Annotated in this window: 96 protein-coding genes and 3 tRNA genes (2 of these 99 running past the window's edge); 57 read left to right on the forward strand and 42 right to left on the reverse strand. The window is 55.5% G+C overall.

Going from position 1 to position 115,343, the window contains the following annotated elements; all coding sequences use genetic code 11:
* From coaD to H7A51_09995, 12 genes are all read left to right on the forward strand, one after another.
* On the forward strand, positions 1 to 391 hold the 3' portion of the coding sequence (gene coaD, locus H7A51_09940; GenBank protein MCP5536537.1) for a pantetheine-phosphate adenylyltransferase. It extends 104 nt beyond the left edge of the window; the window shows 391 of its 495 coding nt (coding positions 105–495); the start codon falls outside the window, past its left edge; it ends in the stop codon at positions 389 to 391.
* Positions 392 to 462: 71 nt separating this feature from the next.
* A complete protein-coding gene (locus H7A51_09945; protein ID MCP5536538.1) occupies positions 463 to 1,854 on the forward strand; it encodes an L-serine ammonia-lyase in 1,392 nt (463 codons plus the stop codon).
* A 22-nt stretch (positions 1,855 to 1,876) separates the two neighbouring features.
* Entirely contained in the window at positions 1,877 to 3,181 is a 1,305-nt protein-coding gene (locus tag H7A51_09950; protein ID MCP5536539.1) for a mechanosensitive ion channel, read from the forward strand.
* Between the two features lie 11 nt (positions 3,182 to 3,192).
* Positions 3,193 to 4,404, forward strand: coding sequence for a bifunctional 3,4-dihydroxy-2-butanone-4-phosphate synthase/GTP cyclohydrolase II (locus tag H7A51_09955; GenBank protein ID MCP5536540.1), 1,212 nt, complete (start codon positions 3,193 to 3,195; stop codon positions 4,402 to 4,404).
* Positions 4,405 to 4,491: 87 nt separating this feature from the next.
* The gene (locus H7A51_09960) at positions 4,492 to 5,082 is read left to right on the forward strand and encodes a hypothetical protein (protein MCP5536541.1); all 591 of its coding nucleotides are present in this window, start codon (positions 4,492 to 4,494) and stop codon (positions 5,080 to 5,082) included.
* A gap of 83 nt (positions 5,083 to 5,165) precedes the next feature.
* Complete coding sequence (locus H7A51_09965) at positions 5,166 to 5,975, forward strand: IclR family transcriptional regulator (protein MCP5536542.1); 810 nt, start codon at positions 5,166 to 5,168, stop codon at positions 5,973 to 5,975.
* A 175-nt stretch (positions 5,976 to 6,150) separates the two neighbouring features.
* On the forward strand, positions 6,151 to 6,852 hold the full coding sequence (locus tag H7A51_09970) for a hypothetical protein (GenBank protein MCP5536543.1): 702 nt from the start codon (positions 6,151 to 6,153) through the stop codon (positions 6,850 to 6,852).
* A 39-nt stretch (positions 6,853 to 6,891) separates the two neighbouring features.
* Positions 6,892 to 7,206: a hypothetical protein gene (locus H7A51_09975; protein MCP5536544.1), complete on the forward strand. Its 315-nt coding sequence runs from the start codon at positions 6,892 to 6,894 to the stop codon at positions 7,204 to 7,206.
* A 24-nt stretch (positions 7,207 to 7,230) separates the two neighbouring features.
* Entirely contained in the window at positions 7,231 to 8,229 is a 999-nt protein-coding gene (locus H7A51_09980; protein ID MCP5536545.1) for a dihydroxyacetone kinase subunit DhaK, read from the forward strand.
* A gap of 73 nt (positions 8,230 to 8,302) precedes the next feature.
* Positions 8,303 to 8,926, forward strand: coding sequence for a DAK2 domain-containing protein (locus tag H7A51_09985; GenBank protein ID MCP5536546.1), 624 nt, complete (start codon positions 8,303 to 8,305; stop codon positions 8,924 to 8,926).
* Between the two features lie 145 nt (positions 8,927 to 9,071).
* Positions 9,072 to 12,137 (forward strand): SUMF1/EgtB/PvdO family nonheme iron enzyme, encoded by a 3,066-nt coding sequence (locus H7A51_09990; GenBank protein ID MCP5536547.1) that lies wholly within the window; start codon positions 9,072 to 9,074, stop codon positions 12,135 to 12,137.
* Between the two features lie 18 nt (positions 12,138 to 12,155).
* Positions 12,156 to 13,958, forward strand: coding sequence for a c-type cytochrome (locus H7A51_09995; protein ID MCP5536548.1), 1,803 nt, complete (start codon positions 12,156 to 12,158; stop codon positions 13,956 to 13,958).
* A gap of 18 nt (positions 13,959 to 13,976) precedes the next feature.
* Here the strand turns inward: H7A51_09995 and H7A51_10000 are convergent, their stop codons facing one another.
* The 8 genes from H7A51_10000 to H7A51_10035 form a co-directional block, all read right to left on the reverse strand.
* Positions 13,977 to 17,624 (reverse strand): PD40 domain-containing protein, encoded by a 3,648-nt coding sequence (locus H7A51_10000; protein ID MCP5536549.1) that lies wholly within the window; start codon positions 17,622 to 17,624, stop codon positions 13,977 to 13,979.
* A 118-nt stretch (positions 17,625 to 17,742) separates the two neighbouring features.
* Positions 17,743 to 18,438 carry a sulfite exporter TauE/SafE family protein gene (locus H7A51_10005; GenBank protein MCP5536550.1) on the reverse strand — a complete coding sequence of 232 codons (696 nt, stop codon included), beginning with the start codon at positions 18,436 to 18,438 and terminating at the stop codon, positions 17,743 to 17,745.
* 1 nt (position 18,439) lies between these two features.
* Positions 18,440 to 18,913, reverse strand: a complete 474-nt coding sequence (locus H7A51_10010; protein ID MCP5536551.1) for a hypothetical protein — start codon at positions 18,911 to 18,913, stop codon at positions 18,440 to 18,442.
* A gap of 7 nt (positions 18,914 to 18,920) precedes the next feature.
* Positions 18,921 to 19,151, reverse strand: coding sequence for a TM0996/MTH895 family glutaredoxin-like protein (locus H7A51_10015; GenBank protein MCP5536552.1), 231 nt, complete (start codon positions 19,149 to 19,151; stop codon positions 18,921 to 18,923).
* A 19-nt stretch (positions 19,152 to 19,170) separates the two neighbouring features.
* On the reverse strand, positions 19,171 to 20,481 hold the full coding sequence (locus H7A51_10020) for a permease (GenBank protein MCP5536553.1): 1,311 nt from the start codon (positions 20,479 to 20,481) through the stop codon (positions 19,171 to 19,173).
* Positions 20,482 to 20,491: 10 nt separating this feature from the next.
* Positions 20,492 to 20,803: a helix-turn-helix transcriptional regulator gene (locus H7A51_10025; protein ID MCP5536554.1), complete on the reverse strand. Its 312-nt coding sequence runs from the start codon at positions 20,801 to 20,803 to the stop codon at positions 20,492 to 20,494.
* A gap of 187 nt (positions 20,804 to 20,990) precedes the next feature.
* Positions 20,991 to 22,910, reverse strand: coding sequence for a M48 family metallopeptidase (locus H7A51_10030; protein ID MCP5536555.1), 1,920 nt, complete (start codon positions 22,908 to 22,910; stop codon positions 20,991 to 20,993).
* 118 nt (positions 22,911 to 23,028) lie between these two features.
* On the reverse strand, positions 23,029 to 23,622 hold the full coding sequence (locus H7A51_10035) for a LemA family protein (GenBank protein ID MCP5536556.1): 594 nt from the start codon (positions 23,620 to 23,622) through the stop codon (positions 23,029 to 23,031).
* A 158-nt stretch (positions 23,623 to 23,780) separates the two neighbouring features.
* On the opposite strand from H7A51_10035, the gene arsS reads away from it, so the two are divergent.
* Positions 23,781 to 24,749, forward strand: a complete 969-nt coding sequence (gene arsS / locus H7A51_10040) for an arsenosugar biosynthesis radical SAM protein ArsS (GenBank protein MCP5536557.1) — start codon at positions 23,781 to 23,783, stop codon at positions 24,747 to 24,749.
* A 38-nt stretch (positions 24,750 to 24,787) separates the two neighbouring features.
* On the opposite strand, the gene H7A51_10045 is transcribed toward arsS, so the two are convergent.
* From H7A51_10045 to H7A51_10060, 4 genes are read right to left on the reverse strand one after another with little or no spacing between them, the layout of a single operon-like run.
* Positions 24,788 to 27,994 carry an efflux RND transporter permease subunit gene (locus H7A51_10045; GenBank protein MCP5536558.1) on the reverse strand — a complete coding sequence of 1,069 codons (3,207 nt, stop codon included), beginning with the start codon at positions 27,992 to 27,994 and terminating at the stop codon, positions 24,788 to 24,790.
* Positions 27,995 to 28,008: 14 nt separating this feature from the next.
* A complete protein-coding gene (locus H7A51_10050; GenBank protein MCP5536559.1) occupies positions 28,009 to 29,196 on the reverse strand; it encodes an efflux RND transporter periplasmic adaptor subunit in 1,188 nt (395 codons plus the stop codon).
* Positions 29,197 to 29,207: 11 nt separating this feature from the next.
* A complete protein-coding gene (locus H7A51_10055; GenBank protein MCP5536560.1) occupies positions 29,208 to 30,608 on the reverse strand; it encodes an efflux transporter outer membrane subunit in 1,401 nt (466 codons plus the stop codon).
* Complete coding sequence (locus H7A51_10060) at positions 30,605 to 31,249, reverse strand: TetR/AcrR family transcriptional regulator (GenBank protein ID MCP5536561.1); 645 nt, start codon at positions 31,247 to 31,249, stop codon at positions 30,605 to 30,607. The genes H7A51_10055 and H7A51_10060 overlap by 4 nt, the downstream gene beginning before the upstream one ends.
* 135 nt (positions 31,250 to 31,384) lie before the next feature.
* Between H7A51_10060 and H7A51_10065 the strand changes: the two genes are divergently transcribed.
* The 4 genes from H7A51_10065 (at position 31,385) to H7A51_10080 (ending at position 36,773) form a co-directional block, all read left to right on the forward strand.
* On the forward strand, positions 31,385 to 32,191 hold the full coding sequence (locus tag H7A51_10065; protein MCP5536562.1) for a pyrroline-5-carboxylate reductase: 807 nt from the start codon (positions 31,385 to 31,387) through the stop codon (positions 32,189 to 32,191).
* Positions 32,192 to 32,387: 196 nt separating this feature from the next.
* A complete protein-coding gene (tatA, locus tag H7A51_10070) occupies positions 32,388 to 32,627 on the forward strand; it encodes a twin-arginine translocase TatA/TatE family subunit (GenBank protein MCP5536563.1) in 240 nt (79 codons plus the stop codon).
* Between the two features lie 45 nt (positions 32,628 to 32,672).
* On the forward strand, positions 32,673 to 33,680 hold the full coding sequence (locus tag H7A51_10075; protein ID MCP5536564.1) for an endonuclease/exonuclease/phosphatase family protein: 1,008 nt from the start codon (positions 32,673 to 32,675) through the stop codon (positions 33,678 to 33,680).
* 18 nt (positions 33,681 to 33,698) lie between these two features.
* Positions 33,699 to 36,773: a right-handed parallel beta-helix repeat-containing protein gene (locus H7A51_10080; GenBank protein ID MCP5536565.1), complete on the forward strand. Its 3,075-nt coding sequence runs from the start codon at positions 33,699 to 33,701 to the stop codon at positions 36,771 to 36,773.
* Here H7A51_10080 and H7A51_10085 read toward each other — a convergent pair.
* Entirely contained in the window at positions 36,765 to 37,715 is a 951-nt protein-coding gene (locus H7A51_10085; protein MCP5536566.1) for an alpha/beta hydrolase, read from the reverse strand. The two genes, H7A51_10080 and H7A51_10085, sit on opposite strands and share 9 nt — an antisense overlap.
* Positions 37,716 to 37,787: 72 nt before the next feature.
* A complete protein-coding gene (smc, locus tag H7A51_10090; GenBank protein ID MCP5536567.1) occupies positions 37,788 to 41,591 on the reverse strand; it encodes a chromosome segregation protein SMC in 3,804 nt (1,267 codons plus the stop codon).
* A gap of 324 nt (positions 41,592 to 41,915) precedes the next feature.
* Between smc and lipB the strand changes: the two genes are divergently transcribed.
* Positions 41,916 to 42,563 carry a lipoyl(octanoyl) transferase LipB gene (lipB, locus tag H7A51_10095; GenBank protein ID MCP5536568.1) on the forward strand — a complete coding sequence of 216 codons (648 nt, stop codon included), beginning with the start codon at positions 41,916 to 41,918 and terminating at the stop codon, positions 42,561 to 42,563.
* 48 nt (positions 42,564 to 42,611) lie between these two features.
* Here the strand turns inward: lipB and H7A51_10100 are convergent, their stop codons facing one another.
* Positions 42,612 to 43,859, reverse strand: a complete 1,248-nt coding sequence (locus tag H7A51_10100) for an AI-2E family transporter (GenBank protein MCP5536569.1) — start codon at positions 43,857 to 43,859, stop codon at positions 42,612 to 42,614.
* A 98-nt stretch (positions 43,860 to 43,957) separates the two neighbouring features.
* Between H7A51_10100 and H7A51_10105 the strand changes: the two genes are divergently transcribed.
* The 3 genes from H7A51_10105 to H7A51_10115 are packed head-to-tail and all read left to right on the forward strand — an operon-like array spanning position 43,958 to position 46,230.
* Entirely contained in the window at positions 43,958 to 44,617 is a 660-nt protein-coding gene (locus H7A51_10105; protein ID MCP5536570.1) for a TIGR04283 family arsenosugar biosynthesis glycosyltransferase, read from the forward strand.
* A gap of 50 nt (positions 44,618 to 44,667) precedes the next feature.
* Positions 44,668 to 45,168 carry a hypothetical protein gene (locus H7A51_10110; protein ID MCP5536571.1) on the forward strand — a complete coding sequence of 167 codons (501 nt, stop codon included), beginning with the start codon at positions 44,668 to 44,670 and terminating at the stop codon, positions 45,166 to 45,168.
* 24 nt (positions 45,169 to 45,192) lie between these two features.
* Positions 45,193 to 46,230, forward strand: a complete 1,038-nt coding sequence (locus H7A51_10115) for a quinone-dependent dihydroorotate dehydrogenase (protein ID MCP5536572.1) — start codon at positions 45,193 to 45,195, stop codon at positions 46,228 to 46,230.
* Between the two features lie 6 nt (positions 46,231 to 46,236).
* On the opposite strand, the gene H7A51_10120 is transcribed toward H7A51_10115, so the two are convergent.
* The 8 genes from H7A51_10120 to H7A51_10155 all read right to left on the reverse strand — a co-directional run bounded on the left by H7A51_10120 (position 46,237) and on the right by H7A51_10155 (position 54,921).
* Positions 46,237 to 46,494 carry a hypothetical protein gene (locus H7A51_10120; GenBank protein MCP5536573.1) on the reverse strand — a complete coding sequence of 86 codons (258 nt, stop codon included), beginning with the start codon at positions 46,492 to 46,494 and terminating at the stop codon, positions 46,237 to 46,239.
* A 12-nt stretch (positions 46,495 to 46,506) separates the two neighbouring features.
* Positions 46,507 to 47,790: a dNTP triphosphohydrolase gene (dgt, locus tag H7A51_10125; GenBank protein MCP5536574.1), complete on the reverse strand. Its 1,284-nt coding sequence runs from the start codon at positions 47,788 to 47,790 to the stop codon at positions 46,507 to 46,509.
* A gap of 277 nt (positions 47,791 to 48,067) precedes the next feature.
* Positions 48,068 to 49,366 carry a DUF58 domain-containing protein gene (locus H7A51_10130; protein ID MCP5536575.1) on the reverse strand — a complete coding sequence of 433 codons (1,299 nt, stop codon included), beginning with the start codon at positions 49,364 to 49,366 and terminating at the stop codon, positions 48,068 to 48,070.
* Positions 49,367 to 49,386: 20 nt separating this feature from the next.
* Positions 49,387 to 50,415, reverse strand: a complete 1,029-nt coding sequence (locus tag H7A51_10135) for a MoxR family ATPase (protein ID MCP5536576.1) — start codon at positions 50,413 to 50,415, stop codon at positions 49,387 to 49,389.
* Positions 50,416 to 50,429: 14 nt separating this feature from the next.
* Positions 50,430 to 51,659 carry a DUF4350 domain-containing protein gene (locus H7A51_10140; GenBank protein ID MCP5536577.1) on the reverse strand — a complete coding sequence of 410 codons (1,230 nt, stop codon included), beginning with the start codon at positions 51,657 to 51,659 and terminating at the stop codon, positions 50,430 to 50,432.
* A 2-nt stretch (positions 51,660 to 51,661) separates the two neighbouring features.
* Positions 51,662 to 53,170 (reverse strand): hypothetical protein, encoded by a 1,509-nt coding sequence (locus H7A51_10145; GenBank protein MCP5536578.1) that lies wholly within the window; start codon positions 53,168 to 53,170, stop codon positions 51,662 to 51,664.
* Positions 53,160 to 54,158 (reverse strand): stage II sporulation protein M, encoded by a 999-nt coding sequence (locus H7A51_10150; protein MCP5536579.1) that lies wholly within the window; start codon positions 54,156 to 54,158, stop codon positions 53,160 to 53,162. Before H7A51_10150 ends, H7A51_10145 begins: the two co-directional genes overlap by 11 nt.
* 13 nt (positions 54,159 to 54,171) lie before the next feature.
* Positions 54,172 to 54,921 (reverse strand): RDD family protein, encoded by a 750-nt coding sequence (locus tag H7A51_10155; GenBank protein MCP5536580.1) that lies wholly within the window; start codon positions 54,919 to 54,921, stop codon positions 54,172 to 54,174.
* A 186-nt stretch (positions 54,922 to 55,107) separates the two neighbouring features.
* On the opposite strand from H7A51_10155, the gene H7A51_10160 reads away from it, so the two are divergent.
* The gene (locus H7A51_10160; GenBank protein MCP5536581.1) at positions 55,108 to 56,514 is read left to right on the forward strand and encodes a phosphatidylserine/phosphatidylglycerophosphate/cardiolipin synthase family protein; all 1,407 of its coding nucleotides are present in this window, start codon (positions 55,108 to 55,110) and stop codon (positions 56,512 to 56,514) included.
* A 524-nt stretch (positions 56,515 to 57,038) separates the two neighbouring features.
* On the opposite strand, the gene H7A51_10165 is transcribed toward H7A51_10160, so the two are convergent.
* Positions 57,039 to 57,614: a hypothetical protein gene (locus tag H7A51_10165; GenBank protein ID MCP5536582.1), complete on the reverse strand. Its 576-nt coding sequence runs from the start codon at positions 57,612 to 57,614 to the stop codon at positions 57,039 to 57,041.
* Between the two features lie 214 nt (positions 57,615 to 57,828).
* Here H7A51_10165 and H7A51_10170 point away from each other — a divergent pair, with 214 nt between their 5' ends.
* The 3 genes from H7A51_10170 (at position 57,829) to H7A51_10180 (ending at position 59,322) form a co-directional block, all read left to right on the forward strand.
* Positions 57,829 to 58,992, forward strand: coding sequence for a KamA family radical SAM protein (locus H7A51_10170; GenBank protein ID MCP5536583.1), 1,164 nt, complete (start codon positions 57,829 to 57,831; stop codon positions 58,990 to 58,992).
* 107 nt (positions 58,993 to 59,099) lie between these two features.
* Positions 59,100 to 59,176: transfer RNA gene (locus H7A51_10175), tRNA-Arg, on the forward strand.
* Between the two features lie 69 nt (positions 59,177 to 59,245).
* Positions 59,246 to 59,322 (forward strand) — tRNA-Pro (locus H7A51_10180).
* A 184-nt stretch (positions 59,323 to 59,506) separates the two neighbouring features.
* On the opposite strand, the gene H7A51_10185 is transcribed toward H7A51_10180, so the two are convergent.
* On the reverse strand, positions 59,507 to 60,802 hold the full coding sequence (locus H7A51_10185; GenBank protein MCP5536584.1) for a hypothetical protein: 1,296 nt from the start codon (positions 60,800 to 60,802) through the stop codon (positions 59,507 to 59,509).
* Between the two features lie 299 nt (positions 60,803 to 61,101).
* Between H7A51_10185 and H7A51_10190 the strand changes: the two genes are divergently transcribed.
* Entirely contained in the window at positions 61,102 to 61,845 is a 744-nt protein-coding gene (locus H7A51_10190; protein ID MCP5536585.1) for an alpha/beta hydrolase, read from the forward strand.
* Here H7A51_10190 and H7A51_10195 read toward each other — a convergent pair.
* From H7A51_10195 to H7A51_10210, 4 genes are read right to left on the reverse strand one after another with little or no spacing between them, the layout of a single operon-like run.
* A complete protein-coding gene (locus H7A51_10195; GenBank protein MCP5536586.1) occupies positions 61,829 to 62,299 on the reverse strand; it encodes a DUF4157 domain-containing protein in 471 nt (156 codons plus the stop codon). The two genes, H7A51_10190 and H7A51_10195, sit on opposite strands and share 17 nt — an antisense overlap.
* Positions 62,300 to 62,317: 18 nt before the next feature.
* Positions 62,318 to 62,734: an OsmC family protein gene (locus H7A51_10200; protein MCP5536587.1), complete on the reverse strand. Its 417-nt coding sequence runs from the start codon at positions 62,732 to 62,734 to the stop codon at positions 62,318 to 62,320.
* A gap of 29 nt (positions 62,735 to 62,763) precedes the next feature.
* Entirely contained in the window at positions 62,764 to 65,355 is a 2,592-nt protein-coding gene (locus tag H7A51_10205; protein ID MCP5536588.1) for an SUMF1/EgtB/PvdO family nonheme iron enzyme, read from the reverse strand.
* On the reverse strand, positions 65,345 to 65,998 hold the full coding sequence (locus tag H7A51_10210; GenBank protein MCP5536589.1) for a sigma-70 family RNA polymerase sigma factor: 654 nt from the start codon (positions 65,996 to 65,998) through the stop codon (positions 65,345 to 65,347). Before H7A51_10210 ends, H7A51_10205 begins: the two co-directional genes overlap by 11 nt.
* A 253-nt stretch (positions 65,999 to 66,251) precedes the next feature.
* Here H7A51_10210 and H7A51_10215 point away from each other — a divergent pair, with 253 nt between their 5' ends.
* From H7A51_10215 to H7A51_10250, 8 genes are all read left to right on the forward strand, one after another.
* Positions 66,252 to 66,938 carry a hypothetical protein gene (locus H7A51_10215; protein MCP5536590.1) on the forward strand — a complete coding sequence of 229 codons (687 nt, stop codon included), beginning with the start codon at positions 66,252 to 66,254 and terminating at the stop codon, positions 66,936 to 66,938.
* A gap of 319 nt (positions 66,939 to 67,257) precedes the next feature.
* Positions 67,258 to 68,466, forward strand: coding sequence for a hypothetical protein (locus H7A51_10220; protein ID MCP5536591.1), 1,209 nt, complete (start codon positions 67,258 to 67,260; stop codon positions 68,464 to 68,466).
* A gap of 37 nt (positions 68,467 to 68,503) precedes the next feature.
* The gene (locus H7A51_10225) at positions 68,504 to 69,712 is read left to right on the forward strand and encodes a DEAD/DEAH box helicase (GenBank protein ID MCP5536592.1); all 1,209 of its coding nucleotides are present in this window, start codon (positions 68,504 to 68,506) and stop codon (positions 69,710 to 69,712) included.
* A 101-nt stretch (positions 69,713 to 69,813) separates the two neighbouring features.
* Positions 69,814 to 70,317, forward strand: coding sequence for a crossover junction endodeoxyribonuclease RuvC (ruvC, locus tag H7A51_10230; protein MCP5536593.1), 504 nt, complete (start codon positions 69,814 to 69,816; stop codon positions 70,315 to 70,317).
* 103 nt (positions 70,318 to 70,420) lie between these two features.
* On the forward strand, positions 70,421 to 71,176 hold the full coding sequence (locus H7A51_10235) for a S8 family serine peptidase (GenBank protein MCP5536594.1): 756 nt from the start codon (positions 70,421 to 70,423) through the stop codon (positions 71,174 to 71,176).
* 99 nt (positions 71,177 to 71,275) lie between these two features.
* Entirely contained in the window at positions 71,276 to 71,554 is a 279-nt protein-coding gene (locus H7A51_10240; protein MCP5536595.1) for a BrnT family toxin, read from the forward strand.
* Between the two features lie 47 nt (positions 71,555 to 71,601).
* Complete coding sequence (locus H7A51_10245; GenBank protein ID MCP5536596.1) at positions 71,602 to 71,883, forward strand: hypothetical protein; 282 nt, start codon at positions 71,602 to 71,604, stop codon at positions 71,881 to 71,883.
* A gap of 180 nt (positions 71,884 to 72,063) precedes the next feature.
* Positions 72,064 to 72,137, forward strand: a tRNA-Arg gene (locus H7A51_10250).
* 212 nt (positions 72,138 to 72,349) lie between these two features.
* On the opposite strand, the gene H7A51_10255 is transcribed toward H7A51_10250, so the two are convergent.
* The 3 genes from H7A51_10255 to H7A51_10265 form a co-directional block, all read right to left on the reverse strand.
* Entirely contained in the window at positions 72,350 to 73,012 is a 663-nt protein-coding gene (locus H7A51_10255; protein MCP5536597.1) for a polyphenol oxidase family protein, read from the reverse strand.
* Between the two features lie 66 nt (positions 73,013 to 73,078).
* Complete coding sequence (locus H7A51_10260; GenBank protein ID MCP5536598.1) at positions 73,079 to 73,525, reverse strand: MarR family transcriptional regulator; 447 nt, start codon at positions 73,523 to 73,525, stop codon at positions 73,079 to 73,081.
* A 157-nt stretch (positions 73,526 to 73,682) separates the two neighbouring features.
* Positions 73,683 to 74,111, reverse strand: a complete 429-nt coding sequence (locus H7A51_10265; GenBank protein MCP5536599.1) for a hypothetical protein — start codon at positions 74,109 to 74,111, stop codon at positions 73,683 to 73,685.
* Between the two features lie 168 nt (positions 74,112 to 74,279).
* Here H7A51_10265 and hemH point away from each other — a divergent pair, with 168 nt between their 5' ends.
* A complete protein-coding gene (hemH, locus tag H7A51_10270; protein MCP5536600.1) occupies positions 74,280 to 75,326 on the forward strand; it encodes a ferrochelatase in 1,047 nt (348 codons plus the stop codon).
* A gap of 16 nt (positions 75,327 to 75,342) precedes the next feature.
* Complete coding sequence (locus H7A51_10275) at positions 75,343 to 75,936, forward strand: DUF479 domain-containing protein (protein MCP5536601.1); 594 nt, start codon at positions 75,343 to 75,345, stop codon at positions 75,934 to 75,936.
* Here H7A51_10275 and H7A51_10280 read toward each other — a convergent pair whose 3' ends face one another.
* Complete coding sequence (locus H7A51_10280) at positions 75,937 to 77,343, reverse strand: hypothetical protein (protein MCP5536602.1); 1,407 nt, start codon at positions 77,341 to 77,343, stop codon at positions 75,937 to 75,939.
* A 123-nt stretch (positions 77,344 to 77,466) separates the two neighbouring features.
* Between H7A51_10280 and H7A51_10285 the strand changes: the two genes are divergently transcribed.
* Positions 77,467 to 77,823: a hypothetical protein gene (locus H7A51_10285; protein ID MCP5536603.1), complete on the forward strand. Its 357-nt coding sequence runs from the start codon at positions 77,467 to 77,469 to the stop codon at positions 77,821 to 77,823.
* A 22-nt stretch (positions 77,824 to 77,845) separates the two neighbouring features.
* Here H7A51_10285 and H7A51_10290 read toward each other — a convergent pair whose 3' ends face one another.
* From H7A51_10290 to H7A51_10300, 3 genes are all read right to left on the reverse strand, one after another.
* Positions 77,846 to 79,573 carry an ankyrin repeat domain-containing protein gene (locus H7A51_10290; GenBank protein ID MCP5536604.1) on the reverse strand — a complete coding sequence of 576 codons (1,728 nt, stop codon included), beginning with the start codon at positions 79,571 to 79,573 and terminating at the stop codon, positions 77,846 to 77,848.
* A gap of 243 nt (positions 79,574 to 79,816) precedes the next feature.
* Positions 79,817 to 80,395: an HNH endonuclease gene (locus tag H7A51_10295; GenBank protein MCP5536605.1), complete on the reverse strand. Its 579-nt coding sequence runs from the start codon at positions 80,393 to 80,395 to the stop codon at positions 79,817 to 79,819.
* A gap of 95 nt (positions 80,396 to 80,490) precedes the next feature.
* On the reverse strand, positions 80,491 to 82,305 hold the full coding sequence (locus H7A51_10300; protein ID MCP5536606.1) for a tetratricopeptide repeat protein: 1,815 nt from the start codon (positions 82,303 to 82,305) through the stop codon (positions 80,491 to 80,493).
* A gap of 158 nt (positions 82,306 to 82,463) precedes the next feature.
* Here H7A51_10300 and H7A51_10305 point away from each other — a divergent pair, with 158 nt between their 5' ends.
* The 7 genes from H7A51_10305 (at position 82,464) to H7A51_10335 (ending at position 91,669) form a co-directional block, all read left to right on the forward strand.
* Complete coding sequence (locus H7A51_10305; protein ID MCP5536607.1) at positions 82,464 to 83,402, forward strand: hypothetical protein; 939 nt, start codon at positions 82,464 to 82,466, stop codon at positions 83,400 to 83,402.
* A 105-nt stretch (positions 83,403 to 83,507) separates the two neighbouring features.
* Positions 83,508 to 85,361 (forward strand): asparagine synthase (glutamine-hydrolyzing), encoded by a 1,854-nt coding sequence (gene asnB, locus H7A51_10310; GenBank protein ID MCP5536608.1) that lies wholly within the window; start codon positions 83,508 to 83,510, stop codon positions 85,359 to 85,361.
* A gap of 220 nt (positions 85,362 to 85,581) precedes the next feature.
* The gene (locus H7A51_10315; GenBank protein MCP5536609.1) at positions 85,582 to 86,361 is read left to right on the forward strand and encodes a PEP-CTERM sorting domain-containing protein; all 780 of its coding nucleotides are present in this window, start codon (positions 85,582 to 85,584) and stop codon (positions 86,359 to 86,361) included.
* Between the two features lie 104 nt (positions 86,362 to 86,465).
* The gene (locus H7A51_10320) at positions 86,466 to 87,671 is read left to right on the forward strand and encodes a homoserine dehydrogenase (protein MCP5536610.1); all 1,206 of its coding nucleotides are present in this window, start codon (positions 86,466 to 86,468) and stop codon (positions 87,669 to 87,671) included.
* A 315-nt stretch (positions 87,672 to 87,986) separates the two neighbouring features.
* Positions 87,987 to 89,453 carry an FAD-dependent oxidoreductase gene (locus tag H7A51_10325; protein ID MCP5536611.1) on the forward strand — a complete coding sequence of 489 codons (1,467 nt, stop codon included), beginning with the start codon at positions 87,987 to 87,989 and terminating at the stop codon, positions 89,451 to 89,453.
* A gap of 12 nt (positions 89,454 to 89,465) precedes the next feature.
* Complete coding sequence (gene rfbC / locus H7A51_10330) at positions 89,466 to 90,011, forward strand: dTDP-4-dehydrorhamnose 3,5-epimerase (protein MCP5536612.1); 546 nt, start codon at positions 89,466 to 89,468, stop codon at positions 90,009 to 90,011.
* A gap of 185 nt (positions 90,012 to 90,196) precedes the next feature.
* On the forward strand, positions 90,197 to 91,669 hold the full coding sequence (locus H7A51_10335; protein MCP5536613.1) for a carboxypeptidase M32: 1,473 nt from the start codon (positions 90,197 to 90,199) through the stop codon (positions 91,667 to 91,669).
* A 124-nt stretch (positions 91,670 to 91,793) separates the two neighbouring features.
* Here H7A51_10335 and H7A51_10340 read toward each other — a convergent pair whose 3' ends face one another.
* The gene (locus H7A51_10340; GenBank protein MCP5536614.1) at positions 91,794 to 93,770 is read right to left on the reverse strand and encodes a DUF455 family protein; all 1,977 of its coding nucleotides are present in this window, start codon (positions 93,768 to 93,770) and stop codon (positions 91,794 to 91,796) included.
* Between the two features lie 111 nt (positions 93,771 to 93,881).
* Between H7A51_10340 and H7A51_10345 the strand changes: the two genes are divergently transcribed.
* The 4 genes from H7A51_10345 to H7A51_10360 all read left to right on the forward strand — a co-directional run bounded on the left by H7A51_10345 (position 93,882) and on the right by H7A51_10360 (position 97,482).
* Complete coding sequence (locus H7A51_10345; GenBank protein MCP5536615.1) at positions 93,882 to 94,307, forward strand: DUF2147 domain-containing protein; 426 nt, start codon at positions 93,882 to 93,884, stop codon at positions 94,305 to 94,307.
* A 79-nt stretch (positions 94,308 to 94,386) separates the two neighbouring features.
* Entirely contained in the window at positions 94,387 to 95,523 is a 1,137-nt protein-coding gene (locus tag H7A51_10350) for a putative C-S lyase (GenBank protein MCP5536616.1), read from the forward strand.
* Positions 95,524 to 95,554: 31 nt separating this feature from the next.
* On the forward strand, positions 95,555 to 96,277 hold the full coding sequence (locus tag H7A51_10355) for a hypothetical protein (protein MCP5536617.1): 723 nt from the start codon (positions 95,555 to 95,557) through the stop codon (positions 96,275 to 96,277).
* An 83-nt stretch (positions 96,278 to 96,360) separates the two neighbouring features.
* Positions 96,361 to 97,482, forward strand: a complete 1,122-nt coding sequence (locus H7A51_10360; protein ID MCP5536618.1) for a UbiA family prenyltransferase — start codon at positions 96,361 to 96,363, stop codon at positions 97,480 to 97,482.
* A 38-nt stretch (positions 97,483 to 97,520) separates the two neighbouring features.
* Here H7A51_10360 and rimK read toward each other — a convergent pair whose 3' ends face one another.
* Both rimK and H7A51_10370 read right to left on the reverse strand, forming a co-directional pair.
* On the reverse strand, positions 97,521 to 98,426 hold the full coding sequence (rimK, locus tag H7A51_10365; GenBank protein ID MCP5536619.1) for a 30S ribosomal protein S6--L-glutamate ligase: 906 nt from the start codon (positions 98,424 to 98,426) through the stop codon (positions 97,521 to 97,523).
* Positions 98,423 to 98,938: an ATP-dependent zinc protease gene (locus H7A51_10370; protein ID MCP5536620.1), complete on the reverse strand. Its 516-nt coding sequence runs from the start codon at positions 98,936 to 98,938 to the stop codon at positions 98,423 to 98,425. Before H7A51_10370 ends, rimK begins: the two co-directional genes overlap by 4 nt.
* Before the next feature lie 157 nt (positions 98,939 to 99,095).
* Here H7A51_10370 and hprK point away from each other — a divergent pair, with 157 nt between their 5' ends.
* The 3 genes from hprK (at position 99,096) to ptsP (ending at position 102,355) form a co-directional block, all read left to right on the forward strand.
* Complete coding sequence (hprK, locus tag H7A51_10375) at positions 99,096 to 100,070, forward strand: HPr(Ser) kinase/phosphatase (GenBank protein MCP5536621.1); 975 nt, start codon at positions 99,096 to 99,098, stop codon at positions 100,068 to 100,070.
* 107 nt (positions 100,071 to 100,177) lie between these two features.
* The gene (locus H7A51_10380; protein ID MCP5536622.1) at positions 100,178 to 100,441 is read left to right on the forward strand and encodes an HPr family phosphocarrier protein; all 264 of its coding nucleotides are present in this window, start codon (positions 100,178 to 100,180) and stop codon (positions 100,439 to 100,441) included.
* A gap of 150 nt (positions 100,442 to 100,591) precedes the next feature.
* Positions 100,592 to 102,355: a phosphoenolpyruvate--protein phosphotransferase gene (gene ptsP / locus H7A51_10385; GenBank protein ID MCP5536623.1), complete on the forward strand. Its 1,764-nt coding sequence runs from the start codon at positions 100,592 to 100,594 to the stop codon at positions 102,353 to 102,355.
* A 94-nt stretch (positions 102,356 to 102,449) separates the two neighbouring features.
* On the opposite strand, the gene H7A51_10390 is transcribed toward ptsP, so the two are convergent.
* Positions 102,450 to 103,580: a VWA domain-containing protein gene (locus H7A51_10390; protein ID MCP5536624.1), complete on the reverse strand. Its 1,131-nt coding sequence runs from the start codon at positions 103,578 to 103,580 to the stop codon at positions 102,450 to 102,452.
* Between the two features lie 461 nt (positions 103,581 to 104,041).
* Here H7A51_10390 and infA point away from each other — a divergent pair, with 461 nt between their 5' ends.
* From infA to H7A51_10405, 3 genes are all read left to right on the forward strand, one after another.
* On the forward strand, positions 104,042 to 104,224 hold the full coding sequence (infA, locus tag H7A51_10395) for a translation initiation factor IF-1 (protein ID MCP5536625.1): 183 nt from the start codon (positions 104,042 to 104,044) through the stop codon (positions 104,222 to 104,224).
* Positions 104,225 to 104,387: 163 nt separating this feature from the next.
* Complete coding sequence (locus tag H7A51_10400) at positions 104,388 to 106,223, forward strand: SLC13 family permease (GenBank protein MCP5536626.1); 1,836 nt, start codon at positions 104,388 to 104,390, stop codon at positions 106,221 to 106,223.
* 23 nt (positions 106,224 to 106,246) lie between these two features.
* A complete protein-coding gene (locus H7A51_10405) occupies positions 106,247 to 106,819 on the forward strand; it encodes a Uma2 family endonuclease (GenBank protein ID MCP5536627.1) in 573 nt (190 codons plus the stop codon).
* A gap of 13 nt (positions 106,820 to 106,832) precedes the next feature.
* Here H7A51_10405 and hrpB read toward each other — a convergent pair whose 3' ends face one another.
* Together hrpB and H7A51_10415 are read right to left on the reverse strand one after the other, a co-directional pair.
* Positions 106,833 to 109,367 (reverse strand): ATP-dependent helicase HrpB, encoded by a 2,535-nt coding sequence (gene hrpB / locus H7A51_10410; GenBank protein ID MCP5536628.1) that lies wholly within the window; start codon positions 109,365 to 109,367, stop codon positions 106,833 to 106,835.
* A gap of 3 nt (positions 109,368 to 109,370) precedes the next feature.
* A complete protein-coding gene (locus H7A51_10415) occupies positions 109,371 to 110,081 on the reverse strand; it encodes an AraC family transcriptional regulator (protein ID MCP5536629.1) in 711 nt (236 codons plus the stop codon).
* Positions 110,082 to 110,266: 185 nt separating this feature from the next.
* Between H7A51_10415 and H7A51_10420 the strand changes: the two genes are divergently transcribed.
* From H7A51_10420 to H7A51_10430, 3 genes are all read left to right on the forward strand, one after another.
* Positions 110,267 to 112,846 (forward strand): discoidin domain-containing protein, encoded by a 2,580-nt coding sequence (locus H7A51_10420; GenBank protein MCP5536630.1) that lies wholly within the window; start codon positions 110,267 to 110,269, stop codon positions 112,844 to 112,846.
* 83 nt (positions 112,847 to 112,929) lie between these two features.
* Positions 112,930 to 114,243, forward strand: a complete 1,314-nt coding sequence (gene xylA / locus H7A51_10425) for a xylose isomerase (protein ID MCP5536631.1) — start codon at positions 112,930 to 112,932, stop codon at positions 114,241 to 114,243.
* A 57-nt stretch (positions 114,244 to 114,300) separates the two neighbouring features.
* Positions 114,301 to 115,343: the 5' portion of an MFS transporter gene (locus tag H7A51_10430; protein ID MCP5536632.1), read on the forward strand. It continues 454 nt past the right edge of the window; only the first 1,043 of its 1,497 coding nucleotides appear in the window; it begins with the start codon at positions 114,301 to 114,303; its stop codon lies off the right edge, out of view.

The raw sequence follows: 115,343 nt of genomic DNA on the forward strand, positions 1-115,343 counted from the left end.
TGGTAGCAATCCATCCAAGTCCTACACCTTCAATGTAAAGGACCGCCTCTCCCTTTTGCGTGATTCCATCCCGTCCTGCGAACGGCTTACCATCGCCGAATTTAAAAACCGCTATTTGGTGAACTACGCCCGCAGTGTCGATGCCCAGTATATCCTGCGTGGTATCCGTTCATCAAACGACTACGAGTATGAACGCGTCATGCGCCACATCAATGGAGACATGGCTCCGAGTATAACCACGACATTCCTGATGCCCCCCCGGGATATCGCCGAGCTCTCATCAAGCATGGTGAAGAGCCTCATCGGCCCCGAGGGATGGGAGGACTCGGTCCGCCGCTACGTCCCCCCTGCCGTGTTCACCGCACTCCAGGAAATGGATCACGATCAATGATCGTGTACGAGGCACTCTGCACGGATTGTCACTCGCGCCACTTGTTGAATTGCGCCACTTGTTAGCATACCATGATCTCCGTACTTGATTTATTTACCATTGGAATTGGACCGTCCAGCTCTCACACCGTGGGGCCTATGCGTGCTGCTTTTGATTTCACCCGGCAACTCGCCAGTACCGACCAAGCCGCATCCGTCCACTCGCTTCGCTGCGACCTCTACGGCTCCCTGGCCGCCACCGGAAAAGGGCACGGTACTGATACCGCCATCATGCTTGGTTTCTTGGGTCAGGAACCCGAAACCATCCAGGTTCCGGAGATTCCACAACGCATCGACACCGTCAGAGCAACCCGGTCGCTTCAGTGGACAAAGGATCACTGCGTTGCGTTCGACGCAAACCACCACCTCACCTTCCATCGTCTGGACCCCCTTCCCCTGCACCCTAACGGCATGCACTTCATCGCCGCCGATGTCGATGGCCATATCCTCGCCGAGGAAATCTATTATTCTCTGGGCGGCGGCTTCATTGCCACTGAGTCTGAAATGAAGAACCCTCGGTTTGGCGCGGAAATCACACCCGTATACAGCTTCAAATCCGCGGACGAACTGACCGCGCTTTGTGACGACCGTGGCCTGTGCATACCCGATATCATCATCGCCAATGAAAACCTGATCCGGCCCGAAGAGCAAACCCGCTGCGCACTGGACCGCATCTGGGAAGCTATGCAGGAATGTGTTAGGAATGGTTGCCGGAACAAGGGCCTCTTACCCGGTGGTCTGCAAGTGAAGCGGCGCGCATCGTCGATTTACCAACGCCTCTCCGAACACCCCGAAGCCGCACTGGCAGACCCCCTGACCATACTCGACTGGGTCAATCTCTACGCCCTGGCCGTCAATGAGGAAAATGCCGCCGGTGGCCGTGTTGTCACAGCCCCTACGAATGGTGCGGCAGGCATACTTCCGGCGGTGCTGCATTATGCCACCCGCTTCAAACACAGCCCCTATCAGACCAAGGATGACAAACGGGACGCCGTGCACCGTTTTCTCCTGACCGCCGCCGCCATAGGAATGCTCTACAAACGCAACGCCTCCATCTCTGGCGCCGATGTCGGTTGTCAAGGTGAGGTGGGAGTCGCCTGTTCGATGGCCGCCGGCGCGCTCGTCGAATACCTCGGTGGTACACACCACCAGGTCGAGAACGCTGCGGAAATCGGTATGGAACACAACCTCGGCCTTACCTGTGACCCTATTGGCGGGCTTGTCCAGATCCCATGTATCGAGCGTAATGCGATGGCAGCCGTCAAGGCCATCAATGCTGCCCGGATCACGATGTCAGGCGACGGCACCCACTTCGTATCACTGGATAAGGTCATCTACACCATGAAGGAAACCGGTAAGGACATGCAGGAGAAATACAAAGAAACCTCTCGCGGCGGCCTTGCGGTAAACGTCGTGGAGTGCTAAGAGTGCCAGCGACTCCGAACGTATGATCAATTTCACCGCCATCCAGCAAACCCTGCTCAATCTTTTTGACGACCGTCAGGACTACTGGCAGTGGGCTGCCATTGGATTGTGTCTTCTCGGAGCCATTGCCGTGGCGGTATTACTTCGTAAAACCCTCTTTTCCGAAGGCTCTCACAGCCAGATGGTGCTTAAGCGGTTCTTCGATCCAGGGAAGAAAATCAGCGGGGTGCCCAGTATCTTCTGCCTCCTGCTCTGGATCACATGGGCAGCACGCAGTAACATGTCGATCAAGCTGGTCGAAGATGGTCATACCGCCATCCCCTGCGGTTATATCTATACCACAACCCTCCTGGTCACCGCGTTTGTCGTATACCAGATTGCCACCGCCGTCTCCAAAGGGCGGTCCGCACCGAAGATTCTGAGTGGGGGGATGCTCGTTATTTTTGCCCTCCATCTCTTCGGCTGGCTCGTACCACTCAGTGAGGCCTTGCAAAGTATCAGCCTGCCTCTGGGTAGCATCGAAATCAATCTCTGGGCCATCGTTTCCGCCATTGCCGCCTTGTTTCTGCTACTGTGGCTGGCTGGCCTGTCCACCCGCTTTATCGATGCCATCATCAAGCCTCGCTCGGACATACCGCCGTCCATCAAAGTCCTTGTGGGTAAGGCCACCCGGTTTTTCATCTACATTGCGGCAATTGTCGGTGCCTTGAAAATCGGCGGAGTCCCGCTCGGCGGACTCGCCATCTTTTCTGGTGCTCTCGGTTTGGGTATTGGTTTCGGTTTACAAAAAGTCATTTCAAACCTCGTCTCGGGTGTGATCATCCTGCTGGATAAATCGATCAAACCGGGTGACGTGATCGAAATAGAAGGCACCTTCGGCTGGATCAACTCAATACGCACCCGCTACATCTCGGTCATTACCCGGGACCGGAAGGAAATCCTCATTCCCAACGAGGACTTCGTCACCCACAAGGTCGTGAACTGGTCGTTTACCGACCGGGTGGTCAGGGTAAGGGCCGATGTCGGGGTCTCCTACGACACCGACGTCGTCGAGGCCATCCGTATCTGTGCAGAAGCAGCCAGTGAGATACCACGCGTCCTCAAGGACCCGGCGCCATCCTGTCTGCTCATTGGCTTTGGTGACTCGTCCATCGACCTGCAAGTTCGCTTTTGGATCGATGACGCCCCCCAAGGGGTAAGCAACGTTCGCTCGGAAGTTCTGCTTGCTGTCTGGCGCGCTTTCCGCGACAACGGCATCGAAATCCCCTTCCCACAACGCGACCTCCATATCAAATCGAGCAATCTCCCCCCGACACCCGCCCCCTGACTCCCGAACAAATGTCCGCTCTTACCCTTTATCCGATCGACGAAATCATCGCCGATGTCGCCGCTGGCAAAATGGTTATTGTCGTTGATGACCCCAGCCGTGAAAACGAGGCGGATCTCGTTGCGGCAGCCTCCATGGCCACGCCCGAAATGATCGCGTTTATGGCGAATCATGGCCGGGGCCTGATCTGTGCCCCTATTACCGCGGCACGTGCCAAGGAATTGGACCTGCCGCCGATGACCCCCCGCAATACGGAATCGATGCAAACCGCTTTCACCGTTTCCGTCGATGCCGCCGACGGCATTACCACGGGGATCTCAGCCGCTGACCGCGCCCGGACCATCCAGTTACTGGCATCGTCGGACACCGGATCCGACGCCTTGGTGCAACCAGGCCACATCTTCCCCCTTCAGGCGGTCCCTGGCGGGGTCTTGCGCCGTGCCGGCCACACGGAAGCAGCCACCGACCTCGCCCACCTCGCGGGTCTCCCCAAGGCTGGCGTAATCTGTGAGATCATGAACGAGGACGGCACCATGGCGCGCTCCGGAACCCTGGGGGAATACCAGCAACAACACCAACTCAAGGCGTGTAGCATCGCTGCACTCATCGAATATCGCAGACGGTCCGAAAAACTCGTCCGGCGGGGCGAAACCATCGCCATGCCAACCGATTATGGGGAATTCGACTGCCATCTCTACTACGTCGAGAATGCCAACCAGTCCACAGGTGCCCACCACCTGGCGTTTACACACGGGAAGATTTCACCTGATCAACCCACTCTCGTCCGTGTCCACTCCGAGTGCCTGACCGGTGATGTGTTCCATTCCCAACGCTGCGACTGTGGTGGCCAGCTTGATGCCGCCATGAAACAAATCGCCGCTGAGGGTGGTGTGCTCCTCTACCTCCGCCAGGAAGGGCGCGGCATTGGCCTGCCTGCAAAAATCCATGCCTATAAGCTACAGGAGCAGGGGCTCGATACCATCGAGGCCAATGAAAAACTCGGATACGCCTCCGACTTGCGCGACTACGGAATGGGTGCCCAGATCCTCTACGATCTCGGGGTGAGAAAAATCAGATTACTCACCAACAACCCTAAAAAAGTAGTGGGGCTCGAAGGCTACAACCTCGAGATCGCTGAGCAAATCCCCCTCAGTTTGCCGGCCAACCCCCACAACGAAAGATATCTGCAAACAAAAAAAGACCGTATGGGACATACCCTTTGATCATCATGGCAAAGGTAGGATCGCTGAAACGGTAAGTTCTTTCCCGCTTGTCCTCATGCTTTCCAATCAACTAGGATGGACCATGCCATGACAACGATCACCCACATGATACGCGGATATGCAGCTGCCTTTTTAGTCGCCGCCACCCTCACAACCGCCTCACTGGCCGGTGTCACCAACGCCAATGACGCCCTGGGCGTTGCCATGAAACAGGAATCGATCGCCGCCGGCGGCGGCAAGATGAAACTCTATTCACTCACCGCCAACTATAACGGTGACAATAAACGATGGCGTTTCCAATTTTACGACGGTGGCGCCAGTCTTCACAGCGTCACCGTCGACAAGTCAGGCAAGGTGCGCTACTACGCCCGCGACAAAGGAAGCATACGCATTTTCGACGATATCGACTTCAACAAGCTACCCGCGCCCAACGAAGTCCTGGTCGAGGGATTGGTCGAGAAAGCCACCGCCGCGCTCGCCGCGCTCAAGTTCAAACCTCTCGATAACGGCAGACTCTACCTCAATTACTACGTGTGCAGTGAGCATCGACAGAAAGACAAAGCCTACCACGCATGGAGCGTCACCATCCCCATCGGCGACGGCAAAACAGCTAAGACCGTTGCGTTCAAAAACGGTGAGATCGATACCATCAACAACGCGACCATCCACGGCGGCTAGAAGTGCCGGGCATTGACAGCTCGAAACGGGCAAGTTAGCTTCCCAATGCCCTCCAATAAGATCCACAACGGGCGGTTAACAAGATGGCAGACAACGAGACATTCAAAGACAGTCGCTACAAAGTCCCCAATCTGGAGCGCGCACTCGTTATCATGGAGCATCTTCTCGATTACCCGCAGGGAAGGTCCGCCGCTGAACTCACCGAGGATCTGGGTTATTCCAAAAACAGCGTCTTCCGTATCACCATGACCTTGCTGAACCACCACTTCCTGGTGCGTGATGATACCAAACGGTTCCGCTTGAGCAAAAAACTCCTGCTGATGGGCTGCCGCAGCTTTGGTGATACCCGCTTTATCGAACTCTCCATGGATGTCATGCGCACCTGTCGCGATGTCATCAAGGAGTCTGTTTTTATCGGTACCCTGGTCGAAAACGAAGGTGTGGTCATCGAGCAAATCCTCGGCTCCCACCCGTTTAAATTCACCATCGACACCGGTGCACGCATGCCGATTCACTGCGCGGCTCCCTGCAAGGCCATCCTCGCCTACCTCCCCGAGAGCGAACGCGCCCCCATCATCAAGGCTGCTCATTTCAAACGCTACAACGAAAACACGATCACCAGTCGGCGCGCCTTTGCCAGGGAACTTGAAGAGGTCACCCACTGTGGTTACGCCCTCGACCGCGCCGAGCAAATCCACGGCGCCCACTGTGTGGCCGCCCCGGTTTTTGACCAGTTCGGCTACCCGGTCGCGGCGATCTGGACCACCGGCCCGTCGGATCGACTCCCCGCAAAACGCTTTGACGAATTTGGGGAAACGATACGCAAGCATGCCGATATAATTTCCCGGCGCATGGGATACCGGGCACTCAAAGCCGAACCTGGACAAGCGTAGGTTCACCACCTGGCTGCATGCCCATTCCGTCCGAACTCCCGGGGGTGAACCTTCCCTGTTTTTAAGTTCTATATATTAACCATCGTTTTTTATATAGATTTATCCTTCACAAGCGGGCCGGTTTGCGGTATTTGGAAGTTGATCGATAACGATCCAGCTTGAGGAGATCACGACTATGAAAAAAACATCCGACCTTACCTTCAGTAGAAGGACTTTTGTAGCAGGCGCACTTGCCGCCTGCGGCACATCGCTTCTTCAAGGAGCACCGACTCTTACCAACCCTAACAAAGAAAAAAAACCAACCATGTATACCAACAAAGACTTCTACAACAATGGCGTATTTGACGGAGCCAAGGGCAAACAAGCCTACTTCGAGCTGATGAAACGCTTTGGCTACCCTATCCTGGAAAGCTTCAAGGGCGAGCAACTCTGGGCCATTGATTTCGGCCTTGGCGACTTTACCGGAGCCGGCATGGGCGGCGTATTCTGGATCAACGAAAACCACAAGGGCGGCGGCTACATGGGGCATGAAATCTTCCTGCTTCCCGGACAAATGATTGTCGAGCACGCCCACGTAAACTGCAAAAGCTGCCCAGCCAAACGCGAATCCTGGCTTGTCCGCCACGGCTCGATTTATTCCTTTAGCGTGCAGGCTGAAGCCAAGGGCTTCGCCGGTGCTGTTGTTCCCAAGAGCCAACAAGAATCCATGACCTGTAACTCCGCCATTCTGGTGCCCGAGGGACACCTGGACACCCTCAATAAAGCGGAAGCCAAGCACTTCATGCTGGCGGGTCCGGAGGGCGCGATCGTGACTGAGTTTGCTACCTTCCACGATAACGAAGCGCTCCGTTTCTCCAATCCCAACGTCAAGTTCTAATCCATAACCCCTAACCACTAACTCAAACCACATCGAACCATGAAAGAATTCAGCCACATCGGAATCCCAACCACCGTCGTCCGCGAAGGTGAAATCTACCTCGGAGAAGCCAAGCTCTATGTCACCGACTTCAATGAAAGCGCCAACAAGCTCGAATGGCTCCGCTTCGAAGAAGGCTCGCCCATGCCGGAAGTCCTCAAAACCACCGCCCACGTCGCCTACATGGTGGATGACCTCAATGCGGCCATGGCAACCGGAGAAACACTCATCGAACCATTCTCTCCCATGGAGGGACTCATGGTAGGCTTCATCCTCGACGACGGTGCCCCCGTCGAATTCATGCAACAAGTCTAACCCAACAAGAAGGAGAATACTACCATGATGAAAAAACTAATCAACCAACCCGAGGATCTCACCCCCGAACTGCTCGAGGGCTACTGCCTCGCATACCCTAACAAGGTAAAACTCGAAAAGGAAAAGATCGTTGTCCGGGCCAATCCCAAGCCTGAAGACCAGGTCGCGGTCATCAGCATGGGCGGGGCCGGCCACGAACCCGCCGTATCCGGCTTTGTCGGCGACGGCATGCTGGACGCCAGTGTTGTAGGTGACATCTTTGCTGCTCCAGGGGCACCGAAGGTGTTCGAAGCCTTGCAAATGTTCAAACGCGATGCGGGCATCCTGCTCGTGGTTCTCAACCACGCCGGCGATGTGATGAGCGCCAACATGGCGATGCAGCTTGCTGAGCGTGCAGGCATCAAGGTAAAAATGCTGCTGACCCACGAGGACATCAGCGCCGGTATTGACACCCCCATCGAGGACAAACGTGGACTCGCAGGCTGTATCCCCCTTTACAAGGTGGCGGGTGCCGCAGCTGACGGGGGGAAATCCCTCGATGAAGTCTATGAAATCGCCGAGCGCTTTAACGGCCAGATGGCCACGCTCGCGGTCGCGGTAACCAACTGCACCCACCCCCAGACCGGACAGGCCATTTCCAATCTCGCCGATGATGAAATGGAAATCGGTATGGGCCAACACGGTGAAGCGGGTGGAGGCATCTCCAAAATCCTCACCGCTGACGAAACCGCCGAGCGTATGATCACCCCGCTGATCGAAGCCACAGGAGCGACTTCAGGTGACACGGTGCAACTCATCATCAACGGTGTGGGCTCATCCACGCTGATGGAAATGAATATCGTCTACCGCAAAGCCTATCAGATCCTTGATGCCCGGGGTATCAAGATTGTGCCCGGGTTGATCGACAACCTGCTGACCGTCCAGGAAATGGGAGGCTTCCAGATGATCCTGTGCAAGCTCGATCCTGATCATGTCGGTTACCTCGCCGCCCCAGCCAACGCTCCCTACTGGACCGTTCAATAATCCAACCTAAGCAAAGGCGGCCTGGCACCACTCCAGGCCGCCTCCCATTCCTCCATTCCTCCATTTTACAACCATGACCGAACCCTTTGCCATCGATACCCTCAAAGCCATGTTCTCTGCCGCCCTTGAGGCAGTAAGGGAGCAAAAAGATGAACTCTCAAGCCTCGACGCCGCCACGGGTGACGGTGACCACGGCACAGCCATTTGCCAGGCCTTGACCGCAATCAACAACAGCGTCCAGCAAGGTGAACAACTCAAGCAGGCTCTCAACGACATGGGTTTTGCCGCTATGATGGAATCCTGCGGATCGACCAGCACCCTGATCGGAGCCCTCTTGCTCGGTATGAGTGACGGGGTTGAAAAGGAGGAGCTTAATCCCGCCGAGGTCGCCAGGATGTTCACCTCTGGCCTCGCCAATGTCAGACAACAAACCAAGGCCGGTATCGGCGACAAAACCATGATGGATGCTCTCATACCCGCCGTCTCCGCCCTGGAGGAATACAGCTCCGAAGGCATGCCCGTCATGTTTGAAAAAGCCGCAGCCGCAGCCGCGCAAGGAGCGGCCGACACCAGGGACATGGTCGCCAAGTTCGGCCGCGCCCGCAATCTCGGCGACCGCGTCATCGGTCACCTCGATGCAGGTGCCACCTCGATGGCAACTATTTTCCGTGTATTCTCGCAATGCATCTCCCAATAAACGCCTCAAAATAGGCGTAGTTTAGAGCAACTTACGCAACTACCCGCATGGGGAAACCGCGTAATCTCTTGTGGAGTCTCCGCTCCTTTCAATCTCTTTTTGTGCTTTTTTCTCTTTTTTCTCTTTTTTCCATTCAACATTCACCATGAAAACAACCATCGCGGCTGCCGTGGCTATCAGCGTTTTTACCCTCGCTCTCTTTCCCGCCACGCTCTCTGCCAAAAAAAACAGGGACAAGGGCGGGCAAGAGCTTAGCTTCGGGACCAAGGAGAGCTTGCGTCTTGCCATCCAGGATCTGATCGACACCCACGGCGCCGCCTACCCCAAAGGCCCCGCCTATCTTGAAAAGCTGGCCAGCATCGAAAACGAGGAACAGATGGCGGCTCTCCGCAAGGAAGCTCTGATGGCAAACCCTGCGATCGATTTTGAAAAACTTATCATCGTCGAACGCTCAGGAAGCTCCAAGTGGCTTCCTGCCAACTGGCAGTGCAACTCCAGCATACCTAAAAAAGGCCACACTAACAGGATTGCAACCCTGTCATTGGCAGACGGATCGATCGAAACGGTATTCCAGCCAACCGACAAGGCCTTTGTCGGCGATCTCGAAGTCCACTACGATGCTGGTAAAATCATGTATTCCTCGATTAGCCAAAGCGGAGCATGGGGAATCTTCGAGATGGATCTCAAAACCAAGACCCCACGCCTGGTGACACCTGAAATCCATGACGTCGACCACATGGACGCCTGTTACCTTCCCGATGAGCGTATCCTTTTCACATCGACCGCCGGCTTCCAGGGCGTGCCCTGCGTCGGTGGCAGCGACAGTGTCGCCAACCTTCACATCCTCGACCCCAAAACCAACAAAATCCGCCGCCTTTGCTTCGATCAGGAAAACAACTGGTGCCCGACCGTACTGCCCAATGGCAAGATCCTCTACCTCCGCTGGGAATACACGGACTCAGCCCACTACTTCTCCCGTGTGCTGATGCACATGAACCCCGATGGTACCAACCAGAAGGAATTTTACGGAAGCAACTCCTACTGGCCCAATTCCATGTTCTACGCCCGCCCGGTCCCAGGCAGTGCCAACAAGTTCATCACCATCGTCACGGGCCACCACGGTGTCGCCCGCGCCGGTGAACTGATCCTCTTTGACAACAACAAAGGGCGCCACGAAGCCGATGGCGTGATCCAACGCATCCCTGGTGCAGGTAAAAAAGTGGAGCCCGTCATCAAAGACCAACTGGTCAACGGCTCATTCCCGCTTTTCCTTCACCCCTACCCGCTCAGCGATAAACATTTCATCGTTTCCATGAGCCTGGACAAACGCAACTTCGGAATCTACCTCGTCGACACCTTCGACAACATTGTCCCCATCAAGGTTGTCAATAATCATTCTCTTGTTGAGGCCATCCCGATACGAAAAACCACCCGACCACACTCCAAGCCTGACCTCGTTCGTCTCGGTGAGAAAGATGCCACTTTCTACATCCAGAACATCTATGCCGGACCAGGGCTTGCCGGGGTCCCCAAGGGCACCGTCAAAGGCATCAAAGTCTATAAATACGAATACGCACCACGCAAACAAGGTGGCCACTATGCCATCGGCATGGAAGGCCCATGGGATGTCCGCACGGTGTTAGGCACCGTTCCGGTCAACGAAGACGGCTCTGTTATTTTCAACGCCCCGGCAAATACCCCGATCGCCTTTGCCCCGATTGACGCCGAAGGCAAGTCGCTGCAGATGATGCGTTCATGGACCACCGCCATGCCCGGCGAAGTGGTCTCCTGTGTCGGCTGCCACGAGCCACAGAGCATGTCACCCGTCGGACAAGCTACCATGGCATCACAAATGGCTCCGAAAAAACTCACCCCGTGGCTCGGGGGCCAGGTGCGCGGATTTAGCTTCAATCGCGAAATCCAACCCGTGCTCGACCAGCATTGTGTCGGTTGCCATACCACGGAGCTCGCCAAGAAAGACAAGCGTCCCGATTTCCAGGACATGAATAAATCCTACAGCGAGCTACACCCATACGTCCGGCGCAATGGTCCGGAGGGTGACTACCACCTGCTCACCCCGCTGGAGTTCCACGCCGATACCAGCGAGCTGGTACAACTGTTGGACAAAGGACATTACAACGTGAAACTGGATGCCGTTTCCCAGGAAAAACTCATCACCTGGATCGATATGAACGTGCCGCTTCATGGCACCTGGACGGAAGCGCCCAAAGGGAAAGATTCTAACACAGAATACTTCCTCACGCGCCGTGCCGAACTGAGAAGGGCCTACGCGGACCTGGATATCAACCCTGAAAAAATCCTCAATCCCTACACCAAACGCGTCGCCTACGTTCCACCCGCTCCCGTTAAAGAACAAAACACAGTGGCGGAAACATCACCGCACTGGCCGATCCCTGCCACCAAGGCCGAGCGGATGCAACGTGGCAAGAAACCCATCGAGGTCGATCTTGGGAACGGCACGACCATGAAGTTCGTCTACATCCCCCAGGGCGAGTTCATCAATGAGGAAGGCAAAAAAATGGTCATCCCAAAAGCTTACTGGATGAGCAGCACCGAGGTTTCCCTCAAGCAATACCGTGCGTTTGTTCCCGACTATAAAAACGGTGTCTACGACATGCACTACAAGGATCAGGTCGACCGCGGATACTACATGAACGACCCCGACTTCCCCGTCATCCGCGTCTCGTGGGACGGTAGCCAGGATTTCTGCAACTGGCTCTCTGCCAAAGTGAAACGCAAAGTCAGCCTGCCCTCGGAACATCAATGGGAATGGGCATGCCGCGCCGGTTCTTCCTACCCACTGAACTATGGCAATCTCGATGCCGATTTCTCCACCCATGCGAACCTCTCCGATGTGAACATGAAAAAAATGGCGGTCAGGGGGGTGAATCCCCAGCCGATCAAAAACCCACCACCATCACTCGACTTCATTCCCAAGGTCGATACCGTGGATGATGGTGTGCTGCACCTCGCGAAAGTAGGCAGCTACCAGCCTAACATCTGGGGTCTCCATGACATGCACGGCAACGTCGCCGAGTGGACAGCGTCCGATTACGCTCCGGGCAAAAAGGTCATCCGTGGCGGCTCATGGCGCGACCGCCCTTTCCGCGCGGCGGCCGGCTACCGTCTTGGCTTCCCAGCATGGCAAAAGGTTTACAACGTCGGTTTCCGCGTTATTGTCGAGGAGTAGACGGTGCTTTTGCCTCCCATGAGATTGTTTGACCAAACTCTCCCGCCCCTCGCCATCAGCCTCCTCATGGTGATGGCGTGTATGGCAACGGAGCCAAGGTCCCCCACTGACCTGGCCTTGTCCGCCGATGGAAAAACGATCTATGTGGCCGAGCTGACAGGCTCCAGTGTCGCTGCTGTTGATACCGACAACTTGAGGCTGGTCAATCGTATTCCCCTCGAAGGGGATATCACGGGTATTGCCGTCTACGGCGATAAAATCCTCGCAACCAGTTCCCACTCCCGTGGCGAACTCCTCGAGGTTGACCCCCGAACCAGAAAAATCACCAGACGGACCAGAGTGGGTCAGGGTGCCCGTGCGCCCGTGGTGGACACCACACGGAAACGCGCCTACGTGTGTAATTACTTCATGAATTCCGTTTCCGTGGTGGACTTGGAAACATTCACCGAGACCACGCGAGTCCCGGTGCTTCGACTCCCCACAGCCGCAGATTTGAGTACAGACGGCCGCACTCTCTACATCTCCAATCTCATTCCAGACGGACCCAGCAACGTCAAACACACCGCGGCCAAAATCAGCGTGATCGATACGGCCACCGCCAAGGTGACCAAGCACATCGAACTCCCTAACGGAAGTAATGCACTACGCAGTATCAAACTTACCCCCGACGGCTCACAACTCTTTGTCACACACACTCTCGCCCGCTTCCTCGTGCCCACCACCCAGCTTGACCGTGGCTGGGTCAATACCAGCGCACTCACCATCATCGATACAAAATCAGCAAGTATTTACGCCACCGTTTTACTGGATGATATTAGCCAGGGTGCACCGGGCTCCTGGGGGGTTGATTTCTCTGCCGATCATCAATACATCTACGTCGCCCACTCCGGAACCCACGAGCTCAGTGTGATAGACGCTGTCGCTTTAACCCGGAAAATCGCAGCCAAGACAGACCGGAGCGAACTCGATTACGATCTCTCCATCATGTCGGATATCCGTAAACGGATTCCCCTGAAAGGCAACGGACCACGCCCCATCCTGGCCCACCAGTCGGGAGTTTTTGTCGCGCAGTACTATTCCGATGACCTCGTCCATATCGACCTCACCAGCGGACCGGACGCCTACCATTCTCGCAGCGTTAAACTGACCCCTGACATGAAGATATCAGAAGCCCGTGAAGGCGAAATGCTCTTTAACGATGCTTCTCATTGCTTCCAACAATGGCAATCCTGTAATACCTGCCACCCGGATGCCGCGCGGGTAGACGGCCTGAACTGGGATCTTCTCAATGATGGTATTGGCAACCCGAAGAATGTCAAAAGCCTGCTCTTCTCACACTTCACCCCACCCACCACCATCACCGGATGTCGTGACAACGCGGAGATGTCAGTGCGGGCCGGTGTCACCCATATCCAGTTCGCCCAACTCCCGGAGGCCCAGCTCAAGGCGATGGACACTTACCTGATGATGTTAAAACCCGAGCCCAGCCCTTATCTGGTCGACGGCAAACTCAGTGAAGCAGCCCAACGCGGTAAAAAACTCTATGAATCCGGCTCCAAAGGCTCCTGTTCAAGCTGTCATAACGGTCCGTATCTAACCGACATGAAAATGCACAACATGTTTAACGCCGGTCCGGCCGACAGGACATCCACCTGGGACACCCCCACTTTGCGCGAAGTCTGGAGAACGGCGCCCTATCTGCACGATGGTCGGTCCAAGACGATCATGGATGTGCTCACAAAAGAGAACCACACCGGCGTCGCCGACCGGCTCACGCCACAGGAACTCGAAGACCTGGCGGAATACGTGCTCAGCCTGTAGCCACTTGATTTCGCCTTATTATTTACTCAGCTCGAAATGGGCAGCGTTGCCGGTGAGTCCGACGGCTTGCACATGGAGAGGTTGGCCGAATGCCCGGTCGGCTTTGATTTTCCAGACGATTTGCTTGTCGGGAGTTATCTCAAAAATTGGGTAATCACTGTTGTATGAAGTGCAGATCAGGTTTCCATTCGGCAAACGCTGTGCACCCGATGCGTATTTGATCCCGAGTCCGGGAACTTCATGGGGGTGTAACGACCATATAACCTGGTCATCCCCATCAAGCATCACAAACGAGCCACTGTAGGAAGTGCCAATCAACAAACAATGATCATCGAGAGGCACGACAGAGTGCAGGCACTTCAAATCATCGGCAGCCAGAACTTTTGAGAGGTCGATGATTTTTTTGCGGCTGCCATCGGGGTTAAGGACGATCAACCGTTTCTCGAAAGCGGAGACAATCAAGTATTCACCCGCGGTATTTTTTCTTACCCCTCGCATTTGTTGGTGGGGGTGTTTGATAGCGATATCCGGCACGGGGATGACCTTGCTGCGGGCACCTTGGGCATCGAGCTCGATCAAACGGGCCGGGGCGCTTTCGGAGATAAGAATGCCGCCGTGGGGCAAGGGCATGCAGGCGTAGATCTCGCTCTTCTTGTTTTCAACCAGGTATTCAAAAAGCACGTGACCTGATGCGTCGTATTTCCTAACACCTGATTTACCTGACGCCAGGATACAACCATCGCTAAGCTGCCAGGCATCCATACAGGGGCCCGGTGTCTGGTAAACCCGGGTGACTTTGCCATTTTTGATTTTCAAAGCCCCGATGCCATTGCCCGCCACCAGCAATGCCGGATGAATGTTCTGCACATCGACGAAGGACGCAGCAGACCTGTCGCCATTTTTATTTTTGAGAACCAGAGCGTAATACGGAGTCGCTGCCCGTGGTTGCAGGTCGATAAAATGATCCGTCAGCGTCCTGGTTAGAAGGGTGCCATCGCCTGGCGTGAAATTCTCCTGGTCGCTTCGGTGGAGCTCGGCAACCAAGCCAATGTTGCCGGGAGTTCTCTGCCAGCTTAGGTGAAGCTGCCCCGGCATTTTGTATTCAGCGGAGATGGCAGGTGCCTGGGCGGGCAGATCCGGTTCAACCAGGATACGGTCTTCACCGGCAATGACAATCGCCCCCGGCATGTCGATCCGCGGCTCTGCCAGCGTTTTATTCCGGCCTGCCTCGATGATGGCCAGAAACTTCCGGTATTGGGGGTCTGCGGGGGTGGCAAAACTCGCCTTGGGTTTTCCACCCGCTTCGATGGCTGGCATTTTTTGCGCTGGAAAAAACCCAAGCGGCTTGACGGCGTGTTGATAGCCACCGCTGCGTAACAGTGTGATACGCTTCCGCTTAGGATCCATGGGATGGTCACGACAGATCTCCATGCCAAACCCACCTGCTCCTTTTGCCAGTGGAGCACGTAGAATGCGGCTCAGTTCCGGTCGTTGTAAATTGACCCAGTCGTGCGTGACGCTGCCATCATGGCAACTCGTGCAGTTCGCCTCTTTCATCACCTTGCCCAGTCGGACATAAGTCTCGTCAACCGCATCCGCAGTGTAGCCATGTTCCGTGTAATCCCAGTTACCGTAGTAGATGCCATTGCTATCGATCCATGCCATGACGAGATCCCGTTCCTGTTCGCTCAGCTTGACGCCATGATGATCATTCATAATCACCTTGGCCAAGGGTGCCGTAGCCGAGCCATGGGAACGCGGAGCAAAAAGCTGGTTGGAGTAGTGCGCGGTACCATTCATCGAATCGATACCCGAGATGTAATGGGCCACCAGCTGGGTCTCTCTCCGGTCGACCAGGTTTTCATAGCTTATATTGAAATGGGTCGTCCACCCACCGGTGAGATCGAGTCGACCGGCGAAGTCTTTTTCACCGCCATGGCAGTCGATACAATGCCTATCCCAGACCGGCTGGATCAGCCTAGGATAATCCATGTATCCCCCACCCCATGATTCCAACTTCAGCTCCTTGGGCTTACCTTGCAGGCTCGAAAAGGCCCGGGGCTGCGGCATGGGGGTGTTGTTTTTATCCTCATGGCAGCCGATACAGGAACGCACCGTTCCAGGAGTCGCCTGGATGAAGGTCCGCATGCTTCGGATCAGTCGCTTATCCTTGTCGAGAACCTGGAAATAGAGCAATCGTCCTGATGGCGCCTCAAAATAAATGGAGCCGTCCTCGTTGATGGGAACCATACCGTGATAAATCTTGGCTGCGAATGCCAGGGCACCGCTGACGAGGAATGTTTGGTTGTATGGGTTTTTGCTCAGGGGACTTGGACTCACACGGGAGCTTTCCTCGACCACCCTTAGCCATTTGGCTTCGCCTTTGGGGACACCGTCCAGGCCTTCATAAACGTTTTGCACAAAAAACGTGCCTGTCTTTTTCGTTCGGTCTGCTTGCTCAGGAAGAACGGGCGGCTTTTGGCGTACCTTGACCAACATGGGAGCGTGCAAACAAATGTCAGGGGATGAACGTAAAGTGATCGCCTTTCCCTGTCGGTTTTTAATTTCGATGACATTCCGCTTATGCCCCGCAGGCCTACCACTGAACAGCAGCGTGTCAAGGTCGAGCGGGTATGGCTCGCAATCGTTGCCAAGGTCATGCGTCGGTTTGCCAGGAGTGGTGAAGTTGAAGATCGCTTCCGGATTGTTTTTTCCCTTGGACGGATCGATGTAAGACACGGTGCCACGTGGTGAGGCATTGTGCTTGGTCTGGGAAATCGCGATCAAGCCGGTTCCTGGAACGGGTCGGGGATCGAGACAGGCTTCGGGAAAAGTCATGTTGTTAGCGAACAATGCTGTTTCATTGCTGCCATCGGGATGAACGGTCCATAGTGACTGCACCGTGAGAGCATTTTTATCGATATACTCCCAGCGTCCGAAAATGATGCGACCATCCGGCAGGACATTGGGGTCAAACTCGTTTTCAGAGTTCACCGATATACTGTGGATGTCACTGCCGTCGGCATTCATCACGTGCAGAAGCGTCACCCCGGAGTTGTTACATGGAACCAGACCCGCTGCTCGCGTCGACAGAAAAACAATCCTCCCATCCGGCAGATAGGCAGGCGAGATATCATGTGCTCCACCCCGATGGTTGGTGCCTTTAAAGGAAGCTGCCGTATCACCAGGGTCTGAAACTTTTCTCAACCCTTTGCCATCAATACCAATTTCATAAATGCAGGTATTGCCCCCCGGTTTGTCCTTGTAACAAAACAATACTTTCCGGGCGTCCCATGAAACCTCGGGGTGGGTATAGACGCCTTTACCTGGAAAATGGCCGCTGCCCTCGCCGATGATGCAGCGTTCTTTCCACTCTTTAGGATCGGGCCGTGTATCATCGATGATGTAAATACCACCACCACCGGGAGGCCACTTGTAGAAGGTGTCATAGATGTGTATTCCACTGTAGGAATGACGTTTCAGAAAAAGCAGCGGCGCATCAATTTTAGCTAACATCTCACGGTCGGCAGCGGCATCAGCAGCCCCACCTTGCACCGGAAAAACAAACAACAAACACCATAGCGGGAGACTGGGCGGCGACTCAAACCATCTTAACAAACCTTTGAACGAAACTCCTGTTTTGACCCTGCGTGGACAGATTCTCATAATATGAAGGCACAACAAACAATGCACTATCCACGATACGCATTAGTTGCCGGTCTCTTACACGAAAACCAGGGTTCTGCCGGTTTTGTCCTGGCTTCGTGCTGGTTCTTGCCCCCGTCTACCAAAAGCTTACCCCGAAGATGTACGCGAGGCTGTAGTAGATGCCTACCCCGATAAAGAGCACGCCTGTTATGTTGCGGGCGATTTTCTCGAATACGACGATTTTGTTATACGCTTTGCCAAGCCGGTTGGCACCCGATGCGAGAATCACTGCGAACAACAACACCGGCAGGCCTGTTGCTATGCCATACACGGCAGGCATCAGTATGCTCGACTGCTGTTGTATCGCCAGCGGGAGCAACGACGCGAAAAACAGGGCGGCGGACAAGGGACAAAACGACAGCGCAAATATCACCCCCAGTAAAAACGCACCCCACACCCCCATCGACTCCACTTTGTTCTGCAACCGCTGGCTCACGCCCGAACCGCCGCTGTTGAACGTGATCAGCTGCAGCATAATCATGCCCACGACAATCAGCAGTGGTCCGAGCACGATATTCATGTATTTCTGCAACGCCAATGCCACCACTGGAGCGGAGAGCATACTGGAGACAAGGATCACCCCCAGCACGGTGTATACCAACATGCGTCCGACGGTGTAGAGCAATCCGGCGGCAAAGACGCTGCCGGGTTTGGCTACACGTCTGCCGACAAATGAAATCGCGGCAATGTTCGTGGCCAGCGGACAGGGACTGATCGAGGTCAGCACGCCCAGCCAGAATGCCGAACCCAGTGCGATGTAGAACTCGAGCACCTCACTCTTCTCCCTTCATGAGCGTTCGGGTTTCCTGCTGAATATATGCCATGAATGCATCATCACTGCCAACCAGGTCCCATACCTTGTCGAGCCGGGCCCAATTGACCTCCTTGCCGTCTTTCACATGGGAAACCACCACTGAGCTGTTAGCCAGTTCATACTTGGTTACATACGGCTTGTTTTCAGGCTCCTCCATGTTGAGCACCTGCATCACCACATCACCACTTTCCAACTGCCCGGGGAAGCCGGCTTCAATGGCTTTGCGGGTATTGGCCTCGATGGCATTACAGGTCTTACACCGCACCTTGCCATGGAAATAGTAAACCACGGTTTTGGTGCCATCGATGGTGGCGGCGGCTTCCGTCGCAGCCCCACCCGCATCCTCTCCCTTATTCGTTTCGTTGAGAACCAGCTTGGTGACACTGGCTGCGACAAACAGGAACAACGCTATGGATATTATCTTTTTTTTCATGGTTCAATTATTTGATATAAAGTTTCAAGTCTTCCAGTGAAGGCACCTTGCCGGTGAACTTCACATCGCCATCAACCACAAACGCCGGAGTCATCATCACCCCCATGGCGACGATTTCGTTGATGTCTGTGATTTTTTCAATTTCACAATCAAGACCAAGGTCTTGCGTGGCCTGGGCCGTAAGCTCGGCCAGTTTCGTGCATTTGGGGCAACCTGTGCCCAGTATTTGTATTTTCATGATGTCAATAATGAGAAGCTTAGAAAAAGGAGCCAAAAATGAGTCCGCTGAAGGTCGCCATGACGATCACCAGGCTCACAAAAACCACCGTTTTTTTATTTCCGACCACACTGCGGATCACCAGCATGTTCGGTAAGCTCAACGCCGGCCCGGCAAGCAACAGTGCCAACGCAGGCCCCTTGCCCATGCCATTGCCAATCAACCCTTGCAGGATGGGCACTTCTGTTAGTGTGGCGAAATACATGAACGCACCGGCAAATGATGCGATGAAGTTGGCAGCCAGGGAGTTTCCTCCCACGGCGTTGGCAATCCACCCGGATGGAATCAATCCCTCATGCCCTACCCTCCCTAACAACGCACCTGCAATCAGGACGCCAATGAGTAACAAGGGCATGATCAGCTTGGCGAAGCCCCATGACGACTCGAACCACTCCCCCGCCTCTCCCCGGTCCGTGCTGGTAAAAGCGGACAGGCCGATCACGCCTGCAGCAAAGGCAAACATCGGTTGCTCCGGCAGGACCAGCGCCAGGAGGGTCACCGGAATCGCCGTAAGCACCACTTTCCACCATTTTACCCCCAACCACAGAATGAGCATTGCCCCAAGGGCGAGGCAGAACACCGAGGTGATCATCCACTTACCCTGGTAAATGGCAGACCACATCCCTGTTGTCTCATCCGGTTTTCCCCAGTTGGCAAAAACAAGTATGCCAATCATTGAAGCGAAATAGAGCGCATTCTGCCAGAGTGGGCGTTGTTCCTCATCCTGCCCGGTTTGGCTGGCCGCCACTGCCTGCCTGGCTGCCTTTTCCTTTTCCTCTTTGATAAAGACCAGATGCATCAACACACCGATGACGATACTGAAAATAATGGCTCCGACAGCCCGGGCGATGCCTAACTCGGCGCCCAGCACACGCGCGGTCAGGATGATCGCCAACACGTTGACCGCTGGTCCTGCATACAAAAATGCCGAAGCGGGACCAATGCCCGCCCCCATACGGTAAATGCCCGCAAACAAGGGTAACACCGTGCAGGAACACACTGCAAGAATCACCCCGGACACCGAGGCCACCCCATAGGCCATCAACTTGTTAGCTGTCGCACCCAGATACTTCATCACCGAAGCCTGGCTGACAAAGACAGCAATCGCCCCCGCAATAAAAAACGCCGGTATCAGACAGAGTAACACGTGCTCACGGGCATACCACTTCGCCAGATACAACGACTCCATCAGCGCGTTATCAAATCGCGCAGTACCTACCGGCAGGTAGAAAAACGCGAGAAACACACCACCAATGAGCGCCAATACCTTCCATTCCTTTTTCCAGTTCATAACTTTATCCTCACTTACATTCACAAGAGCTATCAGCACGGATCACTGATTCGATACACTTCATAAAATTCAAGACACAGGGCACTTTCAGCCGGTAAAACACCTTCTTACCCCGCTTTTCATCCGCAACGATCCCGGCCTGCTTCAAAACGGCCAGATGTTTTGATACGGTCGAAAAATCAACCCCCACGGCATCGACGAATTCACAGACGCAGCGCTCGCCTCCTTCAAGTTGCTCGGCCATCCACAACCTCGTCGGGTGCGCCAATGCCTTTAATACGTCCGCCTTGGCCAGATAATTGATTTTGTCCTCTGCATTCATCGTTATTGCTCCCTCTCGTTGTTTGGCAATATGGCCAAATGTTCGAGCTTGTCAAGTAATTCATCCATAATTCATCAATAAGACATGATCCTTCCCGGTCTTGATCAACTTTGTGCGCAACCTAACAGGTCCTTGAGTGCTTCGCCCACAATAGGGTTGGCTCATGACCGGGACGGATCATGCCACGTTAGGAGTTTGCAAAAGGCGGAACCGAGCAGCCGATGGCGTCGGCGGTAGCGCGGAGCAGTTCAGCTTCCCGGCTTTGCACCATACCGTCCTGCATCACGGCGAGGCCAAGCATACGGAGCAGTTGTTTTTTAACCAGTGGCGTAGCATGGTTGAATTTCTGCAACGCTGACTCGATATTTTTAAGCCCACACTCTGAGGGGGGGGCCATCTCAATGGGCCAGCCGGATTCCGCCATAGCCGTTAGGTAAGCACTCTGCATCTGGTCTTCACCACCAACAGCCGCCATGGTAGTGACCAGGACATTGGCTTCGTTCTGAAGATCATCTATCCTGCGGAACTTGATGTTCGGGAAGGCATGCCTGCGGAAGTGTGAGTCGAGATGACGCTGCACGATGTGTTGCAGCATAAACTCAAACAGATCCACCTGCCCGTCACTGGCAATCAGCCACTGGGTGATTTCCACAAAGCGGTCATATTCAGGCAATGACAGCCGTCTCAATGTGGGGATGGAGAGATCGACCAGCGCGATTTTCTCCGACGAATGAAGGCTTGCGAGTTCGTGGTTCCAATGAAGTGCCAACTCCCCGGCATCGTCGCCCGCCCCCTTTTTCACAAAGAGGATCTCCCCCTCGCGAAGCTCGTTATCCTCAGCTAACAACAGACCAAAAATCAGTGCCTGGGCTTCCTCCCTGTCGTGGCAGGCATGAATCCATTCGCGCTGCAGGCCCTTGCGTAACAGACGCCCCAGATTGGCATCGATTTCCGAAGGTTCACCAAGTTGATCGATCCCACCGGTCGGGATGGGTGGTGGTGACGGGGCGGACGTGTCCTGACCACCGCTGAAACCACTGAGGCGTGAATCGCGACGGCGAGATTGGCTGCCCCTCCCCTCCGCCACATCGGGAAGCTCGGTGGCGACAAACTCGCCGTCCCAGCTTTTCTGAAGAGCTTTGATTCTCACATCAAGCGGCGGGTGTGTGGCTAGTCCGTAACTAAACATCCCCCCATCGGCAAACAACAGATGACTTGCCTCGGCTGCTTTGGGTGAATTGATTTTGGACCCATACTGCTGGCCTCCGATCTTCATCAAGGCACCAGCAATACCATCGGGATCACGGGTGAATTGAACGGCTGAAGCGTCGGCAAGAAATTCCCGCTGACGTGAAATCGCCGCCTGGATGAGTCGACCAAAAAACACCCCGACACTCCCCACAATCATCAGCCCAACCCCAGCCAGCACGATGGCAATGACGATACCGGCACCGCCACCCTTGTCGTTACTTGAACTCCGAACCCGCATAAACCGCAGTGATTCGAATAGGATGCGGCCAATCATCGAGATCATCAGGATCCCAAAAAGCAGCCCCATCAGCCGCATGTTCAGTCGCATATCGCCATTGAGGATATGGCTGAACTCATGCGCCACCACCCCCTGCAGCTCCGACCTTGATAGTCGCTGTAAACACCCCCGGGTAACGGCCACCACCGCATTGCCGGGCTCGGTTCCTGCGGCAAAAGCATTGATCCCCAGCTCCTCGTCCATGATCCATATTTCCGGAACGGGTAATCCGGAGGCGATCGCCATTTCCTCGACCACGTTGACGAGTCGGCGCTCATCGGTATCACGTGTATGGGGATCGATCTGCCTCGCACCCATGTCCCGAGCCACCACCGAGCCACCACCGTTGAGCTGCATGGTTTTGAACAGGCTGCCAGTTCCCATGATACCAGCAGTGCCGATGGCCGTGACAGCAAACACACCCGGCATCCACGGACTAACAGCCCCCCCTGTGTAAAGCATCACCAGATAGACGATGCCATACACCGAGAGAATCACTCCAGTGACAGCGAGGATGAAGTAGACGACGAGCCACTTGGTCCGCTTCCTCGCATCATCCTGTGCTTGGTAGAAGTTCATTTTTTATGACCGCGAAATACGCGAAATACGCGAAAGTTTTCATGCACGATGCATTCCATTTTAAACCACGGAAGTACACGGAATACACGGAACCTGCTCACTGCTCACTGCTCACTGACTAAAACTCCACCTTAACCGCATCCCTCTCACTTGCCTCGGCCACTTCAAACAAGGTAGCACGGCCGAAGTTAAACATCCCGGCGATGACGCTGGACGGGAAGACTTCGGTCTGGGTGTTGTAATCGGTAACAGCATCATTGTAGGCTTGGCGGGAAAAGGCGACTTTGTTTTCGGTCGATGTCAGTTCTTCGCTCAGTTGCATCATATTGGCGTTGCTCTTGAGGTCGGGGTAAGATTCCGAGAGCGCGAACAGTCGACCCAAGGCATTGCCAAGTCCACCTTCGGCGGCCATCAGGGCACCCATGGAGGATGCGTCCTCGGTATTGGCACCCTGACGCGCAGAACTCGCCATATTTCTGGCTTGAATCACGGCCTCAAGGGTCTCGCGTTCGTGTTTCATAAACCCCTTCGCCGTTTCCACGAGATTGGGGATGAGATCATGGCGCCGCTTGAGCTGCACATCGATCTGGGCAAAGGCGTTGCGATAGCGGTTGCGTAGCTTGACCAGCCCGTTGTAGGCTCCCATCACCCATAGGGCGAAGAGCAAGGCAAGGCCAGCAAGCACGGCTAAGATAATCATTACAGCAGTCATGGTATTTTTGTTGTCTAGTTATTATGTGGGTTGATGTATCAGAGGGAATATACCACCCCGGTGGATACTCACATGTTATGCTATTCCGCCACCTTTGCCATTACAAAAAAAGGAGACATTTACCATTAGGGATTTAGCATTTATCATCTCAGCCTGACATGCCGACCTCATTTCAAGACACCCTTACCCGCGCCCATACGCCGTTAACGCGCTCTATGCCAGAAATTCTGCAGCTGAACATGGGCAAACTCTGTAACCTGAGCTGTGTGCACTGCCATGTGAATGCCGGCCCGGCGAGGCGGGAAATCATCAGCAATGAGGTCATCGACCGTATTATCCGGTGGTTTGAAACAACAAAAATTGCCACACTTGACCTGACCGGCGGCACGCCTGAGATGGTGCCGGGGTTCCGGCGACTGGTAGACAGCGTGCGGGCCTTCGAGCAACCACGTGAGGTGATGACCCGGCTCAATGCCACGATCATCAACGAGCCCGGCTACGAGTGGGTACCCGAATATCACGCAAGCCATGGCATCACCATCATTGCGTCGATGCCCTGTTATTGCGCGGAAAACGTTAATGCCCAACGTGGCGACGGGGTGTTTGACTCCTCGATCAAGGCGTTTCAAAAACTCAATGCCTTAGGCTATGGCCGAGACCCCAGGCTCCCGCTGCACCTGGTCTACAACCCGGTCGGAGCCAGTCTGCCACCCGACCAGAAAAAGCTCGAAGTCGATTATAAACGGGAAATGAAACGGCACTTCGACATCGACTTCAACGACCTCTATTGCATCACTAACATGCCCATTGCCCGTTTTGCCTCGTATCTGAAGCGCCATGGCCAATTCGACGCATACAACCAACTCCTGCGCGAGTCGTTTAACCCTGCTACGGTAGCCGGCCTGATGTGTCGCAATACCATCAATGCCTCGTGGACGGGTGAGGTCTTTGACTGTGATTTCAACCAGATGCTGAAAATGGGCCTTCAAAATGAACTAACAGAAGAGCCACTCATGGTCTGGCAGATCGACCCGGAAAACCATCATCAGCACCCCATCCAAACGGCGAACCACTGCTTCGGATGCACCGCAGGGCACGGGTCGTCATGCGGGGGGAGTATTGCATGATATGAAAACAACCACAGGCAGGCAGGTTGTATCCCCTTTCACTTCGCAGAGCGTTTCCCAAACAGCCCTTTGACATCCTCCATCATCATGTAGACGGAAGGGACTAACACGAGGGTGATACAGGTGGCAAAAAGGATACCGAAGCCGAGGGAAACAGCCATCGGGATGAGGAAGCGGGCTTGCATGTCGGTTTCGACCAACATCGGCATCAGGCCGGCAAAGGTGGTCAGGGAGGTGAGCAGGATGGGACGGAATCGCGCCGCACCCGCGTTACGCACGGCTGCAATGAGGCTCCCCTCATCCTTCCGGTGCCGGTTCACATATTCGACCAGTACCAGGCTATCGTTCACCACAACCCCGGCGAGAGCGATGATACCGCACATGGACATAATACTGAGATCCATCCTCATGATAATGTGGCCAATCACAGCCCCAACGATTCCGAAGGGAATGACGGTCATCACAATAATTGGCTGAATATACGATTTCAGAGGAATTGCCATCAGGACATAGATTCCAAACAGGGCGAAGATGAATTTTACGCTCATCTCGGAAACGGAGTCCTTCTGGTCCTTTTGTTCTCCCAAATAATCCCATGAGACCCCGGGAAACCTGGTGGAAAGACCTTCCAGAACCTCGGAGTTAAAGCGATCAACGATTTCGTTGGCATTGGCACGGGCACGATCAACGTCAGCGGATATCTTGATGGAGCGTTTACGGTCAACTCGATGGATCGACGCCGGCCCTCGGGTGGGTCGGGCACTCGCCACTTCTGCCAGCGGCACCTCGTCGCCTTGAGGTGTCCTAAGCCTAACATCCTCCAGGTTTTCGATCGACCGGCGTTCATCAACTGGGTAGCGCACCATCACCTTGAGTTCGTCACGGCCACGTTGGATCCTCTGCACCTCCTCACCGTAGAACGACTGGCGGATCTGATAGGCTACCGACTGGAGACTGAACCCCATGGCCTCACCGGCAGGCGTTAGGTTTTCGTAAACCAGTTCCCGTTTCCCTTTCCGGTTATCGGTGGCGATATCCTTTACCCCTGTGTAGCCGGCCAACTCTGATGTGATATACTGGGATGCCTTTTCGAGCGTGGCCAGGTCGCGTCCTGAAATCTCAATGTCGATGGCATTGCCACCGGCACCGGTTTGTTGTTTAAAGCTCAGCTCAACAACGCCCGGGATGATGCCGATTTCCTTACGCCACTCGTTGATAAACTCATCAGCGGATATGGATCGCTCGGCGGCTGGAGTCAGCTCGACCGTCACCTCCCCCACATTACTTCCAATGGGCACCTGCGTCCCTCCAAATCCCGTTTGGAAGGGTTGGGTGCCCGAGGTGGCGAGAATGTGCACCGCTACAGCGTTACCATGGATATCCTTGTGGCGTGCGCCTACGCGCTGGGCTGCTTTTTCAATTCTCTCAATCTCGGCTTCCGTGGTGGTAAACGGAACCCCCAGAGGCATTTCAAGTTTGGCGGTAACGGCGTCACCTTCCACCTTTGGCATAAACTCGAAGGGAACCCATTTCCCGATGACCAGGCCTGCAACCAGCAGGAGGAGTGCGATAAAGACCGACCACACCGTGTAACGATGCCGCAAGCAGCGCATGAGCAGTGGTCGATAGACATGCTCAATAAACAGCTCCAACCCCTTCGCGATCCGGCGTTGGACACGGAAGATGATGTTGACATTCGGGTCCGTGCTATGCGGTTTCAGCAATGCCAGGTGCGCGGGAAGCACGAGCTTCGACTGCAAGAGGGAGAACAGCAGCACGGGGATAACGATCAGAGGTATGTTAGGCCAAATTTTTCCGCTCGCACCGCTCAGCCCCAACATCGGAGTAAAGGCGGCGATTGTCGTCAGAACCCCGAAGATCACAACGGTTCCGACCTCGTGGGTTCCCTTCCAGCTGGCCTCTCGTGGATGCTCCCCTTTTTGGATGCGACTGTAGACGTTCTCACCCACGATGATGGCGTCATCCACCACAATACCCAACACCAGGATAAAGGCGAACAGGGAGATCATATTGATGGATACTCCGAGCTCGGGCATGAGCCAGATACCACCGGCGAAGGATACCGGAATACCGAGGGCCACAAGAAAGGCCAGGCTGGGGCGGAGAAACAAGGCCAGCACAATAAAGACCAGGACCAGACCAGTGGAGCCGTTTCTGATCAGCAGACTGAGACGCCCCTCCAGCAATTTGCTGGCGTCGTTCCAGAGTTCCAGTTTGACGCCTTCGGGAAGTTTGCCGGGAGCAATATTCTCGATGTAGTCGCGCACGCCTTCGGCAATCAGGAGGGTGTCCTGCTCGCCGGTCCGGAACACATTGACCAGTACGGTGCGCCGACCATCAAAGCGCGAGCTGATATCGACATCCTCAAAACCATCAACGACTGTAGCAATTTCACGGAGCAATAGCTGTGAACCGTCAGGCTTGGTGGTTACCACGATATCCTCGAACTGCTTGGCCTTGTAGCGCTTGCCTTTCGCACGAATCACAACCTCTCCCGCAGTCGTCCGGATGGACCCACTCGGCAGATCCAGCGAGGTTCGCCTCACCGCATCGGCCACCTGTTGAAGCGTCAATTTGTGGCTGCGTAACGTTTGTTCCGAGACCTCGATTGAGATCTCGTATGGCCGCACTGCGGAGAGGGTCACCTTGGTGATCTTGGGCGTCCCCCGCAGCATGCGCATCATTTTTCCCTTGGCACCCGCAGCACCTTCGGGTGGCGGTCCCGCTTGATAGTCGAGTAGTCCGTCGCGGACAAGCTCACCAATTTCGCGCAGTGTTTTTTCATCGACATCCGCCGACACAGCGATGCTCATGACCTGCATATCGAGTCGGAGTTCCTCAAGCACCGGCTTCTCCGCCTTCTCCGGGAAACTGGTGATTGCATCGACCTTGGTTTTCAGGTCGCTCATCACCTCCCGGACGTTGTAACCCGTTTCCACCTCAACCGTACAGGCGCCCATGGACTCGGCTGCCGTGGAAGTGACCCGTTTAACGCCATCAACATCCGCAATGGCATCCTCCAGGGGCAGAAGAATCCCATCTTCCACTTCCTCCGGGGTGGCATTGGGAAACGGAACCTGGATCACCACGGCATCGAGGGAGATGTTAGGAAACACCTCTTTTTTGAGCTGGAACCAGGTGGTAAATCCGGTCAGCAAAACGAGCACCATCAGGAAGTTCGCTGCGACGTGGTTTTTACTGAACCAATGGATTGCTTTTTGCATGTTAGAGAGCCTACTTACATGGTTGCCGGCTTACTTTCTGCCTCCACCTCTTCCACACTGAGCTCCATACCGCCTACGGGAGTTTCCATGGGGCTGACGATGACCCGGGTGCCGTCTTTCAGGCCACCGGAAATAATGACGGTCTTGTTGAGTGTCCGCGCAACCTGGACGGGCACAAACCTCAACTTGTTCCCGGCATCCACGGTGAGTAATGTGTTATCGGAGCGCAGGGCACTACGGGGGATCTTGATTACCTTTTCCAGAGTCCTGCCACGGATCTCCGCCTTCACAAACAAACCCGCTGGCGGCAGCGCATAGCGTCCGCCTGATTTGTTAGATTCAATCCCGGCCACCAGGTAAATGGTCATCGTCCTCTGGTCAACAAGCCCCTCACTGCGAATCACCTTGCCTTTCCAGGTCTGCCATTGATTCCCTATGGTGGCCGTAGTGGTCACTGCGGCACCGATGATGTCATCCTTGTCGAGGTATCCCATTTCCTCAAGCGTGACCGGCACCCGGACTTCAAATTCATCCACAGAATAGACATCGGCCAGTCGGGCACCGGCCACAATAAACGACCCCATATCGGTGTAGGCAGCCTCCACCCGACAATCGTAGGGAGCACGTAGCTTGGTGCGGTCCAGATCACGTGTGGCTTTTCCCACAGCGGCCTCGGCCGACGCGATACGCGCCTTGGCGCTGGCAATCTGGGGCTTTCTCAACACCAGATCCGAGGGCTCGCCGCGTCCGAGCTTTTGCCAGTCGCGCTGTGCTTGTTCAGCCCGTGCTTCTTCCTGGGCAAGCAGGAGTTTGGCATCGGCCAGTGAGGCTTCTGCGGTGGCTAACATCGAGACGTAGTCGGCACTGTCGATTTCCAACATGATTTCATTTTTTGCAAATACCCCACCAGCTTTAAACTTGGGTGAAACCATCACCACACGCCCCATGACCTCGGAGGCGGCTTGGGTCCGCCGACCTGGCTCGACCCGACCCTGGGTCCGCACGTAGAGCTGCTCGTCGGCCGAGTTCACGGTAATAACCCGCACGACCGGTATGACGCGTGGTGGAGGTTCTTTATCAGCCTTGGGGCCGTGGGTTTCGAGATATTTTTTACCCGCCAAACCGAGGACCAGGACCAAGACGATAGCCACTCCCTTGGAAGTATGGGCCCATGCTCTTTTCGGACTGTGTTGTTCACTCATGATAAAAAATGTTAGGGAGCCACTGTAAATCCTCCACCCAGCGCAAGATGCAGGTCGATCCTGTTGGTGAGCCTTAACCGACGCAGCGAGGCGTATTGTGACTCCAGCTGAATTTTACGTGATTGTGCGACAAACAAAGTCATCACGTCGCCGTTGCCATCACGATAGTCGTCGCCCGCGGCCTTTGCCGCATCACGGGCCAGGTTCATCGCTTCACGGATCTCGTGTTCGCGGCGTTGTAACCACCTCTCGTTTGCCAAAGCCTGCTCCACCTCTCCAAAGGCATTGAGCACCGTTTTATGAAGCGTGGCCAGAGCTTCACGCTGGTTGGAATGGCGCACCCGCACTTCACTTCGAATGCGTCCCCCTGCCAGAATCGGGTAAAATACGTTGGCTCCGATCGACCACACACCGAAGTCGCTGTTGATAATCTTACTGAGTGAGTCTGTCGTAGTTCCCGCTGTGCCGGTGATCTTGAAACTGGGGAAAAGTGCGAGTTTCGCCTCCTTGATCCGCTTACGCGTTGAGGCATACCGGCGCTCGGCGGCCATAATGTCGGGTCGGCGCAACAGCAACTCCGATGGCAACCCCGATGGAGGCGACGAAGGCAAGGCTGGTAACGATGCACGCCCCGCTACTTTTGCCGAGGGATACCTGCCGACGAGCAGCTCAAGCTGCCGACGCGCCGTTTCCAGATTCCCCTGCTTGGCGGAAAGGTCCGCTTTGGCGGATGCCACATCCGTCTGGGCCAGGCGAAGCTGTGATGCGGAACCTCCTTCAGCCCGCATGTCCCGCTCATAACGGTCGCGCACCGCATCCTCGGTTTTTTTCCGTATGGTTAGAGCTTCCTTGGCGAGTGCCACCTGCTCGTTGGCCTCGGCCAAGGCAAACCATGCTTTGCAAACTTGCGCCGCGAGGGAAGCACGGGCAGCCCGGTAATCCTGCCCTCCCGCCTGCCATTCAGCAATCGACGCAGACTTTCCTGCCCGGGCCCGCCCCCAGATGTCCGGCTCCCAATCGACCTTGAGATCCACACCGTAACTTTCAGAGGTCACAGAGCCGCCGAAGGGAAAGCCGATGAACCGGATTTTCTGCCGGTTTCCCTTGGTCGTCAGGCCGACTTGCGGTTGGGAAAGTGCACTGGCCACGCGCGCGGCCTCTCCCGCCCGTATCACCCGCTCAGCGGCGATACGCATGTCCTGGTTCGACCGGAGGGCTTCGTTTACGATCATTGTCAGCCGACTATCTCCAAAGCGTTTCACCCAGTCGGCATCCACCCCAGCCCTGGCTTGCCTGGTAGCCGACCAGGTCGACGGCGTTTTACCCGATACAACACCGATCGATGAATCGGGTGCCTTGGCCACGCAACCTAACATCAACAATGATGTCAGTGAGGGAAACAGGTATTTCACTCCCGCTCTCCTTCCTTAGCTAGAAAGCCTGACAAGCAAAACGTGATCATCTCCTGGAATTGTGTCTCCGCGTCTGGATCACCGCAAGCACCTTTGGTTAGTTTGATCAACAAATCCCCGTGCAACAGTGTCTGGGCCATCACCCCAAAGGTGTAATGCAAACGCCAGAGCACTTGTTCGACCGATAATCCGGGCGCCGCGGCGATCAACGCCTGGGTAAAGGCCTCCGCCACCTTTTCAAACTCCGGAATGATCGCCGGCGGTAGAGCGCCCTGGTGATCCATCACACACCGGCCCATGAGTTTGAAAAACAGCTTCTCACTCATCCTACTGCGTTTGACCATCGTGAGGAACGGTCGCATGAAGGCTTCCAGCAACTCCCTGACCGATGCCGTCCGGCCATTCGCGGTCAACACCTCCAGCCGACGAAGACGCTCGGCATTGACCGGCTCGATATAGCGGCATTGGATTTCCTCGAACAGCTTCTCCTTACTGCCGAAATGATAGTTCACCGCCGCCACGTTCACCTCTGCGGCGGTGGTGATGTCGCGTAAGGACACCGACTCGAAACCGTGTTCAGCCAGAAGCCTCTCGGTGGTTTCGAGAATCAGGGATTTGGTGGTTTTCTTGGCGGCCAGCATTCAAGCGCACGATTTAAACGATTGCTTTAAAAATGCAAGGCCATAATTAAAGCGCTTGTTTGAAAACTGGAGCTGTCCCGAAAAAAAGCCGACCGGTTCTTGCCATCGCGGGCATGGTCAGTCTAGTTTCCGCGCATGAAAATCGGCTTGATCGGATGCGGCAGGATGGGAAGTGCTTTGATTGGAGGCATTGCCCAATCAGACATAACTACGGCGGAAGCGATCATTGTTTATGATCCCAACCCGGCTTCGGTCGATGACATGGTAGAAAAAACGGGTGTCTCACGGGCAGCTGACAATATCGAGCTCACCACGCTGGCGGACACCATCCTACTGGCGGTCAAGCCACAGTATATCTCAGCTGTTCTGGAGGAAATAGCGCCAGTGCTCACCCCCCGGCACCTGCTCATCTCGATCGCGGCCGGTGTCACGCTGGAAAAAATGGAGTCATTCTGCCCAAGCGAAACAAAGATTGTCCGGGCCATGCCCAACACCCCGGCGATGATTGGACTTGGCGCCACCGGTATTGCGCCCGGTCGTCATGCCACCCCCGCTGACCTGAGGATCGCCAGGCGGGTGATGGAATCCGTCGGCACAGTCAGTGAAACCACCGAAAGCCAACTCGATACCGTCACCGGGCTTTCCGGCAGCGGTCCCGCCTACGTCTACACTTTTATCGAAGCCATGGCCCTACAGGCTGAAAAAGAGGGCCTCCCCTTCGACGATGCACTCAAGCTGGCCGTACAAACAGTCCTCGGCGCAGCCAGCATGGTGAATGCCACGGGAATGTCCCCACGTGATCTGGTCAACCAGGTCACCTCCCCCGGGGGAACCACCCTGGCCGGACTTGCTGCACTGACAGAACATGGTTTTGAAACCAGCGTTGCCGCAGGTGTGCACGCGGCCACGGAACGATCACGGGAAATTGCCCGGGAATCGTAAACAAAGAAACCGCTGCCGCTGCCGCCAAGATTCTGCCATATTTCTGAAAGTTCTTCCGTCCGCTGACGTAATCGCTCTGCAGGCGCTTGATTCTTCCCCGATTCCCCCGATTCCATTTGCCAAATCGGCATCCGGGCATTATCTTCCCCGCCTACTCAACACCGACTTTAAACACCAACTTCAACAACTACAACCCATGGGACCTCTCGGATATCCAGAAATGGTGGTCATCTTTTTGATCATCCTCCTTCTTTTCGGCGCTAAAAAACTTCCCCAGCTCGCACGCGGACTGGGTAAGAGTATGGGCGAATTCAAAAAAGCCAAAGAGGAGTTTGAGCACGAGATCACACGTGCGGAGGACGAGGTGACCAAGGAACCCGTCGCTAAGTCGAGCACCTCCAAGGAAAGCCGGCCGCGCGATGACGAGGACGCCTAACCGGAGCCAACAATCAATATGGTTCTACCCACACCATCCACATCCATGAAGTATGCCTCGACACTGCTCGGGGCATTTTTCTGCCTGCTACTGACTGCCTGCAGTGAGAAAAAAGGATCCACGGAGAACTGGGAGAACCCGGGTAACACGGCGGCTACAAATACGGAAACAGGCGCCGCGCCCGCTGCTGTCAGCACCGGTGAAACTGCCCAGTCCCCAACCACGGAACACAGCCGGGAAGTCCGCTTCCTCGCCTACAACCTGAAAAACTACCTGACCATGCGCCGTTACATCGACGGCAAAGCCGTCTACACAGGCAAACCCGAGGAAGAGATCAGAGCCCTGATGGATGTCGTCAAGCTGGGCAACCCTGACATCCTGGGGGTGTGTGAAATTGGCAGCGATAAAGACCTCAAAGACTTCCAGGCGCGACTGAAAACGGCAGGTATCGACCTCCCCCACACGCATCGCGTCGAGGGCGCCGATGAGACCCGCGCCCTCGCCATCCTATCGCGCTACCCCATCGTATCCACTGCGATCCCCAGTAAACTCGACTACACGGTCAGCGGAGTCGATTTCAAAATCAGCCGGGGTATTCTCGATGCCACGCTTGCATTACCCAACCGCAAGGTCCGCTTCCTTGGTGTCCATTTCAAATCCAAACGCCCCATCAAGGAGGCCGACCAGGAGCTGATGCGTCGCAGTGAGAGTCTGCTGCTGCGACAGCATATCGACGAAATCCTGAAAGCAGCACCCGACACCCAACTTCTGGCCTACGGTGATTTTAACGATACCAAGCGCACCAAGGCGGTCTACACCATCCGGGGACGTTCCAACAGCCCGCTGCGTATGGAGATGCTGGAAATTGCCGATTCCCGTGGTGAAAACTGGACCCACAACTGGACGCGGGAAGACATCTACTCACGTTTCGATTTTGCCATGGTGAACACGAACCTGGCACCCCACATCAACAAGGCAGGCTGTAAACTCCTCGACCCTGGATTCTGGGAACTCGCCAGCGATCACCGTGCGCTTCTGGTATTGATCAAGTAAGCGGACTTTGTTCCCTTCTTGACTGATATTGCGCGATTTGCGATAGTGCTGATGATGATTAAATGGCTATTTACGCATATTTACCACCTCTGGATACTGTTGTCGATAGCATCCCCGCTTAACGCGGCAATCATTACAGTCGACACGTCTACAGACGAGTTAAACACACCGACAGGTCCCAACACCTCACTCCGTGAAGCCATTCGAGATGCCACTACGGGTGACACGATAAACTTTGCCCCCTCGTTAAACGGAGCAGTGATTTTTCTTCTCTCGGGTGAGTATCTCATCGACAAAAACCTCACAATCGATGCGTCTGCTCTAGGGAACGGTCTCACCCTCTACGGAGCTGGAGATCGCATTGCACGTATTTACGGTAGCTTGGCTACTATCAAAAACATAACATTCAGAAATGGCACAGCCTCTAACGGAGGCGCTCTACACATTTCCAACGGCTCGACGGTTAATATGAACCAATGCAGGATCGTGGCCAACAAGGCTCACGGAACCGGTGGCATCACAGGTTTGGGAGGTGGTATTTACTGCGATTCTTCAGCCCTCATCATCATCAATTCAACGATCGAACAGAATTCCACAACGACTGATGTTGGTGCCGACCTGGCTGGTGGTGGAATTTCCATGAGCGGAGGGAACACTACATCACTGACCCTCATCGGCACAACTGTTCAAAACAATAGCACACCTATGCGCGGTGGCGGTATTCATAGCACGAGCACAGGAACAATGACGATCATCGATTCCACCATAAGTGGAAACAACGCTGCATCAGGCGGGGGGATCGATCTGACATCGGGCACCTTGACACTATCAGGTAGCACGGTCTCTTCCAATGTTGGCTCTAGTAATGGAGGAGGAATCTACATCACTAGCGCGACTGTAGATCTGATTAAGTCGACATTCGCCAATAACATATCAACTGCAGAAGGAGGCGCTATCGATCTTAACAATAGCGCGATAGTAACTATCGAGAGCTGTACCATTGCAGAAAACACGAGTCAAAACGGAGGCGGTGTTCACAACAACAACTCCACCCTCAGCCTCGTCAACTCCATCGTAGCAGCCAATGGTGCCAGCTATGGAAAAGACATCTATTTTCAGAGTGGCACCCTCACCCGAAGTGGCGTGAGTATTGTTGGATCCAATGATCAGTGTGATACCCCCTTTCCAGCAGGAAATCCTAATGTCAACGGTGATATCGTGGGTACAATCATAGCTCGAATCGAACCTGGCCTCTCCCCGCTTGGATATTATGGAGGCCCCACGATGACCATGCATCCTCTGACGAATAGCCCGGCCTACAACGCAGGGGGATCAACAAGCCTAAGCACGGATCAGCGTGGCTACCCGCGAGTGGTTGGAGCATCGCTCGACACAGGAGCCGTCGAAGTAAGCACCACACTACTAGTCACCACAGCTATCGATGAAAACGATGGAGGACTCGGACTGGGCGTTGGCAATTCGTTACGTGAATGTATTCAGGCTGCAACGTCACCAGGCTCCCTCATTAGTTTTGCACAAGTCCTCGATGGAAACACCCTTACCATTACCAATGGCGCCATACCCGTGTCAGCACAAACGGTTCTCATTGATGCCTCCGGCTTGAGTAATGGCATCACTATCGATGGCGACAGCACCTATGGCATATTCAATTGCTCATCATCAGCCAATCTTTCCATAAATTCGCTGACAATCACCAAGGCAGGGGCTCGTGCCATCACTTCTGAATCAGGATCATCACTCAGCCTTTCTAACTGCGCATTTACTGCCAATCTGTCAGGATGTCTCGATCTGGAGCTGAGCAAGGCGAGTATCCGATATTGCGATTTTACGGATAACACCCTCAATACCGTATCCAGTGGCGGAGGTGCCGCCGTCTTTGCGCTGACTTCGGATGTCGTCATTGACCAAAGCTCATTTGTTGGAAACTCTACAGTCTCCACAGGAGGGCCTCTTGGAGGAGCCATCCGATCGGCAGTCTCCACACTTCATGTCTCACGCTGCAACTTTTCAAACAACTCAGCTCTAGGCAGTTCAGCAGGAAAAGGAGGAGCCATCTACCTTTCTCACCTACTAGGACCAGCACTCTCCTATTCATCGATCACGAATTCGACGTTCAAAGGCAACCAATCGGCTTTGGGAGGAGCCATTGAACTGGGAAATATCATTGGCAGCATTGAACTCAGCCACTTGACAATCACGGGTAACGTCAGTGATTTGGGCGGAGGGATTAATCTCAAGTCCGCGGGAACCGACGGGAAACTCCTCCTCAATCACTGCATTATTGCAACCAACCTTTCCCCTATCAACGCAGATATCAACTACGATCCTTCTGGCGGAGGCAGCAATCCCATTGTTGTGTCTGGACCCAACCTCATCGGGGATAATTCCTCAGTCGCCTCAATTTTCCCTGCGGGCGCGCTTGTTGGCACCATGGCCACACCTCTTGATCCGATGCTGGGATCCCACTCCAACCACGGAGGTTTTACCAACTCGATCCCGTTACTGCCCGGTTCCCCAGCTATTGATGCGGGCTCCGTCATATTCCCGGCCTTGCAAAATGATCAACGTGGTTTTAGCAGGATGATTGGAACAGCTCCCGATCTCGGGGCCTACGAAAATGGCCACATCGTAGGATACTCAACCTGGGTGGAAGAAAAAATCGCCTCAGGCTTGGATGCCGATTTTGCGGGTGACTCAGAATTTGATACCAATCGAAACGGCGTCGAGTACGCCACAGGGAGGCATCCCGCAGTGACAGAAGACGCCGCCATACTCCATCTTACCCGCGTAGCCAAAGCGGGCGGAGGTTATGAAATGCACATCACCTTCGCCTATGAGCCCGATGCTCCTGATATCAAATACATCCTACAACGAAACACAACGCTCGACGCCTTTGGCGCTCGCTATCGCTTCACTCCGTCAACCGGTATCGAACAACTCCACCCCAGTGGTAATGTCACAGCCACCTACGATGAGATCAACAAAACCATTACCGTAGTGGATGACGGAATAGGCGACGGCCCGAGATATTTCTGGAGATTAATGATCGAAGAACTGCCAACCTCACCCTAACACCTTATCGAGCCAAGCGAGCATTTTCTTGCGATACTCACCGTGATTCCGGTCCAGTGAATCGACATGGGTGCCGTTTTCGACTTTGAAAAAGGTTTTGGGCTCCCTGGCTTTCTCGAAGAGCTTCTCCCCCTGCCCGACGGGAACCATGGTGTCAGCCGTCCCGTGTATGATCAACAAGGGGACCGATGGTAACTTGTCGATGTAGTCGATGGTGGATAGCTCGTCTGTCGTCAGGTTGGCACCTACCTGACCGGCTTTTTGCCTCGCCATTTCCTTGTAGGAGGCAAAGGCCCCGTCGGTAATCACCGCGCGCAGTCCCTTGATGGGTTTCATTGCCAGGGCCACCACTGATTTGGCGCCGCCAAGGCTATGGGAAAATGAAACCAGTTTGCCGGCATCGACGTCCTTTCGCGATGCCACGTACTGGAATGCCGCCGTCACATCCTCGACGAGTCCCTTGCGGGAAAGCTCCCCCTTGGACTGGCCAAAGGCGCGGTAATCGTAGAGCAGCACATTGTAGCCAGCAGGCATCAACCAGCTGATAAAGCCGTAGTGATGGGCCACCGAGCCGGCGTTACCATGGGAAAACACAACGGTGCCCTTCGCCTTGCCGGCACCAAGATTACTCGGCAGAAACCATCCGTGTAGCTCTGTGCCATCGGCTGACTTGAATGTGACGTCCTCATACTTCGCCCCGTATTTCCTCGGTGTGAAGGGTTGGTCCTTGGTGGGAAAATAAAACAAGCGGTTGCCCCCGTTTTTCCCCAGAAATGCCTCCGCAAGCTTGGATAGCTGGCCATCCTTGTCGTCCAGCAGACCATTTCCCGGTTTTTCACCAGCCTTGGGCCCGGCGGGAGCCTCGTCAGCAGATACCTGGGGAGAGAGTAGTGCACAGGCTGCCAGACCTGCGAGAAGGGAGGGCATCGTAAATTGTTTCATCGGAAGAATAGCGTCCGTGGACGCCGCCCTTGTTTGAAAATCGGCCGATTGCCGGCACCTGTTGGCACCTTGCTAAGCGTCGAGCTCCAGGGCGGCCTTCTGGGCAGCGGTCCTTGCTTCCCCCTTGTGCGCCTTGTCGGCCTCCGCCTCTGTAGTGAGGCGCATTCCGACAGGCTTGGAAACACCGAAGTCCTCCATGGTGACACCATACATGACGTCGGCCCGTGCCATCGTCCGTTTGCTGTGGGTCACAATGATGAACTGGGAGTTATCGATAAACCTGTCGAGAACCTTGAGGAATCGACCGATGTTGGCCTCGTCAAGCGGCGCGTCCAGCTCGTCAAGCACACAGAACGGGCTCGGCTTGATCTGGTAGATGGAGAACAGCAGTGCCACAGCCGTCATCGAGCGCTCACCACCGGAGAGCAGGCTGATCGACTGGAGTTTTTTGCCCGGAGGTTTGGCGATGATATCGATCCCGCTTTCCAGTGGATCGTGTTCATCGACGAGCACCAGGTTGGCGATGGCTTTGTCACCAAAGAGCACCTTGAACATGCCTTTGAAGTTCTCGGCCACCTGATTGAAGGTTTCGGTGAAACGTTTTTTGGTCTCGACGTTGATCTTCTCGATGACGTTGATCAACTCGGTTTTGGAGTTGACCAGGTCATCGTGTTGGTTGCGGAGATTGGTATTATGCTCCTCAAGTTCGTCGAATTCCTCGATCGCGTCCACGTTGACAGGCCCCATGGAGTCGACTTTGCGCTTGAGATCGACCACTATGCTTTCGATGAGTTCCCAGTCCGGCCCGGAGTCGCCGGGAAACTCGATGACCTCATCATCGGTCACCTCGATCGCAGCCAAATCGGTCACCTCAGTTGGCGAGTATTCCTCGCCTTCCCTCTCGGCGCGACGCTGTTCTTGTCGGTCATATTGCTTGGCACGCTCCTGGAGGCAGGTCAGCAATGCGTGGGCGTCCGGGCGGAAATGCTTGAGTTCGATCTGGTGACGCTCCATCACGCTTTCGTTGAGATTTTCCAATCGGAGACCAATCTTGGTGGCTGCGATTTCCTCACGGCCTTTTTGATCAGAGATCTTGGAACACTCGTGACGAAGGTCGGACAGTTCTTTTTCGCTGACCTCGATCGCCCGGTGGAGTTCACCCCGGCTGGCTGAGGTTGACTCGAGAAGCTCTTCCAGGTCGCGGGCCTCGGCCCTGTTCATCTCGATGGTCTTGGCCAGCTCAGAGTTTTCGGCAGTTGCTGCCTCCATACGCTCGGTAAAGGCCGCGATTTCCTCATCACGACGATTGCTTATCTGGCGCAACTCCTCGAGACGTGCCTCCATCGGTGAGCGTTGGCGTTCGGCGGCTTCCAATGCCTGACGCTCAACGGCAAGCCTGGTGCGGAACTCCTGCAGTTGGGATACGGCTTCGTTTTCACGGCGGCTCGCTTCCTCGAGTTCACCCGCCAGCTTCACCTGGTCAGCTTCTATCTGCTCTAGGCGTGCGCGGGCCATGGAGAGATCGCTTTCGAGTTCCTCGCGTCCCATGACAGCATTGGAATCACGCTCCTTGATATCGTTGCGCTCCCACTGGACAGCGGAGATTTTGCTTTCGAGTGATTCCACCTCACGGCTGGCGAGGGTGAGCTGGCCCTGGAGTGTTGACTCCTCGACACGGGCTTTCTGCAGCCTTTCCCGGGCAAGCTCGGATGCTTCACGCTGCTCCCTCACCAGGGTTTCGAGTTCGGCGAGGTGGGCGCGGGCTTCTTCGTCGGCTGTTTCGAGCTCCGCCACTTCGATTTCCAGGGAACGCACCTCGTTCTGGCGTTCCAGCACCGAACTTTGGTCGCCTGTGCTAACCCCCCCGGTGATCAGTCCTTCGGGGCTGAAAACCTCACCTCGCAAGGTGACCAGGGTCACGCCGGGCAGTTCCGGGCGCATACTCATCGCGGTGGAAAGATCGCTGACGATGAGCACCTTGGATAGCAGGCTCTCGACCACGGCGGCGACTTTGGGGTCCGATTTCACACGGTCCATCGCCCAGGTCTCGGCGCCATCCGGCACGGTCATCATCTGGCCGGCGGAGGTTGGCGAGACAAAGTCTTCCGGAATGAGGGCGGCTTCGCCGAGTTTCTTTTCGGTAAGACGATCAATAATCGCCTGCGCGTAACTGGAGTCGGTAACCAGGACGGCTTGCAAATGCGAGCCGAGTGCCGCCTCCACGGCTACCGTGTAGGCATGTTCCACCTCAATGAGGCCAGCTAACACGCCGCGCACACCGTTCTTAAAAAACCCAGGTTCATCGAGCCCCTTGAGCACGGCCTGGGTTCCTTTTTCAAATCCTTCCCCGCTGTCGACGAGCTGTCGGAGTACATCGAGGCGTGAGGAAACCTTGGCGAGATCCTTATGACTCGCAGAAGCAAGATCCCGAGCGGCATCAAGGTCACCCCGTGTGTGCTGGAAGGTACGTTCGGTCGTTTCCTTCTCCTCCTCAAGAGCAGCCAGCTTGCTACGGCGGGTCTCCAGCTCGGAGGCAATACCCTCCTGCTCCATCACCGCCTCTTCGTGCTCACCCTGAAGTCGTTCCTCCTCCTCGGCAAGTTTGCGTGAGCGCTCGAGGCTGTTCTCCATCTGCGTCAACGCGCTTTCAATTTTCGCCTGGCTGGCGGCGATGACCGACTGGGTGGTATTTGATTCAGCACGCAGGCTGCGGAGAATGTTTTCCTTTTCCTCACGCTCGTTTCGTTGGGCAGCGGCGCGGGACTCATGTTCAGCTAACAGGGCCTGCTGCGACTCGATCCGGCCAGTGAGATCGTTCAGCGTCTGCTCGGCTTCGATAAAGTCAAGTTGCTGCTGCTCGAGTTTCTGTTGGGCTTCGAGGATGTCGCTTTGGTTCTGGCTGACCCGGGCCTCGAGTTCAGCCTGGCGTTCCTTGTTGAAGGCGATCCGGCTCTCGGCAGCGCTCGCCGCATTGGTGTGGTGGTTGAGTTGCTGGCGGATTTCGGAGAGTTCCGCTTCAAGGCTCTGGGCGGCATCGCGGGCCTTGACGACAGCCTGTTCTTTTTCGGGAAGTCCTACTTCCAGCTCGGTCTCGCGGACCTCAAGTGAATGGATCGAGTTTTCAAGCTCACTGAGTTCAGCTGTGTATTCGGTGTATTTGCGATGGCTGAGGTGGGTGTCCAGTATGCGCACGTCAGTGGCGAGTTCCTGATAGCGGCGGGCCTTGGCGACCTGGCGCTTGAGGGAATTCATGCGGCGTTCCTGTTCGGCGAGGACATCGGATACACGGAGCAAGTTGGCCTCGGTGTACTCGAGCTTGCGTAAGGCCTCACGCTTTTCCTTTTTGAACTTGGTGATACCGGCGGCTTCCTCGAAAACCGTCCGACGGTCTTCCGGCTTGGAGCTGAGAAGCATGTCGATTTTCCCTTGCTCCATGATGGAGTAGGAGGTCCTGCCAATACCCGTATCCATGAAGAGTTCGTGAATATCGCGGAGGCGACAAAGGCTGCCATTGATACGGTACTCTGACTTGCCATCCCGGTAGACCCGGCGGGTAATGGCGACCTCGTTGAAATCGACCTTCAACGTTTTTTCGCAGTCGGCCAGCGTCATCGTCACCTCGGCCATACTCAGGGCTGCGCGTGCTTTGCTGGTTCCACTTTTATCCGTGCCGTTAAAGATGACGTCAGCCATTTCACCGCCACGCAAAGCCTTGGCGGACGTCTCACCAAGCACCCAACGGATGGCATCAACGACATTTGACTTGCCACAACCGTTCGGCCCGACAATTCCGGTCACACCTTTCGGGTGGAATTCGAACTTGGTTTTATCGGCGAAGGATTTGAATCCGTGTAGATCGAGTGACTTGAGATACATAGTATGTGTATTGGGTGCGGGAGATTTCAGTAAGGGCAGACGACGTGGGAGGGTGACGTGGGGGGGATGACGTGGAACGGTTCGAGCCGAGGAAGATCAGGTTCCGCCAGCCGGTTCCCGACACTATAATGCTGAACGGCACTACTCCAAGACAATTAGGCGGAAAATCGTATATATGGTGTATTCCCCACAAGTTTATACTACATATTGCGGTTGTCATATTTAAGAAAGCCTAAGCAAAAAGCCTGCCCACAGACCTCAAAGAGCATGCGAGGACGGATTCAAGGCTTGTTTCCGGGACTGGCAGCCACTAAGGCAATACGCATGCAGTTGAAGCACCAATGGATCGGCCCGGATGTGGATTACCAGCGAGCCCTGGAAATCCAGCTCGAACGGGTGGATCTTGTTCTTGAAGGGAAATCGGGGAACCAGCTGCTCTCCATGGAGCATCGCCCGGTTTATACCATTGGCCGGACCCGTGACCAGACATCACTGGGAGCGAACGCCACATTGCTCCCCCACCCTGTGGTTGAAATCAATCGCGGTGGCCAGGCCACTTATCATGGCCCCGGGCAACTGACCGGCTATCCCATCGTGGACCTACGGCCACTGGGCAAAGACCTCCACGCCTACATCAGATTGCTGGAAGATGCTCTGATCATTACCTGTGGCGAATATGGCGTCAGGGCAGATAGGCGTGACGGGCTGACCGGCGTATGGGTCGACGACCGGAAACTTGCATCCATCGGCGTGGGTGTTAGAAAATGGATCACCATGCACGGCTTTGCCATCAACTTGACACGTGCCAGCTTGCTGGGATTCCAATCGATCACCCCCTGTGGCATTGATGGAGTCACCATGACCTGCCTTGAGAGCGAGTGCGGCAGTGCCGTCGATGTGGAGGGATTCGCCCACCGCTGTGCGCCACACCTGGACAGGCTCTTGGGCGGGATGCGGGCCAAACATGCCTAGGTGGCAGGCCGTCCTTGGGACATTCCCACTCAAGTCCCGTCCTCGCCATCAAGAGCCCTCGCCGGCAGCCGGGACCGCGTCTGCGACATTGCTTTGGTCCCCGGACTCTGCAAGGGTTTCAGCCTTTTCCTTTTTTTTCTGAGCCTTGGTCGATTCCTTGATAATCTGCCGCTCGAGGTCCGGGTTCTGGTTTTTCCCCTGACTGATCGCCACACCCAGCCAACGAAGCTCATAACTGTTATCGAGGGCCACCTTGACAAGCATGGTCAGCGGCACGGCTAACAACATCCCGACCGGCCCCCAGAGAAACCCCCAGAACAGGACGGAGATAACGACCACCACGGTGGACAAACCGAAACGGCGCCCCAGAAGTGCCGGCTCCATGAAATTTCCTAAAAACCCGTTAATGACCAGGTATCCACAGGCGACAGCGATGGCGTGTTTCACATCGTGGATCAGCAAGGCAAGGATCACGGGGGGGATGCCGGCTATGATCGAGCCGATAGCCGGGATGTAGTTGAGCGCGAATGCGAGGATGCCCCACAGAAGGGGGAAATCGACCTCGGCAGCCCAGCAGAGCAAGCCAGCCAAGCCGCCGGTAGCGATACTGACCATGGTTTTGATACCGAGGTATTTCTGGATGTCGCGGGTGGCACTCAGCATACGCTGAAGGTTTGGCCCCTGGGCATCGACGATGGCCTCGAACCGGCGCGCAAACATCCGTGCCTCACTGAGCATGAACACAAGGAGGATGAGCACGATGAAGGAGCTTTTCAGGGTTTCCAGCACCCCACCTAACAACGAGGTGATATTCTCCTTGAAAAAGTCACCGATTTTTTCCGCGGTCAGGAATTTCTTAATTTCCTCCTGCGCACCTTCAAACTGCCATTCCTCAAGCTGGGCTCCACCGTTCAGTGCCACGTGGTACATTTTTTTTCCATACTGTTCGAGTCGGTCACCTTCAGCCAAATCGTTGATCAGTAAAAAACCAATCACCATCACGCCGGAGAGGAAGGCAAAAACCACCAGCACGGTGATGAGGACGGAGATAAACCGGGGCACCCTGTGTTCACGAAGCCAGTTGGTAATGGGAAAACTTACCGCCGCGATGAAAAACGCGAGTGAGACGGGTATAAAAAAGTCCCTGGCAAAATACAAGCCACTGAGCACGAGCACCGCCGAGGCGAGCAAGAGCATGGCTTTATAGGCTTCTGCGGGTTTGGATGGCACGGGAATGGATCTTGGGACGAGTTGGTGTGGCCAAAAATAAAAATCATTGTTAGCGTAAACCAGCATCAATTGTATGCTTTTGCCACGATGCCTCGGGAAGGCACGGCCAACATACGCTTATTCAGACGCTCAAGCAATGGAATCATTCGATTATTGTTAAAAAAATGACAATCACAGACCGGCCCGTCATCAGCATCATCATTCCAGCGCTGAATGAATCAGAAAATCTGCACACATGCCTTTCGTCCCTCCCCTATCAGGATATGGTCGAAGTGATCCTCAGCGACGGCGGCAGCATCGATGATACGCTGGCCATTGCCCAACAATTTCCCATCGTGATCCTCCACGCGGACCGTGGCCGTGCCAGGCAGATGAATGCCGCAGCCCGCTGTGCGCGTGGGGACGTGCTTCTTTTTCTGCATGCCGACACCATACTCCCCCCAAATGCATACCACGAGCTCATCCGGTCGATTCAGGACGGGTGCCTGATGGGGTGCTTCGAGAGGAAATTCGATACCAGCAGCCGGCTGCTCGCCGTCACCTCCCGTTGGGCCGGCTGGCGGGCGCGCAAGCTATTCTGGGCATACGGTGACCAGGCGATCTTTATCAACCATGCGTTGTTTCGGCGTCTCGGTGGTTATCGGGATCTGCGGCGATTCGAAGACCTCGACCTTGCCATCCGGGCCAAACCACATGGTCGTTGGACCGTTTTACCAGAACCGGTTGTCACGGATGCCCGCAGGTTTGGTAAACACCCCCTGCCCCGCCTCGCCAGCGATTTTTTCCTGACCTTGGCGTGGCGGGCCGGACTGATCGACCAATAAGCAAGCGCATAGACTTGCCAGTCGTGGAAAATCCACCTAGCCTACGCGCCATGAAATCCCATGAGGTGCTCAAAGCTGCATTTGAGAATAGCAGCCCCAAAGCCATCGCGTCTGAACTCGGCGTTTCCCTCTCACTCGTTTACAAATGGGCGCAGGAGCAGTCCGTGAGTGGTTCGGGGAGCAGGAATCCCCTCGACCGTATCGTCGAAATCTACGATCACACCCAGCACCAGCCGATCATTGAATGGCTCTGCGAGCAGTGTAACGGCTACTTTGTGAGTAATCCCACCAGGAAGGCCGAACAGGGGTATGACGTGCTGCCTGCCACCAACGAAATCGTTGGCCAGTTTTCCAGTTTGCTGACCCGTATCTCCCAAGCCGCACTCGACAATTCGATCACATCGGACGAGGCATCGGACATCCGACAGTCCTGGGACAAGCTCAAAAGCTATGCCGAGGGCTTTGTGCGCTGCTGCGAGGAGGGTGACTTCGAGCTGATGCACGAGGACCACGACAAAGGCAAGGGTGAGCCGCGCAAGACTCTATATTGACCAGCTTATTAGACCCCATTTACCGTGACCAGCCAACAATACCGCTTCGCCCGCAACCTCCTCTTCCGTCTCGATGCGGAAACCGCCCACGATGTCTCTCTCGACGCCCTCCGCTGGCTGGAACGACTGCACATCCTCGGGCTGGTGACCCCCAAAGCCCCCAAAACGAAACCGATCGAGTGTATGGGGCTCACCTTTCCCAACTGTGTGGGACTTGCCGCCGGACTCGACAAGGAGGGCAGTTGCATTGATGCCTTTGGGCGGCTCGGGTTCGGCCATATTGAAATCGGCACCATCACTCCACGCGCCCAACCGGGCAACCCGCAGCCGCGCCTGTTCCGCATCATTCCGGAGCAGGCCATCATCAACCGCATGGGCTTTAACAACTCCGGCATCGAAGTCGGTGCCACCAACGTCGGAGCCTCATCCGCTTTCCGGAAAAACGGCGGCATCGTGGGATTCAATATTGGAAAAAACAAGGTGACCCCCAACGATCAAGCCACCGACGATTACCTGACCTGCCTCCGTGGCGCCTGGGATGTCGCCGACTACATCACCGTCAACCTCTCCTCCCCCAACACCCCCGGCCTACGCGACCTCCAGGCGGCTGACGAAACAGCCAAACTCATCGACGCGCTGAAAATCGAACAGGAAAAACTGACCACCTCGAGTGGTCGGCGCGTTCCCATCGCTCTGAAAGTCGCCCCCGATCTCGAACCGCAGCACATCGCGGACCTTTCCAGAGTCTTTCTCGACGGCGGGCTGGACTGCCTGGTTGCGACCAATACCACCATTTCCCGCAGCGAGGTCGAAGGTTGCGACTTTGCCACCCAGCCTGGAGGACTTTCCGGTGCCCCGCTCACATCACGTTCCACCGAAGTCATCTCAGCCTTTTACAGCCACCTCGGCGACAAGGTACCCATCATCGGGGTCGGTGGCATCATGACGGCTGAGGATGCCAAGGAGAAACTCGAGGCCGGAGCCAGACTGGTGCAGCTCTACACTGGCTTCATCTATCACGGCCCCCCCCTGGTGAGGGATATTTTAAAAGCGACCCGTTGAGCCGGGCTAAAACCGCTTCCCCACCCCCACGCTCAGCTCGCCGCTGATTTTGACGCTGCTGTCTTTTTTGTGGGTCAATCCACGCATTTCCCTGTCGCTCAGGCTTTGTCGCTCCAGACCGATGGCGTCCGAACGATACAACCGAGGATTCGAGATATCGTTGGCCATCATCGCCGAATCGTTGGGATCGGACATCTCCCAATCCTTGATGTCGCTGGCGCAGGAAACAAGGCCGAGGGTTCCGAGCAGGAATAGGTGTTTCATCTTATTTCCCGGTTAACTCACCAAATCCCCGATCGACCCGAAATCCGGGATGAAGAGGCGTTTATAAAGGCGGGCGGCGTAACCATCGGTCATACCTGCAAGGAAGTCGCAGACGAGTCGGGCACGGGCATTGATATCGGTTTCTGCTTCAATTTCCTGGGCATCCTCCTCGGGTAGCAACTGAAAGTCCTGGCCGGAAATTGTCTCACCATCGATGTAGCGTTTCTTCAACACCTTCCAGAGGCGCTCTAACATATAGTTCCCCTTGTGTTCGAGCTGTTTGAGTTCGGGCGACAAAAAGACGCATTCGAATGCGAGGCGTTTGAAGACCTCGGACTCGTTGCGGATTGCATCATCAACCTCGACGATGTACTTGTACCGGTTGGTCAGCCCACTCATCGGGTTGGTGTCCTCAAGTAAACTGGCGGCCTGGATGTATTTGCCGATGCGTTTCCCAGCGAAGGGCTCGACCCGGTTGCCGCGAATGGCTTTGATGAGATCGCCGAGAGGTGTGCCATCACCCAAAGACTCCCCGGTTTTTTCCGCCCAGCGTTCGATGCGGGCAATGGATAAAAACCCGGCCCTCACGCTGTCGGCAAGATCATTCAGCGAATACGCAGTATCGTCGGCCCAGTCCATCACCTGGCACTCGATGGATTTAAAGCTGTCCCGCGCCTTGCCCGGTGTCATTTCAAGAGGGAAATCATTGCCGCCCATCGCCCAGTCGAGGTACTTCACTTGCTGGTCATAGATAAAATGATTCTCAGGAGCCTCGCTGTCATTACGGAGTTCCGTCCAGAGGGTTTTGTATTTCAGGATACCATCCAGAAATGCCCGCGTCGGGTCCATACCGGCCCGTTTGACCGAAAAAATCCGCTCGGTCAGCAGGCGGAGTGTCTGTGCGTTGCCCTCGAATCCGCCGTAATCCTTCATCAGGAAATTGAGACTCCGCTCACCCGCATGACCGAATGGGGGGTGCCCGAGGTCGTGCGACAAACAAACCACTTCAACGAGTTCAGGATCGATAAAATGATCATCATGGAGCAAGTCCGAGCTTTGCTTCAGCCAGTGACAGATCGACCGGCCAATCTGCGCCACCTCCAGCGAATGCGTGAGACGCGTCCGGTAAAAATCGTACTCACCACTCCAGAACACCTGCGTCTTGCTCTGCAACCTACGGAAAGCCGGGGTGTGCAGCACCCGGTCGCGGTCGACTTGAAACGGTGTCCGGAAATCATCACCCGGCTCCCAGTTGGAAAGCCGCTCGGTGTCGAATGCGTTGTAAAAAGTATTCATCGGCTCAGGTATTCTTGATTCCACGGTACGAAAAGTCACGCAAGGAAACCATTTTTGTCACCGCTGACCAGAGTGACCCATGTTCAGCTATCATCCCGCCGTATCCTGATGCAGCCCCTGGGCTGGCTCAACGCTTTGGCCTCCCTTTCACGGCTCATAAATACTGCTGGACCTTGACACCCAGGGCGTTGCCCTGGGCTACGTTAGAGTTGCCCCGTCGGGGCGTAACGTTACCCGTCACCCGTCACCCGTCTTCAACCTGAATACTTCCAACCAATCAAACCATCTCCCGCGCACTCAGATAGGCATTCGCCATTGCCACCGGTAATTCCTTCGCCAGTGTATCCACGGTATACACGCCGTGCGCCCGCAGCTCGCCGAGTATGCGGTCTCTTTCCTCGAGATAGATCGATGTCGCCCCCACTTCGAGTGCCTCATCGAGTGTCCGTGCGGGTGACGCCATCCGCTGCACCACCGATTGCTCGCGCAGGTTGGCCAGAATGGTGACGTGGCGCCTGCGGATCATGCGCAGTGGCTCGATCAACTGGTGGCCGTCCTCACCGCGGACGTTACTGAGCAGCACGACGAGTGCCCGACGTTGCTGTCGGGTCATCAGGCGTTGGGCCGCCTCGGTGAAATCACTGGGTGACGCCGTGGTTTCATAATCGTAAAGGTGATTGAGAATGGTGGTCATCGACTGGACACCTTTCACCGGAGCCAGCCATCGGTCAGATCCGCCGACGCCTAGAATGCCCACATGATCGCCCTGACGAAGCGCCGTGTAGGCGAGTAACAGCATCGCATTGAGACAGTGGTCAAACTGGGGCACACCGCCATCCAAAGCACGCATCCGCCTCCCGCAATCCACCGCCAGGATCACCGTCTGGTCGCGCTGCTCCTGATATTCACGGCTTACCAGGGAAAGGCGTTTCGAGGTGGCTTTCCAGTCAACCTGCGAAAGCATATCACCGAGCTGGTAATCGCGCAGCTGGTGAAACTCCCGACTGATCCCCTTGCGGTTTTTTTTGACAATCCCCATCTGGTCGGCGCGGTTATCCATCGCCAACAGGGCATAACGCAGCACAGGCTCATAGTTCGGATACACACGTGTGGTTTGCGCTTCTCCACCACGGCATTTTTTTGACCACAAACCAAGGGGGGAAAAAACCCGCAAGTGTGCCGGGGCAAACTCCTTTAAGCCACGCTCGGAAATAGTGACGGGGTATTCGACCTTGGTAAATCCCCTCGACCTGATCCTTCCCCGCCACGGCATCTCTTTGCTAACAGCATCACCTGGAATCCCATCGTAGCAAAGGACACGCACTGAAGTCGTCGCCTGATTGCGCAGCGTGATAGGCACCAGTTGTTCAATCCCAATAGCAAACCGCCCTGGCAAATGACGCTCCACGCTGGGTGCCTTCAGCATCGCCCCGGCGATAAAGTCGACAAAGATGAACACCATGGCAACCGCCCCGCCCCAGAGCCAGTAGGTTTCCATGGAAGGAATCAAACTGGCTCCAAAACCGAGCACGGTCCAGCACCCGGCGATCAGGACGATGTTAGAGGTTGGCTGCATGGCCGGATAATTGCCAGTTGTTAAATTCTCGGTGCTTCGACGGAATGGACGATAGCAGCTACGGCGTCATCGATATTCTGCCCGCTGATAGCGAGTTCCGGGGCGAGCTGGACGCGGTGGCGGAGGACGGGGAGCGCGGCGGATTTGACATCATCCGGAGTGACAAAATCACGACCATTCATCAGGGCGTATGCCTTACCCACCTGAATCAGGCTGATCGCACCACGGGTTCCAGCACCGAGGCTGATCCCCTGGGCCTCGCGGGTGGCACGGCAGATATTGACGGCATAGCGCACCACTTCCGGCACGGCACGGATGGCGGCACACTCCTGCTGCGCTTGCAGGATCTCCTGCTGCGCACAAACCTGTGCCACGGCCCGTGCATCAAGCCCCTTGGCCGACGCGCGGGTTGTCACCTGCCCGACCACCTGTTCTTCGCTGGTCTGGTCCGGATAATCGATCACCACCTTCATGATAAACCGGTCGAGCTGGGCTTCGGGAAGAGGATAGGTGCCCTCCTGTTCGATGGGGTTCTGTGTTGCCAGTGTCATAAACGGAGGCTCTAGCTTGATGCTTTCACCATCGATCGTCACCTGCTGTTCCTGCATTACTTCTAACAACGCCGCCTGGGTTTTTGCCGGTGCCCGGTTGATTTCGTCGGCGAGCAGAAGGTTGGTAAAGACCGGTCCGCGGCGCATCTGGAAAGTCTGGCTTTTCATGTCAAACAAGGTGAACCCCGTGACATCCGAGGGCATCAGGTCGGGAGTAAACTGGATCCGACCAAACTGTCCGCCAAAGGTGTTTGCCAACGCGATCACCAGGTGGGTTTTACCCAGGCCGGGTTTGCCTTCGAGCAGCACATGCCCACCGGCCAGCAGGGCGGCAAGGACCTGGCTAACGACCTGGTCCTGGCCAAAAAACACTTTGCGCAGCTCGGAGTAGATTTGTTGACAGAGTGCCGCGGCATGCCCTCCCTGAGGTGCCACCTCGGCCTGGGTATCCTCAGCCTGCTCGCTCGCAGCGTCATAGGGGTGTTGGTATTCGTTCATTATTCTATTTTTTGTTAGTTAATTGTTTTCAAAATATGCTGCAGGTTCTTGACCACACGCACCATCACACCGGGTTCTCGGACCTGGTTTCTGGTCATGGCTTCGATAATTGATTCGACAGGCAGACCCGTGCGCTCGGCAAGTTGTTCAAAGACCCCCTCGTGATTGCCATCGGCACCCAGGGAGAGTCGGCGGCTCACTGTCCCGCGCAGGGAGGCCAGCATGGTGTCGTCTCGTTTATGACGCCAGAGAAAGCGCCCGATTCCCCGCACCTGACCGGAAAACTCCCTTACTTCACTCTTAGGCAGATCTTGGGGCGGGCCAAAGCGTGGTAGGTTTTTCCATAACCAGAAAGTGATCACGGCCGCCAACCCAATCACCGCCATCCAGAAATACCGCCACACCATGGTAAAGAAATTGTCTCCGCCTCCGTCTGTAAAAACAATCGTTCCCTCACGCGACAGATTGACGAGCTCCGAGACAAAACGGGCGTGATCGCCGTAGCCAATGTACCGATTGCGCAGCGGACTGGCATCGGTCAATAAACTGACCCTACCCCGCCCGTAAAACATACTCAGATAGCGATGTTTATCGGTCTTCATGTTAGATCCCGTGCCATACTCACTGTTAAATCGTGCATCATACTCCAGCCCCTTGTCCGACCAGTGATGAATCGTCATTTTTCTCCCCCCCAGGGAATAATCTACTTTCTCAGCCCCTAACAAAGCCCGGTCCTCCTCCGCCATCGCCTCCCAATCATCGCGATCGAGCTTAGCGCCACTCCCTGCAGTCGGCCGGTGATCCCAGTCAACCAACTCCACATGCAATTCCTCGAGTAAGTAGTCCAAACCTGGTGTGCCGTCTTCCAGGGAACTACTCGAGACATCGTGGTATCGACTGAAATCATTCCCCCGTTTCTCACCCGAGGCCAGCATGACCACCAGGTGCCCCCCATTGTCAACCCATCGAAGAATACGCTTCATCCGCCCCTCGGTATTAAGCGATGATGGTGAGAGAAAGAGCGTGGATGTCCCGTAGTTGAGATCGCCGATGCTACGCTGGGAAACAACCTCCTTGCCCAGGTTCTGCAGCATCCGTTGGGCGGCCAGAAAGGCATTGCCCCTCGCTTCCCCCTTATAGCCTATGGTGCGGCGTTTCTTGACTGTTTTCTGACAGGAAACGGATGAGACCAGAAACAGCCCGATCAGCAAGCCGCCTAGCAGCCTGTGGAGTGTGGGCATCATACTCATCGGGCCCTCCTCTCCATGCCATGAAACGGCCAGCTGTCACAGAGATGCTCCATGGCGTGATCGTCCGGTTTTTGTTTTCCATACGCCATCCCGATCCAGGAGTTGGTCAGGTTGGAAAAATACGGTGTCACCCGTTCGTCCTGCATGGCCTGGACATGGCGCAGGCAATCCGCTTCGGTATCGCTTTCAATAATCGGCACATCGGCACGGTGCACCAGCCAGGTGATCGATCCCCGATAGAGATAGCTGAGTGCCAGCTGATGTTGGCCGTCGCGCCAGGCTTTGCGGGCTGCGGACACCACGTCGTCGGGCAGTGATTCCGGGGTGATCGTCATCCCCATCACCTCACGGGTCTTGGGGCCTCGGTCCTTCTGGGCCGCCAATCCCTCTGAAGTGAACACGTGGCGATTGGCGTATATCAGATAAACCAAGCCGGCAACCACAGCCGCCAGAACCACGATAAAAATCAAATTTCCAAATGCCGCCGGCATGCCGACGCCCCCCGAGCCCCCACTACTGGACGATGATGCACTGGATTTCTCCACAGGCACATCCTCGACCCGGTAATGGACGGTGAAGTCCTCACTATCGAGTACTTCCTTGATTTCTTTTTGGGCTGAGCCCTCGTGCAATCCGGTCCTGGCACCAGCATCACGGGCCGATGCCGTGGGGGCACTGGCCAATAAGCTCCCACACACGGCTAACAAAACCATGACCATCACACCGGCGCCATTGCGCATGTTCTCCAATCGGCTCCCAAGCCTTTTGAAGGCAAGCTCGATATCCCAGCCTTCGGTCAAGGTCCGACTATTGATATAAAGCGCAAACCCGGCCGCCACATAGAACGGCTCCATCAGGGTGAAGGAAAGCAAGCGAACCACCGCAAGCACCCACAGCATACTCATCGAAACTTCCTCAAACTCACTGTAGTCAAAAAAGTCCCCGATACTGCGCCACCATTGCTCGCTGACATTAGCGGGCACCATCATGAAAACCAACATCACCATCCCAAAGGCCGCCACCTGCTCTAACAACAACCCGGCCAAGGTCGCCATCGTTGCGCCCTCACCACCGTTTCTTTCCAGCAGATTCACCCGTTGCCGGTAGGCGTCACGACGGAGTCCTTCGAGCTCAGACACAGGCATACTCAACCCGCGGGCGGGAGAAAAGCGACCGACCACCAGGGCAAACCACAGTCGGCGCACCAGCAACCGTGGCCATGCTTTTAACACCTCCAGCACACTGGGCACCGCACCAAACAATGCCCTGCTGACCACCAGGAGTGGCACCCGGTCATAAAGTGGCTTCAGCCACCAGCTAACGAGCATAAACCACACCGGGTGATTCCGTAATAACAAGGCTAACAAAATCCACAGCGGCACCACGGTCACCAACCAGCTTTTCCAAAGCGCTCCAATATGCCGACGAGCCAGGGCGCAGCCAAGATCGATCGACTCCCAGGGCACGCGCGGGCGGATTTCAGCTGTTACGTCCTCAAGCCGCATCGTGGTTCCTTTCCATCCGTTTGCCAACCCTGCGCCCGGAAAACGCAAGGTAGAGAATGACCAGCACCCACAGGCTGATGCCCGTTGTGTATTTTACCATCGGCGCAAGTGCGCGGGCCGACCAAAAACCTTCGATCGCAGCAGCCACGAAGGTCATCAAGGCGGCACCGTAAATCAAGGGGAGCGATTTTTTCCCCGCATCCATCAGCGACCGTCCGATGGTTTTTCTGCCGGGATGGAGCACCCCCAGACCTATCCGCAGTCCGGCCATACCGGCGATGACCATGGCAATCAACTCGAAGGACGAGTGACCCGCCACAAAGGTATAAAAAGCCTCCTTACTGCATGCCACATGGATATAGGCGATCACCGCGCCAAAAAACACCCCGTTGTAAACCAGGAAAAAAAGACTGCCGAGACAAGCCAGTATCCCGCCCGCGAAAATCCGGAAATCAATCCCGATGTTGTTCCAGATATAGTGGCAAAACATCATGAAGTTCGAGCCGTATTCTTCTCGCAGGTTGGCGATCTGGTCCTCCTCGCTGCCATACATCATATCGAGCTGGGACATCATCTCAGGCCCTAACACCGCCTCGACCCAGGAAAAATCCGGCCAGTAAAACCCAGCCAGCGCGACCCCTGCCAGTGGCAGGACGAAGCTCAGCGTAGCCACGATCAGCAGCCTCCACTCCGCCCGCACTGCGACAGGAAAATCAACCGCGACAAAACGCAGCAACCTCCCCCAGGTACCACCAGCCCGGCGGTGGATCAGCTTGTGCCCACGGATGACGAGCACGTTGAGACGCTCATTCATCGGCATGCCATACATCCGGTGCCGGGCCAGGGCGAGGTCGGTGCAAATCTCTCGGAACATCTTCGGAAGTCGCGAGACATCCAGGCCCTGGACATTTTTCTCCAAAGCATTGACGGTCTGCTCATACTCCCCCCAACGGGATGCGTTTCTCTGTTCAAATTCCTTTCCCTGCATCCTCCTGTCTCCCCTAGTGTTTCTCCCCCAGCCAATGCGCCATTCCGAGCAGCCGCGTCATCCCCTCCTGCCCTTTGGCTCCTGTTAGTTCCTTGGCGTGGTCCGCCAGCTCAATCCGGCGGGCCTCCGACCACATACCGCCGCGTTCCTGGAACCCGGCCAAGGCAGCCTGCTCCTCGCGTGAAAGGGGAACCCCGGGTGCTACCGAATGCATCACCGGCGGCAGAGTCGCCATGTGCATGTTAGGCAGTCGGTCATACACCACCACGGTATTGGCTAACAAATCCCCCAAGCGCTGGAAACGCTGCGTCAGCAAGGTGCTCAGCAAGCCGAAGCCATAACTGAAAACCGGCATCCCGTCCGCGAAACGCAGCATATTCCTTAAAAAGGCCTGGCCGAATGAAATCGGGGCACCCGAGGTATCGACCACCCGCAAGCCCATGACCCTTTTTCCGGGCGACGCCCCACGTTTCCCGGCTTCGAAGACGATGTAATAAAAAAACATCACAAAAAACATCATCAGCATCGAGAGCCCCGCCGATACGTTCCCGCCGATGATCAGTTCACCGATTGAAAGCACAATCGCGCCAAGCAGCACAATACCTCCGCGGATCAGCAAATCCAACAAATACGCCAGGACACGCACATAGGGGCCAGCCATACGGAGATGGATCTCCACACCCTCGGCAAGCTCAATGCTCTGCAGGGTATCGAGTCGTGGTTCTTGGCGTCCGTTCGTGCTGGTTGTGGTCGTGGGCATCATCGGAAAAACAACCCTAACAAGGAAAACACCCCGGAATGGTTGAATGAAAGGTCTGACCTGCCCACTTTAGCGATGATACCCAGCAGGTAAAGCGGGAATCCCTGCTCGTTGAAAGAATCTTGCTTCCTACCCATTCCACCAAACCAAGGCTTTCCAACAATACACATTCCGTTTAAAAACATAGACATGAAATGGCAGACCACATCCCTGATAATGTGTCTATCAACAACCTCATGCGGCATCCTCGGCACAGGAAGCTGGAAGGCACGACACCGCATCCGCCCGGTGGCCATGACCACCGAAGCCGTCCAGCGGATCCTTATCACAGGCACTGCCGTCACCGTTGTTAAAAACCCCATCTCCAGCACCTATAAGGGCCTTTGCACCCTCAAAAGCCGGAGCCGGATCGCAGCTGACCACTGGTTGCGGCACCTGCCCCGGGCCGAGCCAGAGGTCGATTCATCACTCACCGTCGAACAAGCACTCGACGCAGAAAAGTTTCCCAAGCCGATCCCTGGAAAAGTCGACTACTTCATCGACGGCTCGTTTTACACCGAGCTGCACCGGTCCGTCGGAGCGGCGACCAAGTACGTCGATACCCAGATTTTTTCATTTGATAATGATGACGTCGCGGCAGCCCACGCCGACCTATTGAAAAGGAAATCCAGCACCATCCGCTGCCGGGTGATGATGGATTACCTGGGCTCGGTAGCCAGCTGGTGGATAGAACCCGTCACCAGGATGGCCTCCGCCTACCCTCCGCCAGCGTCAATGATCGCCTACCTGCGCAAGGATGGTAACGTCAAGGTGAGGATTTCACGTAACCCCTGGCTCATTTCCGATCACACCAAACTCATCATTGTGGACGGCAAGGAGGCCTATCTGGGCGGGATGAATATTGGCCGGGAATACCAATATGAGTGGCACGATATGATGGTCAGGGTGAAGGGGCCCATCGTCACCGCGATGCAAAACGGCTTTAACAAGGCATGGCATCTCCAGGGGCCGTTAGGCGATTGGGCGTATCCGTTTCACCGGCGGGCCCAGCCATACCGCACCACGCTGCGCAAGGGGGAAATCCCCATCCGCATGCTGAGGACGACCGCATCGAACTCCCAGATCAATGACGCCCTGATCACCGCCATCAAAGTGAGTAAAAGGAGAATCTTTCTCCATGTTTCCTATATGACCTCCGACGAATTAATGCGTGAGCTGGTGAAGGCCCGAAAACGCGGAGTCGACGTCAGGATGATTTTCCCGGAAAAAAACGATAACAACCTGCTCAATACCAATAACAGGTCATGCGCCTACGATCTGATCAAGGTCGGGGCGAAAGTCTGGTTGTATCCGTCGTCCTCGCACACCAAGGCGGTTGTTGTCGACGACTGGGCCTGTGTTGGCTCGGCCAATCTTGACGCTCTCAGCCTGTGGATCAATGGTGAGCTGAACATCGCGTTTTCCGACAAGGACAGCGTTGACCGGCTGCTGAGGGAGTTGTTTTTCAAAGACTTCAGAAAATCGAAGCGCCTGACCCTGAAAGACGTGGAGCACTGGGGGGGCTCGCCGCTTGAGTTTGTTGCGGACCAGTTGTAACCGGCCACCCCGGCATCATGGGGAAGCTCCGGGCCGGTCATGAAAACACCCCGCCGCCATGTACGGGCAACGGGGTGCTATCAAACAACTAAGTAAAATGAAAACCGATGCGCTGCCGGTTGGCGGGTCACCGGGAATCGGGATCGAAACTGCAGTGACCGCGCAGGAAATACTTCGTCGCCACTTTAACTGTGAAGCCCACCTGCGATAGCTCTTTTTACTTGGTTAAATTCTCCTAGTTATCAGTGCTTGTCGGCCTGTACACACCTCCCAATTATTGATGTTGCCTTGTTTTCCAGCAACCCGTCTTTCACCAGACATTCTGGAAACCCTTGAAAAACAAAGGATAACCCAAGCCGCTTGCCTCCCTGGAAAACCCGTACAACCGGTCACAGAACATGAATCTCAATGAAGCCGGAACATCCACCTCTTCACAGCTTCCCGCCGAAAAAACCAACGGTTAAGCAAGGTGAAAAATATGGTTTGTCTCGATAAGCTGCAAAAGCACCACCACCCGGGTGGCATTACCCCAGGGTGTTGATTTGATAGATGGTGCATTTCACTCCATGGCTGCCTTTTTGTTCTGTCCGCGTCACCCGGGTTCCCAGCGCCTGCTCGATCATTCTGGTTTCCATCAACAAAAGCCCTGGATAACGTTTGAAAATTGCGTGTAAGGGATGGTGATACTCCTCGATGGTGAATCCGGACTCCGCCGAGTAATGACAGTGGCAGAAGTGCCCCGACTTCACCCTCGCGTCTGCGAAGCGGGTGGCTTTTTCCACCAGTGATTTCCCGAACCTAACCGACTTCAACCACTCGTCGCGTTGTTTTTCAAAGTAGTGATAGAGCAGCTTTTCCGGTGCCGTCTCACCAAAGGTCGCCTTCACCCCCTCGAGCAGCGCCAGGACGAGTTCCACGCCACCGCTGGGGAAAAGAGGGTCACACTTGCTGGTCAGCTTGTAGAGCTTTTGAGGTCGACCCACCTGGACCCTGGGGACCCGCCACACCTTGAGATAACCTTGCTCCTCAAGCCTGATGCAGTGCTGCTTGACCCCCATGTAGCTCATATCGAGCAGCTTCGCCAGATCGGGTATCGCCAATCCACCGGAACGTTTCAATTCACCGATGATACCAAGGCAGCTTGGTCGGGAAATATCGCGCAGAGCTTCGGAAAACATCGGGGACATCCTAGATCCATATTTTCAAACTCCAAACCTCAAATGTAGAAATCCACCGGATTTATCAAGCCATCCGCATGACATTGTTAGGTGACTATTTTTGACAAACAGGGATTTGCCCCTAAACTCAGCGAAGATGTCAGACATACCAACCATCAAGTTCCAATCCCACGCCCCCGGTGACTGGCCTGACCAGAGTCCCGCCGACTGGGATGATGCGAAATGGCAGCTCAAGAACCGGATTACCTCCCTCGCCGTGCTTGAACAACATCTTGAGCTCACCGAGGAGGAGCGTGCAGGGGTATTACTCTCCGGCAACAAGCTGGCCATGGCGATCACACCCCACTTTTTCAACCTGATTGATAAAACCGATCCGCACTGCCCGATCCGCCGCCAGATGATCCCGCGCATCGAGGAAACGCTGACCGACCCGCTGGAAATGAGCGATCCCTGTGGCGAGGACAGCCACATGCCCGTGCCCGGACTCGTGCACCGCTACCCGGACCGGGTCCTGTTTCTTGTGACCGACCGCTGCGCCGCCTACTGTCGCTACTGCACCCGGAGCCGGGTGGTGTCAGGTGTGTCGGAACAAAAACTCGAGACCCAATGGGAAGCCGCCTTCGAATACCTGGAACATACGCCAGGCGTCCGCGATGTGCTGATTTCCGGGGGCGACGCCCTGCTTTTCTCCGATGCCCGGCTCGAAAAAATCCTCTCCCGCCTGCACGCCATCCCACATATTCAATACATCCGCATCGGGACACGCATCCCCATTTTCCTGCCCCAGCGAATCACCCCCGCGCTCTGTGATATGCTCAGGAAATACCATCCGCTCTTTATTTCCATCCACTCAAACCACCCCAAGGAGTTGACCACCGAAGTCCGCGACGCCCTCGGCCGGCTCGCCGATGCCGGTATCCCGATGGGTAACCAGTCGGTGCTCTTGAACGGTGTCAACGACAGCGTGGAGGTGCAGAAAGAACTCGTGCACAAGCTGCTGATGTGTCGCGTACGCCCATACTACCTCTACCAATGCGACCTGATCCAAGGCTCGGCACACTTGAGAACCAGTATCGAAAAGGGCATCGAGATTATCGAAGGGCTGCGTGGCCATACCAGTGGCTACGCCATTCCCCAGTATGTCATCGACGGCCCCGGTGGCGGTGGGAAAATCCCCATCAATCCTGACTACGTCGTCAAACACAGCGACGGGGGCATCACGCTTCGCAACTACGAGGGAAAACAGTTCTATTACCCCGACCAGGCACCAGTTTCGAGTCCTCTCCAAGGCCTGGACTAGCTTCCGTGCATGACAATTGTGAAAAAATACCTGTTTTTTTACGCGATGGCTTGACCTTGATGCCAGTTTATGGCTTTTTGCGCCCGCGCCAATTGGCGACAAACAGTGCACCCGTAGCTCAGCTGGATAGAGCGCCTGACTACGAATCAGGAGGCCAGGGGTTCGAATCCCTTCGGGTGTACCATTTTTTCCCGCGTTGTTCTCCCATTTTTCACCGCCCCCATACCGCCACGAAGCTGACGGGGCACTATCTCGGGGTGTAGCGCAGCTTGGTAGCGCGCTTCGTTCGGGACGAAGAGGTCGCAGGTTCGAATCCTGTCACCCCGACCACCCTTCGCATGAAGCTTCGGGTGGCACGGCCACCATGTACTTTACGCGTGAGGTAGGTCTTTAAGGATGAGAACGCAGTGCGTGTATCACGCGATCCCTCCAATCGGAAATCCGGAGGAGGATTTCCGCATCCTGGCACAGACCGAGCGGGCGAGGTCAATCCTGTCACCCCGGTTTGTTGCCCTTAGCGCACGCGGAATGGAAAATTCTCGGCGCTTGCCGCTCCATGACCGTCCCGGACGACAAGAAACAACCGGTATTCCCCGGCTTTCGCAGGCGCCTTGAAGTGCCAACGCCCGTCACCAGTCGAACTGACCTTGATTGGAGTTTCAGGTGGTACGGCCTCGGCGTCACCACCTGCCTTGTGGTCGGTCGACTCCCCGGCGATTTTCCATTCATAGCTTAATGCCGCCCCTTCGTGGTCACTCGCCTTCATCGCTACGTGTACGGTCGAACCGGGATCGACGGTTTTCTGCTCGGCAGTCGAGCTAAACAACTCAACACGGGGGCACCGGTTTTTGGGCCACTTTCCGGTCCAGGCTTTTGCCATCGCATCCACGGGGGGCAGTTTTTCCCCCGACTTGAGAAACATACCATACCATGTCGATGTCCGCTCCTGCTTCTGTCCCCAGAGAAAGGCAAACGACCCCACACACAAGCCCCCGGATGCCTCCACCACATGCTGATGGACGGCATAGTACTTGGCGGCTTTCTGTCGACTACTGGGTTCGATCGGCGCTTTCCAAGCGGTCTGGGCCACCTCCCAATGCCCCATCGGTCCGAACTCACTGAGGATAAACGGCTTTTCCCATCCTGCCTGTTTCACCGCTTGACCCGATCCGGAGGCAGCGGCGTAGGCATTGATGCCGATGATATCAATGCTTGGACAGTGGGTTTTGATACCTTTCACTTTGTCGGCCGACGCCCCCGCAATGACCGTCATGATAAGGCGTGAGGGGTCTTCTTTTTTGACGATTTTTGCCAACTCCTCGAGTTCCTTCCAAATCTGTATACCCTTGCCGTCACTCATCGGACCTTCCATCTCGTTACCGAGCCCCCAGAATCCGATGGTAGGCTCGTGTTTCCACCTGGCGACATCCTTGCGGATTTTTTCACGTTGTTGCGTAACGCGCCGCTGATCCCCGTAATCAAAACCATGCCGTTCATGCTCAACCCATATTCCGGCGGCGATCAGCAACTTATGGCTCCGTGCCCTGTCCACCAGCGTCTTGCCGTCAACTTTTTCTACGAGCGACTCGATCCCCCAGGTGCGGATCATGTTGCCTCCCGACTCCACCAAGACATCCAGATGCTGCTGACCGCCCGCGCCGCGTACGAAAAAGGGTTTGCCATCGTATTCCAGTTGCCAAGCACCTTCAGCCGTCTGCTTCATACTGACGCGATGGGGCTCGGCCGCGCTGAGTAGCGTGACCGAACCGATCAAGGCCAAACCAAGACTGGAACAAGTGGATAGGTTCATGGGTTTTGTGGGATGGTAATCTGCCCAGCGACGGTCGACCCCGCTTTGCATGGCTAGTATTCGTATACCCCCATCTTGTTTGCATGGACATTCATTTTTAGTTGTTCAGTCTGGGTTTTTGCCAAGCAAGGCCAGAAGTGCACAACCGCAGTATCGCCACGCTATCGCGAATTCCACCAGCCCCAAATCCCCGGTACACCCATGAGGATTCGAATCCCTCGGGGTGGTGCTTTGATCTTTTTGTGGTGCCTGCGATTCATGGTCGACATTGCTTCATCCGTCGGTAATGATCCCAGACCATGGGTGCTCACTCCGTCCAAGCAGCTCAGGACACCGCACTGGTGATCTGGACATTCCTGCCCGGCCTTCATGGCACGGATGAGTTGTATGGTGCCCTGCGCGATTGCCTTCCCGACGATATTCAAGCCGAGTTCGTCAATCTCCCCTCTTCGGGGAAACAGGACTACCATACGTTATGCGACTGGCTGGAGGAGGAACTGCCTGTGCTCCCGAAAGGAAAAAAGCGGATCATCATCGGGGAATCGTTTTCCGGTCCACTGGCCATTCGCTTTGCAAGCCGGCGACTGGATGAGGTTGCGGGTATTGTCCTGGCGGCCACGTTCTGTGATACGCCCCTCAACCCAGGGATTGCACTGCTGCCACTGCGTCCCCTGTTTATGGTCAAACCACCGCGCAAGGCACTGCTCCATTTCCTCATCGGTGACGATGCCGGGGAAGCCGAAGTCGAGAAGCTCCAGGCTGTTGTCCAGTCGATCCCCTCGGCAACCCTCAGTAAACGGGTGCGGACCATCCTTGAGCTTCAGGAGCTGGACAACCCGAGCATCGGCGGGCTACCCATGCTGATCCTTCAGGCGAGCAGTGACAACCTGATCCCCTGGGAAGCACAAAGAACGCTGGAAGCATGTTATCCGGACGCAAGCGCACACTGGATCGAATCGCCACACCTTCTGTTCCAACGTTGTCCGCAAGAATGCGCCACGCACTTGGTGAAATTTGCCGAGAGAATCACCGCAGTAGCCTAGCTGACTGCTCCCGTGCCTCGATTTCCCACGCCGCATGATAGTAGCCGTGCATCAAACATTGGTGGATGTACTCGACCATAAACCGCCACACCGAACCCGCCCGCTCGTACTGGAGCACATGCACCAGTTCATGGGCCATGAGTCCGGTTGCGTCAGCCACCCGGCGGGCGACATAGATTCCGTGCCCCAGGGTAATCCCATCCACTCCTGAGATACAGGCCTTGCTGCGTTTTTCCAAAATGGCCGACAAGTACCGCAGTGGGTTGGGCACGACGTCAACCGCCAGCACATAGGTGTCATCGATCAGCTCGACTCCGAGCTGACCGGCTATTTCCCGCTCACCCACAGACAGGGCGCGACCATCACGCCGGATGATGCGCTGGTGATGGATTACCCATGGAGCGGAAACACACGCCAACATCCATGCGACGATACGATATAACAGCGAACGCATTGCCACCCCCTGACAGGCTTACTCACTGTCCTGCCAGCACCAGTCAATGGGCACCTCAATCTCAGGATGGATACTTTGATGGACGGGACAACTGAGAGCCGCGCTCTCCAACATCTTTCGCTCGGGATGCATGCCGGACAGAGGCATCTCAATACGGACATCCAGTCGGGAAACCCGGCGAGGCGGGGTGGCCGACATGTGTTTGCCCACGGTAATCCTCATCCCCCTGAGGTCGATCCCCTTACGGTCTGCGACCATGCCCATGATCGTTGCCATGCAGCTACCGAGAGCCGTCGCCAGCAGGTCGGTGGGGGAAAACGACTCACCGCGGCCGTTGTTATCGACGGGTGCATCCGTGGCAAAGTGGCTTTTTGACGGGACGTGGATGTTGTTACAGTGGAGGTCTCCCTCGTAGTTTATTTCTATTTTTACCATCGTATGGTGGGGTTGTTTCGAATCACGCCCTAGGGTGTGTCTTCGAAGTTTTCGGGTTCTTCTTCGCTATCGGAAATAATGATTTTTTTGTTTTTTGCCAGGGCGACACGAAAACCATAAAGGTTGCTGGTCTTGGTCGGTCTTACTGCATTCCGGTTGGTGACATAAAGATGCTCTTTGAGGTGGCTGCGCCAACTTCCACCGCGCAGCACACCGTACTCGCTGTCTTCGGTATAGTCGTCCGAGACCCATTCATAAGCATTGCCGGTAAGATCATAGACACCCAGAGCATTGGGCGGAAACGACCCCACGGGTGAGGTTTTTTCAAACCCGTCGTTGTAATCAAAAAGCGTCCTGTCACGCCGGACATCGGGCGCCTGGGCCGCGGCATTGTCGGCCAGATTGCCAACCAGGAAACCCGCATCCTCAGGGGGCCAGACACGCCCCCAGGGGAATATCTTCTCAATCCGGATTTCCCTCTTCGCCGGTGTCTGGTCAGGCTCATCCTCGAGTCCGGCCACAAGGCTCCACTCAAGGTCGGTCAGCAGACGGTAACTCACATCCTCGGATATCCTCTCCAACACCCTTTCCCGTTTGGTCAGCCATTGGCAGAATGCCTGGGCATCGTCACGCGAGACATTGAGCACGGGATGCGTCGGCCCTTGCTTGAACCCCGGGGAGGGATTGCCCTTCGCCTTCGCCTCCTTGATGTATGTTTGATAATCGCACACACGTGTTTCCCAAGCCGACACTAACAAATCATCACCTACCGGCACGAATTCCATCTGTAGACTGTTGGTCCATTTTTTCCCGAACACCACACTATTATCCCTTTGGAGATTAACACTTACTTTTTCGTTAGCCCGGTCCTTGAGCTCCAGCGAACGGGTGTCCCTGCGGTAGCCCTCTAACAATATACTGAGCTCCATCAGCCCTGGCTTCACCCGACCTAGATAGAGAGGCGTCGTTCCCATGTACTCACCGTCAATTTGCACGATCGCTCCATCTGGCTCACTATGTACCTCGAGGTGGGCAAACGGGATATCTTTGACCAGGCATTGGAAGGGCCGTAGATTCTCCTTTTTCGCCAGTGGGCTCATACCCGGCGAGTCAAAGTGATTCGCTATCTGCGGGGAGATATATTGTATTTCATTGAGATACCCTTCATCAAGGGCCTTCTTACTCTGCCACTCACAGTAGTCCATGGCCTGTTCAGGTCTAACGAGAACAATCCGGCGATTCACGCCACTCTCGCTGTGCTGGATGATTTCAGCCCGCCGTTTTTTCCCCGTTTCCTTTTCAAACCTCCTCCACTGGTAATCTCTAACATATCCGGCGCTGATATGATAGCCGTCCATCGGCTGGTAGTGCACACCGAAATTATCCACCCACTCCTGCCCAGCCACGGGAGGAGCGTAAATGTGCATCACCTGTTCCACCATCTTGGTTTCATTGGCAATGACTTTTCCTTCCAGTCGCTCCGTCCGGTAGCCCTCAAGGCGAAATTCAAATTCATAGTGAGAGCCTGCCTCCATACGAATGTTTTTCAGTGGCGTTATATCGAGAAAATTCCCTTCGTGGTCGTAGACCTCCGCTCCCTCGGGATCGCTGAGCACTTTAACAAACCCATACTGCACAGCCGGCACGGTGGGGTTATCCACGATCGGACTGGGCACATCACCCGCCCATGGGATACGGTCGCGGAACAACCATGCAGCCAACAACAAACAGGCTACCACGGGAATAACCGTTAAGGCAGCACCACGCCTACGGCGTTTCACCCGCTTCCCATGCTGCAAACGCCTCAGGCTTTCCGCAAGGACCAGCGCCGACTTGATCGTCCGCTTTGACACACGGGGCTCGCAAATATCGCAAATAACCTGGTTTAACAATAACCAGCGCTTCTTACTCGTACCCTCGGGAAGTTCGTCGGGCAGTTCTGGAAATTCAAGCCGGTCCTTACCCGATACCATCTCGTAGAGCACCTTCCCGAGGCCGTAGACATCCGCCTGGGCTGAGCCGGGGCCTTCCGGGGGGACGAAGCCTTCCGTTCCGACAAACGTCCTCTGCCCACGCGCCGCGACCAGTCCAATGTCAGCCAGCTTCGCCTTGCCATCAACAAAAATAATGTTAGATGGCTTGACATCACGGTGGGCGAGCCCTTTCCCATGCAAGTGGGCAAGAGCCTCGGCAAGCCGCAAGCCGACGTCTATGACGATATCCGGGTCAATCGGTTTACCGCCGGCTTTCTTCAAATCGGTGCGCAGATTACGCGGCTCATACTCCACGGCATTGATCGTGTGCCCGGAGTTGATATCCTCACCGAGTTCCATGACGTAGTAATAGAACTCCCCCTCGTCTTTATCCTCACTGCGCCCGACGTGCAGGATATTGACCAGACCGGGATGGTCGCGTGAAATGGGTTCGTATTTGAGGATCCCCTCGAACTCGCGTTCAAAACCGACTTCATCCTCGAAGTCTTCACGGCGCACGAGCTTGACCGCACGCATTGCCCCGGTGACACCCCGAGCGAGCCACACCTCACCATAGGAGCCGCCGCCAATCTTGCGCAGCACCTCATGATCCGGGATCACCGGCTCTGGTCGCACCCTACCCCGCATCTTCTTTGAGCTTCGTCAGTTCCTTTTTGAGGATCTTACCAACACGATGCTTCGCCAGATACACCTGCGACATACTCACGCCCAGCCGTTCCTGCACCTTGTTGGCATCCCATTCGCGAATGACATAACAATCGAAAATCTGATACTGCTTGGGGGATACCTGGGCCTTCACCCGCGCCAGTGCCGCGTCCGCAAGATTTTTTTTCCACTCGACTTCCCACAATCTTTCCAGGGTCCCGCTGCGGGGGTCCTCCACACGCTCAATCACAGAGGTCTTACGCCCCTCCTCATCCCATTCCCCGATACTCATGGCTGTATCCTTCTTGCGCTTCCTGAATTGATCATTAATCCTCCAGCGCGTCATATTCATCAACCAGGATTTAAACGACCCCTTTTCCGGATCATACATGTTTTTCTTACTCTGCTTGGCGATCGAAAGAATAGTTTCCTGCACGACATCAAATGCCTCATCCGACCGCAGACCGGCTTTCAGGCCAACGGCGTAGATCAGCTTCCAGTAGGTTTTATAGAATTCGTCCCACGTGCGCTGGTCCTCCCAATTGTCCAATTTGGCGATCAAACTCTTCCGAGTCTGCGCATACGCCGATGCCAGTTTCGCATCTTCCTCTTCATTATCTGCCATTGCGCTGTTTCTATAGCATAGGTTTGCCCTCAATCCATCAGCAAATATCGCTGCGGACCATGTTTTCTTTTTCCCCCTCAATTATCAAGGAAAGCGAAGCTTGTGAAAATCCATTTACAAGCTCCTCTATTAGACCCTACTATCAGAGGAATTTTTTCAGCAAATCTTCAGATTCCATGCATTATCTGTAATTTGCCGGGCCAATTCACCATGCCGTCCCCCTTACACGTCACCCTTATTCCTCTAAACAACCATGAATTCTGCCGACCAGATTAATCCCGCCGAACAAGTTGAGCGGATACGTGAAATCCTCATCGGGCGCGATATTGAGCTCGTCAACGGTCGTATCCAGCAACTGGAAACCACGGTTCAGAACCAAACCAGCGACGTCAGCCGCCAGGTGAGTGAGCAGCTGAGAAGAGCCGAGCAACAGCAACAGAAGGCTCAGGAGAATATCCAGTCAATCACCGCCCACATCCGCCAGCAATTACAACAGGAAACGGTGACCCGCGGACAACAGATCAATGATCTCGCGAAAAAAATCGACGCGGCCGCTGCCCGTATGGACCAAACGACCCAGCAGCTGGTTAACGTTGAAACCGGGCGCAACGAGAATATTTCCAAGCAAATTGAAAATCTCAGCTCGGAAATGGCTTCCCGGATCGATGCGCATTCACGTCAAATCATGGAGCACATGCATCGTGAAATCCAGCAGTGGAAAAACCGTATGGACGGCCAGATTTCGACGCTTGCAGAAGACAAGGTGGACCGGCAGGAGCTGACCACCCGCCTCGCCCGTATTGCCAGCGCAGCCATGGGAGACGCAGTTCCACCGGCAACCCAACCCATCTCATCGAGCTTTCAAGGAACCAACCCCAGCCCTCCCAATTTGAGTAGCCTGGATGTCTTTGCCATGCCCACAGATGATTATACTTCCTGATCACCACATGGGTCACCCGCTGGGTTTTCATCTACTTCCTTGGTCAACCTAACACCCCCTTTCCGTGTCCTCCAAGTCAATCAACCCCATGCCCCCGGGATCCATGGGAGATACATCAGGAGAATGGTCCGGTTCAAAGTCCGGGACCTTACCGGCGTCCATACCGACATCCGGCCTTTCGATACCTGACCTTTCGACACTCCGGAAACGATGGAGTTCACAATTCCAATCGGTACCCTCTTTTCCAGAGGCTTCGACACCCCCCCCCAGCAAAGCGGAAGCCAAAGAACCGCTTCCCGAGCTCCCCTCCCTGGGAGCCATGGCCAGCAAAGCAGCTCTTGCGATGGAGGGGTTCGATGATCTCTTCGGGGAAAAACCTCCCCCTCTGGATCTCTCAATCCCTATTGACGAGACTCCTGGTCCGGTGCCCCTGCCCTCCCGTCATCTAGAATCCAACATAGACGCCCTGCCATCGGAACCCGCCATCTTCGGTCTTGCAAGCCATCAAGGAAGCCACCCACAAGCCTCCTTGAATATCCCGCATCTTCCGGAAACGGCCCCTCCCGAACAAGCGATGGACCGGCCTTCCAGGGCCGGAAAAGAGACCCTGGCAGCCATGCCGACGATGGACCCTCCCAAGGTCTCCATACCGCTTGTTAGAGATCAACTCATCCCGGCTGTAGAGGCGACCGCTTCAGCAGCAGAACCTGTACCCACACCGGGAGAACCAGATGGCCCTATCCCTTTCGCCGAGCCCGCCGCTTCCGGGCCGCTTGAGAAAAAGGCGACTACAAAGCCAGACACGGTGAGCAACCGGCAAGATCCTGCTGAGGCAGCAGAGCCCGCCGGCGGTTCGAAACGCCCCGTATACACGGATCAAGACCTGAAAGAGGCACTGCGCCCTATCATCGAGCCCAGTGTCGATAAGTTTCTCTACACCCCCACCCATGGTATCCATACCTATCTTGAGCCGATGCTGCGCAGTACCGTCCGACGCGCCATTGCCGAGCAAATGGAGGACGCCAGTCCGTTCCGTGAAGTATCGGGCTGGGATAAATTTGCCTGGAAAATGCGCGCCCTGATCGGAAGCCGCACCTACGAGGATATTGTCTTTGATTACACGAAACGCTATCAGGTCGAGGAAGTGTTCCTGCTCCGCCCCCAGACCCGATCCCTTATTTCCTACGCCAGCCATGACCCCTCACGCCATGCCAAGCCGAGTAAAGTGCAGGGCACCGTGAAAAAAATCGCCGCAAAAACAGCGGATAAAGACAAGGGGCACGAGAACTCCATCACGTGGGAAAACAACCGCACCCTCATGATCCGCAGAGGCAAACACTGCGTGCTGGCAGCCGTCGTCCACGGAGCGTCGAACGCAATTTTGCGCGCGGATCTCGATTACGCCCTGCGCCAGGCTGAGGAGAGGTTTGGCAAAACCCTCGAGGAGGAAAGCGACATCCATCTGCAAATCCTCCAACCCTTGCTGGAAGGCTGCCTTTTAATCCAGTCGCCTGCCATCCCGAATTAACCTTTACAGACACGGGTTAAGCAACTACCCCCCATTCATGTCATTTGCCGATCTCGGGCTCTCCGAAGCCGTTCTTTCCGCCGTTACTGAATCCGGCTACGAAAACCCCACGCCTATTCAAGCCAAAGCCATCCCTCTCATTCTCGAGGGCAAGGATGTCATTGGTGCCTCGCAGACGGGGACAGGAAAAACCGCTGCTTTCGCCCTCCCCTCACTTTCCAAGATCAAACCGATCGGAAAACCACAGGTCCTCGTTCTGGAGCCCACCCGTGAACTCGCCCACCAAGTGGCCGAGCAGTTCGAGCATTACGGCAAACACACCGGCTGCAAAGTCGCCCTGATCTACGGCGGTATGGGCTATGGCAAACAGGACGAGCAAATGGCCGTCGCCGATATCGTCGTCGCCACACCCGGTCGACTGGTCGACCACTTCTACCGTGGCACCATGCGTTTCGGAGAGGTGAAAATCCTTATTCTCGACGAAGTCGACCGCATGCTCGATATGGGATTCCTCCCGATTGTTAGAAAGATCGTCAGTCTCTGCCCATGGAATACCGAGGAGACCTCGCGTCAGACGCTGTTCTTTTCTGCCACGATGCCACCTGCCATCCAAGGTTTCGCCCAATGGTGTCTGCACCATCCCGAGGAAGTGGAAATCGCCCGCCGATCCGTGCCTGACACCGTCAACCACGCCTTCTATCCCGTCTCCATGGATCAAAGGGATGAGCTCCTGCTCGCCCTGCTGGAAAAAACCGACTTCCATTCCGTGATGATCTTCACCCGCACCCGCAAGGAAGCGGATACCCTCACCGGCCTGATCAAAGGCACCGGCCATGAGGAGGTGGTAGCCATGCACTCGGACGTCAAGCAGTCGGACCGGCTCAAAGCACTGGCTGGCTTTAAAGACGGCACCTACAACATCCTCGTCGCCACCGACGTCGCCGCACGGGGAATCGACATTTCCACCGTCACCCACGTCATCAACTACCGGGTCCCGGAAAACTCGGAAGACTACGTGCACCGTATCGGTCGTACAGGCCGGGCCGAAGCCGAAGGTGACGCCTTTACCATCCTCACCGCCGACGAACTTGATTTCGCCATCTCCGTTGAGAATTTCATCGATAAAAAAATCGAGCGCCGCAAGCTGGAGAATTTCAACTACACATACACAGCGCTACTCGACGAGTCCCCTGGGCGTTCCGTCCGGAAAAAACGCCGCCCGGCCCCCAAACGCCGGAGGAGGTAGTCGCCATGTAAGTGAGTTGATACGTGAGTATGTTCGTAAGCGCCTGCGCATGCACTTACCCGCTTACCCACTAATTGACCTACGAACATACCCGCCTGACAATGAGAGTGCTCGCCATCGACCCGGCTATTCGCAACACTGGCTACGCCGTGTTGGAAGGTGATCACCACAAGCAGAAAGTAAACGACTTCGGAGTCATTTCCATCCCTGCGAAAATCCCCCAGTCGGCGGCCCTGGCAGCCATCCACACAGGCATTGCCAATTTGATCAAAAAATGGCAGCCCGATGAAGCCGCCGTGGAAGGGATTATCTATGTGCAGTCCCACCGCACCGCCATCACCATGGGAGCGGCCCGCGCGGCAACCTTGATTGCGGCGGCAGAGGTCGGCTTGAAAATCTATGAATACGCACCGCGTAAAGTGAAGCAAGTCGTTACGGGCAACGGCTCGGCTGACAAACAACAGGTCGCCTTTATGGTGCGCACCTTGCTGGGCCTACGGGAATCCCCGCCCCACGATGCCGCCGATGCCATCGCCATCGCCATCGCCCATCTCACCGCCAGCGATCCACTCAAGGCATCGATCCTAAAACGGCACGAAGTCTAGTAGGGCATGATTAGCTGCCTGCCGATAACCCTCCTGTCGGGAAGAGTCCACAAAACTCCTCGGAATACAGCCCGTTTTATGCTGGGATACCTCTGTTCTAACCATGCCTGAGGAAATCTGGATATCCCCCGACCAAGCACGTGCCGCACTAACAAGCGGCACCGGCAAAGGCGTGCGTATCGCCATTCTGGACTCAGGCGTCGAATCCAGTCACCCCGCATTGGCAGACTTGCAACTCTCTGATGACGTGGTGATCGAGTCACGGGGCGGCCGGATCGCGGCCACACCGGGCGACGGTCAAGACGTCTTTGGCCACGGCACCGCCGTGGCAGACATCATTCACCGCCATGCCCCGGAGGCCGAAATGGGATCATTCCGCGTTCTCGGCCACTTCAAGGAATCGCGGGCGGCCATCATCCGTGAAGGGGTGCGTGCCGCGGCCCTGCGAGGCTATGATATCATCCATTGCAGCTTTGGTGCCCCGGCGCGTGCCCAGGATGCCGCTATTTACAAAGGCTGGCTCGACGCAGCCTATCTCCGCGGCCTACACGTCGTGGCCGCCGGCAGTAATGCTGGATTTCACACCGCCGAATGGCCCGCCCACTTTCCCACTGTGATTGCCGTTGGCGCCGCACCGGATGACCATACGCAGCTCCAGCTCTACCGGGGCAGCTTGGTCGAGTTCTCCATTGGTGGGCGCGAAGCCTCGGCAGCCTGGCTGCACGGCGGACGCAAGGAAGTGTTCGGCAGCAGTTTCGCAGCTCCCAGGGTAAGCGCCATGCTGGCTGGAATCCTGTCCGTCCATCCCAATATCCACCCACTTCACGCAAAAACACTGCTCCGCCACCTCGCGCTGTAGGCACGAAATTACGTCATTTCCATGTAAAAAAACCGTGTTCAAATGCCCTCACCTGTGTTTGAATGGCGGCGGAGCCCCTATCAAACTCAAGACCACCTCATGGAACTCGACCTCACCGACTCACCTATCGACCTCAAAGCCATCACTCCACGTGAGCTGGAAGAACTATTTGAAGACCCCTTCGCCATCCGCTTTTTGCCCGATGCCGATCGCGACGATGGCGAATCCCGCTTCTACGCGCTGGGCCGCACCGTGCAGGACCGTCACCTTTTCATCTCATTCTGGACCGACGGAAAATCAGCCCGTGTCTTTGCCGCACGTGAAATGACCGAGGGCGAGCTCCGGTTCTATCAACGCAGCTACGGAGAAATCAAATAACCACCTGCCGGATAAACCACCCCTAACCACCTTTCAATTTTTTCACGATGAACACCATCCAATCCTGGACAGACATTCCACCCTTTGCCGACGATGAAGCCGAAGCCGCCTACTGGCTGGAGCACGAACTTGACCCCGCCCTGATGGCTAGCTCGGTCCATAAACCGGACTCACGTGAATCCACGACCATTACCCTGCGGTTCGACCCCCGTATGCTGGCCCGCATCAAACGTCTCGCCCGCTCCCGCTACCTCAACTACCAGTCGATGATGAAACAATGGCTGGCTGAGAGAATCGAGGAGGAGCAGGGGAACCTGCCCAACGGCTAGCATTCGCTAGGTTTGGAGTGGCTCAGTGCATGCATGGCTCATTGCCTGAGTGGGTCGGAAATGTGGCCCAAAGCCCCCCCTGTGTTCCGCTTTCCCGTTTCTATCGCTTGACGAATTTACGTCAGCCCATTAAACCCTCCCTGCGTCCGCCCAGCCTTTATCGGCGGCACCTTTTTCAAAGCGCCCTTAGCTCAGTTGGATAGAGCACCGGATTTCTAATCCGTAGGTCACAGGTTCGAATCCTGTAGGGCGTATCTTCTTTTTTCGGAGTGCGGAGATGCATTCTCCGCTTTGAATACTCTATTCGACGTTGCTGCTGTTTGAAGGAATGATCTGCATTACATCTTCACCGAACCATTCAGCTTATCGAGGAGTGGAAGGTGAATGGTATCCAGACGGTGCAAGGAGAAGCGACGTGCCAGGGAGAATACAAAGCGGAGAATGCATCTCCGCACTCCAAATACTGTTAGGCTCCACGTCCCAACAAAGCCAGCATTCTGCCCGTGTTCCCTTTTTCGACTCGGTAGCTGTAATAGCTTGCCAAATCCGTGCTGGTGCATAGGCCAGAGTCGGTAAACTGGCTTTCCGGGACTCCGGCGGCGATCGCTTGCTGGCGGATGGTGGCGGCGAAGTCGACCTCGTAGGCGGGGGGGCGGATGCAGGGGGCCAGGACCACGACCAGGTCAGCTGGGTTGCTGCCGAATTGCCCGCTCATCATGGCGATGGCTTTGCCGGTGATGTTTCCTTCGGTTCCCTTTTTTCCTGAGTGAAGAAGGGCTAAAACGCCTTGCACGGGATCGCAAATGTAGACGGCTCCGCAGTCGGCGACGTAGATCCCGAGCAGGACACCAGGGTCGGCGGTGATCAAGCCATCGACGTCTGGCCAGGTCCGGGCGGGGTTGTCTTTCCCAACGATGGCAATGTCAGCGCCATGCACCTGCTCGGCCCGATGAAACTGCGACCATGTGAACCCTAGGTCGTTGACGGCTGCTTCGTGGGCGGGCCGGAGCCTCTGCACGGTCGCTTCCCGGTCGGTATCCACGGGCACACCGGGTATCCGGCCAATAAAGTCGGCATGAACACCCTCCAGCGCGTTGAGGGCGTTTAAATAATAAGGCGCTTGCGTCATCGGCATAGAGCCTTAACGCAAGCGCCTCATGTTGCCAAGCTTCCTTGGAAGCCTGGGGCTAGTTCTTTACAGCGACCGGCCTGTGAGGGCACGATTCGCATGATCCACGGTATCGGCTTCTTCTTCATCCATCTCTGACATGACGTCAGCGAGGTTTGTTGCGATCTCGCGGCGCATACGCGCGACCAGCTCCGTTCCCTTTTGGGTAATACGGACCATGATCTTACGGCGATCTTCGGCTGCGTGCACACGCTCTACATAGCTCAACTTCTCGAGGCGATCCACGAGGCCGGTGGCGGCTGCGGTGGAGTGACCCATTTTCTTAGCGATGTCTGACATGGTCAGGTAATCTTCGCTAGATAGATAAGCCAACAGGAAGAACTGCGGGAAAGAAATATTTCCGCGGTTCAGTTCGCTGGACAAGTTGAGGATGCATGAACGTTGTGTAAACAGAACGAAGTCTGCAAGACGGTCAGTATCGACGGAGCTAGTGTTGGAGGGACTAGTTTTCATTTTATTTTGTGTACATTAGTTGTTTAGTTTCGACCAATGTGAACACAGTTGCGACATCAGAGATACACAAAATATCAAGCTGGGACAAGGTATAAATTTTAGTATTTTGAAGAAAACGCCGCGCTATTTCCATTATTTTTATATAAAACCCTTGTTTTTAAGGGCTTGGAGCCTTGTCCGGCTGACTATCCACCCCCTCTGTTTTTTCAGGTTTGGTTGATGTTTCGGGCTTCTCAGGCTTTTCGGGCTTCTCAGGTGGAGCGGTTTTGCGGATATAGACGCCATCCCCCGCTTCCACAGTTCCCGAGCGGATATCGGCGGCAACATGCTCACCGAGTCGCTCGCCGGTGGGGAGCAGGTTGGCGGTACGTCCCTCGCCGCGGCTCTCGACCACCTCCCCCGACCCCACCCGCCACGGGCCGTAGCGCCGGATCAGGACGAACCGTGATGTCTGGTCGACCTTATGTATCCTGCCGGCGAGGCGGATGTTACGATTCCACTCGACAGGTTTGGGTTTCTTTTTGAACAATCCACACCCGGGCAGGAGTAGGATGGCCGACAAGGAGCATACGAAGAGCTTCATCATGTCACCATTGAGCCAGAATCCCGTCGCCAAAGCAAACTTTTCAATCCTGGATTCCTGTGCAACACGGTGGACAATCTACAATTCGACGTTATGCTTCGCACCCTCCACCGACCGGACCTGATCTGGTCTGCCGCCGATTTATTCTCAATTTATTCCAAAACAGCCATCATGCCGCAAACTGACGTAAAAGCCGCCGTTCTCCTCCTCAATCTAGGATCACCCGATAGCACCAGCGTTGAGGATGTCCGCCGCTATCTTGATGAGTTTCTCAGCGACGAGCGTGTGCTCGATATGGCGGCGTGGAAGCGGAAGCTGATCCTGAAGCTCTTCATCCTGCCAAAGAGGCCTGCGGAGTCCGCTGAAGCCTACAAGGAAGTGTGGACGGATGAGGGCTCCCCCTTGATTGTAACCAGCAAGGAGCAGCAAAAGCTGGTATCGGATCAAGTCGATATCCCCGTCTTCCTGGGCATGCGCTACGGCAGCCCGTCCACGGGTGATGTGATCCGTGAGATTGTGTCGGCCGGAGTCACCGATCTTTTCATCATGCCGCTCTATCCGCACTATGCGATGTCGAGTTATGAGACGGCGGTGGTCAAGGCGATGGAGGAAATCAACAGCCAGAGTCCGGGGATGCGGACCAATCTACTGCAACCGTTTTATAAGGATGACGATTACATCCAGGCCCTGGTTGATAGCGCCATGCCACATCTGGAGGAAGACGACGACCTGCTGCTTTTCAGCTACCATGGCATCCCTGAGAAACACGTGCGGAAAACAGATCCGTCACACGCACATTGCCTGGTGAGGGACGACTGCTGTGTCACGCCGAACCCGTGCCATGCGACCTGTTACAAACACCAGTGCCTGGCCACCACGGAGGCGTTCCTGGAAAAATCCGGTATCCCCAGGGAGAAAACGGCGATCTCATTCCAGTCGCGCCTCCTTCGTGACCCGTGGCTCGGGCCATACACCGATTTTGAGCTGAAACGCTTTGGCAAGGAAGGTGTCAAAAAAATCAAGGTGATGTGTCCGGCCTTTGTTTCCGATTGCCTGGAAACCCTCGAGGAAATCGGTATGCGCGGCGTGGAGGAATTCACCGGAGCGGGTGGTGAGTCGCTGACCCTGGTCCCCTGCATGAACGCACACCCTAGCTGGATTCAATTCCTCAAGGGGCGAATCCAGCAATGGCAGACATCACTGTCCACAGATCACTGATCACCGCCCACTGGCTTTGAACTACCTCGCCCACCTTTTATTAGCAGACGATACTGATGCCTCGCGCATCGGAAACCTGTTAGGTGATTTCACCCGGGGGCCGATGGCTGAGTTGGCGAAAATCTACCCGGCCGAACTGGTGCGCGGCATCAGGATGCACCGGGCGGTGGACCGGTTTACGGACTCCCATGTGATTTTCAAGGAGGCACGGCGGTTGCTGGCACCTGAACGGAGGAGATTCGCTGGTATCATCGTGGATATCTTTTTCGACCACTATCTTTGCCTTCACTGGGAGCAATATTGTGAGATTCCGCTGGAAACATTCATTGAGGATATTTACCGGGCACTGGAAGAGAACCCCGGGTGGCGGGCGGGGAGGCTGGCCAAGGCCTTTCCAATGATGCGCTCTGAAAACTGGCTGATGACCTATAGCAGCATCGAGGGAATCGGACTCACCTTGAAGCGGGTGTCGTCCCGGAGTCCGAGGATTGCACGGATTGCCGGTGGCGCAGACGATTTACGCAGGAACTACGGAGCGTTTGAAGCCCATTTCCATGACTTCATGCCGGACTTGCTGGCTTTTGTGGTCGATTGGAAAAAGACCAACTAGTTATTCATCCTTCCCTTTTTTCCCTCCAAGGATGCCGTCGAGGATACCTCCCGCTTTTTCCTTGAGCAGTTTTTTCGCTGCCTCTTTGGCGGCTTCGGCGAAGTCCATGATCACACCGACGGGTCTTATTGTGGGATCGGAAAAATCGCCCGACGACTTCATGCTTACCAGCAGCCGTTGATCACGGAAGAGGCGTTCTTCGATGTCTTTGGCCACGATCGGCTGGACTTGTTCGGGCAGGAATTCGACCCCCTTGAGGATCACTGACCGAAAGTTGACGCTGGCATTTTTTGATGCCAACAGCTCCGCCCTCACTTCATGCTGATCTGTTTGGGTCTGGAGCCATGAGTCCTCCAGGGCGGCTAACTCCCAGTCGTCGACCCAGATCGACAGCGGTTTTTTCACCGTGATTTTTCCGAGGTGGTAGTGCGCAGCAATCGCCTCACTGCGGCCAAAGGTGGCCTTCTCTGGCAAAGCAGCCACCTTGATGCCGACCTTTTCGAGAACCGACAGATGGTTCCAGGACCGGGTAATAAAAGGAATCCGCGTATTCAGCCACGAGTCCTTGCCCAAGCTGAAGTCGCCATGGACATCGGGTTCGGCGTCACCTGTGACCGGGTTGAAAATACGCGTGGTCGACTCCCCGCTGAGATAGATGTCACCATACTGCCAGCCCTTGGTGGAATCTATGCGAATGTGACTGTTGATCCGGAGTTTCGCGCTGTTGGTTTTTGCCAATTGCCTGGGGTCAATTTCAATGGCACTGAGATCCATCTCGACATCAAGGCACTGCAAGCGGATCGCCATGCCTTCGAGAATCACAACCACCTTGGAATTTTTGATTTGAAGACCTCCAAGGGTAGCCACGAAGTCCTCCTGGTCAAAAACGTTGAATCCCCCGCCCTTCCCGCCATCCGTGGATCGACGTTTTTTTCCGCCTGGGGCCTCGAACATTTTTTCGAGCGAAGTGCTCCCGTCAGCGTGATAGCTGGTGGTGATTTGCGCGCCACTGATCGTGATGTTCGAAACGTCAACATGTTTACGAAGGAGCCCCCAGAGACCCACACTAAGGCTGGTTTCCTTGATTTTGATGGGGGCTGCTCGATGTGACCTTGTTCCCTTGGGTGCAAGACTGACATCTGTGAGGGTCACCTTTGCGGGCAGGCTGAAAATCGAGACCTTCACATCTCCAATTTCAACCTCACTGTTAATGGATTTTTCTATGTTCTCCACCAGAAAGCCCTTGGTGATCAAACTTTTCGCTAACAGCTCGATACCGAGAACCAGGAACGCCAGGATACCGACACCGACCGCGGCGATCCTGATGAGACGTTGTTTCCTGTTGGCTGGCTTACTGCTCCCGGCCCTCCTGGGTGATCTGCTACGGACTTGTTGCTGGCGTTGCATAGACGGGGATTGTAAACGGTATCGTCCGCCGCTCAACCTATTTATGGAGTTCGTAATCGGGGCTTTCTGGTCTTGCAAGACCGGCTATCATGACAATAGGGTATGGCCATGTTTCTGACACTGATGAGCGCAATCTGCCTGATAACCCTGGGGCTGGCTGGATTTTTGGGTTGGGAGCGCCTTGAAACCGATGGCAACCAGGTGGAAATGCTGATGCCTGTGTTTTTTGGCGGCGCCTTGCTGATCTGCCTTGCCTTCAGCCGGCAACACTACCGCCATGGCCTATATGGATGCCTGATCATCGCCCTGCTCGGGGTCATTTCCGCCGTTGTCCGCATCTACCAATATGAGGCGTTTCAAAGTGTCGCCGACCCCAAGACCCGCCTGATCCTGGCCATGGCCGGAATCTGCCTGATGCAAATGGTGATTACCTGGAGAGAGGTGCAGGCCGACCGGAATGACACAGCCCCGCCGATCTAACGCGCTATAGCTGCCGGAGGCGTTATGGCTGGATCACGACACGCGTGCCAACGGGTGTCAAACCAAAGAGTTTCTTGGCGGCACTATGGGGCATCCGGATACAGCCGTGGGATGCCGGGTAGCCTGGACAGTACCCTGCGTGGAATCCAAACGCGCTACAGCTGAGCCGCTGGAAATAAGGCATACTCGAGCCGTAAATGGTTGAACTGTGGCTTTTATGTTTGTCGGTGATGACAAAGGTTCCCTTGGGCGTTCTGAACCCTGACTTACCGGTGGATACCCGACTGCTAAAGATCACTTCCTGCTTGGCATTGAAAAGCCTCACCCTTTGCTCTGATAAATCGAGAACGGCATGATGGATTTCCTTCTCGGGATCCTGGCCGAGGATCACCTGCATCGCCTTGATATCCCCACGGCGTGAGGCAAAGTTAACCGGGTAGAGATGGTGTTTTCCCGTGTAGACGTATTTTTTAGCATCATGCTCGATCAGTGTCGACATGATCGCAAGATCACCATTGTTAGTAGCCATCATCAGAGGTGTGACACGACGTTCGTTCTTCAAGAACCAGCGCATCGATTCTTTTTCCGTGAGCTCAAGAAACGACTGGGATACCGGACGACCAAAATAGGTGTTGGGGTCGGCGCCAAATTCGAGCAATAGGCTGACCATAGCGGCGTCGCGCATCGCCACAGCCATGTGGAGCGGGCGCTGCCCTTCCTTGCCGCGGGCCAGGGGATCGGCACCATATTGCAAACATAGCCCGGCCAGCTGAAGCTGTCCTTTTCTAACACATGACGCAATGATACCGTCCACGGCATTACTCTCCTGGTCACGCCAATTTTCAGGCCGTATCCCAGCTTCAAGAAGCAGGCGCAGCATCTCGATATCTCCATTGTCCAGAGCCTCACCGATGATGTTCGATCCGTCAGCACCACGTGAAAGCAGCATCGCGATCATCGCGTCATTACCCGCCTCAGCAGCGACCTCAATGGGTGACGGGTTACCATCAGTCGCCTCATCGACAGTGGCGCCGTAGTTGATCAATTCAACGGCCTCTTTGAACAAATTTCTCCTGACCATCTCCCCCAGCAAGCTTTCTTTATTGGAACCGGGCACGTTCACATCCACTCCGGCTGTAAGTAATCGCTTCATTCCCCGCCACCGTTCGACAGGGCCACGGGCATGGGCAGCGCTCCAGAGCGGGGTAACACCATTGTCGTCCCTGATGTCGGGATCGGCACCAGCCTCCAGCAGAATGTCCATGCATTGCATCAGACCATCCTCTGCGGCAATATGCAGCGCGGTCCGGCCGTCCTTTCCCGCCGCACTGGGATTGACACCACTGTCCAACAAAAGCTTGATGGTATCCATCCCACGGAATTTGACCGCTTTAAGCAGGAGAGGATTGTTATCGTGACCCACTTCATCGGGTGACACACCACCGTTCAGCAGGCAGAGGACCATGTCCTTGTTACCCGAATCAAGGGCCAACTCCAAAGCCCCCCTACCATTGCCCGAACGGGCATGCCGATCGACATCCAGCTTTAGCAACATGCCTGCCACTTGGAGGTTGCCTGTTTTAACGGCATAGAGCAAGGGGGTGTCACCCTTTTTATCGCGCACCTCCATATAGGCACCCTCCTGCAAGAGCAGTGCCACCCTATGGTTGTCGCCGAGCTTAACGGCATCCAGCAGTGCCTGGCCTGAGGCGCCGTTTTCAATGGTCGGGCTTTGGCGACAGGAAGACAAGGCAGCGAGTATGAGCAGACCGAACACCAATAGGCACCCGGTTGGCATCCGTTTCCTGTTTTTGGTAACCCGCATCGACGATGGAATATAGCTTCTGTAATGCTACCTGTAAACACGTGCCCTAGCAAGCATGATGCAAACCCTATAACTACAAGGAAAACCCGGCGGAGATCGTGACGGGAAGATGATTCGATCCTCTTAACTAGCATGCCTGCCACAACGTGGGCAGCGCAATAGCGGCGTCTACAGAAAGCTTTCCCAGCAATCGTCAATGCTTCCACGTCTCCGAAAACCGAACAGAGGGCGCCAGCGGGGAGCCCTCGGACGAGTGGCGGGAAACATGTTGGCCTCGTGCGGGAGCTTGTTCGCCTTGCGGTTATTGCAGCCGATACAGGAAGTGACGATGTTATCCCATCGGGTCCGCCCCCCCTTGTCGCGGGGAACCACATGATCGAGATTCAACTCCTTGTCCGGAAACTCCTTCTGGCAATACTGGCAGGTGTAGTGGTCGCGCATAAACACATTCTGCCGGGTAAACTTCACCTCTTTGCTGGGGAGCTTGTCGTACATCGCGAGCACAATCACTTTCGGGATCTTCATCGCAAAGCGCACCGAGCGAATCACGCCCTCGGAAATTTTCTCCGATGACGATTCCAACCATGAGCCGAGGTCGTGGGTCTGGTATTTCGTTTCCCCCTCGGCCTCGACCACTTGGGCGTGCCCCAGACAGAGCAGCTTGACTGCCCTCCTAACGGAACAAGTGTGGATGGGCTGCCAGAGCTTGTTCAGCACCAACACGTTATAGTTCAAGGCATCGACCATGGGGGGAGATATCAGATAGCTAGCCACATACCATGATCTGATCGCCGCTTCAATAGCGAAATTATTGATTTGTTAACGACTTCAACGCATTCTCGCTACGGGAGACGCTGTAAAAAACCCCTCACCGCCTGCCGGTCCGGGTGCCGCCTGAGGAGTTCCTGTAAAATGGCCTTCCCTTCTTCGAACCGGCCGGTTTCTATCAGCACGGCGGCTTTTCCCTGCAAGGCATCCGCATTATCCGGATCTTGCGCCAAGGCCCGCTCGTACCAGGCTAGCGCGGCTGTCCTGTCATGCTGCGCCCCCAGGGCTAACGAACCCAGATCCACCATCAGCGTTGCCCGGGTCGGAAAACGGCGCACCCCGTCCAGCAGAGCTTTCTCAGCACCCGCTATATCCCCTCTTTCCATGAGTAGCCTGGCCAGGTGACTGAATGAGGCCTCGCTGTGCAGAATTTTTTTCCCGCATGCCTCCCGGTACATCTTTTCGGCCTCTGGTTTGCGATCCAGCTTCTCAAGCATTCGCCCGGCGTTATTGGCGGCCAAACCCGAATTCCCATCAATCTCCAAAGCCTGCCGGAACAACTCCAGGGCGGCCTCAAAATCCCCTTGCTCCTCACGAATCACGCCGAGATGCACCGGGGCTAACAAACTACGCGGATTGATCGACCGCTCATGGGTGAACAGGCACTCACTGCTTTTCCAGATTCCCACCCTGCCCCAGCTAACCACCGCAACCAAAATGACAATCATCGCTGCGCACCCGGTCATCATTTTCCGCTCCACCGACTTCACAGCCCACTGGGAAACAATCCTGACAATACCTGCTAGCACCACCAGCATGCCAAGGTGGATCAGGTAGCTATAGCGGTCGGACACAAAGTAGAAACTAACAGGCACCACACCACTCACAGGAAGCCACAACAGAAAAAACACACCGAGCCCGAGCCATACCAGTCGGTCACGCCACCCGATGGCAACCACGACAGCCAGGGCGGCCAGCAAGCCGACTGCGGGAACCAACCAATCGGTCAGCACACCGGCGGGAGGGTAGACCCAGAGTTGGCCAGGCACCGGGAAAAAGAAATTCTGCACATACCACCACAGTCCGACGGGCATCAACATCATCCGTCTGCCGGCAGGCATGACATCCGTAACGTCAGACATCCCCCCGGTGCGTTGGAAATGGATGGTCAGCCCGGCCACCAAGGCGGATACAAACACAAACGGCAACACGCGAACACCCCAGCCTATTGCCTGTCCCAGGCTCAACCTGGCGTCACTGCGCAGCAGCTCCCGTAATAACAGGATCAGCGGTAGCGGAACGACACTGGGTTTCGAAAATCCGGCCATCACAAACAAACCCAGTGACAGCCCATACCACAGCAGGTTTCCAGTCGGTGAGCCTCTCCACTTTTCCCAGCTCCACCAGCACCAGAGGAAAAACGCTCCACTCAGCACGTCTTTGCGTTCACTGATCCACAACACACTCTGCACCCGCTGTGGATGCAGTGCCCACAGCATGGCAAGAAAGAGTGCCATTCCCGTATTCCCGGTGATACGGCGCAGCAGGAAAAACATGCCGACCGACCCGAGCGTGTGCCAGAACACATTGACCGCGTGATGCCCTCCTGCCTTCTCCACTCCAAACATCTCCACATCCAGCATGTGCGACAGCCAGGTAAGCGGATGCCAGAGATTCGTCTGCCCCACGTCAGTTAGGGACCACTTCACACCTTGAATCGTCAACCCTTTCGACACCATTTCGTTTTCATACACATAGGCGGGATCGTCGTAATTGATAAAATCAAAGCCCACCGACTGGCTAAACAACGCCCCAACAGCACAAAGCAACACCAACACTGAGAGCCATGTCCGACCTCGTTGTTGTCTACTCACCATATCCGTCTGCATGCGCGGGGAACCTAAACGATTTCTGTTCTTTGCACACTCCTAAATCACCCTTATCAGACCCGGCACCGATGCGATTCACCCAAGGAACACCAATACGCATATATACTTATTGTCAAATTTATTAAGAAATGTTAAATACTTCCAAGCCCCTTTTGATCATGAAAACCATACTAACCACCCTCGGAGTGCTCGCGAGTCTTGGCACTGCGCTTACCGCCCAGTCCAGTTTCACCTATTCTTTCATCGAAGCCGATGGCAACCCCTGGCCCTCCGATTGGTCCGGTGGCAGCTTCAGCAGCGAGGGGCATCATGCGTCTGGCTGGGGTTTTGATTCCGCAGCCCCCAGTGACGACTACACGGGTGCCTACATGGGCGACCAGAATGTGGCCGTTGTCGGAGCCAAGTATTACAACTCGGGTAGTTATTCTTTGGAAAAGGGAGTCCTTACCTACACCATGGCGTGGAACGTCAATGGAGGCAAAGGTTTTGCCGATAACGGCTCGGCAGGCTCACCCGCAAACCAGATTTTCCAAATGGGATTGTTCAACGGCACGCCCACGAACACATGGTTCGGGAAAAGCCTTTCCAATGTCTCAGGCGGCGATTCCCTCTATCTGGCGGGCGTGGAGGTCAGTGCCAATCCCGTTACTCAAACGGGCTCACTCAATCTCGGGGTGTTTGATGAGGAGGGTAATCAGCTCGCCGATTTCGGCAGTATGAACTATACGGCTGTTAGCAATCCTGGAGGGGGCGAGGGCGTGCATTTTTTCAACTTCAGGCAGGACTACACTTTTCTCAATAAAACTCAACTTACCCTGTCGCTTTGGATGGATGAGTACGTTGTGAATGCCGGGGCTGGCACGACAACCTACGTCGGCCAGACCAGCTTCGGAACCCAAACCATCACCCACGGCCTCAGCTCAACGGAGGCTCTCACCCCGGGCTTGGGCATTTCCGTCAAGGACTACGCCAACGTTTCCATCACTGCCGCGAACTATGATGGTGGAGTCGAGTTAATCGTCGTCCCGGAGCCCGGTATACTCACCATGTTACTCGCGGGTGTCCTACCGGCGTTAGGTTTCAGAAGGCGTGGTTAGAATGGCCCACAGGCCGACGAGACAATTCCAGAGCAAGCCTTCCGGGGCTTGCTTTTTTTGTTTACCAGACTTCCCCTGTCGCCCACTCGCATTCATACTCCGTTCATGTGCGGGATAGCAGGTGGACTTCACTTACGGCAGGATCAGCTCGATTCCATGCTGGAGGCTCTCCGTCATCGAGGGCCTGATGGCAGGGCTTCTTTTGATGCGCCCCCGTTTTCTTTCGGTATGACCCGCCTGGCGATTCTTGATATCGAGCACGGGCAGCAACCCTTCACCTCAAAGGACGGGCGTGTTACGACCGTGTGTAACGGGGAAATCTATAACTGGCAGGAGCTCCGCGTTGAGCTGGAAAAGTCAGGGCACCATTTCAAAACACGCTGCGATTGCGAAATCATCCCCGCCGCATGGATCGAGTGGGGGCCTGACATGCTGGAACGATTCAATGGCATGTTTGCCATCGCGCTACATGATCGCGACACCGACTCACTGTTCCTCGCCCGCGACCGCTGTGGCCAGAAGCCGCTTTACCTAACAACATCCGGACCATTCCTGTTTGCATCGGAAATAAAAGCGCTGAGCGCAGCCGCCGTTGCGCTTGAGCCCAACCCGATGGAGCTGTCGAACTGGCTTTCTCTGCGCTATGTCTCGGAGCCTGCCACGATGTTTCGTAATATCGAGACGCTCCCCGCCGCCCATTGGATGGAAATCCAAGCCGATGGCACCAGAAAAACGGAACGGTATTGGGTTCCCCCGAGTAGAGGGCGGCAGACATCAGCCGACCGTATTCAAACCGTCGATCAACTCGACCGCCTTGCCCGTTCCAGCGTCGAGTTAGCCCTCCAATCCGATGTCCCCGTAGCCACCTATCTGTCTGCCGGGGTCGATTCCTCTTTGCTGGCGCACTACATTCAAGACCTGGGGGCCGAGGTCACCAGCGTCTCGATCGGTTTTGGCGTCGGCTCCGATGAAACAGCCGAGGCATCCCGATTCGCCAGGTCCCTGGGTTTGGATCATCATCCGACACAGCTGACCCCGGAATCCCTGCAAGACCTTCCGCGTGTGATCTCGCAAATGGAACGCCCCCTTGGTGACGCCCTGATCCTCGCTTTTGACAAACTGGCGTCCCACACCTCGAAGCTTGGTTGCAAGGTCGCCCTCGGGGGCGAAGGACCCGATGAACACTTTGCCGGTTATTCCTTTCACAAAGCCTACCTGACCGCAGCCAGGATCGGGAAACTCGGTCGCAACCTCGCGTCCACCTTCCTCGAAAACTGCCCCACATCCCTGCTGAACAAACTCAGCCAGTTTCCTGCCGACCTAGGGCCGGAAGGAAGGGAAAAGGCGATGCTATACCTCGACCGCTTTGACATCCTAACACCTACCGAGCAGATCCATTCTCTGCGCACCTTGTTCAGCCACGAGGATATCAAGGCCATGCTCCATCCGGATCTTCTTGCCCATCAGCAACAGCCTGGCAACAACGAAAAAAAACCGCGCAGGTCCCAGCGCCTCGACTTCGCCCTCAGGTCCCAGTATGACTCATGGTTACCGGACTGGTCATTGATCCGACAGGATAAAAACGCCATGGCGCATTCGCTCGAATACCGAGCCCCCTTTCTCGACCACCGCATCATCGACTTCGCGTTCGGCTTGCCTGATTCGTTCAAAATCAAGGGGCGGCAAGACAAGGTCATCTGGCGGGAGCTCGCTGCGCGCCATCTCCCTGCGTCGGTTACCCAGCGTCCCAAGCAACCTTTTTACCTTCCACTGGAGAATCCCGCCTGGAGAGAACCATTCATCAAGATGGCCCATGATGTCCTGGGCCCTGATGGTTACAGCTGTAATGGCTGGTTAAACCCCAAAGCGGTTATCCCGCTCCTAACAGCCACCCATTTCCTACCACTGAAACAACTCGCGGCCATTGTTATTTTACAGATCTGGCTCGACGCGGTGTGATGAGGCAAGCTCCGCAAGAACCAGACGACAGACCTAAATAATTATTGTATTTAACATTGACTGTCTATCAAACATCGTTTATCAACGACCTGTCGCCCCCCCTTACATTATGATTAAGCAATACATAGCACTTGGTTCCATCACCCTTATCCTGGCCTCACCGTATACCCTAGCCCAAGGGACATGGACATATGACTTTAGGCAAGCTGATGATCCTATCATGAACTCCCCTTGGGTTGTGAGTTCAAACACAGCATCCGGTGATGCAAAAATCACGGACGGACACGGGATAGGCCACGCTGGTGACCCGAACGGTATCGGTGCCGTTAGTTTCATGGATCAGGGCATCGATGCCTCGGTCAATATCATCCATACCGCAAACAGCTACTCGCTGGCAGCTGGAACAGCAACAACGACGATGATCATGGGCTGGTCCGCTCATCCACACACTGACCTGCTAGACGATGGCTACAGTGCCGGTAACGAGATTTTCCAAATCGGCTTGCTCAGTTCATCCACCGGGCTCATGGGCGTGGCGGGGGCGGAATCATTCTACCTGGCAGGCATTGAGGAATCTGCAAGTCTGGCCACCAACCAGACCAATGTGGTATTATCAATGGCCGACACCAACGGGGTGCTCGGCAGCTTCAATGGCGGGACACCGATCACCTTTGATTCCAAGGATTACCATGTTTTCAAACTCGGCATGACCCCTGATTTGGCAGGGAATGTCAACGTCACCCTTGAAATGGATCTCTTTATTTCCAGTGGAATCTACGGCACTTTCACCTACGGTGGCAACACCAATCTCGGCACTATCTCCGTGGCTAACAACGTAGCCAAAGTCGGCAACATGTTCCCCGCACTGGGCTTTAAACTTGAGGACTCCAGCAAGGTATCCATCACTGGAGCCAGTTTCGACACAGCACCGGTACCCGAGCCATCCTCCGCGCTACTTCTGTTCGCCTCCAGCCTACTGCTAATCAAAAGGCGTCGATAAGCAGATTATCGCCATCGGTAAATCCACAACTCAAGAGGCCGGCCTTTTCATGATCGGTCTCTTTTCATGGGTGTATTGGTCTGATAGTGTTTGAAAGACAAACAATGAAAACCCACTCCACCACCACTACCGCTGCGCCCACCTCCAACATCCGGGTCGGCCTCGTAGGCACTGGCTCCATGGGAAAAGGAATCGCATTCCAAGTCCATGCCACGGATGGCATGGAGCTATCCTGGGTTGCGGATATCGATTCCGAGGCTGCCAGAGAAACAGCCAAACTCGCACCCGGAGCCAGATCGGGATCCGACTGCCTGCTACTCATTTCCGAACAACCCATCGACTGCCTGGTAGAAGCCACTAACTCGATTGGTGCCGCCGCTGAGTATTGCCTGGCAGCGATTGAATCGGGTGCGCACGTGGTGCTCATGAATGCCGAAGTCGACCTGGCACTCGGACCACTTCTTCACCATGAAGCGAAACAAAACAATCTAACCGTAACTTCAGATGCAGGGGATCAGCACGGCGTATTAGCCACCATGATCCACGAGGCCGATCTGATGGGGTTTGATATTGTTCAAGCCGGGAACATCAAAGGGTTTCTCGACCGCGATGCCACCCCTGAGTCGATCAAACATGAAGCCGAGATCCGCAATCTGTCGGCCACCCAATGCTGTGCTTACACCGATGGCACCAAACTGCACATCGAGATGGCCGTGCTCGCCAATGCCTTGGGATACTTACCGCCAGAGGGAGGCATGACCGGGCCACGCGCCAAAGACGTGCAGGAAGCACTCACACTATTCGATTTTGAGAGCTACGGCGATACACCCCGGATCGACTACCTGCTTGGTGCCGAACCAGGGGGGGGCGTCTATCTTGTGGTTAAACCCAAAAAGGAACTCCCCGCCGAGCAGGCGTTCTATTTAAATTATTACAAACTGGGAAACGGCCCCTACTACCTGCTCTACCGCCCCTATCACTTGTGCCACTTGGAAACCCCCAAGGCGATCCTGGCAGCGGTCAACCGACAACCCATTCTCACGACGCAAAAGCAAACCTGCGATGTCTACGCCTACGCCAAACGTGACCTCCCAGCAGGAACGGAAATCAAACACGCCATCGGCTCGGCCGAGGTATATGGCTTGGTGGAACCCCGACAGGAACACAAGATCCCTATTTCGCTCCTTGAAAATACCACGATTCTTAAAGCCTCCCTACGTAAAGACGACGCAATCACGCACCAACACCTGAATCTGCCCGATTGCTTGCTAACCGGCCTTTGGCAGAAGCAGCAAGGCCTGCTGGGGTAGTTACGCTCTGAGGGAGCCAAGTCGATCAGCAACCAGATGCCCAGTATTTTTTCGACTCGCACCACACCTGCATTGATTTACCGGACCTCCCCTCCGATGCTTCGAGTAAGCCGCTGGATCACACTTGCCGTCGATTTTGCCCGGAATACACGCCTCTCACCGCTTTACAATATCCCCGGGACCTTGAACTCTCCCATACCATAAGGTATTCTGGTTGATTCTGGCTGAATTCCGGCAGCCAAACATTATTTACTATAACATTCCCATTGTAGGACCCGAGTCATCCAGTCCTTTTAAACCAGACCCTTTGCAGTCATGGCCGATCGGATTCTACAGTCCGCCTGTCATTTTTTAAAGCACTCGGTCGTCTCGCATTGGCTTATTCCCCTTGACCTCCCTTGCCACACTCATGATCTTTCGTTTGTGGCTCATGATCCCCCTACTCATCTAACCATACTTGGCGCGGGTCCCTGTGGACTCTACGCCGCGCACACGGCTCTTCAACTTGGGGCGCAGGTTGCCATCCTCGAAAAAGAAGCCCACCCTGGGGGTCTCGCCGCAGGACATCGATGTGGCGACAACTGGTATGACCTCGGCGTCCACATGCTGCATGCCTTTGACACGGAAGTCTTTGCACACTGCGCCGAAGCCATGGGCGACGAGCGTCTCGAAGTCCCCTTGAAGTCGCATATCAAGTGGGGCGGGAAGCTCTACCACTACCCACTCCGTGGCCGGGATATCCTGGCGGGTATCCCCCCGCTGACCCTTGCGCGCTGTCTCCTTGGGCTGGTCACAGCTGAGATCGAGTCCAGATGGGGGAACCGCTCTCCCGGTCCCGATGCTGAATCCGCCCTTTGCGAGCTCTACGGCCCCGCTTTGTATGAGTTTTTCTTCGAGGAATTCACCCACCGCTACTGGGGGATTCACCCGCGCGACTTGTCGGCGGAGTTTGTCAGGAGAAAAATGCCGCGACTCTCCGCTGTCGATGTTTTAAAAAACCTGCTGGAAAAACTTCGCCTAACCAAACCTCGCGACGCCACCGAGGGCGCGTTACGATTCGAAACCTTACACTACTCAGCCAGCGGCGCCGAAGCCCTGCCCCGTCTCCTCATAAAAAGCCTCCAGGAAAAAGGAGCCCAAATCCACCTCAACACCCCCGTCACTCAAGTTAGCCACGACGGAGAGTTCATTACGGGAGTGAATCATTCAGCATTCAACATTCAACATTCAACATTCCTCTCCACCATCCCCCTGCCCCATCTGATCAAGGCGCTCGATCCACCGCCTCCGGCAAATGTGATTGATGCCGCGAAACGGTTGCGGTTCAAACCCATGGTTGTTTATGCGCTGTTAGTCAAAAAGGAACAGTGCATGGACGCGCTCTACACCTACTACCGCGACCGCGTTTTCCATCGGGTCGGTGAACCCAAAAACGCCGGGCTGCTGGTTACACCCGCCGATCACACCACACTCATCGTAGAAACAACCTGTGAGGTCGGCGATGCCAAGTGGAACGGTGACGCATTGCCCCAAATCCTAACAGACCTTGAAGCCGAAGGCCTCTGCTGTGCGGACGAGGTGATCGAACACCACCTGCTGAAGGCGGAACAGGCCTACCCGATTTTTGCAAAAGGATTTGAGCCACACCTCAACACGGTTCTCAATTACCTGGGGCAATTCACCAATTTACGAACAACGGGTCGACAAGGCGCGTTCACCTACCCTAACATGCACGCCGCGATGCGCATGGGATCCGATGCCGCCAAAACTCTACTGAGCTAAAAAAAACACCTCGTGAAAACAACTTCCACAACCCTCGCCGGCGTCACACTACTGAGCCCCCCGCAGTTTCCTGACGAGCGGGGGGCTTTCCGGCCCGTCTTTGCGCAGCGGCTCCATGCCGATGCCGGATACGATCATCCGTGGGCGGAAATGAACCTCTCGCACACCGAGCAAGGCTGCATCCGGGGACTGCATTTCCAAGAGCCCCATGCGCAGGCAAAACTGATCACCGTGGTCTCGGGGACCATCTATGATGTTGTCGTCGATCTCCGCAAGGACTCGGTGACTTTCGGGAGATGGGCGGCGTTTACGCTCTCGGCCGACAACCCGGAACATCCGTCGCAGATCTATATTCCCGAAGGACTGGCCCATGGCCTCGCCACACCTGACGGCCCGGCGACCATCGCCTACCTCGTTTCCAAACCCTGGAACCCTGAAACAGAACAGGTGCTCAACTGGAACGATCCGGATTTGAATATCCCGTGGCCGATTGAAAATCCCCAGCTATCCGCACGCGATCAACAGGGAGTCCCGCTTGAGAACCTCTATAGGATTTAGACAGAATTAACGGAATTAACAGAATTATATGGGGGGATGCCCCGTAACAGCACAAGCCTACCAAACCTAGAAAAATTCTGTTAATTCTGTGAATTCTGTCTAAAAAAAGCCCCGGATAAGGAGCCCTTCACCATTGCCCTCAGTTTTTGCTCTGCCTCGCTCCCAATCACTGCTATCGCTGGGCCATGTCCTCATACGATCTTCTCTGCGATAAAACCCGTGAAATATCCCTGTTAGGAAACACCGCCGGCGTCCTCGGCTGGGACCAGGAAACCTACATGCCCAAAGGCGGCGTGCCTTACCGGGCCAAACAACTCGCCTGGCTCTCCGGAAAAATCCATGAACTCGGAACGGGGGATGATTTCCGCAAGGCACTGGAAGCCGCCGAGGACGAGGATTCGGGAGACGCGGTGCAAGCGGCCAACGTCCGCGAGCTACGTTACCGGTTCGACCGCGCCACCAAACTCCCCCAGAGCCTCGTCGAAAAGGCATCCGAGGCCTCGTCACTCGCCAAATCCGCATGGGCGGAGGCCCGGGAGAAAAACGACTTCCCGCTATTTGCTCCCCATTTGGAAACCCTGCTGGAAATCGCCCGTGAAAAAGCCGGCCTTTGGGGTTACGACGACGAACCTTACGATGCCTTGTTAGCAGGCTACGAACGCGGCGCGAAAACCTCCGATGTCGCTGCCATCTTCGACACCGTAGGCGACAAGCTTGCCGCCACCGCCCAGGCCGCTGTCGAAAGGTCAGCCAGCACCACCGCCGATGTGCTCGCCGGTCACTACCCGGTGGAGCAACAGCAAATCCTCAATCGCGAGATCGCCGAGGACATCGGTTTTGATTTTAACAAGGGGAGGATCGATACCACCACCCACCCGTTTTGCACCGGGATTGGCCCCGGTGATACCCGGCTCACTACCCGCTATCTGGAAAACCAGTTTACCTCATCTCTCTTTGGAGTCCTGCATGAGGCGGGCCATGGTCTGTATGAACAAGGTTTACCGACCAACCAGCACGGCCTCCCCGCCGGCACCGCGGTATCGCTTGGCATCCACGAATCCCAATCGCGCCTGTGGGAAAACCACATCGGACGATCACGCGCCTTCTGGACCAAGTGGCTGCCACGGACCCAGGAAATCTTCCCGAATCTGGCCGACCTGGATCTCGATACTTTTCTAACAGCCATTAATCGGGCTGAAAAATCCTACATCCGCGTCGAGGCCGACGAATCAACGTATGACCTCCACATCCTGCTCCGCTTCGGCCTGGAACGCCGCATGCTCAATAACGAGATCGCCGTCGCTGATATCCCCGCCGCATGGAACGAGCAGTTTGAAAAATTCTTCGGCATGACTCCGCCCGACGACACCAACGGCTGCCTCCAGGACATCCACTGGTCGATGGGTGGACTCGGCTACTTCGCCACCTACACCCTGGGCAACTTTAACGCCGCTCAATTGTACCATACCGCTATGCAGGATGAGGCGGTTGCCAGCGCCGCAGCCAGTGCCAATTACCTCCCCATCCTCGACTGGATGAGGTCACGCATCCACGCCAAGGGCAGCACACTCTTTCCCCAGGACCTGATGAAATCAGCTACTGGCGAGGGAACCAACCCGCAGTATCATCTGGAGCATTTGAAGCGGCGGTTTTTGTAAATCCCGTTCAATCCCGACCCATGTCCTGTCCACCGCCCGGACACGTAAGGTAGGACAGCTTTGCAAGCTGTCGGCAGGATGAGGACTTGGGTTGCCGACAGCTTGCAAAGCTGTCCTACTTTTCTTAATCCAACACCGACCACACGGCGATGAACTCGCGGGCGGTTTTTGGGTTGTTGATGACGATAGATCGGCTGTGAATATCCTGCGAACAAAGTGTGGACAACTCATCTTCACCCAATTGTTTTTTACGTAAAATACGAAACTGCCCGCCTTTCCCGGGCAGAGTCTTTTTCTGCAGTTCAAGTGCTACGCGGCCCATGGTCATGCGGACGTTGAGCTCGATGATGTGACGTAGCCCCAGAGTGCCATCGGATCGGCGATAAACCATGGCATCGACTCCTACGGGGCCAATATATCCTTGTAGTAATCCAGCCAAAGCAGCTGGGATTTTATTGCGATACCAGTCGTTGATTTTGGCTTCTCGAAATAGGAATTCGGTTACTTCCGGGTCGAGGCCGGTTCCCCACTTGGGATAGACACGGGTTCCGAGAAATCGGCCGGAGGCATCATTTTCCATTTCGGTCATACCGATGAAATCGACATCCCCTCCTCCCCGAATTTCATAGAGAGCAGAAAAATCCATCACCCGATCCAGCCATGGCTCAACAACGACGCCACCATGCTTGAGAATCGTATTTTCCAACCATGGAAGATAGCTATCGCTCTGCCCAACCCGTTTGTGACCACGGCCAGCACAAGCAAATGCGGCTTTGATCAACACATCACCAGGCTCCCGCATTGACTCGATCGCATCCGATGCTGGCTCGGCATCCTGGTAAAATACACCGCAGCCTTCGCTAAGACCGAGCTGTTCCGAGAGCTTCACACCTACCTCTTTGCTAAACCACATGGGAGGGACTGATTCCCGCCACTGCCATGGGAGGTTTTCTGAGATTTCTTTCGCAAATGGTTTGAGCTCTATGGAGGCGTCAGGCGACCATGCCCAGGGTCGTAGTCCACCGAGTTTGCGGTCGGCCAACTCACCAACTTGCACAATTTCCGGGAGATCTAATCCAGCGCGTTTCAAGTACGCCAGATGCGCATTCCCGGGAGGATTCCTGAGCAGGGCGATATCGTCCCGGCGGCACCATGCCAGCGACAGCATCTCCAGATCCTCTTCCATGGCCACCAACATGCTGTTAGAATGAAATGCTTTTCCGGTAAGGGAAGCCGCCACATGGGACTCGGCATTCGGGTTGAACCAATGCACGACCGGCGTCCTGCCCCTCGACTGCTCGCAGACTTCCAGGTGGTTGATAAAGTCGTCATCAAAGCCGGCCAGCCTTCGCCCCTCGGCATTAAACGGAGCCAGCCCCTTCGCCTTTGCAGGTGCCAGCGGGAAGGTCAGGCATTTTTTAAACGCCTGCCAATCGGTTTCGCCCTGTTTTTTCCACTTTCTGAACCACTTCACGCCGTGCCCGACGTGGCCAATTTCATCGAGGTAGATTTTTTCTAACACCGAGGCCGTGGAATGATCACCCACCTCACGGAACAAGGCTGCGTAATGTTTGGAAAAATCCAGGTTGGCCTGCTCGAACGTGAGGTTGAGCCGGGTGACAAAATCCATGGGTGTTGCCATGGGGGCGATCAGCTTCCAGAAGTAATCGTTCACCGGAAGTTCGCCGAAACGGATGCCGCAGTCCTTCATCCGGCGCAGATACATCAGCGTGTGCATCTGCTCCTCACGCATCGCCTCATAAACTCCGCGGCGGTATTCCTTGGGCGCGTCAGGAAACTTCAGCAATACAAGAGCCATCAGTTCGGCGGCCAACAGCTCGTGGTTAGCCAGGAAATGCATCATCTTGCCGCGCTCGCGGTCGTCATCGAGCTTATTGACTCCGGGGAAATCCACACGCAGGCTTTTGCCGACGATTCTCAGCTCATCGGGTCGGCCCGGGGCATCGGGCACCGCCACGGCCTTCCCTGGATGATCATCCACAACTCCCCGCCCGAGCTCGGGGGCAAGCAGAAGTTTGTCGTCCAGCGACTGCGCCAGCAAAATCCGTTCCGCCACCTCACGCATCTCAAGCTCCTGCATGGGTGCAGAGGTAAGATGCAAGAATGAAGAAGCAAGAGAATTCAGCTTGGAAAATATCCTTCGCGCGGCGCGATATTTATGGCTAAATGTCCTCATCCAACCCAAATGATCATGCGTAAAACTATAGCTCCCCTGCTCGTCCTCGCCATTCTTGCCCTTTTTACCCCCAGCCTTTTTGCGGCGGACCCCGTTGAAGGTGAGTGGCTGAAGGATGATCAAAGTGCCCGTATCAAACTCAAGGTCACCCGCAAGGGCGAGCTTATGGGTGTTATTTCCTACGTCAAGGACCCCAAGCGCACCCACGATACCAACAACCCCGATGCGTCCAAACACAAGCGCAAGCTCCTCGGGCTTGTCATCATCCGTGGCTTCTCGAAGGAGGGCGACAAGTGGGGTGGCGGCACGGTATACGACTCCAAGACCGGCAAAACCTACAAAGGAAAAATCTGGCTTGAACAAGGCAAACTGATGATGCGCGGATACGTCGGCGTTTCCCTGATAGGCAAAACCGCAAGCTGGACGAAGTATGGAAAGTAAACATGCGGATGGCTGACTCAGTGGAAAAGTGTTTCTACTCGCCAATGCCGGTGGAGTTCGCTAGCACACCCGCATGCAGATGAACTCAGATTTCGACCAGATCATCCCCCGTCGTGGAACGGGCTCCATCAAATGGGACAGGTTTCCTGGACTCGATCCATTCTGGGTCGCAGACATGGATTTTATGTCGCCCCCCTGTGTGATCGACGCATTGCAGCGGCGAGTCGCCCACGGTGTCATGGGTTACGCCCAGGCCCATGACGGGCTGATGGATGCCATTACCGGCTATATGCAGAGTCGGCATGACCTGCGGGTCGAGGAAAAGGAAATCATACACCTCGGCGGACTGGTGCCGGCGCTATCGCTCGCCGCACGTGCCTTCGGCTCACCCGGTGACGCGGTGATGACATGCACCCCGATCTACCCCCCTTTCCTGGGGATTCACAACGACGCCAGGATGCAGGTGATCTCCGTGCCCCATGTTGAAACCGGTGGCCAGTGGGGATTCGACTGGGAGGCCATGGAATCAGCCGTCACCCCCGGCACCAGGCTCTTCCTGCTCAGCAATCCGCAGAATCCGTTAGGCCGCGTGTTCACCCGGGCTGAAATGACCCGACTCGCCGAGTTCTGTGAACGACACGACCTCATCCTCGTATCCGATGAGATCCACTGCGACCTTATCCTGGATGATACACAAACACCCCACGTCTGCGCCGCCGGACTTCCAGACTCTTTTCAAAAACGTATCATCACCCTGCTTGCCCCGAGCAAGACCTATAACATCGCCGGCCTTGGTTATGCCTTTGCCTTGATCCGTGATGACTCACTGCGCCGCAAATTCATGGCAGCCCGGGGCCACACACTGCCTGAGATCAACTGTCTCTCCTATTACGCGGCCGAAGCCGCCTACCACGATGGAGAGCCATGGCGTCAGGAGCTGCTCGCCTATTTACGGACAAACCGCGATACCGTCACCGACTTTGTCCGCTCACGCACACCGTTTGTGATCCCCGCTATTGAAGCCACCTATCTCGCATGGATCGACTGCCGGTCGACGGGCCTCGACAACCCGGCGCAGCATTTTGAAAAGGAAGCCGGGATTTACTTGTCGGATGGAAACTACTTTGGCGCGCCCGGCCATGTCCGTTTCAATTTCGGGTGCCCGCATCACCGGGTGCTTGAAGGATTGGAAAAGATGGCTAAAGTCATTGATTAAGAGCCAAAACATCCTAAATTAAGCCTCAACGATGAAAACACTCTCCTCTCTCTCCCTCCTTGCGCTTGCCTCACCGACTTTTCTTGCTGCGGATGTCGAAAACGAAATTCCAATCGGCATCGAAGCCGTGACCGGATACCGCAGTGGCTACGTTTACCGGGGATTCGAGCTTGCCGAAAGCACGCTTGATTTCCAGGTCGAAGCCGAGATTGCGATCAACAACCATACTTTTGTGAATGTCGGCGCATGGTATGCCACGGAAACCGGCAGTGGCGATTTTGACGAGGCCGCGTTTTTCACCCATCTTCGTTTTGAAAAAAGCGATAAGCTCACCCTGGGACTGAGTGCCACCTACCACAGCTTCAGCCACTCCACGCCACCGCTTTCCGCCATGTTTGAAGATGGCGTCGACCTTGGTGCCTTTGCCACCTGGCATTTCTGCAAAGACTTCAGCGCCACCGCCGGCGCCTATTACGACACAGGAGCCGAGGCCTGGTACGGTCATGCCGAAACCCGCTGGTCCAAAGCCGTTTCCGAAAAAGCCTACTTTTCGCTGAAGACAGGTGTTAGTTACGTCGACGATTACTATGGCCGCGACGGAATGAACGACGCCTATAGCCGGCTTTCCTTCACCTACCATATTTCCGAGACCGTGTCCGTGACACCATTTGTCGGTGGCTCGGTGCTACTCGACGACAATGACGCGGGTGACGACCAGGCATACGGCGGCATCTGGTTTGAAGTGAGGTTTTAATTCGCCTATGGCGAGTCATTGGTCATTAGTGACTATCCTCCGTCTTCACAAATCCTGCCGACAGGTTAAAAACCTGTCCTACTATGATGCCCCCTTTCGTTGAAAAGTTCCGCGCCCTGTTAGCCACAGGGCGCGTGGCGAATCTGCCGACGGTCTGGAGTAATGTGTTGGTGGCGCACACCATGGCGACCTCCTTCACTTACTTTGGATACACCATAGAATATGGGAATGATCCCATCATCCTTCCCTCCTTTGTTTTCCTCATCATTGCCTCCTCTCTGATTTACCTGGGTGGATGTATGTTAGGAGATGCTCGGGACATCGAATACGACAGCATCCACAAACCCGACAGGCCGATTCCCTCCGGCATCATCTCCGCGACATCGGTTACCCTGATAGCCTGGTCACTGCTCATGGCAGGACTCAGCCTGATTGCTGTCTCTTCCACGGCTATCTACAACCGCACGTATAATTATACGTGGACAGATTTCAAAGATCTTTTCAATAGCAGCGTATGGCTAAGTACCCTACAGCCCCATCAAATCATCCTTTGCTGCCTGCTGGTGACAAGCATCGTATGCTACGCCTATATTCATAAAAAACACCGAACCGCCGCACTGATCTTGATGGCGTTTTGCAGAGTTCAACTCGTTTTCCTTGCCATCTCGGCAGTGCATCAATCCTGGTTACTGCCATACTTTTTACAACCAGTTTCAGATGATATCTTTATGCATTGGAAATGGGTTGTTCCATGGATGCCCGTGCTCGCCTGCATCGTTGGTATCTACACCCTGCTACTCAGTTGGGTTGCCTCTACGGAGGCTTCCCCCTCAGTATTTTCCTTCCGAAAAACGCTCGCTGTCGGTATGTTAGCACTGCCCCTCGTCTCCATCTGGTTCAACTCCTTCATCTCTGCCGGGCAAACTCCGCCTTGGCGACAGGAACAATTAGACGGTAAATTTTTCACCGTTGCCAACAACCTCAGCACGTCCCACTGGATCGTGCTCATTCTCGCTTTAGCATGGACCGGGCATACCCTACGGGCATTGAAAACCTCCAAGCCGCTTTTTGTGTCACGCGCCCTGGCGGGTTTCTGCCTGCTTGATGCGGTGATGATCGCGGGAAACTCCCCAATCGTTGCACTCATCTGCATCGTTCTCTTCGGGCTAGCACTCCTGCTCCAGCGAGTCACCCCGGCAACCTAGGCAATCATCCATTCTGCAATCTGAAATCATCCATTCACCTACCCCTTGCCCTTCGTCCGGCTACTTACTTTGCCCACGCTGCTCTCAATAAACTTGATGATCTGGCCAGCGACGTCTTTTCCGGTCGCTTTTTCGATCCCCTCGAGTCCTGGCGAGGAGTTGACCTCCATGACCACGGGGCCGTGGTTCGAGCGCAGCAGATCGACACCGGCGAGGCTTAGCCCCATGATCTTGGCAGCGCGTACGGCGGTAGACCGCTCCTCGGGGGTGATCCGAACAACTGCGGCATTACCACCGCGATGAAGGTTTGATCTGAACTCGCCTTCCCGGCCTTGGCGTTTCATGGAAGCAACCACTTTCCCGCCAACCACCAGGCAGCGGATATCGGCACCTCCGGCTTCCTTGATAAATTCCTGCGCCAGGATGTTGGCATCAAGCCCGCGGAACGCTTCAATAACGGACTCGGCCGCCTTGGCTGTCTCCGCAAGCACCACACCCACGCCCTGCGTGCCCTCCAAGAGTTTGACAACAATCGGAGCCCCCCCGCACAGTTTGATCATGTGGCCCGTTGCCTTGGTATCGTGGGCAAAGGTAGTCACCGGCAAACCAATGCCCCGACGGGAAAGAAGTTGCAAACTGCGCAGCTTGTCGCGTGATCGGGAGATGGCCACGGACTCGTTCACCGAATACACGCCCATGATTTCGAACTGACGTACAACCGCAGTGCCAAAAAACGTCCGTGATGCACCAATACGCGGAATGATCGCATCATATCCCTTGAGTTCCTTGGAACCGAGGAAAATGCTGGGACGCATCGACGCGATATTCATGTGGCATTTGAGATAATCAATGACGTGAACCTCATGGCCGGCCCGATGGGCAGCCTCAACGAGGCTGTTGGTGGAATACAGTTTGGAGTTGCGTGAGAGGATGGCGATTTTCATGAGCGACGGTGATGGGATTTCCCGGTGAATTTTTTAATGTTGCCCAGTAAATGGGATGCTTGGGTATCGACAACGAAATAGCCCGACAGGGCACGGCGTCCGAGGAGCAGAGGACACTTCATAACCGAGCGATCAGCAAGGCTTAAAAGCACCTCCCACGAAAAACCCCCTGACAATTTCGCCTCGGTCCTTACGATCAAACGTTTCCGGCCACGGCCCGATGAGCTTTTTATTTTTTTCCGCTGTACCAGAGGTGCCTCGCATTCAACGGTATCACCGTGGTGCGTGTAGGTAACAAACTTCACCCACTCACAGCCATCACGTTCGAAAACCTCCATATTCTCAGCATGCAAGCTTGAGGTATAGGCACCGGTATCCACCTTCGCCGTGACAATATTGACACCGAGACCTGGCAGTGACAACCATTCACGACGCCCGATGATGATGCGGCTGCTCATTCTTCCCCGGGTTGGCAGTGCCAGCTCCCCAGCCACAGTAGAGGATGCTTCCATTGATTTTACAGGACTGGAGATATACGTCATGGCCATAGGTGGATGCTATCACGGCCGGACACTACGTTCAAGACATCGTGACAGGGAAAAAAATTGCCAGGAATGATCAACCAAGGCGTGCATTTGTTGCGGAAACCCGCTAGAATCGCCAGCGAATATGGCGATAAAGCATACACGCAAACGCATCTCCCACCTCACAGTCGGTGACTTTTTTGAGCGACATGGCCCGGCACTGAAACTAAAACTACAAGGCAGTGCCGTGGGATTTGAGCGCAAAATCCTTGAGCCGACAGTCAACCACCCTGGGCTCGCCCTCGCGGGCTTCCTATCGTATTTCGCCAATAAACGTATCCAGGTGTTTGGTAATTCCGAGCAATCCTTCCTCAGCAAACGGGGCAAACAGGAACGCATCCAGAGGTTCAGCACCATCTGCGAGCGCGAAATCCCCTGTGTAGTCACCTCACGGAACAAAAACATCAGCCCCGAGCTACTCAAGGTCGCCAACGAGGCTGGCATTGCTGTTTTCAGCACCCCCATGGTGACGATGAAGTTTGTCAACGCCGCCACTTTATTACTCGAGGACGACTTCGCGGCATCGACGACCCGGCACGGTTGTATGGTCGATTTCCGTGGTGTGGGTGTCCTCATCATGGGGGATAGCGGAGCTGGAAAAAGCGAAGTGGCCATCGGACTGCTCGAACGCGGCGGGGCACTCGTCGCCGACGACATGGTGATCCTGCGCAAGGTGGGTGGCGAGCTGGTCGCCAGCACCAAGGATTTTTCCCGTGGATTCATCGAGATGCGCGGCGTGGGCATCATCAACGTCGCCAACATTTTCGGACTCGGAAGCATCAGGCCTACCAAGCGCCTCGATCTGGTTGTCACTCTCAAACCCCACTCGGATCTCAACAACGTGGATCGGCTCGGGGTCAGCCGCAAGACTTACCGTATCCTCGATTATGAGATTACCAATGTCGAAATCCCGGTTGCGCCCGGACGGGATACAACGCGTCTCGTTGCAATCACATGCCTCGAGCATCAGCTACGCAGCATGGGATATGACATGGCCGCGGAGTTTAACCAGCGCCTGCTCGATAAAATGTCCAGCGAAAGTTCAGGCCTCGGCATTTAGGAAACAGCGGATATCTTACGAAAAGCGAAAAAAATCCCTTCCCCCCAGAGAATCACTCATCTAGACTCCGCCAGCAGGAAACACCAATCATCCATCATCTTAAAACAATGCCTACCCGCGAATTCACCGTTACCAATAAACTGGGAATCCACGCCCGACCCGCTGCACAGTTCGTCAAGAAAGCCAGCACGTTCTCCTGCGACATCCAGGTGGAAAAAGATGATGAACAAGCCGACGGAAAATCGATCATGGGATTGATGATGCTTGCTGCAGGCCACGGCTCCATCCTTACCATCACGACTGATGGCAATGACGCTGAAGCAGCACTCGATGCCCTCGGCGAGCTTATCGCCCGCAATTTCGAGGAATAAACCCTCACCCGGACCTTTGTGAGGTCACTGTCGGTCAGTATTCCAGTCTAATCCAGTCGGGCCAGCCCCGGTTTTAGGTCCTCCCCCCTGTTCCCTCCGACAAAGATTGTGCTTTGACCATAGCTCCGCTTGTGTGCAAACTAGCCGCGCATGAAGGTCGAAGAACAGGAAACCATTATCCAAGGAACTCCGGGCTCTCCCGGTATAGCCTTTGGCCCGGTTCACGTCGTCGCCAGAGGATTCAACGCTCCCGAAGTCTACGAGATCAAGCCTGAGCAAATCCCTGCTGAAAAAGAAAGGTTCAAACAGGCCCTCGAGGTCACCAAAATTGAACTCGATGCGCTCCGGCACCACATCGAAAACCTTTCCGGCGAAGACGACGGCAAGATTTTCGACGCCCACCTGATGGTGTTGGAAGATCACACCCTGATCAACAAGGTGGACAAGGCGATCGAAAACCGCCTCCAGAATGCTGAATACGCATTTTACGCCGTCATGCAGACCTTTCTGGAAGCGATGCGCCGCATCAACGATTCCTATCTCAAAGAAAGAGCCGCCGATATCGATGACGTCTGCCAGCGGGTTCTTCGCAATTTCCAGCTGAAGGATAAAGGGGGGGATGGGGATCGCCCCGACCACAAACACATCCTGGTCGCCTACGATCTAACACCTAGCGACACAGCATCCATCGACCGGAACCATGTGCAGGGCTTCGCCACCGAGCAAGGCAGCATTAACTCCCATACCGTTATCCTGGCCCGCTCCCTTGGTATACCGGCCATCGTTGGCCTGGAGGGAGCCGTCATTGATATAAAAACCCTCGCCGACTGCATCCTCGACGGTTACTCGGGAAAACTGATCCTCCACCCGACCGAAGCCACGGTGAATGATTACCGGCAACGGTTTGAATTAAGAAGACTGGCGCGCAAACAGCTGGAAACGATCCGTGGCGACAAGACAACCACCAAGGACGGTCACCGCATCACGCTTTCGGCGAATATCGAGTTCACCAACGAGCTTCCACTCGTCCAGGAATCCGGTGCCGAAGGCATCGGCTTGTTCCGCACTGAATTTTACCTGCTCGAAGGAGGTGAGATGCCGGGCGAGATGGCACAAGCAGAGGTTTACACCCAGGTGGCCAGGGAAATGAGTCCCAACCAGGCGATTATCCGGACCCTGGATGCCGGTGGTGATAAAATCCCTGCCGAACCCCTTTCCCATCCCGAGCCAAACCCGTTCCTGGGCTGGCGCGGCATCCGCGTTTCCCTCACCCGCAGGGCTCTTTTCAAGGAACAACTCCGCGCCATTCTCCGCGCCAGCGCGCATGGCAAACTTGGTATCATGTTTCCGATGGTTTCAGGCCTACGCGAAGTGCTCGAAGCCAAGGAAATACTCAAGACCGCGATGGACGAGCTGGTGGAGGAAAAAGTGCCGTTCGATCCCGATATCGAGGTGGGCGTCATGATAGAAATACCATCGGCCGCACTCATGGCAGGGGAAATCGCCAGAGAAGTGGATTTCCTGTCGATTGGCACCAACGATCTCATCCAGTATACTGTTGCCGTCGACCGCGTCAACCCCTACGTCGCCCACCTTTACAAACCCACTCACCCCGCAGTGATCCGCCTGATGGAAATGACGGTGAGTGCCGCCAGGAACCAAGGTATCTGGACCGGTGTCTGTGGAGAAATGGCGGGCGATTTGAAGATCCTCCCCATTTTGGTCGGGTTAGGGGTCAATGAACTTTCCGTCGGCACCCACATCCTCCCAAGCATCAAAAAGGCGATCAGTTGCCTGTCGCAGAGCGATTGTGCCGGGATGATGGAAGAGGTCATTACGGCTCGCTCCAGCCCGGACATTCTGACGCTCACTGAAAGCATGGCCAGAAGGTGCTACCCCGAATTACTCGACTGAAGCTGCCAGCCTAACAAAGCTGACAACATCTCTATCACCTAGAAGCCCTGCAAGGTTCACAAGTAGCCAGCCCCGCAGCGGGCTTGCCATGCCACTAGTTCTTGCCTTTCTTCTTCGGATTCTTCTTGGCCTTCTTTTTCGGTGGAGCATTGCCCTTGGGGATATTCTTCACCACCTTGCCGTCGGCATTGACCATGGAGAACTGCCCCCCACTTGCCTCGGCCAGCATCCGCATTGCCTCGGCCGCCTTGGGGTCCATCATGGCAATCGTATTGAGCTGGATTTTACGTGATTTCGCCCGCGCCCCGATGCTGCGTGCAACAGCTTCAGAATCGCCCCCCGCCAGGCCGTCCGTCATAAAGAATATCACATCAGGCGTAGGCTTCATATCCAAGGCCATCTCCAAGGGGGCCTTCCATGCCGTGCCCCAGACAAGCTGGGTGTTTTTGATCGCCTCAGCGCTTTTATTAAGCTGCTCCTGGCTTGCCTCAAGCCAATCTGCGGACTGCTTCCTTCCCTGGGTATCCCAGTCATGGGCTTTCTTTGTAGCACACGTCCACTTGTAATCCGTGTCGTCACTGACAACGGTGGCACTACTTTTGTCCTTGGCCAAGGTCACCTTGTCACCAGCCAACCAGGCTGGCCCGGCAAAAAATATCAGCTGATACTCGGTTCCCGCCGCCATCCGGTTAATGGATTTCGCAAGCTCGGCCTTCAACAGCTTGATACGCTGTCCTTTCATCGAAGCTGAATAATCGATGACATACACCACCCGCTGGGCGGTGACTTTCTGACCGAAAAACGTGGTCGAGCCGCCGCCTCCGGACCCCCAGCCGTCACCATCGCCCCAGCCGTCGCCAAAATCATCCCCATTGCCAAGATCAACCGATAGATCCGCATTGGTGTCCGGAACCGGTATGGCGATGTTCGATACCGTGTTTGCAGCAATCACCTTGGCCATGGCAGATGACGGCGAGGACGGCTTCGGCTGGACTTGTCGCGTCATCTCCCGTTGTTCTTGCTTTTGCTCCTCCTCGGCAGGAGCCTGGTAACTGACAATTTCCGGTGCAAAGCTATCGACGACCGGCAGCAGGAAGAGCATCAGCAGGACACCAATCAGCACCACTGAGAGCATTGCGATAACAATACTGGAAATCGTCGAATTCCTTCGCTGGGCGTTCAACCTGGCTTGCGCCTCGGGAGTAAGTTGTGCGTGAAGACTCATGGGGGGATGGGGGATGGGGTATGACTTAAGATACCCTGAAAACTATTGGCTGCATTATTTTCTTAGTGAATAATGATAGCGCGACAAAATCATGGTTTATCCTATGGAATCGTCAAGCGAAATTCAGATCCTGGCACAATGCATGACACAGAGATTCGGTGAGCCCTGTTGTTTTGATGGGGCACCCGGAATCACCCGCAAGACGGGAATACGATCAATCTGTGATGATTCCAGACTTTAAGGTTGCGAAATGCCGATAAATCAGGATGATGTGCCGCCCCGCCATTCATATGAATGGAAATGGGGTTGAACCAACAAAGGAGCACACTATCGCAGGAAGACCCAAAAGACCAGGACGTGGCGGAGGTGGCGGAGGCCGCAGTCGGAATCGACACAATTACGGACCACGCAAAAAAAAGGACGACGACCGTGAAGACAAGTCCGTCGAGGTCGAGGGCACCATCACATCTGTGCTTGCGGGCACGATGTTCAAGGTAGCTCTACCTAGCGGCCATGAAGTCCTTGCCCACATATCGGGTAAAATGCGTAAACGTTTCATCCGCCTCGTCGTCGGTGACAAGGTGAAGATGGAGATGTCACCCTATGATACGACCAAGGCACGGATCGTCTTCCGTGTGGGTTAACACCACTTGACACCGACATATCTAACAAAGACCACTCACGATGATCAAACAGCTGGAGCGATTGCGCTCCGGCTGTTTTCTTATCCACTGATCGTAAGCACCGTGGTCAATGCATAGTTTGCTCGCCAAATCCGCGCCTGACGGTTAGTATTCCACCAATTCGATGTTTATTTTTGAATCATGGCAACAGGCATTCCTCGCCGCTCTAGTGGTGGTGGTGTTTATTGCCTTTGTCAAGGAGTGGCTGTCTGTCGAACTCGTTGCGCTCGCTGCCCTGCTCGCCTGTGTGATGACAGGCATACTCAGCGTTGATCCGACGTGTAAGGCCAACGCGTTAAAGGTTTTCTCCCACCCGGCCCCAATCACGGTCGCCTGCATGTTCATCCTCAGTGCTGCCCTGGAGCGCACCGGAGTTATCGAGGCCCTCGGCAGTTGGTTTGAAAAAATCGCAGGCAACTCCCCCACCCGCATGCTGGTGGTGATGATGGCTCTGGTCGCCCTGCTGTCGGGATTTGTCAACAATACCCCCGTGGTCGTTGTCTTTATGCCCATCGTTCTCGCCATCTGTCGCAAACGTGACTACATGGCATCCAAGTACCTCATTCCGCTCTCATATGCCGCCATTGTAGGTGGCACCATGACCATCATCGGCACCTCCACCAATCTGATCGCTGTGGGAATCTCGGAGAAACACGGCTTGGACGGACTCCGGATGTTCTCCATCACCCCTCTCGGACTCATCTTTGTGGCCACCGCATTTATTTACATACTCACGATTGGGCGCAAGCTACTACCTAACAGAACAACGCTCGCCACGCTTATCGACAACGAGAGTTCGCGGGAATTCATCACCCACGCCTTTGTCAAAAAAGACAGTGAGCTTGATGGTTTGAAATTTCCTGAATCCCCACTGGCGAATTTAAAAAAGGCCCGGGTCATCGAGGTCCTGAGAGACGGACAACGCCTCCGCCGCCCCCTGAATGAAATGGTTTTCAAGGCCGGCGACGAAATCGTTTTCAAAGGCGTGCTCCAAGGGGTGATGGGGATCTCTAAAACAGAGGGAATCGATGTCCGCGGCAATGACAGTCGGGGACTCGAAGGCATCCGCACTGAGAGCGCCCTGCTGATGGAGGGCATGATCGGACCGGAGTCCACGATGTCCGGCAAAAGCCTCAAGGACCTCCACTTCCGCCAGCGTTTTGGCGTCCTTATCCTCGCCGTTCACCGCCGTGGCCGCAACTTACAGGAACGTTTCGAGGAGGAAAAACTCGCCTTCGGTGACACCCTGCTCGTGCAAGGACCGACTGAAAAAATAAGAACCCTCTTCGAACGCAGTGACTTCATCAACCTGAGTGAACCTGAACACACGGAACTCAGGCAGGGCAAGGCCCCGATTGCTATCGCCGCGATCCTCCTCTTCATGGTTGCAGGTGCCCTGGGAGGCCATTGGGGCATCCCAAGAATACCCATCGTTCAACTCGCCCTTACCGGAGCGCTGATCGTACTCATCACACGCTGCGTGCAGCCTCAAGAAGCCTACCGGGCTATCGAATGGAAAGTCGTGTTTCTTATTTTTGGCATGTTAGGCCTGGGGATGGCGATCGAGGAAACTGGCCTTGCGAGCTTGATCGCCGGTGGCATGACGCACGGACTGGGTATTGAAAACCCGTGGATCATGCTCTCCCTGATGTATTTGCTTGCCGCAGTGATGACTGAAATCATTTCTAACAATGCTGTCGCCATCTTACTCACCCCATTGGCGATCATTGTTGCCGAGACCTTGGGAGTCGATCCCATCCCCTTTGTCATTGCGGTGATGTTCGGCTCCTCAGCCAGTTTCTCAACGCCGATCGGCTATCAAACCAATACCTTTGTCTATGGTGCGGGAGGCTATAAATTCGGCGACTTCTTTCGCGCAGGCTTTCCGCTCGCCATCATTCTCTGGCTACTCGCATCGATCATGATCCCCATCCTCTGGCCGTTTTCATTGATGCCTTGAATCATCTGTGGTATGTGTCCGCTATGTCCAGCCTCAAGCAGTCCAGCACGATTATTTCTCCCATCGAATACCTCGAAGGAGAACCCCTCTCCGAGGTGCGGCATGAGTATATTGATGGTCTGGTCTTTGCCATGGCTGGAAGCACGCTGAATCACAACCGAATCACTCTCAATATCGCTGGATGCCTCGATGAGCTGTTAAACGGCTCATCGTGCCGCCCTTTTGCCAGCGATGTCAAAGTGAAGGTAAAAACTCTCGCCAGTGAGACTTATTATTACCCGGACGTGGTGGTCACCTGTCACCCGGAAGACACGAATGACCAGTTTCTCGAAAACCCTACCACCATTTTTGAAGTGCTTTCAGAGTCGACTGAGCGCATCGACCGCAATGAGAAATTTCTCGCCTACAAAAACCTCGAGTCACTGGAGGATTACATCCTTGTTTCCCAGGAACGCCGGGAAGTAACTATCGCACGCCGGAAAAGCAACTGGCAGGCCGAGGTGTTCTCAGGTGAGGACTTCAGCCTTCAGCTAGCGTGTTCCGATACCCCGCTCACGGCAGAGAGAATCTACCGCAACGTGGATTTGGGAAACTAACACGTTGCCAGAACTAACGCCACTCGTGCTTCGGATAGCGCCCGGCGAGGTCTTTTTTCATCTGCGGATAACCGCGTTCCCAGAAGCCTTTCAGGTCGCCAGTCACCTGCCATGGGCGTTGATTGGGGGCGAGTATGTGGACCAGCAGCTTGGCTTTTCCCTGGGCAATTTCTGGAAGCTCATTCACATCGTAGAGAAACTGCATTTTCATCGCGATCCACGGTTCCCCGTCATGGCTGTATTTCACCCTGGCTTTTCTTCCATTGCTGAGAGACACCTCCAAGGGAGCATAGGCTTCCAACACCGCCTTCTGCCCTTGCGATAGCCATTTTTCCAGCACAGGCATCACCTCACGGTTTTTTATTTCCTTGTAGGACTTCGCCCCCTGGCAAACTTCCTCCAAGACGATCAGCTTATCATCCTCATTAAAACCGGGCAACTCCATCTCCGGCATCCAACGGCTGAGACTGACAAGCCTGGCGATCCATCGCTCGACGCTTTGATCCCAATGCTTCAGCTTCAACTCACCACTGGCTATGCGTTCAGCTAACAATCTGGCGGCCTCATCCAAGGGTGGCTCTCCTCCCTCCTTGGACTCAATGACAAGATCCCGGAATTTGAGTTCCCGTTTGCTGACAACCCTGCGGGAAACCGGATCGTAACTCGCGCCATCCCGTTCCTGGAAATCATGGGGGAATTGATCCCGCAGGTCATCCACTGAAATCCCGGCACACCGGTTCAGGTAAACCACGACTTCTTTTCCCTCCACTTCGGTCATTTCAGCGGCAACAAACAACCCGGACTCCTTCACCGCACTCGATGCGTCGAGCTTGCCGCGCCGGCCTCCCACCACGCGGCACGCCAAAGTAGCCTCCCCAAGCCTCACCGCGAGCCTATCGCTGAAGGCGACTAACATCGCCCGACTCACAGCATCCCGGTGGGCATCAAAATCGACATCCCCCCAGGGTAAACCCATCCTCACTGCGGTTCGCTCGAGTTGATCCAACGATTTGGCAACCTCACGCGCACCGCGTGCGAGAATCCCAGATTGGGCACAGCGCCTTACGTCAAAACGCAGATCACTGGCCACCCGGAATGCCCTCCATTCAGCGACGAAATCAGAACCATCACCAGGCTCCCTGAACTCGCAATCAGTAGCGCCACGCCCCCGCACCAATACCCCCTCACCCTGCACAGCCGCTGCGATAAAGCCCGCTTCAGCCACACAACCAGCCTCCTGGGCCGCCAGTAATAACCTGGCATAACGAGGATGGAGGGAGAACCTTGCCATCGCTTTTCCAACCGGCGTCACCAAGCCTAACTCATCCACTGCTCCCAATTGGCCCAACAACTGCCCGGCTGTTTCCAAACCTCTTTCATCAGGATGATCCAACCAGCGGAATGCCTGTACATCCTCGACTCCGCTTGCCTTGAGTGACAGCGCTACTTCAGCAAGGTCAACGCGTAGAATTTCAGGAAGATCAAAAGCAATACGCCGGCTATGATCGGATTCACTCCAGAGTCTGACACATTTTCCCGGAGCCGTCCGACCAGCACGCCCGGCCCGTTGATCCGCCGAGGCGCGGGATATTTTTTCAATCATCAAGGTATCAATCCCACGCACAGGATCATAGTGCGCCACGCGTGCCAAGCCCGAGTCGATCACGGTGCGCACACCATCAATCGTCAATGATGTTTCCGCAACATTGGTCGATACAATAATCCGTGGTCGACCACCCTCTTGCAGCGGGGCAACGGCAGCATCCTGGAGTTTTGGTGAAAGACCACTGTATAACGGGCACACATCCCATCCACGCGACCACGCGGCGCTCTCGATGAGTTCAATACTGCGCCGGATTTCATGGACACCGGGTAAAAAAACCAAAATATGCCCCGCATCATCCCGGCCCGCATGTTCCCGGACAGCTTCCACGATCCTGTCCCATATTTTCACTTCCTGCCGTCCACCCAAAGGCGGCGGCCCAGCACCCCGATAGCTGATCTCAACCGGATAAGCCCTCCCTTCGGCTTCCAAAATATCACAGGGCTCCAAGTATTGCTTCAGCCCCGCCACCTCCAAGGTTGCGGACATCACGATGAGTTTTAAATCCGGACGTCCCCCCTCTTGTAAATCCAGGCATTTTGCCAGTGCCACATCACTCGCGATTCTCCGTTCGTGAAATTCATCAAAAACCACGGCCCCCACAGTCGGGAGCGTCGGGTCCTCCTGCAGCCATCGCTGGAGCACGCCGTCGGTCACATAAACGATCCTCGTTGCAGAGCTCATGCAGTTTTCAAACCGCACCACATGCCCCACTTCTGCCCCATGCCTGACACGACGCAGTGACGCCACGTGCCTCGACAGCATTCTCGCCGCAATCCGCCTGGGCTGCACCACGACAATCAATCCCTCAATCCCGCCATCTAACAACATGGGGGGAACACAGGTCGATTTACCCGATCCGGTAGGCGCCCGCAGCAGCAACCTACCCGATACGTCCACAGACTCCAGCAATGACTCACGTAAAGAGAGAACGGGCAGTTCCATACCTTATCCTTTTCTGTAAAATTTCTGATAGGAACGAGGAGACATTCCCATTTCCTTGGTAAAGGCACGGGTGAAATTCGCATGTTCATCGTAACCCAGACTCGCGGCAATCTCCTTCACTTGCATCCCGGTATTGATCAACCGGTCACAGGCAGCGGATATTTTGACCTGCATGATAAACCGGCGGGGGGTTGTATCCATGTGTTCCTTGAACAAACGCTCCAATGTGCTGATGGAAACAGACGCTGCCTCGGCGATATCAGCGATGGATATCCCTTTTTCCAAGTGTTGATAGATGGCGGCAACAATAACAGCAAGTTTGTGATGCTTGGTCGGCATCGGCAAACCTTGCACGTGCCCCATCCTCCTCGATATCCCGGCTGTTCCCACCCACCGCCCTTCGAGGCTCTTCAAGGGGATCTTACTGGTCGATCTCCACTCGACACCTCCGGATCGGGTCGGAATGAGTTCGGATTTATTCCAAAATGCCCTCCCGGTAGCCAATACATTCTCGTCATCACGCTGGTAGTTTTTAGCAAGCTCCGGGGGAAACACATCCTCGTCCTTGAGTCCCAGCATTTCCTTGGCCTCACGGTTCGCCACCTCGTAACAAAAGGCTTTGTTGACATACACAAAACGGCCTTGCTCGTCCTTGATCCAGAACATCACATCTGGTAAGGCCTGAAACAGGGCCGGGGCAATTTGACCGGGCATCAAACAAGACGTAAACGACTCTACCCTAGTGACTTGATGCGTATCCACACAAGTATTCTGAAGGCTCGCAAAATAAATAGCAATGACGAAAAGTGATAATCCATTGACGTTTCCCCCCATGGACATCGCCATTGCTTTCTGAGAGCATACACAGGCCATCAGCAAGATCTACAAACGTCTTCTCTATGCACTTAGCCTCTCTCCTCACATTATCAGCCATCGCCTTGAGCATAGCGTCCGCCTTGGGTGACAACCAGCAAACCATCTACCAGCGCGGCTACCTCAGCAAAGAGGACGCCTTGAAATCCATCGAGGTGCCGGAAGGCTTCAAGTTGCAGCTGGTGCTCAGCGATCCCGTCATCAAGGAACCCGTCGCGGTGGCATGGGACGGCAACGGGGTGATGTATGTCGCCGAAATGCGCACCTACATGCAGGACGCCGACGCCAGGGGGGAGCAAACCCCACGGTCCAGAATCTCCCGCCATGAAAACACCGACGGCGACGGCGTTTACGACAAACACAGCGTCTTCATCGACAACATCCTGCTCCCCCGGATGATCCTTCCTCTCGATGACCGCGTCATGGTCGGAATCACCAACACGCTCGATCTCTGGAACTACCGCGACACCGATGGTGACGGGGTGGCGGATGAAAAAATAAAAATCCACACCGGCGGCAGGCGCGGCGGCAATATGGAGCACCAGCCCAGCGGTCTTGTCTGGGGGCTGGACAACTGGATCTACCTCACTTACGAAAACATCCGCTACCGCTACACGGATGGCAAGCTCATCACCGAACGCATCCCTAACGGCAGCGGCCAGTGGGGTCTCACCGAGGACGACGACGGACGCCTCTACTACTCGGCTGCCGGGGGAGAAGTGCCCGCCTACGGATTCCAGCAGCCGCCCGTTTACGGCTTACTGAATCTTTCCGGCCAGCTCGCGGGTGACTTCAAGCTAGTCCATCCGATCGCCCTCGTTCCCGATGTCCAGGGTGGTCCCGGTCGGGTGGGTAAAAACGGAGGACTCAACCACTTCACCGGCTGCGCGGGCCAGGAAATCTACCGCGGCAACGCCCTGCCCGCGGACCTCTACGGCGACCTCTTCATCCCCGAACCCGTCGGCAGACTGATCCGGCGGGCCAAGGTGAACCGCAGCGCAGGCAAAACCGTGCTCACCAACGCCACCCCCGGCTCGGAATTCATCCGCACCCGCGACATCAACTTCAGACCGGTCCAGACCCAGACCGGACCCGACGGATGCCTCTACATCGTCGATATGCACCGCGGCATCATCCAGCAGGGAAACTGGACCCGCCCCGGCAGCTACCTGCGCGGCATCATCGACAAGTGGGGGCTGGCCAAAAACATCGGCCACGGCAGAATCTACCGCCTTGTCCACAAGGACCACCAGCCGGGACCACGCCCCGGCATGCTGGCGGAAAAAACAACCGACCTCGTCAAACACCTCGCCCACCCGAATGCCTGGTGGCGCAACACCGCCAGGAAACTCATCATCCTCCGCAAGGACAGGGACCAGGCGGTCCCCGCGCTCGAGGCCCTCGCCAGCAATCAGAAACAACCACTACTCGCACGCGTCACCGCGCTCTGGACGCTTGAGGGCATGTCCGCGGTCAAACCCGGCTTGCTCACCACCATGCTCGGCGAGAGCCATCCCCGCATCCTGACCGCCGCCATCCGCATCGCGGAAAAACACATTTCACTCAACAACACCGAGGTCATCACCGCCGTCCACAAGCTCCGGCACTCCACCAACGCCGAGGTCGTCCTCCAGCTTTGCAACTCCATCAACCACTGCGGAATCCCGGCACCACTGGCGGACGCCAAAGCCACCCTGGTGAAAAACAACGCCAAGCTGGAGGCCCTTCGCACCAACGAGGCCGTGTTCCGCAAGCGGGCCGCCGACATCAAGCGCATCGCCGAGGAACGCAGCAGAAACGCCCAACTCTCACGGGCCGTGGAAAATGGACGCCTCATCTACTCCCAGCTCTGCCATGAGTGCCATGGCGAAAACGGCACGGGCACCCCACTCTCCGGAGGTGCCGCCGGGCTGACCCTCGCCCCCTCCCTCAGCAAAAACCCCCGGGTCAACGGCTCCGGCGAGGCTCTCATCCGCATTCTGCTCCACGGCATGCAAGGACCCATCAGCGGCAAAACCTACTCCGCCGGCATCATGCCGCCCCAGAAGTCCAACGACGACCCATGGATCGCCGACGTCGCCACCTACATCCGCAACAGCTTCGGCAACCAATCCCCGCAGATCCACCCGCAGCAGGTGGCGACCATTAGGAAACAAACCGCCAAGCGCGAGCAAATGTGGACCCAGAAAGAACTCGATGCCATCGAACCACCGGAACTCATGGAGAGGCACAAATGGAAACTAACAGCCAGTAACGGCGGCGACTCATGCGCCCTGGCCGTCGATGGCCAGGCCGCCACCCGCTTCACCACCAACGCCCTCCAACGGCCGGGTATGTGGCTCCAGATCGAGCTCCCCCGGAGCCGCACGCTGAGCCGGGTCCTCCTCGACCACCAGGCCTCGGCTAGCGACCACCCGCGCGGCTACACCATTTCCCTTTCCGAGGACGGCAAAAAATGGCTCACCACCAAACCTCTGGCGGGCAGCCCGTCATCCACCACCCAGACCTTCCCGCCGCGCAAGGCCCGCTTTGTCAAAATCACCCTGACAGAAGCAGCCAAGTCACACTACTGGTCCATTCACGAACTGCATCTTTTCGGTCAATAACCTTGCCTCCCCCCCGCTACAATCTCCATCATCCACACCATTCCAACAGCTAACTTCAATCAACCAACAACCCAACCCATACCATGTCCGATTATTTCCCCAACGTCCCCAAGATCCAGTACGAAGGAACTAGCTCCAAAAACCCCTTCGCATTCCGCCACTACAACCCGGAGGAATCCGTCGGCGGCAAAACCATGCGCGAGCAACTTCGCTTCGGCGCCGCCTACTGGCACGTCATGCGCAACGAACTCGGCGACCCCTTCGGCGCAGGCACCGCACTGATGCCCTGGGACGATGGCTCCGACTCCCTCGACAACGCACTCGCCCGCGTGCCCGTTTTCTTTGAGTTCCTCGGCAAATCCCAAATCGACTACTACTGCTTCCACGACCGCGACATCGCCCCCGAAGGCGCCACCCTCACGGAAACCCACAATAACCTCGACCGCGTGGTTGACGCGTTGGAAAAATTCCAGAACGAGACCGGCAAAAAACTCCTCTGGGGCACCGCCTGTCTCTTCGCCCACCCGCGCTACGCCCACGGCGCCGGCACCTCGCCCAATGCGGATGTCTTTGCCTACAGCGCCAGCCAGATCAAACACGCCCTCGAGGCCACCCACCGCCTCGGCGGCGAGGGATACACCTTCTGGGGCGGACGCGAAGGCTACGGCTCGCTAATCAACACCGACATCAAACGTGAACTCGACCACCTCGCCGCCCTGCTGCACATGGCCGTCGACCACGCCAAAAAAATCGGCTACACCGGCCAGTTCTACATCGAGCCCAAGCCGCGCGAACCATCCACCCACCAGTATGACTCGGACTCCGCGGCCTGCCTCAATTTCCTGCGCGAATACGATCTCCTGGACCACTTCAAACTGAATCTGGAAACCAACCACGCCACCCTCGCAGGTCACACGATGGAGCACGAGATGGAAGTCGCCATCGCCGCCAACGCCCTCGGCTCCGTCGATGCCAACCGCGGCGACGAACTGCTGGGATGGGACACCGACCAGTTCCCCACCAACATCTATCAGACCACCCAGATCATGCTGCGCGTGCTCAAGATGGGCGGCTTCACCACCGGCGGTCTGAACTTCGACGCCAAACGCCGACGCGAATCCCACGAGCCGGAGGATCTTTTCCACGCCCACATCGGCGGCATGGACGCCTTCGCCCGCGGCCTCAAGATCGCCCACCGGATCATCGAGGACGGCCGTATGGCGGATTTCATTTCCAAACGCTACGCCTCCTACGATTCCGGCATCGGCGCCGAGATCGAGACGGGCACCACCTCGCTCGACGCCCTCGACGCCTACGCCCAGGGAATCACCCCGCCCGCCCTCGCCAGCGGTCGCCAGGAAATGCTGGAGAATATTCTGAATGATTATCTGGTCTAATCGCTTTTTTCTCCGTAGAAACTCCAAGCGTTTAAATAAAACAACAAACAAAAAACTATGAGTAATATTAACGAAATACATCGCAAAAGCCTTCTCACTGCCGGCTTTTTGGCACTCGTCGCCGCCGGTGTTGGCTTTGCCGTTCGCGGTGGTCTCCTCGGACAGTGGTCGTCCTTGTATGGTTTCACCTTCACAGAGCTTGGCCAGATTACCGGCGGAGGTCTGTTAGGGTTCGGGCTGGTTATCTTGCTGACAAGCCTGGTCGTGGATGTTGTCGGCTACAAAAAGCTGATGATTGTAGCCCTGCTCTGTCACGTTGTATCAGCAGCCATGCTGTTTTTCACCACAGCTGTATTCAACTCAGCCGGTAAGGAGGCGACATTCGAACTCCTGTTCTGGTCGTCCTTCATCTTCGCCATCGGAAATGGTATCTGTGAAGGTGTTATCAACCCACTCACTTCGACCCTCTTCCCCGAGAAGAAAACCCACTACCTCAACCTGCTCCATGCGGGCTGGCCGGCGGGACTGGTGCTCGGTGGTCTGGTCGCGTTCGCAGCCGGCTCCGTCCGTTGGGAACTCCTCCTCGCCACTTACCTTATTCCCACCGCCATCTACGGATACATCACATTCATCAACAAGTTCCCGAAAACCGCCGCACAAGAAGGAAGCATTTCCTACGGTGGTATGTTCAGGACTTTGATCGGGCCGTTCTTCATCGTGCTTCTGGTTGCACATGCCTGCGTCGGCTATGTCGAACTGGGAACAGACAGCTGGATTAACAAAATCACCGGCTCCATCCTGAAAAGTGCCGCCCTGGGCACCTCGCTGTTTATCTACACATCACTTCTGATGACCGGTCTGCGTTTCTTCGCCGGCCCCATTGTCCACCGCATTTCCTCCCTCGGCCTGCTCTTTGCAAGCGCCCTCATCGGCGCCCTTGGCCTCTACCTCATCAGCATCGGCGACAGCGTGCCCTTCATGTTCTTTGCCGCAACCGTCTACGCCCTGGGAAAAACCTTCCTCTGGCCCACCATGCTCGGTGTCGTGGGTGAGCGCTTTCCCAAGAGTGCCACCGTCGCCATGGGGCTGCTCGGTGCCGT

The organism is Akkermansiaceae bacterium, assembly GCA_024233115.1.
GTDB lineage: Bacteria > Verrucomicrobiota > Verrucomicrobiia > Verrucomicrobiales > Akkermansiaceae > Oceaniferula.

Bases quoted from the DNA above. Each gene is read 5' to 3' on its own strand.
- H7A51_09975 (MCP5536544.1), top strand. From the start codon at position 6,892: ATGAAAGAATTCAGCCACATCGGAATCCCAACCACCGTCGTCCGCGAA.
- H7A51_09995 (MCP5536548.1), top strand. From the start codon at position 12,156: ATGAGATTGTTTGACCAAACTCTCCCGCCCCTCGCCATCAGCCTCCTC.
- H7A51_10060 (MCP5536561.1), bottom strand. From the start codon at position 31,249: ATGCTGGCCGCCAAGAAAACCACCAAATCCCTGATTCTCGAAACCACC.
- H7A51_10160 (MCP5536581.1), top strand. From the start codon at position 55,108: ATGAAATGGCAGACCACATCCCTGATAATGTGTCTATCAACAACCTCA.
- H7A51_09960 (MCP5536541.1), top strand. From the start codon at position 4,492: ATGACAACGATCACCCACATGATACGCGGATATGCAGCTGCCTTTTTA.
- H7A51_10110 (MCP5536571.1), top strand. From the start codon at position 44,668: ATGAAATCCCATGAGGTGCTCAAAGCTGCATTTGAGAATAGCAGCCCC.
- tatA (MCP5536563.1), top strand. From the start codon at position 32,388: ATGGGACCTCTCGGATATCCAGAAATGGTGGTCATCTTTTTGATCATC.
- H7A51_10320 (MCP5536610.1), top strand. From the start codon at position 86,466: ATGAAAACCCACTCCACCACCACTACCGCTGCGCCCACCTCCAACATC.
- H7A51_10020 (MCP5536553.1), bottom strand. From the start codon at position 20,481: ATGAACTGGAAAAAGGAATGGAAGGTATTGGCGCTCATTGGTGGTGTG.
- H7A51_10255 (MCP5536597.1), bottom strand. From the start codon at position 73,012: ATGACGCAAGCGCCTTATTATTTAAACGCCCTCAACGCGCTGGAGGGT.
- H7A51_10355 (MCP5536617.1), top strand. From the start codon at position 95,555: ATGAAAACACTCTCCTCTCTCTCCCTCCTTGCGCTTGCCTCACCGACT.
- H7A51_10420 (MCP5536630.1), top strand. From the start codon at position 110,267: ATGCACTTAGCCTCTCTCCTCACATTATCAGCCATCGCCTTGAGCATA.
- rimK (MCP5536619.1), bottom strand. From the start codon at position 98,426: ATGAAAATCGCCATCCTCTCACGCAACTCCAAACTGTATTCCACCAAC.
- H7A51_10295 (MCP5536605.1), bottom strand. From the start codon at position 80,395: ATGGTCGATGCCTTGAACTATAACGTGTTGGTGCTGAACAAGCTCTGG.
- H7A51_10170 (MCP5536583.1), top strand. From the start codon at position 57,829: ATGTCAGACATACCAACCATCAAGTTCCAATCCCACGCCCCCGGTGAC.
- H7A51_10245 (MCP5536596.1), top strand. From the start codon at position 71,602: ATGAACACCATCCAATCCTGGACAGACATTCCACCCTTTGCCGACGAT.
- H7A51_10075 (MCP5536564.1), top strand. From the start codon at position 32,673: ATGAAGTATGCCTCGACACTGCTCGGGGCATTTTTCTGCCTGCTACTG.
- xylA (MCP5536631.1), top strand. From the start codon at position 112,930: ATGTCCGATTATTTCCCCAACGTCCCCAAGATCCAGTACGAAGGAACT.
- H7A51_09990 (MCP5536547.1), top strand. From the start codon at position 9,072: ATGAAAACAACCATCGCGGCTGCCGTGGCTATCAGCGTTTTTACCCTC.
- H7A51_10350 (MCP5536616.1), top strand. From the start codon at position 94,387: ATGAACTCAGATTTCGACCAGATCATCCCCCGTCGTGGAACGGGCTCC.
- H7A51_10240 (MCP5536595.1), top strand. From the start codon at position 71,276: ATGGAACTCGACCTCACCGACTCACCTATCGACCTCAAAGCCATCACT.
- hrpB (MCP5536628.1), bottom strand. From the start codon at position 109,367: ATGGAACTGCCCGTTCTCTCTTTACGTGAGTCATTGCTGGAGTCTGTG.
- H7A51_10335 (MCP5536613.1), top strand. From the start codon at position 90,197: ATGTCCTCATACGATCTTCTCTGCGATAAAACCCGTGAAATATCCCTG.
- H7A51_10370 (MCP5536620.1), bottom strand. From the start codon at position 98,938: ATGGAAGCATCCTCTACTGTGGCTGGGGAGCTGGCACTGCCAACCCGG.
- H7A51_09965 (MCP5536542.1), top strand. From the start codon at position 5,166: ATGGCAGACAACGAGACATTCAAAGACAGTCGCTACAAAGTCCCCAAT.
- lipB (MCP5536568.1), top strand. From the start codon at position 41,916: ATGCAGTTGAAGCACCAATGGATCGGCCCGGATGTGGATTACCAGCGA.
- H7A51_10260 (MCP5536598.1), bottom strand. From the start codon at position 73,525: ATGAAAACTAGTCCCTCCAACACTAGCTCCGTCGATACTGACCGTCTT.
- H7A51_10135 (MCP5536576.1), bottom strand. From the start codon at position 50,415: ATGAACGAATACCAACACCCCTATGACGCTGCGAGCGAGCAGGCTGAG.
- H7A51_10400 (MCP5536626.1), top strand. From the start codon at position 104,388: ATGTTTATTTTTGAATCATGGCAACAGGCATTCCTCGCCGCTCTAGTG.
- H7A51_10100 (MCP5536569.1), bottom strand. From the start codon at position 43,859: ATGCTGGTTTACGCTAACAATGATTTTTATTTTTGGCCACACCAACTC.
- H7A51_10300 (MCP5536606.1), bottom strand. From the start codon at position 82,305: ATGCAGACGGATATGGTGAGTAGACAACAACGAGGTCGGACATGGCTC.
- H7A51_09955 (MCP5536540.1), top strand. From the start codon at position 3,193: ATGTCCGCTCTTACCCTTTATCCGATCGACGAAATCATCGCCGATGTC.
- H7A51_10340 (MCP5536614.1), bottom strand. From the start codon at position 93,770: ATGCAGGAGCTTGAGATGCGTGAGGTGGCGGAACGGATTTTGCTGGCG.
- H7A51_10140 (MCP5536577.1), bottom strand. From the start codon at position 51,659: ATGATGCCCACACTCCACAGGCTGCTAGGCGGCTTGCTGATCGGGCTG.
- smc (MCP5536567.1), bottom strand. From the start codon at position 41,591: ATGTATCTCAAGTCACTCGATCTACACGGATTCAAATCCTTCGCCGAT.
- H7A51_10220 (MCP5536591.1), top strand. From the start codon at position 67,258: ATGGCCAGCAAAGCAGCTCTTGCGATGGAGGGGTTCGATGATCTCTTC.
- H7A51_10120 (MCP5536573.1), bottom strand. From the start codon at position 46,494: ATGAAACACCTATTCCTGCTCGGAACCCTCGGCCTTGTTTCCTGCGCC.
- ruvC (MCP5536593.1), top strand. From the start codon at position 69,814: ATGAGAGTGCTCGCCATCGACCCGGCTATTCGCAACACTGGCTACGCC.
- asnB (MCP5536608.1), top strand. From the start codon at position 83,508: ATGTGCGGGATAGCAGGTGGACTTCACTTACGGCAGGATCAGCTCGAT.
- H7A51_09985 (MCP5536546.1), top strand. From the start codon at position 8,303: ATGACCGAACCCTTTGCCATCGATACCCTCAAAGCCATGTTCTCTGCC.
- H7A51_10130 (MCP5536575.1), bottom strand. From the start codon at position 49,366: ATGCAGCCAACCTCTAACATCGTCCTGATCGCCGGGTGCTGGACCGTG.
- hprK (MCP5536621.1), top strand. From the start codon at position 99,096: ATGGCGATAAAGCATACACGCAAACGCATCTCCCACCTCACAGTCGGT.
- H7A51_10380 (MCP5536622.1), top strand. From the start codon at position 100,178: ATGCCTACCCGCGAATTCACCGTTACCAATAAACTGGGAATCCACGCC.
- H7A51_10200 (MCP5536587.1), bottom strand. From the start codon at position 62,734: ATGGTAAAAATAGAAATAAACTACGAGGGAGACCTCCACTGTAACAAC.
- H7A51_10010 (MCP5536551.1), bottom strand. From the start codon at position 18,913: ATGAAAAAAAAGATAATATCCATAGCGTTGTTCCTGTTTGTCGCAGCC.
- hemH (MCP5536600.1), top strand. From the start codon at position 74,280: ATGCCGCAAACTGACGTAAAAGCCGCCGTTCTCCTCCTCAATCTAGGA.
- H7A51_10205 (MCP5536588.1), bottom strand. From the start codon at position 65,355: ATGCGGGGTAGGGTGCGACCAGAGCCGGTGATCCCGGATCATGAGGTG.
- H7A51_10195 (MCP5536586.1), bottom strand. From the start codon at position 62,299: ATGCGTTCGCTGTTATATCGTATCGTCGCATGGATGTTGGCGTGTGTT.
- H7A51_10085 (MCP5536566.1), bottom strand. From the start codon at position 37,715: ATGAAACAATTTACGATGCCCTCCCTTCTCGCAGGTCTGGCAGCCTGT.
- H7A51_10035 (MCP5536556.1), bottom strand. From the start codon at position 23,622: ATGACTGCTGTAATGATTATCTTAGCCGTGCTTGCTGGCCTTGCCTTG.
- H7A51_10415 (MCP5536629.1), bottom strand. From the start codon at position 110,081: ATGCCCGGTCAAATTGCCCCGGCCCTGTTTCAGGCCTTACCAGATGTG.
- H7A51_10305 (MCP5536607.1), top strand. From the start codon at position 82,464: ATGAAAACCATACTAACCACCCTCGGAGTGCTCGCGAGTCTTGGCACT.
- H7A51_10325 (MCP5536611.1), top strand. From the start codon at position 87,987: ATGGCCGATCGGATTCTACAGTCCGCCTGTCATTTTTTAAAGCACTCG.
- H7A51_10105 (MCP5536570.1), top strand. From the start codon at position 43,958: ATGACAATCACAGACCGGCCCGTCATCAGCATCATCATTCCAGCGCTG.
- dgt (MCP5536574.1), bottom strand. From the start codon at position 47,790: ATGAATACTTTTTACAACGCATTCGACACCGAGCGGCTTTCCAACTGG.
- H7A51_10285 (MCP5536603.1), top strand. From the start codon at position 77,467: ATGAGCGCAATCTGCCTGATAACCCTGGGGCTGGCTGGATTTTTGGGT.
- H7A51_10190 (MCP5536585.1), top strand. From the start codon at position 61,102: ATGGGTGCTCACTCCGTCCAAGCAGCTCAGGACACCGCACTGGTGATC.
- H7A51_10265 (MCP5536599.1), bottom strand. From the start codon at position 74,111: ATGATGAAGCTCTTCGTATGCTCCTTGTCGGCCATCCTACTCCTGCCC.
- H7A51_10045 (MCP5536558.1), bottom strand. From the start codon at position 27,994: ATGCAAAAAGCAATCCATTGGTTCAGTAAAAACCACGTCGCAGCGAAC.
- H7A51_10280 (MCP5536602.1), bottom strand. From the start codon at position 77,343: ATGCAACGCCAGCAACAAGTCCGTAGCAGATCACCCAGGAGGGCCGGG.
- H7A51_10210 (MCP5536589.1), bottom strand. From the start codon at position 65,998: ATGGCAGATAATGAAGAGGAAGATGCGAAACTGGCATCGGCGTATGCG.
- H7A51_10235 (MCP5536594.1), top strand. From the start codon at position 70,421: ATGCCTGAGGAAATCTGGATATCCCCCGACCAAGCACGTGCCGCACTA.
- H7A51_09970 (MCP5536543.1), top strand. From the start codon at position 6,151: ATGAAAAAAACATCCGACCTTACCTTCAGTAGAAGGACTTTTGTAGCA.
- H7A51_10030 (MCP5536555.1), bottom strand. From the start codon at position 22,910: ATGAACTTCTACCAAGCACAGGATGATGCGAGGAAGCGGACCAAGTGG.
- H7A51_10345 (MCP5536615.1), top strand. From the start codon at position 93,882: ATGCGTAAAACTATAGCTCCCCTGCTCGTCCTCGCCATTCTTGCCCTT.
- H7A51_10155 (MCP5536580.1), bottom strand. From the start codon at position 54,921: ATGATGCCCACGACCACAACCAGCACGAACGGACGCCAAGAACCACGA.
- H7A51_10185 (MCP5536584.1), bottom strand. From the start codon at position 60,802: ATGAACCTATCCACTTGTTCCAGTCTTGGTTTGGCCTTGATCGGTTCG.
- H7A51_10150 (MCP5536579.1), bottom strand. From the start codon at position 54,158: ATGCAGGGAAAGGAATTTGAACAGAGAAACGCATCCCGTTGGGGGGAG.
- H7A51_10065 (MCP5536562.1), top strand. From the start codon at position 31,385: ATGAAAATCGGCTTGATCGGATGCGGCAGGATGGGAAGTGCTTTGATT.
- H7A51_10025 (MCP5536554.1), bottom strand. From the start codon at position 20,803: ATGAATGCAGAGGACAAAATCAATTATCTGGCCAAGGCGGACGTATTA.
- H7A51_10000 (MCP5536549.1), bottom strand. From the start codon at position 17,624: ATGAGAATCTGTCCACGCAGGGTCAAAACAGGAGTTTCGTTCAAAGGT.
- H7A51_10225 (MCP5536592.1), top strand. From the start codon at position 68,504: ATGTCATTTGCCGATCTCGGGCTCTCCGAAGCCGTTCTTTCCGCCGTT.
- H7A51_09950 (MCP5536539.1), top strand. From the start codon at position 1,877: ATGATCAATTTCACCGCCATCCAGCAAACCCTGCTCAATCTTTTTGAC.
- H7A51_09980 (MCP5536545.1), top strand. From the start codon at position 7,231: ATGATGAAAAAACTAATCAACCAACCCGAGGATCTCACCCCCGAACTG.
- H7A51_09945 (MCP5536538.1), top strand. From the start codon at position 463: ATGATCTCCGTACTTGATTTATTTACCATTGGAATTGGACCGTCCAGC.
- H7A51_10015 (MCP5536552.1), bottom strand. From the start codon at position 19,151: ATGAAAATACAAATACTGGGCACAGGTTGCCCCAAATGCACGAAACTG.
- H7A51_10390 (MCP5536624.1), bottom strand. From the start codon at position 103,580: ATGAGTCTTCACGCACAACTTACTCCCGAGGCGCAAGCCAGGTTGAAC.
- H7A51_10145 (MCP5536578.1), bottom strand. From the start codon at position 53,170: ATGCGGCTTGAGGACGTAACAGCTGAAATCCGCCCGCGCGTGCCCTGG.
- H7A51_10215 (MCP5536590.1), top strand. From the start codon at position 66,252: ATGAATTCTGCCGACCAGATTAATCCCGCCGAACAAGTTGAGCGGATA.
- H7A51_10315 (MCP5536609.1), top strand. From the start codon at position 85,582: ATGAACTCCCCTTGGGTTGTGAGTTCAAACACAGCATCCGGTGATGCA.
- H7A51_10360 (MCP5536618.1), top strand. From the start codon at position 96,361: ATGATGCCCCCTTTCGTTGAAAAGTTCCGCGCCCTGTTAGCCACAGGG.
- arsS (MCP5536557.1), top strand. From the start codon at position 23,781: ATGCCGACCTCATTTCAAGACACCCTTACCCGCGCCCATACGCCGTTA.
- H7A51_10405 (MCP5536627.1), top strand. From the start codon at position 106,247: ATGTCCAGCCTCAAGCAGTCCAGCACGATTATTTCTCCCATCGAATAC.
- ptsP (MCP5536623.1), top strand. From the start codon at position 100,592: ATGAAGGTCGAAGAACAGGAAACCATTATCCAAGGAACTCCGGGCTCT.
- H7A51_10050 (MCP5536559.1), bottom strand. From the start codon at position 29,196: ATGAGTGAACAACACAGTCCGAAAAGAGCATGGGCCCATACTTCCAAG.